Annotated in this window: 72 protein-coding genes and 1 pseudogene (2 of these 73 running past the window's edge); 13 read left to right on the top strand and 60 right to left on the bottom strand. The window is 66.9% G+C overall.

Annotated elements, in window-relative coordinates:
- From NYE40_RS08310 to NYE40_RS08295, 4 genes are all read right to left on the bottom strand, one after another.
- Positions 1-4,645, bottom strand: partial view of a leucine-rich repeat protein gene (locus NYE40_RS08310; RefSeq protein ID WP_339279773.1) — the 5' portion only. The gene continues 2,537 nt to the left of window position 1, outside the view; 4,645 of the gene's 7,182 nt are visible here — the first part of the coding sequence; its start codon is at positions 4,643-4,645; its stop codon lies off the left edge, out of view.
- Between the two features lie 218 nt (positions 4,646-4,863).
- Complete coding sequence (locus NYE40_RS08305; RefSeq protein WP_101808845.1) at positions 4,864-5,931, bottom strand: metalloregulator ArsR/SmtB family transcription factor; 1,068 nt, start codon at positions 5,929-5,931, stop codon at positions 4,864-4,866.
- Between the two features lie 354 nt (positions 5,932-6,285).
- A complete protein-coding gene (locus tag NYE40_RS08300; RefSeq protein ID WP_339279772.1) occupies positions 6,286-6,612 on the bottom strand; it encodes a hypothetical protein in 327 nt (108 codons plus the stop codon).
- A 58-nt stretch (positions 6,613-6,670) separates the two neighbouring features.
- Entirely contained in the window at positions 6,671-7,300 is a 630-nt protein-coding gene (locus NYE40_RS08295; protein ID WP_339279771.1) for a hypothetical protein, read from the bottom strand.
- 210 nt (positions 7,301-7,510) lie between these two features.
- Here NYE40_RS08295 and NYE40_RS08290 point away from each other — a divergent pair, with 210 nt between their 5' ends.
- Positions 7,511-7,645: a hypothetical protein gene (locus NYE40_RS08290; RefSeq protein ID WP_339279770.1), complete on the top strand. Its 135-nt coding sequence runs from the start codon at positions 7,511-7,513 to the stop codon at positions 7,643-7,645.
- A 105-nt stretch (positions 7,646-7,750) separates the two neighbouring features.
- On the opposite strand, the gene NYE40_RS08285 is transcribed toward NYE40_RS08290, so the two are convergent.
- On the bottom strand, positions 7,751-8,383 hold the full coding sequence (locus NYE40_RS08285) for an HAD family hydrolase (RefSeq protein WP_339279769.1): 633 nt from the start codon (positions 8,381-8,383) through the stop codon (positions 7,751-7,753).
- Positions 8,384-8,530: 147 nt separating this feature from the next.
- Between NYE40_RS08285 and NYE40_RS08280 the strand changes: the two genes are divergently transcribed.
- Positions 8,531-9,136 carry a DUF1349 domain-containing protein gene (locus NYE40_RS08280; protein WP_339279768.1) on the top strand — a complete coding sequence of 202 codons (606 nt, stop codon included), beginning with the start codon at positions 8,531-8,533 and terminating at the stop codon, positions 9,134-9,136.
- Between the two features lie 163 nt (positions 9,137-9,299).
- On the opposite strand, the gene NYE40_RS08275 is transcribed toward NYE40_RS08280, so the two are convergent.
- Positions 9,300-10,463: a glycosyltransferase family 4 protein gene (locus NYE40_RS08275; RefSeq protein WP_339279767.1), complete on the bottom strand. Its 1,164-nt coding sequence runs from the start codon at positions 10,461-10,463 to the stop codon at positions 9,300-9,302.
- A gap of 255 nt (positions 10,464-10,718) precedes the next feature.
- On the opposite strand from NYE40_RS08275, the gene NYE40_RS08270 reads away from it, so the two are divergent.
- A complete protein-coding gene (locus NYE40_RS08270) occupies positions 10,719-11,504 on the top strand; it encodes a tryptophan-rich sensory protein (protein WP_101808842.1) in 786 nt (261 codons plus the stop codon).
- Positions 11,505-11,657: 153 nt separating this feature from the next.
- Entirely contained in the window at positions 11,658-12,443 is a 786-nt protein-coding gene (asd, locus tag NYE40_RS08265) for an archaetidylserine decarboxylase (RefSeq protein WP_101808841.1), read from the top strand.
- A gap of 12 nt (positions 12,444-12,455) precedes the next feature.
- Here asd and NYE40_RS08260 read toward each other — a convergent pair whose 3' ends face one another.
- Positions 12,456-13,967, bottom strand: a complete 1,512-nt coding sequence (locus NYE40_RS08260) for a PLP-dependent aminotransferase family protein (RefSeq protein WP_339279766.1) — start codon at positions 13,965-13,967, stop codon at positions 12,456-12,458.
- Between the two features lie 135 nt (positions 13,968-14,102).
- On the opposite strand from NYE40_RS08260, the gene NYE40_RS08255 reads away from it, so the two are divergent.
- The gene (locus tag NYE40_RS08255) at positions 14,103-14,741 is read left to right on the top strand and encodes a pyridoxamine 5'-phosphate oxidase family protein (protein ID WP_339279765.1); all 639 of its coding nucleotides are present in this window, start codon (positions 14,103-14,105) and stop codon (positions 14,739-14,741) included.
- 211 nt (positions 14,742-14,952) lie between these two features.
- Here NYE40_RS08255 and NYE40_RS08250 read toward each other — a convergent pair whose 3' ends face one another.
- The 3 genes from NYE40_RS08250 to NYE40_RS08240 all read right to left on the bottom strand — a co-directional run bounded on the left by NYE40_RS08250 (position 14,953) and on the right by NYE40_RS08240 (position 28,910).
- Entirely contained in the window at positions 14,953-19,311 is a 4,359-nt protein-coding gene (locus tag NYE40_RS08250) for a bifunctional 2',3'-cyclic-nucleotide 2'-phosphodiesterase/3'-nucleotidase (RefSeq protein ID WP_339279764.1), read from the bottom strand.
- A gap of 293 nt (positions 19,312-19,604) precedes the next feature.
- Positions 19,605-28,043, bottom strand: a complete 8,439-nt coding sequence (locus NYE40_RS08245) for a glucoamylase family protein (protein WP_339279763.1) — start codon at positions 28,041-28,043, stop codon at positions 19,605-19,607.
- Between the two features lie 81 nt (positions 28,044-28,124).
- Positions 28,125-28,910: an AraC family transcriptional regulator gene (locus NYE40_RS08240; protein WP_028598142.1), complete on the bottom strand. Its 786-nt coding sequence runs from the start codon at positions 28,908-28,910 to the stop codon at positions 28,125-28,127.
- Between the two features lie 200 nt (positions 28,911-29,110).
- Here NYE40_RS08240 and NYE40_RS08235 point away from each other — a divergent pair, with 200 nt between their 5' ends.
- Positions 29,111-30,418: an aminotransferase class I/II-fold pyridoxal phosphate-dependent enzyme gene (locus NYE40_RS08235; RefSeq protein ID WP_028598143.1), complete on the top strand. Its 1,308-nt coding sequence runs from the start codon at positions 29,111-29,113 to the stop codon at positions 30,416-30,418.
- A 106-nt stretch (positions 30,419-30,524) separates the two neighbouring features.
- On the opposite strand, the gene NYE40_RS08230 is transcribed toward NYE40_RS08235, so the two are convergent.
- The 6 genes from NYE40_RS08230 to NYE40_RS08205 form a co-directional block, all read right to left on the bottom strand.
- Positions 30,525-31,784, bottom strand: coding sequence for an ABC transporter permease (locus tag NYE40_RS08230; protein ID WP_028598144.1), 1,260 nt, complete (start codon positions 31,782-31,784; stop codon positions 30,525-30,527).
- Positions 31,768-32,544, bottom strand: coding sequence for an ABC transporter ATP-binding protein (locus NYE40_RS08225; RefSeq protein ID WP_028598145.1), 777 nt, complete (start codon positions 32,542-32,544; stop codon positions 31,768-31,770). The genes NYE40_RS08230 and NYE40_RS08225 overlap by 17 nt, the downstream gene beginning before the upstream one ends.
- 20 nt (positions 32,545-32,564) lie before the next feature.
- Positions 32,565-34,175, bottom strand: coding sequence for a DEAD/DEAH box helicase (locus NYE40_RS08220; RefSeq protein WP_028598146.1), 1,611 nt, complete (start codon positions 34,173-34,175; stop codon positions 32,565-32,567).
- Positions 34,176-34,202: 27 nt separating this feature from the next.
- Positions 34,203-34,982, bottom strand: coding sequence for an SDR family oxidoreductase (locus NYE40_RS08215; RefSeq protein WP_028598147.1), 780 nt, complete (start codon positions 34,980-34,982; stop codon positions 34,203-34,205).
- 192 nt (positions 34,983-35,174) lie between these two features.
- Positions 35,175-35,636 carry a chemotaxis protein CheX gene (locus NYE40_RS08210; protein ID WP_028598148.1) on the bottom strand — a complete coding sequence of 154 codons (462 nt, stop codon included), beginning with the start codon at positions 35,634-35,636 and terminating at the stop codon, positions 35,175-35,177.
- A gap of 163 nt (positions 35,637-35,799) precedes the next feature.
- Entirely contained in the window at positions 35,800-36,801 is a 1,002-nt protein-coding gene (locus NYE40_RS08205) for an HRDC domain-containing protein (RefSeq protein ID WP_028598149.1), read from the bottom strand.
- A 272-nt stretch (positions 36,802-37,073) separates the two neighbouring features.
- On the opposite strand from NYE40_RS08205, the gene NYE40_RS08200 reads away from it, so the two are divergent.
- Together NYE40_RS08200 and NYE40_RS08195 are read left to right on the top strand one after the other, a co-directional pair.
- Complete coding sequence (locus tag NYE40_RS08200) at positions 37,074-37,370, top strand: DUF3055 domain-containing protein (protein WP_028598150.1); 297 nt, start codon at positions 37,074-37,076, stop codon at positions 37,368-37,370.
- 75 nt (positions 37,371-37,445) lie between these two features.
- Positions 37,446-37,781 (top strand): hypothetical protein, encoded by a 336-nt coding sequence (locus NYE40_RS08195; protein ID WP_052333077.1) that lies wholly within the window; start codon positions 37,446-37,448, stop codon positions 37,779-37,781.
- A gap of 181 nt (positions 37,782-37,962) precedes the next feature.
- Here NYE40_RS08195 and NYE40_RS08190 read toward each other — a convergent pair whose 3' ends face one another.
- The 16 genes from NYE40_RS08190 to NYE40_RS08115 all read right to left on the bottom strand — a co-directional run bounded on the left by NYE40_RS08190 (position 37,963) and on the right by NYE40_RS08115 (position 54,747).
- Positions 37,963-39,210: a DUF445 domain-containing protein gene (locus NYE40_RS08190; protein WP_028598151.1), complete on the bottom strand. Its 1,248-nt coding sequence runs from the start codon at positions 39,208-39,210 to the stop codon at positions 37,963-37,965.
- A gap of 190 nt (positions 39,211-39,400) precedes the next feature.
- Positions 39,401-42,826 carry a WIAG-tail domain gene (locus tag NYE40_RS08185; protein ID WP_028598152.1) on the bottom strand — a complete coding sequence of 1,142 codons (3,426 nt, stop codon included), beginning with the start codon at positions 42,824-42,826 and terminating at the stop codon, positions 39,401-39,403.
- 187 nt (positions 42,827-43,013) lie between these two features.
- Entirely contained in the window at positions 43,014-43,928 is a 915-nt protein-coding gene (hprK, locus tag NYE40_RS08180) for an HPr(Ser) kinase/phosphatase (protein ID WP_028598153.1), read from the bottom strand.
- 2 nt (positions 43,929-43,930) lie between these two features.
- On the bottom strand, positions 43,931-44,446 hold the full coding sequence (locus NYE40_RS08175) for a GNAT family N-acetyltransferase (RefSeq protein WP_084136888.1): 516 nt from the start codon (positions 44,444-44,446) through the stop codon (positions 43,931-43,933).
- 176 nt (positions 44,447-44,622) lie between these two features.
- Positions 44,623-45,120, bottom strand: a complete 498-nt coding sequence (locus tag NYE40_RS08170) for a hypothetical protein (protein ID WP_339279762.1) — start codon at positions 45,118-45,120, stop codon at positions 44,623-44,625.
- 46 nt (positions 45,121-45,166) lie between these two features.
- A complete protein-coding gene (locus NYE40_RS08165; RefSeq protein ID WP_084136890.1) occupies positions 45,167-46,096 on the bottom strand; it encodes a 5'-3' exonuclease H3TH domain-containing protein in 930 nt (309 codons plus the stop codon).
- A gap of 3 nt (positions 46,097-46,099) precedes the next feature.
- Positions 46,100-47,308, bottom strand: a complete 1,209-nt coding sequence (locus NYE40_RS08160) for an aminotransferase class I/II-fold pyridoxal phosphate-dependent enzyme (protein WP_028598157.1) — start codon at positions 47,306-47,308, stop codon at positions 46,100-46,102.
- Positions 47,301-47,675 carry an arsenate reductase family protein gene (locus NYE40_RS08155; RefSeq protein ID WP_028598158.1) on the bottom strand — a complete coding sequence of 125 codons (375 nt, stop codon included), beginning with the start codon at positions 47,673-47,675 and terminating at the stop codon, positions 47,301-47,303. The genes NYE40_RS08160 and NYE40_RS08155 overlap by 8 nt, the downstream gene beginning before the upstream one ends.
- Before the next feature lie 28 nt (positions 47,676-47,703).
- Positions 47,704-48,705 (bottom strand): RluA family pseudouridine synthase, encoded by a 1,002-nt coding sequence (locus tag NYE40_RS08150; protein WP_240478972.1) that lies wholly within the window; start codon positions 48,703-48,705, stop codon positions 47,704-47,706.
- Positions 48,692-49,264, bottom strand: a complete 573-nt coding sequence (locus NYE40_RS08145; RefSeq protein ID WP_028598160.1) for a cob(I)yrinic acid a,c-diamide adenosyltransferase — start codon at positions 49,262-49,264, stop codon at positions 48,692-48,694. Before NYE40_RS08145 ends, NYE40_RS08150 begins: the two co-directional genes overlap by 14 nt.
- A 1,753-nt stretch (positions 49,265-51,017) precedes the next feature.
- Positions 51,018-51,248, bottom strand: a complete 231-nt coding sequence (locus tag NYE40_RS08140; RefSeq protein WP_084137438.1) for an aspartyl-phosphate phosphatase Spo0E family protein — start codon at positions 51,246-51,248, stop codon at positions 51,018-51,020.
- A 151-nt stretch (positions 51,249-51,399) separates the two neighbouring features.
- On the bottom strand, positions 51,400-52,614 hold the full coding sequence (locus tag NYE40_RS08135; protein ID WP_028599882.1) for an aminotransferase class I/II-fold pyridoxal phosphate-dependent enzyme: 1,215 nt from the start codon (positions 52,612-52,614) through the stop codon (positions 51,400-51,402).
- A 15-nt stretch (positions 52,615-52,629) separates the two neighbouring features.
- The gene (locus NYE40_RS08130) at positions 52,630-53,121 is read right to left on the bottom strand and encodes an Lrp/AsnC family transcriptional regulator (RefSeq protein ID WP_028599883.1); all 492 of its coding nucleotides are present in this window, start codon (positions 53,119-53,121) and stop codon (positions 52,630-52,632) included.
- 204 nt (positions 53,122-53,325) lie between these two features.
- Positions 53,326-53,703 carry a spore coat protein gene (locus tag NYE40_RS08125; RefSeq protein WP_028599884.1) on the bottom strand — a complete coding sequence of 126 codons (378 nt, stop codon included), beginning with the start codon at positions 53,701-53,703 and terminating at the stop codon, positions 53,326-53,328.
- A 28-nt stretch (positions 53,704-53,731) separates the two neighbouring features.
- Complete coding sequence (locus NYE40_RS08120; RefSeq protein WP_028599885.1) at positions 53,732-53,956, bottom strand: hypothetical protein; 225 nt, start codon at positions 53,954-53,956, stop codon at positions 53,732-53,734.
- 101 nt (positions 53,957-54,057) lie between these two features.
- The gene (locus NYE40_RS08115; protein ID WP_028599886.1) at positions 54,058-54,747 is read right to left on the bottom strand and encodes a hypothetical protein; all 690 of its coding nucleotides are present in this window, start codon (positions 54,745-54,747) and stop codon (positions 54,058-54,060) included.
- Positions 54,748-54,970: 223 nt separating this feature from the next.
- Between NYE40_RS08115 and NYE40_RS08110 the strand changes: the two genes are divergently transcribed.
- On the top strand, positions 54,971-56,092 hold the full coding sequence (locus tag NYE40_RS08110; RefSeq protein WP_052333442.1) for a CotH kinase family protein: 1,122 nt from the start codon (positions 54,971-54,973) through the stop codon (positions 56,090-56,092).
- Here NYE40_RS08110 and NYE40_RS08105 read toward each other — a convergent pair.
- The 4 genes from NYE40_RS08105 to NYE40_RS08090 all read right to left on the bottom strand — a co-directional run bounded on the left by NYE40_RS08105 (position 56,042) and on the right by NYE40_RS08090 (position 60,977).
- Positions 56,042-57,319, bottom strand: coding sequence for an MFS transporter (locus NYE40_RS08105; protein WP_164820154.1), 1,278 nt, complete (start codon positions 57,317-57,319; stop codon positions 56,042-56,044). The two genes, NYE40_RS08110 and NYE40_RS08105, sit on opposite strands and share 51 nt — an antisense overlap.
- Before the next feature lie 132 nt (positions 57,320-57,451).
- Positions 57,452-58,042: a hypothetical protein gene (locus NYE40_RS08100; protein ID WP_052333444.1), complete on the bottom strand. Its 591-nt coding sequence runs from the start codon at positions 58,040-58,042 to the stop codon at positions 57,452-57,454.
- A 133-nt stretch (positions 58,043-58,175) separates the two neighbouring features.
- Positions 58,176-58,592, bottom strand: a complete 417-nt coding sequence (locus NYE40_RS08095) for a DUF350 domain-containing protein (protein ID WP_028599888.1) — start codon at positions 58,590-58,592, stop codon at positions 58,176-58,178.
- A 21-nt stretch (positions 58,593-58,613) separates the two neighbouring features.
- The gene (locus tag NYE40_RS08090) at positions 58,614-60,977 is read right to left on the bottom strand and encodes an endonuclease MutS2 (protein ID WP_028599889.1); all 2,364 of its coding nucleotides are present in this window, start codon (positions 60,975-60,977) and stop codon (positions 58,614-58,616) included.
- Positions 60,978-61,157: 180 nt separating this feature from the next.
- On the opposite strand from NYE40_RS08090, the gene NYE40_RS08085 reads away from it, so the two are divergent.
- Positions 61,158-61,514 (top strand): phage holin family protein, encoded by a 357-nt coding sequence (locus NYE40_RS08085; RefSeq protein ID WP_153783190.1) that lies wholly within the window; start codon positions 61,158-61,160, stop codon positions 61,512-61,514.
- A 164-nt stretch (positions 61,515-61,678) separates the two neighbouring features.
- Positions 61,679-62,074, top strand: coding sequence for a cytochrome C oxidase subunit II (locus tag NYE40_RS08080; protein ID WP_153783189.1), 396 nt, complete (start codon positions 61,679-61,681; stop codon positions 62,072-62,074).
- A 131-nt stretch (positions 62,075-62,205) separates the two neighbouring features.
- On the opposite strand, the gene NYE40_RS08075 is transcribed toward NYE40_RS08080, so the two are convergent.
- The 17 genes from NYE40_RS08075 to NYE40_RS07995 form a co-directional block, all read right to left on the bottom strand.
- Complete coding sequence (locus NYE40_RS08075; RefSeq protein WP_339279761.1) at positions 62,206-62,922, bottom strand: 4'-phosphopantetheinyl transferase superfamily protein; 717 nt, start codon at positions 62,920-62,922, stop codon at positions 62,206-62,208.
- On the bottom strand, positions 62,919-64,172 hold the full coding sequence (locus NYE40_RS08070; RefSeq protein ID WP_153783187.1) for an ACP S-malonyltransferase: 1,254 nt from the start codon (positions 64,170-64,172) through the stop codon (positions 62,919-62,921). Before NYE40_RS08070 ends, NYE40_RS08075 begins: the two co-directional genes overlap by 4 nt.
- Positions 64,169-64,990 carry an alpha/beta fold hydrolase gene (locus NYE40_RS08065; RefSeq protein WP_153783186.1) on the bottom strand — a complete coding sequence of 274 codons (822 nt, stop codon included), beginning with the start codon at positions 64,988-64,990 and terminating at the stop codon, positions 64,169-64,171. The genes NYE40_RS08070 and NYE40_RS08065 overlap by 4 nt, the downstream gene beginning before the upstream one ends.
- The gene (locus tag NYE40_RS08060; RefSeq protein WP_153783185.1) at positions 64,963-65,943 is read right to left on the bottom strand and encodes a hypothetical protein; all 981 of its coding nucleotides are present in this window, start codon (positions 65,941-65,943) and stop codon (positions 64,963-64,965) included. The genes NYE40_RS08065 and NYE40_RS08060 overlap by 28 nt, the downstream gene beginning before the upstream one ends.
- Positions 65,940-76,853: an amino acid adenylation domain-containing protein gene (locus NYE40_RS08055; RefSeq protein WP_339279760.1), complete on the bottom strand. Its 10,914-nt coding sequence runs from the start codon at positions 76,851-76,853 to the stop codon at positions 65,940-65,942. Before NYE40_RS08055 ends, NYE40_RS08060 begins: the two co-directional genes overlap by 4 nt.
- A gap of 58 nt (positions 76,854-76,911) precedes the next feature.
- Positions 76,912-77,700, bottom strand: a complete 789-nt coding sequence (locus NYE40_RS08050) for a CPBP family intramembrane glutamic endopeptidase (RefSeq protein ID WP_339279759.1) — start codon at positions 77,698-77,700, stop codon at positions 76,912-76,914.
- Positions 77,697-78,500 carry a type II CAAX endopeptidase family protein gene (locus tag NYE40_RS08045; protein ID WP_339279758.1) on the bottom strand — a complete coding sequence of 268 codons (804 nt, stop codon included), beginning with the start codon at positions 78,498-78,500 and terminating at the stop codon, positions 77,697-77,699. The genes NYE40_RS08050 and NYE40_RS08045 overlap by 4 nt, the downstream gene beginning before the upstream one ends.
- Positions 78,497-79,363 (bottom strand): CPBP family glutamic-type intramembrane protease, encoded by an 867-nt coding sequence (locus NYE40_RS08040; protein ID WP_339279757.1) that lies wholly within the window; start codon positions 79,361-79,363, stop codon positions 78,497-78,499. Before NYE40_RS08040 ends, NYE40_RS08045 begins: the two co-directional genes overlap by 4 nt.
- On the bottom strand, positions 79,360-91,923 hold the full coding sequence (locus NYE40_RS08035; protein ID WP_339279756.1) for an amino acid adenylation domain-containing protein: 12,564 nt from the start codon (positions 91,921-91,923) through the stop codon (positions 79,360-79,362). Before NYE40_RS08035 ends, NYE40_RS08040 begins: the two co-directional genes overlap by 4 nt.
- A 14-nt stretch (positions 91,924-91,937) precedes the next feature.
- The gene (gene panD, locus NYE40_RS08030; protein ID WP_028599895.1) at positions 91,938-92,321 is read right to left on the bottom strand and encodes an aspartate 1-decarboxylase; all 384 of its coding nucleotides are present in this window, start codon (positions 92,319-92,321) and stop codon (positions 91,938-91,940) included.
- Between the two features lie 478 nt (positions 92,322-92,799).
- On the bottom strand, positions 92,800-95,832 hold the full coding sequence (locus NYE40_RS08025) for a hypothetical protein (protein ID WP_339279755.1): 3,033 nt from the start codon (positions 95,830-95,832) through the stop codon (positions 92,800-92,802).
- Positions 95,833-96,032: 200 nt separating this feature from the next.
- Entirely contained in the window at positions 96,033-98,468 is a 2,436-nt protein-coding gene (gene pheT / locus NYE40_RS08020; RefSeq protein ID WP_339279754.1) for a phenylalanine--tRNA ligase subunit beta, read from the bottom strand.
- A gap of 22 nt (positions 98,469-98,490) precedes the next feature.
- A complete protein-coding gene (gene pheS / locus NYE40_RS08015; RefSeq protein WP_339279753.1) occupies positions 98,491-99,525 on the bottom strand; it encodes a phenylalanine--tRNA ligase subunit alpha in 1,035 nt (344 codons plus the stop codon).
- A gap of 531 nt (positions 99,526-100,056) precedes the next feature.
- Positions 100,057-100,806 carry a YcnI family protein gene (locus NYE40_RS08010; protein WP_339279752.1) on the bottom strand — a complete coding sequence of 250 codons (750 nt, stop codon included), beginning with the start codon at positions 100,804-100,806 and terminating at the stop codon, positions 100,057-100,059.
- Positions 100,807-100,991: 185 nt separating this feature from the next.
- Complete coding sequence (locus NYE40_RS08005) at positions 100,992-101,720, bottom strand: response regulator transcription factor (RefSeq protein ID WP_028599899.1); 729 nt, start codon at positions 101,718-101,720, stop codon at positions 100,992-100,994.
- 19 nt (positions 101,721-101,739) lie between these two features.
- Positions 101,740-102,606, bottom strand: a complete 867-nt coding sequence (locus NYE40_RS08000) for a histidine kinase (protein ID WP_339279751.1) — start codon at positions 102,604-102,606, stop codon at positions 101,740-101,742.
- Between the two features lie 63 nt (positions 102,607-102,669).
- On the bottom strand, positions 102,670-104,616 hold the full coding sequence (locus NYE40_RS07995; protein WP_339279750.1) for a copper resistance protein CopC: 1,947 nt from the start codon (positions 104,614-104,616) through the stop codon (positions 102,670-102,672).
- A gap of 912 nt (positions 104,617-105,528) precedes the next feature.
- Here NYE40_RS07995 and NYE40_RS07990 point away from each other — a divergent pair.
- Complete coding sequence (locus NYE40_RS07990; protein ID WP_153783173.1) at positions 105,529-105,696, top strand: hypothetical protein; 168 nt, start codon at positions 105,529-105,531, stop codon at positions 105,694-105,696.
- Positions 105,697-105,890: 194 nt separating this feature from the next.
- Here the strand turns inward: NYE40_RS07990 and NYE40_RS07985 are convergent, their stop codons facing one another.
- From NYE40_RS07985 to NYE40_RS07960, 6 genes and pseudogenes are all read right to left on the bottom strand, one after another.
- Positions 105,891-106,277 carry a gamma-glutamylcyclotransferase family protein gene (locus NYE40_RS07985; protein ID WP_028599902.1) on the bottom strand — a complete coding sequence of 129 codons (387 nt, stop codon included), beginning with the start codon at positions 106,275-106,277 and terminating at the stop codon, positions 105,891-105,893.
- A 470-nt stretch (positions 106,278-106,747) separates the two neighbouring features.
- Complete coding sequence (locus NYE40_RS07980; RefSeq protein ID WP_028599903.1) at positions 106,748-107,515, bottom strand: 5-oxoprolinase subunit PxpA; 768 nt, start codon at positions 107,513-107,515, stop codon at positions 106,748-106,750.
- Between the two features lie 21 nt (positions 107,516-107,536).
- Entirely contained in the window at positions 107,537-108,145 is a 609-nt protein-coding gene (locus NYE40_RS07975) for an MOSC domain-containing protein (protein ID WP_084137440.1), read from the bottom strand.
- Between the two features lie 29 nt (positions 108,146-108,174).
- Positions 108,175-108,453 carry a hypothetical protein gene (locus NYE40_RS07970; protein WP_339280036.1) on the bottom strand — a complete coding sequence of 93 codons (279 nt, stop codon included), beginning with the start codon at positions 108,451-108,453 and terminating at the stop codon, positions 108,175-108,177.
- A 103-nt stretch (positions 108,454-108,556) separates the two neighbouring features.
- Positions 108,557-109,156 (bottom strand): annotated as a pseudogene (locus tag NYE40_RS07965) (allophanate hydrolase subunit 2 family protein); the annotation flags it as partial.
- Positions 109,157-109,640: 484 nt separating this feature from the next.
- Positions 109,641-110,498, bottom strand: coding sequence for a helix-turn-helix transcriptional regulator (locus NYE40_RS07960; RefSeq protein ID WP_339279749.1), 858 nt, complete (start codon positions 110,496-110,498; stop codon positions 109,641-109,643).
- Between the two features lie 111 nt (positions 110,499-110,609).
- On the opposite strand from NYE40_RS07960, the gene NYE40_RS07955 reads away from it, so the two are divergent.
- Complete coding sequence (locus NYE40_RS07955) at positions 110,610-111,905, top strand: beta-ketoacyl-ACP synthase II (RefSeq protein ID WP_339279748.1); 1,296 nt, start codon at positions 110,610-110,612, stop codon at positions 111,903-111,905.
- Positions 111,906-112,102: 197 nt separating this feature from the next.
- Here the strand turns inward: NYE40_RS07955 and NYE40_RS07950 are convergent, their stop codons facing one another.
- Positions 112,103-115,343, bottom strand: partial view of an S-layer homology domain-containing protein gene (locus tag NYE40_RS07950; RefSeq protein ID WP_339279747.1) — the 3' portion only. 1,709 nt of this gene lie beyond the right edge of the window; the window shows 3,241 of its 4,950 coding nt (coding positions 1,710-4,950); the start codon falls outside the window, past its right edge; its stop codon occupies positions 112,103-112,105.

The raw sequence follows: 115,343 nt of genomic DNA, 5'->3' as shown, positions 1-115,343 counted from the left end.
AGTAATTGCTACGGCGTATTTGCCGTGCCACCGTTTTATTGGCGGCGATCACATTCGTCTTCGCGCCGATGAAGGCATCCCGGTCAATCCGCAAGGCGTTGGCTCCAACCAGAATCGATTGGGAGGTCAGTCCCCTGAAGGCTTTCTCCCCCATTACCTGCACGGAATCGGGAATGATGACATCCGCCAGTTTCGCATTGAGATCCGAATAAGCAAAAGCTTCAATTCGGGTAACCGTAGACGGAATGGTCACGGAGGTCAGCTTGGATAATTGGAAGGCGCTAGGTCCGATAGCTTCAAGCCCTTGCGGCAGCTCAATGCTCGTAATTCCGGAGCCGTAGAAAGCTGCCCTCGGAATTCGTTTCAAGTCGCCGGGCAACCGGATTTCGCTCAACTTGGACGTGTTGATAAAAACATTTTCTCCAATGCCCTTGACTCCGTCAGGCAGATGCACCTTGGTCACCGAAGTCATCCCAAGCGCGCTATAGCCGAGCTCCTGAAAACCAGGATTGAGGATGACTTCCTTCAGCTTCTGATTGCCGGCGAAGGCATAGCGGCCGATGAACTTGACATTCTTGGGAATGTTGATCTCCGCGTTGCCCAGCCAGGAGAAAGCCTCGTCATCGATTCGCTCTACGGAATCGGGAAGAATGACCTTGGTCAGCTTGAAGGCAGAGTTGAAGGCTTGTTCCCCGATGATCTTGACTCCGTCGGGAACGATGACACGTTCTACATTCGAGGCAAAGTAGAAAGCGCGGTATCCGATGGAGGTAAGGCTGTATTCCTCCCCGCCATGCTCGATGGCTTTCGGCAGGATGATTTCTCCCTTTTTGTCGGGATAACGAGCCACAAAGGATGTAGGGTCTACCGTCTGATCTGCGATCAGCTGCACCTCGTGATGGCCGGTTACCCGATAATCAAGGCCGTCAGCTCGAAACACTTCGTTCAGATTGGCGACAATCTGGGCATGATTGCCCGCTACGGACAAATTGCCGTGCTGGCTGTCGTTGATATAGTTGGGCGGGGTTAAATTTTCATCCGTCTCTGTCATTCCTGTCCCATCCGGCAGCTCGGTATCGACATACAGCTTTGTCGTCGCTTTGAGGCCAGTGCCGGTCATAGCGGTAACGACAGCGATCCCCTTCGACTTGGCGGCAAATGTTCCGTCCTGGCCGATCGTTCCGACTGCTTCGTCATCCACGGACCAGACGACCGGATTGTTGCTGAATTTATCTGGCTTTACCGTGGCGTGAAGCTTGACGGCGGCACCCGATTTCACGCTCTGCGCCGGGTCCATGACAATGGTTTGCGGACCGAATTCGACATAATCAATACTGTAATTGGAAGCATAATCGTACGTATAGATAGCGATTTTTCCAGGATTGTAGCCTTTGCCCTGCATGTATTCGGCTAGGTTGCTGATGTCCACCCTCACCGTGATGTCTGACCCGTCTTGCTCCGGAATGTAATTGTCGAGAGCGTAAATATGTCCCGAGGTGTCGGTGAACATGAGATACTTGATATTCTGATTATCGGCAACATTCAATTCCAGATAGGTCTTGCCGTTTTCGGCGTAGGTCGTCGCGCTTGTGATCGAGGGGGCCGTGTTGTCGATCGTGAAGGGAAGGACCAGCTTCTGGATCGTAGTACCGCCCGCTACCGTAGCCTTAATGGTGTAATTCAGCTTCGTATTTTCCGGAACCGGCTTGCCGTTTTTGTCTTTGCCATCCCAAGCGGTCTTGGGAGAGGTCGTCGTGAAGCTGCCGCCGTTGGCGTAAAAATAGGTTTTGCGGGCAGATCCATATTCTTCGTGCCAGTATTCGGTTTTCCCGTCCTCACTGGTTACGGAGAAGTTCATGTTCTCCGCATTTCGAAGCAGGCTGATCCGAGAGGATAATCGGCCGCCGTCGGCTAGAACCGTGGAGAAGGCCAGCTTGTCCGTAAACGTTTTGGGAGTAGCCGCCTGGTTCTCGCCCAGCAGCCGTCCTACCAGACCATAGATGTCTTGATTGATTAGAGCGGTGTAAGCAGGAGACATCGGCATTCCGGCATACGGGGGAAGGTCAAAGATCGCCGGCTGATCCCAGTCGCCGTAATAGCCAAGAAACGGCAACGAGAGGTTGATTCCCTGCTCTTCCTGGCTCTCTAGCTGGACGAAGCCTTCCACATAGATGCCATTTTTGAATTGCTGCTGAAGCTCTTGTTTGACAGTATCGGATAGCGCAAGCGTTAGGGATACGTCCTTCTTGCCATGCGGCGGAACGGTGACCGTCTGGTCGCCGCTGACGACGATCTCCTCGGTCCGAAGCGTTCTCGGAGCCGTATCGAGGTAGATGCCACTTTTCACCTTGCCGGTCAGCGCAGTTGAATATACGGCGTAGGTCACCGTACGATCCGACGTATTGTTCACCGTGAAATGAATCGAATAAATCCCGTTCTCGCTCTCGCCTACCTCTGCCTTGGGGCGCTCCCCGTCGACGGTTAGATAAGCGGGAGAATGGACTGCCTTGAAGACATTGACCAGTCCGGCACCTTGCTGTCGGACCGGATAATAGTCACCGGAAGCATTCTTGATCGGAGATGCCGTGCTCATCTCAAGGTTGGTGATCAGCTTCGCCTTTCCCTCGGAGCTGAGGTCGCTGAACTGCGGATTCTCGTTTAAATATTGGCGGATCAACGCCGATACGCCGGCCAGATGCGGCGTTGCCATGGACGTGCCGCTCATAAGCTGATATTTGTTGCCATTCATGCTGGAATAAATATTTCCTCCTGGAGCGGTGATCTCCGGTTTGATCTTCAGATCGGGAGACGGACCGATCGACGAGAAGGATGAGATTAATCCACCGCCTGGGTTCTCGATGATGGATTCATTGGCTTTGGAGAGGTATATCGTCATGGGATTTGCATTCGCCAGAACTTCCCCGGCGTTCTGCGCCACCCCGACAAGGGGGATGATATTGCTGTTCATTACAGCAGGAGTAACGATCGCTCCGGGTTCATTATTCACGACAATGACAGCAACGGCTCCGGCCGCTTTCGCGTTCACGGCCTTTTGCTCAAAGGTAAGCTCCTTGCCGCCACCCCGATTGATGACCACAGCTTTTCCCTTTACATCCACGCCCTGATAGTCTTCCATGGATCCAAATTTATCTAACACGACATAGTCCAGCTTCTTGTCGTTGAACGTATTCGTAATCGGGAGCTGAGCATTCGTATTGGCATTCACGACATCGGCATAGGGAATTTTCACGCCGCCGATGTAGGTTGCCGAGGTGACGCTCGCTTCGCCTTCAGTCCCGTATGTGGCGTCAGTTACGCCGACAACCATATATTTGGACGAGAACATGACGTTTTCCGAGCTTGCTACGGACAGAGCGGAACGGACTGTGGATGGACTGCCGACGATTGCGGTGTCCGGATTATCGGCCGTATTCAGATTGAGGCCGGTCGTGTTGGAGACCGAAGACGAGCTGTCATTGCCGGCAGCGATGTCCAAATTGATGCCGGCGGCGATGACACTGGAGTAAACATCGTCCATATCCTGATCGCCGGTCGAACGGAAGCCTGCCGCTGCGCCAAGGCTCATATTGATGGTGTCGGCTCCGAGGGCGATGGCGTCCTCAAGGCCTTCGAGGATGATGTCATCCGAGGTAGAGCCGTTCCCATCCGAGAATACCTTCATCATCATCAGCTGGGCATCTGGAGCGACTCCCTTGAAAGCCTTGCTGGGGTCAGTCTGGCTGGACGTATTGTTTCCGGCGATAATGCCGGCCACGTGAGTGCCGTGATCCATCCCGCCGCGAACATTCGTATCCTTGTTCGCATAGTCGAATGCGAATGGAACTTTGTCGCTGACATAGGTCTTGTTGCCGCCAATGTCAGCCAGCTTCGAGGCTTGCAGAACCTTGCCGCTGATGAGCTCGGCAATCTTGTCTCTCGAATACTTCAGCGACGAAGCATCGGGCATTGTTTTGAAGGCTTCATGCTCTGTGTCCAGCCCGCTGTCGAGAATAGCGACAACGGTGTTTTTTCCCGTATAGCCGGTGGAATGGACCAGATCAGCGCCGATCATGCCTGAACTGTAGGCATCCTGCAGGGACGGAGAGACGTAGGCCGTCGTGTCGGGCAGCGCATAAGTGGCCACCTCAAAAACGGACCTCACGCCTTCGATCCGCATCACGTTTTCAATTGACTTGCGAGGCAATTCAACGGAGAAGCCGTTCAGAGCGACTGTGTACTGGACAGAGTCGACGAACGAGGCGCCGGCGATTTTGCTGGCAATCGCGCTCTTCACTTTTTTCTGCTCGTTCGCCATCAAGTCCTTCTCTCGCTGCGCTGCATCGCTCTGGATGTATTGCGATGGCGACAGCTCTGTGCTTGACAGGGAGTACTGGTCGATCAGCGACTTCTGCTTCAGCTTGACAATAACTTTAACTTGCTCATTCGGGTCGAGCATTCCCTCTATCTTGGCTGCTTGCTCAGCCAAATGAGAAAGATCAAGATCGGGCTTGCTCAGTTCCGCTGTGAGGACAAGACTTTTGGAGTCAGATAATCTCACGTCGCTTGCATAAGTCAACGATTGAAAGGGAAGAAGCAGAAGAGCAAAAAAGGAAAACAATGATCTCTTCCATCTAGCGTTAGACATTGTGCCAGCACCTCCTATTTAGTTTAGGAAAGTATAGCATCGACCTCCCTATAGTTCAATATGTTTCTAATTTACCATTAGACGACGGTCTAACAAATGAGCATGAAAAGAAACATCCTGCGATGCTTCTAGTAGAATGTCGATATTCAAGGAGAGCAGGCGGATGAAAAAGATGTCGCGAAATGCGAACAGAGGAAACGCCCGGCGGAAATATAGCTTCAGAAGAATACTCGTCTCAGGGACTCGAGCAGGTTTTGGACGACTTCGTGGTTCACTTTGTAGTCGATCCGCGTTCCATCCTTATATACATTGACCAATCCTTCGTTGACCAGGTTGTTCATATGATGGGAGACCGTCGCCGGAGTAAGATTCAATAGAGAAGCGATATCCTTTCCGCACATCGGCCCCTTCTTCAGTTCGCGCAAGATGCCGATCCGGTTATTTTCCCCGATCGCCTTAAGTTGGCTGACGATCAATTTGTCATTGTTGCCGAACGTCTTGATCAGATCGCCTATCCTGTCATACAGGACCCCAATGAACACATAGATGCGGTTGGAGTACTCGTCATCGAATAGCTTGACGGCATTAAAACAAGTGACGGAAGGAATTCGAATCACTTCTTTGTCTTTCGTATCGCCAAGAATGCTGGAGACGAGTTGGTTGCAACTGTCCGAGTGGATGTCGATCCCGGAGTAACGACGGTAGAGCTCTTCATGATTCATGTACTCGCCTTCAACCCTGGCGATCAACTCAAGCAATTGATCCGTGATCTGCTTTGCATAATGGAGAAGGAGGATGCTTATCCAGCGTTTGTGATTGGAGGTCGGGAACCTGCGCAGGTACTCCACGATATCGTGGACGCTGTTGAGCGGCTTGAAGTTATCGAATTCGTCCGATATGACCTGCGAAATGACGAATTTGCGTTTTTCAAGTTCTACCTGGTCAAGCTGCTCTCCATCTGAAAATGGGTTGCCTGCTTGAGCAAAAAGATACAAATAGAAGGCAGGAGAGAAGTCAGCGGGCGACTCCACGTAAAAGAATTGATTGAAGTCCGACACGAATGAAGGAGCTTCGTAGTCGTTCAAAAACCCTTTTTTAGCCTTTTCGTAGGCTGAAGTTAGGCTTGTCGTCTCATCCTCGAAGCTGTCGATTGGGATATTATATTTCGTTGAAATCTCCTGCATGAGGATGGACGGGGAATTGCTGCTAAGATTAAGGTCCAGATAAAACTTCTCCAGCATGAAGATCGTATCGACATGAAGGCCTAATGAAAAAGTGGGATTCACCGTGCCAATTCTTCCTCTCCGATTAGGATTTTTATCGTTCTTCGCGATGCCATGCCTGTGGATCGCTTTGCTTGATTATTCATTGTAGGCCCGAGCAAACATTTTTTCAATAGATCGCTGAATGGCCAGAAGGTGTTCTTCCGGCCGGTCTTTTTTCCGATTCGGACGTCATGGTGTCGCGAGGCGCAAAAAAGCCGGCTCCCGGAAAGGAAGCGGCGAACGGACCCAGACCGTTATAAGCGTTGTGCGATTCGACCATTCTCCAAGTCGAAAAACTCCGACCAATCAGATTTCGCTTTACCTAATACCGAGCCGAATTCAATTTTTATCTTTCCATCCATAACCTTGACTTTTTCAATTCTTATTTTCATATCCTTCACCTGACGAAGTATTTTTGTGAAAGTAATTCTTCAGTTCTTCCCAAACCGATTTCGTCACGAAATAACTTTCAAGTGCAGCAAGAGTATCTCCCGTCAAAGGATGCTTGTAAGTAATCATCCTATAGGGATTATCCGTTGAATTTTTAATGAACCAATCCATATACTCCACCTTGTCACCAACCGCGAGCTCAATAGATTTAGTAGAATCAAAATTCCCATCTTGATCCAAAACAAATTTTGCAATAAATCCTTCAATAACATAAATCGTATCTCCAACTAAACTATCATGTGAGACACTCATTCAATTCACTCCGATATTAAAGATTATCATAAAAAAAATCTGTAGAAGCCTCAATAATTTAGTTCAATTTATTCGCTTTTCCATTCTTCACATCGACTTTAAACTTCACTTCAGGAAAAGGCGACAATGGTAGAGTTTTTAATATATATAGATTAGGGTCATCTGTAGGTTGTAACGTAGTAAAGAAATTCTCTTTTGAATTCATTATCAGCCCATTTACTCTCGGCAATTCCAGTTTGATCCGTTGTTCCTCATGACTATGCAAGCTTTTTAAACGCAGCCTGACCGAACTGTTTCTTTGAAATATATTTACCAATTCGACATCATACTCATATTGATTATCTGCTGTAATCTGCTTCGTATCCGCATTTATTTCATCCGTCAACCATCCGCTCGTATTCACATTTTCATAAAGTGGTTTACTTAAGAAAATCATAATAGCCATCATGCTTATAACTCCTAACATGCTGACAGGCGACTTGACTCCTCCATGCTTCAACATAAACAGTGATAGTATGATTAAAATAACTGAAGGAATACCGCATATAGCCAATATTACCGTAGTGACAAGATCGAGATTTCTTTGGAAGTTGGCCGTATTCCCCAAAACAAACCAAATGATCGCGCAGCTATTTATTGCAACGCTTATCCACCAAATGATATTGATCGTTGCAGTAATTTTTTTCATTCGCTACAGCCAGCCCCCATTTGTAGAAACTCGTCCTGAATTCCCCAAATTTAGTACATTCAATATCTTCTCCTTCTGCTGCCCAACACCTTCTAACAAAATCACCCTGGCTCGGTAAGGCTGCTTTCGTTCCTGCTGATCCATCAGATGCAGGCTTCGGAGGGCGTGCCGGAGGCGGATCGCGAAATCTCTCAGGATGACGCGGACCAGTTGATCGAATGCTTGCTGACGGCGATGAGCGGCTCGATAATCCGCCATGGAAGCGACGAGAAGAACATTCCGCTGATCAAGCCCGACCATCTGCTCCGCCTGGTGCCGACTCCGGAGCAAGTCTGTCCTCTCTGATGCCTTACAACCCGGTTGACGGCAATATAAAAGCCGCAAAAGACGGATGAACACGTCTCTTGCGGCTTTTTGCCCTTATCCGAGCAGCTCTTCTTGCTCGAGCCGCTATTTTTCCTCCAGCAGAGTCAGAATCTCTTGCGGCCGTTCCAGCCTGCGGAGATAATCGATCTCGCCGTGGTTCCGACATCCCCAAACGGCCAATCCAAAATCGACTCCAGCCCCCTGCGCGCATTCCAGATCGTACGACGTATCGCCGATGTAGATCGTTTCATTAGGTTCAGCGCCGGAACGCTCCAGCCACTTCAGGATCGGTTCGGGATGAGGCTTATGATGGACTGTATCATCGGCGCACACGACTAGAGACAAATATTCCATCATGCCGAACGGAACGAAGTCATGCTCCAGTTCCTGGCGCGTCTTGGACGTTACGATTCCTGTCGGTACTCCCTTTTCCTTGAGCAGCTTCAGCACGTCCATGATTCCCGGAAAAATCGAGATGGAATCAAAATGATCCTTCATGAAGACATTCCATCTTTCATTCACCCGATCCACGTCCTCGGGCGCGATGCCTAATTTCGGCAAAGCTCTCGCACCGGGAATTCCGAGGACAAAACGAATCTCGTCAAGGGAACGAGACCGGCCTTGAACCTCAAGAAGAGCCTGCTGAAGAGACTTCAGCACGGCATCCTCCGTATCGATCAGAGTACCGTCCACGTCAAATACAATCGCTCTAACCATTCCGATTCCCTCCCAAGCTCGCCTTCTTTTCCATGACGATTCCGTGATCAGAATTGTTTTCCTCCCGCCTTCCGAAATTATCCAAATTCCGGCCTCGTCCTAGATAAAAATTCCTGTTAATATAAATCCATACAAGGAGGGATTTCGTTGAATCAATCCGCTTTAGAGACGTTCAGCTGGATGAATGAAAGCCGCGTTCAATTCGATTCGGACCGGATCATCCTGCATGCGCCGGAAAAAACCGACTTCTTTTGTCCCCATGGCACGGAGTCCGAAGAAGGGACGCTGCCCGAGAGCCTTCTCAACGCGCCTTTCTACTACACCGAGGTTGCCGGTGATTTCGTCATGCGCGTCAAGGTGGAACATGACTTTACAAGTCAATACGACTCCGCCTCGATCATGGTCATGAAGGATCTGGACGTCTGGGCGAAGGCCTGCTTCGAGCTGACGGACTTCGGCACGCATGCCGTCGTCAGCGTCGTCACGAATTCGATATCGGACGATGCGAACGGCTGCGACATCGAGGGGAACTCCGTCTGGCTGCAGGTGGCCCGCACCGGCCCATCCTTCGCGTTTCATTATTCGCTCGACGGCATCCGCTTTTTCATGATGAGGTATTTCAGCCTGCCCGTGGAGGAGACCGTGAAGGTCGGCCTGCTGCCTCAGTGCCCGACCGGATCTGGCGGGGATCGGATTTATTCGGGTTTCTCCCTTGAAAAAAGAACGGTGAAGAACATCCGCGCCGGCAACTAACAGCCGCAGGCGCAAAGGCTTGGACGCCAAAGACCGCATCTCCGAATGAAGGAGATGCGGTCTTTTTTTGCCTTGCCGGCGGTATGCTGTAACGGTACAACCCGTTCTGCCCTGGTCCGCGGCTTCGCGTTCAGCCGTTGCGGCCGCCTCGCTCCCCGCTCGCTCAGGGCCGCTTCGCCGTTTCGGCCAGCACCTCCAGCCAGCGCCGGGCCGTCGCCTGCCAGGTGAAGCTCTGCTCCACCCGCGCCCGGCTCGCTCGGCCCATCCGCTCCCGCAGCTGGCCATCGCGCAGCAGCTCGAGCAGCCGGTCGCCCAGCTCCTGCTCGATCCGCGCCGGATCGGCGAGATACCCCGTCTCGCCGTCGACGACGATCTCGCGCATTCCGCCCGCGCGCGAGGCGACGACGGGGATGCCGCTGGCCATTGCCTCGACATTGACGAGGCCGAACGCCTCGCGCGCGCCGGAAGGCACGGCGGCCATATCCGCCGCCAGGAACCAGTCGGGCACCGCATCATGCGGCACGTACGGCACGAACTGCACATGCCCGCGCAGGCGGCGCCCGAGCCGCTGCAGCATGCGGCTGTAGCGAGTCGTCCGATGCGAGCCGTAGAACGGGCTGCCGACGACGACAAGCAGCACGCTCGGATGCTCGGCGATTAGGCGGGGCAGCACCCGCAGCAGGTGATGGACGCCTTTGAGCGGGATGACCCTTCCCATGAACAGCACGACGTCCCGCCCTTGCCAGCCCCGTGCCTGCCGCAGCCGCTCGCGCCGCGCCGCTCCCTCCGGCTCCCAGCGCGACAGGAAGCGCTCCGCATCGACGCCGATGTGCACGACGCGCACCTTGGCCGCCGCCTCCGGCACGCGGCGCACCACCTCGTCCCGCAGGAACTCGCTGTTGACGATGATGCGCTCCGCTCTGCGGAAGCTTGCGCGAAGCCGCTCCCGGGCTATCGCGTCCGCGCCGATGAACGAGGTCGAGTGCAGGTTCAGCCAGATCCGTGTCGCCGGATGCCGCCTGCCGAGCGTCAGCACGTAGCCCGGCCGGTTCTCCACCTCGATCAGATCCGGTCCGAGCCGGCGCGCCGAGGCGCTCACCGCCCGTACGTAAGCGCCCTTGTCCTGCGCCGGATAGCGGACGCAGCGGACGCCGCCGACCTGCCCGATGCGGGCCAGCCCTTTCGCGCTGCGGCCGTAGATGACCGGCTCGACGTCGGCCGCGAGCCACGGCACCATTTTCTCCACGACGCGCTCGACCGAGCTGCTGCCTGCCGAGGGGATCGGGAACGACCCCGGCGTCACGAACGCGACCTTCTGCTTCGACACGAACCTCTCTCCTTGCTCTATCTCCATTCGATAGATGTCAGCTAGATTAAGCTATTCGAGCGGACGCGGACGCGTGAGGGTCAAGCGTCATGGAGGGACAGCCGCCGCTGCGAGTCCTGCGCCGGGAGCAGCGCTAGCTCTAGCGCGACCGAGGTCCGACTGGGCTGGTTGATCCATGCCCTCTTCGGTGAATATATACCCGACAGTTAAAAAAAAACGATGCCGATGGAAGCATCGGCTACAAGGAGGATGTCCATGAACGCCATCTCTGCCCGCAGCGCCGCCACCCCCGTCTGGCTGCGCGCCGCCAACACGGCCGCCTACATCCTGATGATCGTCATGAACGCGCTGGCGACGCTGCTGCCGCTCGGCGGCAAGACGACCGGCGAGCTGTCGGACCAATATCCCGTGCTCATCACGCCTCCGGGCTATGTATTCTCGATCTGGAGCGTCATTTACGCGCTGCTCGCCGGCTTCATCTTGTACCAGTGGACGTCCGTCGGCGCCTCGCGCGAATCGGTGCGGCGCATCGGCCTGTGGTTCGTGCTGAACGGGCTGGCCAACTCCGCCTGGATCGTCGCCTGGCAATACGAGCAGCTCGGCCTCAGCGTCGTCATCATGCTGCTGCTGCTCGTCACGCTGATCGTCCTTTATCACCGCACGCAGCGGGCCGGCGGCCCGAAAGCTCCAGCCGGAGAGGCGCTGCTCGTGCAGCTGCCGTTCAGCCTCTATCTCGGCTGGATTTCGGTCGCAACGATCGTCAATGTGACCGTACTGCTGTACGACGCCGGATGGGATGGCTTCGGCCTCGGCGACACGGCCTGGCTGACGATCGGGATGCTCGTCGCCGCCATCGTCGGACTCGTCATCGGCTTCCTCTACCGCGATCCGTTCTTCGGGCTCGTCCAGGCCTGGGCGCTGAGCGGCATCGCGACCAAAAGCGAGCTTGCCTCCTCTTCGTCGACGCTCGCTTGGGCGCTCGCGGGCCTGCTCGTGCTGTCCTGCCTGTTCCAAGCCTGGAGAAGATGGGGCCGCGCCTAGAGGCTCGCGCGCCTTGCGCCCGACCTTGCCGAAGAGGCTCATTGATTCTTCTCTTCAATTATGGCAAACTAGTCGGGATGGCCTATGCGAGAGAGAGGAACGCCTTTCCTTGCTCCGCAGCAGACGGCCGCGAAAGGACGTGACTTCGGAGGCATGTGGACCTGGTTCTTCCGACATTTGACGGAGCTTGGCTCTCGCAAATGGCTCTCCCGCACGACGGGCAGGCTTGCCAAATCCCGAGCCAGCCGGGGCTTCATCCCCCGCTTTGCCCGCACTTACGGCATACGCGTCGAGGAAGCCGAGAAGGCTCTGCGCGACTATGCGACGCTGAACGAATTTTTCACCCGGCGCCTGAAGCCCGGCATGCGGACGATCGATCCGGCAGCCGACGCTGTCGCCAGTCCCGTCGACGCGCTCGTGACGGGGGCCGGTCCGATCGAGGACGGCACGATGCTCGGCATCAAGGGGCAGGACTATACGGTCGAGGAGCTGCTCGGCGGCTCCCCGCGCCTTGAAAACTACCGCGACGGCTACTACATCGTGCTTTATCTCAGCCCGACCGACTACCACCGGATCCATGTGCCGGTCGACGGCTCGATCATCGAGCGCGAGCATCTGCCGGGACGTGTCTATCCGGTCAACGAGTTCGGCCTCACGCGCATGAAGAGAGTGCTCAGCCGCAACGAACGCCTCGTCACGTATTTGACCCATGGCTCTCGGGAGCTCGCCATCGTCAAAGTCGGCGCGCTCAACGTCAGCAGCATCCGCTATGCGGAGCCTCAGCGCCCCAAAGCGGTCAAAGGAGACGAGCTCGCCTACTTCGAGTTCGGCTCCACCGTCGTCCTGCTGTTCCAGGACGACAGCTTCATCCCTCGCGAGGACCTGGCCGTCGGCCTCAAGGTCCGCATGGGCGAACGTCTCGGACAGCTGGCTCCTTGAACCGGCTGTTTTTTATTCCCGCTTTGCCGACCGCCACGCCTCCGCCAGCCGCTTCATGCCCTCCCCGATCTCCTCCTCCGTCAAATGGGCGAAGCCGAACAAAGCTCCCGGCTCGGGACGCTTCGTCTCGCCCGGCTGCGCAATCCAATACTTGCGGCCGTCGCTCCATCCGATCTTCCGCTCCTGCGCCAGCCGCAGCAGCCGCTCGTAGCGTTCCTCTCCCGCCGTCCACGCCGCGTACTGATGCAGTCCGGCATGAGCCGGCGACCAGCGGAACGGCTGCCCAGACAGCGACGCCAGCCCTGCGTGCAGCGCCGACAGCCTCCGCCGGTACTGCCTGCGGATGCGCCCCAGATGGCGGGCGTAGCGTCCTTCCTGAAGAAAGCGCGCCAGCGCGAGCTGCTCGAGCTGCCCGGACGAATACGGCTCGTAGAACGACTTGGCGCGGACGAGCCGCGACACGAGCCACGGGGGCGCGACCGCGTAGCCGATCCGCAGCCCGCTGTACATGATCCTGGAAAAGCTGCCGAGATAGACGACGCGCCCCTGGGCGTCCATCGCCTTGAGCGGCTCGCCCGGCCTGCCGGTGTAGCGGAACTCGCCGTCGTAGTCGTCCTCCAGCAGCAGCGCCCCTCTTCGCTCGGCCCAGGCCAGCAGCTCCGCTCGCCGCGAAGCGGGCAGCACCGCGCCGGTCGGGAACTGGCGGTTCGGCGTCACGGCGGCCAGCGACGCGTCCCAGTCATCCGGCACGATTCCGAGCTCGTCGACCTTTGCGCCCAGCACCTCCGCGCCGGCCGCGAGCGCCGCTTCCCGGATGCCGCCATAACCCGGATTCTCCATGACGAAGCGCTCTCCAGGACCGATCAGCGTCTGCAGTAGCAGCGCCAGCGCCTGCTTGGAGCCGCTCGTCACGACGATGCTCGCCGGATCCGCATGGATGCCCCGCTCACGCCTCAGCAGCGCCGCGATCGCCTCCCTCAGCTCCGGGCTGCCCGCCGGCGTCAGCTCACGGCCTCCATCCTCCAGCGGCCGCTCCAGCGACTGTCGGACCGCCGCATAGAGCGCCTGCTTCCATTCACCGGCTGGGAACAGCCGAAAGTCCGTCCGGCCCGACGCGAATCGCTGCGCGGCAGCCTCGAGGCTGTCGGCCGCATCGGGCAAAGCGGCCGGCGGCGAAGCCGCCTCGAGCCGCTTGAACCAATCGCTGCCGCTTGAGCGGGCCTGCGGCCCGATCGGCTCCTGCTCGCGCTCCTGGCCTTGCCGCAGGACGCCGGCCTCGTAGGCGGCATAGGTGCCGCTGCCTTGCTCGGCATCCACATAACCTTCCGCCCGCAGCATGTCGTACACCTGGCTGACCGTGCCGCGGGAGAGGCCGTACAGCTCCGCCATGCGGCGCGTGCTCGGCAGACGTTCGCCGCTGGCCGATCCTCCGTCCAGAATCTGCGCCTTCAGCGATTCATACAGAGCCTCGCGCTTGCTTCTTCCTTCTTCCCGCAGCCGCTCGTAGGCGAGCCTCGGTTCCATGCGCCTCATCCTTTCCGCGGCAAAGTGGTCTAATAAATTTACTATAAACCGGATCTTTTCCATTTGCCACTTTTCCCTTACCTTTAGCAGCAGAGGGCAGAGAAAATGCACGCTGCCGGGAGAGGAAGAGTCAAGATGAGAAGAAAAGAATTCGATCAAAGCCGCGACCAGGCGGAGCTGGAAGCCTTCTTGCAGGAGATGAGCTTCGGGTTCCTCGCGTCGGTCCGTCCCGACGGAACGCCAGGCATTACGCCGCTGAACTTTGTGTACCGGAACGGCTCGCTCTACTTCCACGGCAGCCGCGCCGGCGAAAAAATCAAGAGCCTGAAGGCAAACGAGCAGGTCTCCTTCTGCGTCGCCCGGGAATATGCGCTGATCCCGTCTTACTTCGAGGATCCGGAGCTCGCATGCCCGGCGACAGCCTACTTCAAGTCCGTCCTGCTGCGAGGCACGGCGTCGCTCGTCGAGAATCTGGAAGAGAAGGCGGATGCGCTGCAGGCGATGATGGCCAAGCTCCAGCCGGAAGGCGGGCATGAGCCGATCCGGGCGGACGACGCGCGCTATCGGGGCAATCTGAAGGGCGTGGCGGTCATCCGCTTGAATGTCGAGCACATCAGCGCCAAGTTCAAGTTCGGCCAGAACCTGACCGAGCCCAAGCGGGAAGCTGTAGCAGGCCAGCTCGAGCGGCGCGGCTGTCCGTTCGACCACGAGACGGCTGCGCTGATGCGGCGTTACGCGCCGGATGGAGACGGACAGCCGCAGCCAGCGGAGTAGCAGGCTCAGCTCGGAGAGCAGCAGGCTCAGCCCGCGGAGCAGCACGCTCGGCTCGGAGAGCGGCAGCAGCACGCCTCCGCCTCCGCTGCTTTTCCGGAATGCGGGCGAGTCGCGCTCCCTGGACTGGACCAGCTCGCCGGACAGCAGACAAAAAAAGCTCCGTCCCACCCGAAGGGGGACGGAGCTTTCTGTGTTGCGGAATGAAGCTCGATTAGGAGACTTGACCCAGCACGCGGTCGAGGATGACGGCCGCTTGAGCGCGGGTCGCCATGCCTTTCGGCGCGAAGGTTCCATCGCCCATGCCGTTCAGGATGCCGGATTTAACCAGCTGAGCGACAGCGTTCTGAGCGTAGGAGCCGATTTTCGCCTTGTCTTTGAATGCGGACAGAGCGTCCTTGTCGACCGGCTGCTCCTTGCCCGCATACTTGAGGGCATTGGCGACCATGATCGCCATCTCCTCGCGGGTAATGTCGCGGTTCGGCTCGAACTTGCCGTTGCCGCTGCCTTGAACGAGGCCGGCCTGGACGGCTGCGGCGATGTAGCTGCCGTACCATGCATCTGACTTGACGTCGTTGAAGGACGTCGAGGAGGAGGTCAGGTCAAGCTGCAGAGCGCGTGCGATCATCGCGATGAACTGAGCGCGCGTCACTTCTTCGGCTGGAGCGAACTTGCCGTCGCCCATGCCGTTGATGATGCCCAGAGCAGCCAGCTTCTGGATCGCAGCGACAGCCCAAGTGTACTTGGCGATATCGCCGAACTCAGGAGCCGCGCTAGGTGCAGGCGTAGCCGATGGTGCCGGCGTCGCGCTCGGAGCCGGCGTCACGCTTGGAGAAGCGGACGGGCTTGCCGTAGGCGTCGGCGTCGCGGACGGATTCCATGGCGTCGGCGTCGAAGTCGCTTCCTTCACGTTCGTGATGCGTCCTTCGATCTTGGCGGTGATTTGGCCGCCTTTGAATGTCTTCACGATATAGTTGTAGAACTCGTCCAGGTCGATTGGACCCGGTACAGACGATTTGGCTTCGGTCAGCACTTTGTAGTTGTCGCCGCCGGCAGCCATGAAGTTGTTGACGACAGCCGTATATTCCTTGCCGTCCTCGATCGGCGTGCCGTCCGTCAGAGTCAGGCTATCGACTCGCTCGGCGACAGGCTTGTACATCAGAGCCGTATACTTGAGGCCGGAAATCTGCAGCGTCTTCGTATTGGCGGAGCCGTCCTGGTTCGTACCCCATTGCTGCTCCAGCAGCTTCTTCACTTGAGCGCCCGTAAGCGTCAGCTTGACGAGCGTATTGCCGAATGGCTGGACTTTCGCCAGGTCGCCGAACTTCACGTCGCCTTTCGGCAGGTCGGCGCGGATGCCGCCCGGATTCATGAAGGCGAAGTCCGCTGCGCTCTTGCCGTCGCCGAAGTCGGCGTGGCGCATGGCGTCTGCGATCAGGTTGCCCAGCGGCGCTTCATTGTTGTACGCGTCCGTACGGACGATGGAGCCGTCCGTCGTGCCGACCGGCTTGGTCAGCTCCGGATGCAGATCCAGGTATTTATTGACGAGCGCGACCGTATCCGCATCCGGCGTCTTGCCGGCGTGGAACGTTGTCGAGACGACAGCGGATTTTTCTTTGACATCGCCCGTCTTGGCATCGATGACGAGCTTGATGTCTTCGTACGCCGTACCGTAGGAATAAGCTTGGACGATCAGCTTGCCGTTGACTTCCTGATTGGCGAGAGCATGGTCGTCGCCGGCGACGATGACGTCGATCGGGGAGTCGGCCGGCAGCGCCTTCGCCAGATCGACGGCTTCTCCGACCGTCACGGTCGCCTTTCCGTCCACAAAGGTCGTTTTGGCCGGATCATGCGCCAGCACGACGATCGTCTGTACGCCTTGGTCTTGCAGCGCTTTGGCATAGGCGTTGACCGCTTTTACTTCCTCGGATGCTTCCATGAAGCGCACGCCTTCCGTTCCGGACGGAGCGACCTTGTTCGGCGTGGACTTCGTAACGAGGCCGATGAAGCCGATCTTGACGCCGCCGACTTCTTTCACGACGTAAGGCTCGATAAGCGTCTTGCCCGTTTCCGTGACGATGACGTTGCCGTTGACGTAGTCGAAGTCGACGCCGCCATGCACGACATTTTTATTCTTCGGATCTTGGCCGCCATACAGCTGCGCCTTCAGAGCGTCGACGCCTTGGTCGAACTCATGGTTGCCCAGAGAGCCGATGTCGAATTGCATCATGTTCAGCCATTCCAGCGTCGGCTTGTCGCGCTCCAGCGACGATACTGGAGCCGATGCGCCGACGGAGTCGCCGTTATGGAACAGGATCGTCGGCTTGCCTTCCGCCGCGTATTTCGCGCGGGCTTCCTTGAGGTAGGTCGCCAGGATGGCGGCCGTGCCCGCAGGCTTGCTGCTGACCAGAGATTCGGTATCCAGCTGGCCGTGCAGGTCATTGATGCCGAGCAGGTGGACCTCCACGTCGGAAGTCGCCTGCACGAACGGCTTCTTCAGCTTCTCCAGCTTGAAGATGCCGAAGCCTTTGTCATTGTTCGTTTCCGTGTAGGTAATGCCCTGGCTCAGGGCAGTTGCCGCTTTAGGCGTCGAAGTGAACGTCACATTGACGTTGCCCTCGATCGGCTGCAGCGACCAGTTGCCGTCTGCCGTCGGATTGATCGTTCCTTTTTCGACGATATAGTCCATCAGCACCTGGCGGTTCTCGTCCTGGGAGTCGACGATCAGCTGAGCGCCTTTGACGCCAGGGAAGTTGCCGCCGCCGCTTGCGCGGTAATTGTTCGTGACGACGATGAAGTCCTGGTTCGGGTCAAGCGGCTGGCCGTTGTACGTCAGTTCAGTGACGCGGCTGGAGCCCGGGTTGAGCGGCTTGCCGTTCGGGTCGTACTTGGCCGGCTTGGTGACGTCGTACTTGTAGTTCACGCCGTCGATGACGTCGAAGTTGTACACGGCGAAGGCCGGGTTCAGCAGCGACTGGGCCGTCGTCTTGCGGGGGCTGATCGTGTTGAACGCGCCTGCGCTCATCTCCAGCCATTCCTTGACGACCGAGCCTTTGACCTTGATCGCCTTGAGCGTGTTGTCGTACAGATACAGGTCGCTCGCGCTGCGGATCGTCAGATCGCCGGCAGCGATGTCCGTATATTCATCCGGACCGTTGCGTCCCGCCTTGAACGGCGCGCCGACGCTCAGGATCGGCAGATCCTTGTAGACGGAGTCGTTCACGGTCAGGTAGTTCTGGACGTACCATTTTTGAGCGTCCGTCACGGCCTGGACCGTCGGATCGTCCTGCACCATCGCGAAGAAGCTGTTCATCGCGGCGCTTGTCGTGCCGAGCTTCGCGCCTGTGTAGGCGATGGTCGCGTTGTGGGCGGCCGCTGCGAGCTGTTGTACCTGAAGGTCAGGAGCAACAGTCGAGGAGTTCACCTTGTCGACCGTTTTGAAGATCGACTTCGTCGAGGTCTTGGAAGCCGCTTTGTCGACGACCCATTTGCCGCCGCTTTGCACGACTTTGAGGTCGATCAGGCCGATGTTGTTGCCGCCGTAGCCGGCTTGCACGGCCGGCGTGCCGTTGATATGGCCGTTGACGTTGTCAACCTTAACCGCAGCCGTGTTGAAAGGCTTGCTCGTGCTCGGATCCTTGAAGCTGGCGTCGAGCGCCGCTTCCGTCGCCGCCGGGAATACTTTATGGGAGTGAGAGAACGTGACGGCGTCGATGCCGGGAACTTTCGTCAGGGCATTGACCGCGTTCTCTTCGCCTGCGCCTTCCGGAGCTGTCGCGTCGAAGCCCGTATGCGCCAGGGCGATGACGACATCCGCGCCTGCCGCGCGTACGATCGGAGCGAATTTCGCCGCCGTCGTGCTGATGTCTTCCGTATAGACCTTGCCTTCGAGGTTGACCTTGTCCCACTCCATGATCTGCGGCGTGACGAGGCCGATCAGGCCGACCTTGATCGTCTGCTCATTGTTGTTGGAGTCTTTCACTTTCTTTTCCAGGATGACATAAGGCTCGAAGGCATTTTCATCGTTGGATTTGTCGTTGTCGCCGTCAACTTTGTAGATGTTGGCATTGACGTAAGGGAAGGCTGCGCCCGGGAGATTCTTGTAGACGCCTTCCGCTACCGTGCGGTCGAGGAAGTCGAGGCCGTAGTTAAACTCATGGTTGCCGAACGTAGCCGCATCGTACTTGAGATAGTTCATGACCGCCATCATCGGATGGATGGCCTGAGGATTCGTCTTCAAGTCCGAATGCTTGGCCATATAGGTGCCGAGCGGCGTGCCTTGGATCAAGTCTCCATTGTCCACGAGCAGCGTATTTCCATTGCGGTTCTCATTGATCAGCGTCGCGGCGCGGTCCAGGCCGACCGTGATCGAAGCGGCGTTTTTGAAATAATCCCAGCCGTAGACGTTCGTATGAATGTCCGTCGTGCTCAAGACGCGAAGATCGATCGTCGCGTCAGCAGCCGCCTCCGCCGTTCCCGTGAACAGCACGGCTCCGCCAAGAACCTGCGCGGACAGCACGGATGCCGCCAGCACGGAAGCGGTCGGTTTGTTCCATTTCGGCTTCCATCTCATAAAGTGATGAGTCCTCCCTTTTTGTTTCTTGCCTCGACATTATACCAACAGAGGAAAATCGAAAATCATAGAAATCATAAAATATTCGTTGAGGTTATGTAAAGAAAAATATCACTAGTCAAAGAAAAATGACGAATATGAATAAAAATCCATCCTTATACATCGCTTTTTTTGTATACCGAAAAGATCGTTTTCCTTTTCGCATGGCAATCGAAACGCGCCATATCAAGAAAAAACAACCCTGCAGCGCCTGAAGGCGTTGCAAGGTTGTTCATTCCCCCTTGAACCGATGTTCAATATTTATGCATCGAGTCGATGTCAGATTCCGTCACGCGACGCTCCAGCACCAGGGTGATGCGGTGATGGCCGCCATCATCCGGAAGCGGAATCCGCGCCTCCGCGGACGCTTCGGACGGCTGCCCGCCGTTCATGACGACGACCGCCTCCGAGGCGTTCAGGCGATGCGGATTGAGCACGCGGATGTCCAGCCGGGACGTTCCGATGCGGTAGCGGATCGCATAGGAAGGCCACTCCGCCGGAATGCGCGGACGCACGATCAGCTCGCGCCCCTCGCGGCTGAGCCCGAGAATCCACTCCAGCCCAGCCTGGTACATCCAGCCCGAAGCGCCGGTGTACCACGTCCAGCCCGCTTTGCCGCCGTAGGTGTCGGTCGTGTAGACGTCCGCCGCCATGACGTAAGGCTCGCCGCCGTAGCGGCGCACGTCGCCGGGAGACTTGGCGTGGCTGACCGGATTGAGCAGGCGGAACAGCTCCGCCGCCTTGCCGCCCTCGCCGAGCGCGCTCCACGCGACGATGCTCCAGATGACGCCGTGCGTATACTGGGCGCCGTTCTCGCGCAGTCCCGGTGGATAGCCTTGGATATATCCGGGCGTCGGCTCGGTCTTGTCGAACGCCGGCGTCAGCAGCCGCGCCAGCATGAGGCCGCGGTCGACGAGCTCCCGGTCGAACGATCCCATCGCCTTGCGCGCCCGCTCCGGAGGCGCGCCTCCGGAGATGACGGACCAGGACTGGGCGATGGCGTCGATCCTGCATTCCCGCGCTTCGTTCGTGCCGATCCAGACGCCTTCGTCGGTGCAGGCGCGGCGGTACCATTCCCCGTCCCACGCATGCTCGTTGATCGCCGCCATGATCCGCTCGCGCTCCTTGCGGTAATGGGCCGCGCGGACCTCGTCGCCCATCCGCAGGCAGACCGGAGCGAACTTTTCCAGCACGACGCACAGGAACCATCCGAGCCACACACTCTCGCCCCTGCCCTCGTCGCCGATCGAGTTCATGCCGTCGTTCCAGTCGCCGATGCCCATCAGCGGAATGCCGTGGCGGCCGGCGGTCAGCCCCTTCTCGATCGCGCGCACGCAGTGCTCGTAAAGCGTGCCCTCCTCGCCGGAAAGCACGGTCGCCTCGTAGCGCTCATGCTCCTCCTCGGAGAGCGGCTCGCTCGTCAGATAAGGGGCTCGTTCCCCGAAGACGTCCCAGTCGTCGGTGAAAACGGCGTAGCGCGCCGACGCGTACGGCAGCCAGAGCAGATCGTCGGTGTACTTGGTGCGGATGCCCTTGTGCGTCTCCTCATGCCACCAGTGCTGCACGTCCCCCTCCAGGTACTGATGCGAGGCGTTGAGCAGCAGCTGCCGGCGCGTCAGGTCGGGCCGCGCATGGAGCAGCGAGAGCGAGTCCTGCAGCTGGTCGCGGAAGCCGTACGCGCCGCCCGCCTGGAAAAAGGCGGTGCGGGCCCAGACGCGGCAGCTCAGCGCCTGGTACAGCAGCCAGCCGTTCAGCAGCAAGTCCATCTCCTTGTCCGGCGTCTCCACCTCGATGCCGCCGAGCAGCTCCCGCCAGTGCGCCTCCGAGGCGGGCAGCACGGCCTCGCAGGCTTCGGGCGATGCATATTTGCGAGCGAGGCCGAGCGCCTCTTCCCGCGTTCCGCCCGCGCCGAGCACGACGTACATCCGCCGTTCCTCGCCCGGAGCGAGCACAAGCTCCCTCCGCACGACGCCGCAGCTGTCCGCCGCCGCTCCCGCGCGCCCGCCGAGGGCGGCCCGGCCCATTCCCGCCGGACAATACGGCCCGTGCCCGCGGCCGATGAATTCCCTGCGGTCATCCGTATAGTCCGCCGGCATGCCGCCATCCCCCGCGCCGTCCGCCGTCACCAGCAGGAACGCCTCGGCATCGCGGAACGTCTCCTGGTAAGCGTTGCGGGCCAGCAGCGCCTCCGCCTCCGCGTCCCACTCCGTGGCGATCGCCTGGACGCCGCCCGTGCTGACGCCGAGCACCCAGGCGCAATAGGCGGTCGCCGACAGCCGGCGCGGCCGGCCGGAGTCGTTGCGCAGCCGCAGCTCGGTCACTTTGACCGGATCCTGCGGATGCACGGCGACGCTCGCCTCCTGCGTCAGCCCTTCCATGCGGGTCAGCAGCCGCGTGAACCCGCGTCCATGCTCGATGCGGAACTCGCGCGCCTCGCCCGGAGCAGGAGACGCGGTCCAGAACTTGCCGCTCTCCTCGTCGCGGACGTAGATCAGCTCGCCGGCCGGATCGACGACAGGGTCGTTGGACCACGGACTGAGCTTGAACTCGCGGCTGTTGCTGAACCAGCTGTAGCCCGTGCCCCGCTCCGTGACGAGCGTGCCGAAGCGCGGATTCGCGATGACGTTGCTCCAAGGCACCGGCAGCGGCTGGCCCGGCTGCAGCCGGATGACGTAGTTCCCCCCGTCCGGGCGGAATCCGCCCCAGCCGTTGAAGAACAGCAGCTCCTCCTCCGGCTCGAGCGGCAGCGCCGAGATGCCCGTCCGCTTGCGCGTCTCCAGCGCGGCTTCGTCCCAGTCGACTAGCTGCAGCGCGAACGAGTCCGGCGGCAAGCCGACGACGTCACGCTCCGATTCGGGAATGCGTTCTCGTTCTATTCCTTCCATTAAAAGGTCGCGATTCGAATAACTATTTCGATCCGCTTCCGGAAGAACGACCCGCAGCTGCGCGCCGAGGCTCGGTCCGTCCGCCCGCAGCGTGACGCGCGCCGCCGTCTCCAGCAGCCGCGCCTGCTCCTCCGTCAGCCTCGACGAGGCGATCGGGTACAAGCCTCCTCCGACCGCATACGGCGGATAGGACACCGCCGATTGGACCGCCAGCAGCAAGGCGTCCTGCAGCGCCTGCTGGTAGCCCTCGCCGCTTTCGTTCAGCAGCACGAGGTCGAACGCGAGGCCGAGCCGGCGCAGGTAGCCGTGGCCGTTCACCAGCCTCGTCGCGAACGGCATGTCCGCGGCGTCCTCGATGCGCAGCAGCACGATCGGCAAATCGCCGGACAGGCCGAGCGGCCACAGTCCCGGCTGACCGAGGCGGTTGCGGCGGATCGCTTCGGCGCGCTCCTTGGCTTGCGGCGGAGCGTACAGGACCCGTCCGGCCAGCATCTGCATCGCCGCAGCCTCGGCCTCGTCCAGCCGATGCTGCCGCAGCGCGATGGCGCTAAGCGTCCAAGCGAGCTCGAACGCGGCTTCCCGCTTGCCGGGCGCGAGCAGCTCGCGCACGAGCTGCAGCGCTTCGCCGCGCGAGGCGGCCAGGCCGCTCACCGCGGTCAGCACCGTCCGCGCGCCAGGCTCGAGACGCAGCTTGCGGCGCATGACGAACGCTGGATCGAGCACCGCTCCGGTCGAGCCTTCGAGCTTCTCGTCCGCGCAGCGCGGAGCGGCAAGCGAGTGGCCGCGGCCGATGAACTTCGCGCGGTCCGTCTCGTATTCCGCCGGTCCGACCGCTTCGGGTCCGGCATGAAGCATGTGCACCGCCCACAGCGGCTTCTCCTCCTGCGAGCGCGGCCTCCGCCAGGCGAGCAGCGCGCCGCTCGCCTCGTCCCGGGACGTCTGCACGAACAGCTTGCTGAACGCCGGATGCGCATCGTCGACGGAGGGCGGCGCAAGCGCGAGCTCCACATAAGTGGTCACCTCGAGAAGACGCGTTTCGCGGCTTTCATTCTCCAGCGTCAGCGTCCGGATCTCCGCCGCATGCTCCGGCGCGACGACGATCGCCATCTCGCAGCTGACGCCGCCCTCGCTGCGCCGGAACTCGGCGCGGTCAAGCCGGAAGCGCGCGCTCGCGCCGCTGCCCTCGCTGCCGACGGGATAAAAGCTGGGCGACCAGAACAGCCCCCCGCTCAGATCGCGGATGTAGACGGCCGGCCCGTACGCCGGCACCACCGCGTCCTCCCGCCAGCGCGTGAAGGACAGGCCCTCGCTGCGCAGCTGGCCCGTGCCGTCGGCCGTCACGAAGGACGTGAACGTGCCGTTGGACAGCACGCAGGCTTCCGGCACCGCGGTCACCGGATGCTCGAACATGCGCGTGCCTCGGCCGTCCTCGGCCGGAGCCGTGCGGGACGCGCCCGAGCGCAGCGCCTGCGGAGCGATGACCGTCGCCCGGTCCGGCAGCCGCTCCTGCAGCAGCAGCTCCGCCGCCTGGACGCGCGGATCGGCATGGAAGCGGTCGACCATCGAGACGTCGAGCAGCAGATTGCCGAGCGTCATCAGGCTCATGCCCTGATGATGCGCCATGAAGCTTTTTACGACTCGATGGCCGGTCCCGTCCGGCAGCCGCGACGGCTGCAGGTCGACGGCCTCGTAAAAGCCGTATTTGCCCCTCGCGCCCATCCGCTCGAAGCGCTCCAGGTTGTCCATGCCCTCGGCCGGGTCCCATGGCAGCGCCATGACTGCCGCATACGGGGCGAGCACGAGCTCCTTGTCCAGCCCGCGCTGGAAGCCGAGGCCCGGCACGCCGAACGCGCGGTACTGATAGTTCATGTCGTAGTCGAATCCGTAGTAGCCCGATTCGGAAATGCCGTACGGCACGTCCTTCGACCGGGCATAGTCCTTTTGCCGCTGGACGACGGCCCGGTACGTGCTGTCCCAGAGGGAGCCGCGATACGTGCGCATGAGCAGCGCCGGCATCAGGTACTCGAACATCGTGCCCGACCAGCTGAGCAGCGCCGGCCGCCGGCCGATCACCGTCAGCGAGCGGCCGAGGCGGAACCAATGCGACGCGGGCAGCTGGCCTTGCGCGATCGCGAGGAAGCTCGCCTGCCGCGCTTCCGAGGCGAGCAGGTCGTACAGGATGTCGTCTCGCCGATCCTGATCGGCATGGTAGCCGAGCGCGAGCAGCTGCGCCTCGCTGTTGTAGAGCGGCCGGAAGTCCGTCTCGCGCGCGTAGGCGTCGAGCCGCATCGCCAGTCGGGCCGCTTCGTCCGTCCAGGGACCGCTCTCGCGGGCGGCGTATTCCTCCACGCCGGCCTTGGCCGCGATCAGATAGGCGACGAGGTTGCCGGAGTCGACCGTGGACACGTACCGCGGATGGAGAGGCTGCAGCGTCGTCGTATCGTACCAGTTGAACAGATGCCCGTGCCATCGCTCCATCCGCTCGAGCGTATCCATCGTGCGGCTCATCCGCTCGATCATCTCGGAGCTGGCGATGAAGCCGAAGTCGCGCGCCGTCACCGTGCAGGCGAGCATGAGCCCGATGTTCGTCGGCGACGTGCGATGCGCGACCCCGCGGTCAGGCTCGAGCTGCACGTTGTCCGGCGGCAGCCAATGATCCTGTTCGCCGGCGAAGTCGGCATAATAGCTCCAGATCGAGGCGGCGAGCGCGCGCAGCTCCTGCCGCTCCTCCGCTTGCAGGCGCGGCTCCGAAACGGACGGACGGCCGTTCAGCCACGTAGCGGCAAGCGGCGCGGCCAGCCAGGCGACAGCCAGGATCGCGCTCAGCGCGAGCAGGCCGGACGGCGCTCCGGATAGCCATGCCGCGGCAGGCACGAGCAGCGCCAGCGCCGTGCCGGAAGCACGGAACGCCAGCAGCCGGCGGTCGGACGCGCGCTCGATGTCGGCGGCGCTTTTCCACTCGAGCAGCCTCCGGCGGCTGATGCCGGTCCGATACAGCGTGCGCGCGATCGCATCGGCCATGAGCGCCGTCTGATACGGCAGCAGGATCAGCAGCAGCAGCGACTGCAGCAGCGAGGCGCCGAGCCGGCCCGGATGGCGCAGCACGTACGCCGGCGCGGCGAGCGCCTGCAGCAACGGCAGCAGCGCCGTCAGCAGGGCGGCCGCCAGCAGCGCGGCGCGGGAGCCCGCCGGCAGCAAAGGCGCGAGCAGCGCGATCATATACAGGGCCGGCGGCATGAGGCTGCGGCGCAGGTTGTCGACGATCTGCCAGCGCGTGATCGGCCCGAGATCGACCGGCCGCGGCGTGCCCGCGCAGTCGCGCACCTGGCGCTTCAGCCAGCAGAGCAGCTGCCAGTCGCCGCGCACCCAGCGGTGCAGGCGCAGCTGCCACGCGCGCAGGCTCGCCGGATGGCTGTCTACGAGCTCGATGTCGGACAGCAGCCCGCCCCGCAGGAAGCCCCCTTCGAGCAGATCGTGGCTGAGCACCGTATTGTCGGGGATGCGCTCGCTCAGCAGGCGGCGGAACAGTCCGGCATGGAAGATGCCTTTGCCCGTGAAGATGCCTTCGCCGACGCCGTCCTGATACGGATCCGACACCGCGAAGGCGTACGGGTCGATGCCCGGCGTGCCGGCCCAGAGCGCGGCGAGGCGCGAGGACGAGGCGCTGTCGCTGCTGATCGCGATTCGCGGCTGCAGCACCGCATAGCCTTCCTTGACGCGGGTGCCGGCCGCGTTCAGGCGCGGCGCGTTGTACGGCAGATGCATCGTGCCGACCATGCGCTGGGCGCTGCCGAACGGCAGCTGCGTGTCCGCGTCGAGCGTGATGACGTAAGCGATGCGGGCGTAGACGGAGGCGTCGGATTCGCGATGCGTGAATGTCGTGCCTTCGTCTCCGGCGAGCAGCCGGGCGAGCTCGACGACTTTGCCGCGCTTGCGCTCCCACCCCATCCAGACGCCCTCCGCCTCGTTCCAGACGCGCCGCCGCTGCAGCAGGTGGAACGTCGTGCCGTCCTCGCCGTACTTGCGGTTCAGCCGGCGGATCTCCCCGGCAGCGAGCTCGACCAGCTCGGCGTCGCCGCTCGCATGCTCCTTCGGCGCATCGGCGAAGTCGCCGAGCAGCGCGAAGTGGAAGCGGCCGTCGCGATTGGCGAGATAATGGAGCTCCAGCCTGCGGGCGAGCTGGCGCACTTCCTCCTCCGTCGACCAAATGACCGGAATGACGATCAGCGTGGAAGCGTCCTCCGCTACCCCGTCCGCATAATCGTAGCGCAGCAGCGGACGCGTCGGCATCGTCCGGCCGATCGCGCCGTGCAGCAGCGCGACCGCCCATTCCGAGGCCGGCAGCAGGAGCAGCAGCGCCGCCCCCAGCCACATCCATGCCGTCCATGCCTGGACGGATGCCCCGCGGACGAGCAGCAGCAGCGCCGCGGCGCAGAGGGCGAACGAGCCGGCCAGCAGCGTCAAATAGACCGCGCTGCGGCGGCGCAGCAGGCCCGTCTCCGGCAAACGCCGTGAGCGGACGGAGCTGCAGATCTCGACGCGCAGCCGATGCCGGCCCTCGGGCTCGAGCAAGTAGTAGGCCGCGTACGCCGCGCGCGGCGGCAATCCTGCCGCCGGATCGTCTTGCGGAGCAAGCGCTGCGGTCGCGGCGATAGGCCGTCCTGCAGCGGACGACTCTCGCGCCGCCGCATCCGCCAAGAAGCTCTCGCCGGTCGCCTTCGCCGCATCGGCGTCGCGGCCGCCCGTCCGTCCGCGCGCCTGCTGCGCCGGCACAGCCTCCGGCAGCGGGCCGGCCGCTGCCGCCAGCGCCTCGGCCGCCAGCCGCACGGCATGCTCGGCGACGAGCTTCTCCGGCAGGCCGAGCCGCGCCGCCAGGCGCGACGCCGCGCCGCGCAGCGTCGCGCGGCTCTCGGCGTCGAGGCGCGGATACATGCCGCTCGCTTCGCCGCGCAGCACGCGCTCGGTCACGCTCAGCTCCTCGAGCAGCCGCTCCCAAGGCGTTCGCTCGGCAGCCCGCAGGCTGCCGATGAGACGGCCCGCCTGCATCTGATAGGATGCCTGCAGGCGCGTCTCGTAAGCGTTCAGCCGGGCGAGGCTCTCGCTGCCGTTGTCGAGCCGCAGCAGCAGCCAACGCCGCACCTCCTCGGAGTCATCCGCCCACTCCCGCAGTCGGGCGACGAGATGAGCGACGACCGCTCCCGAAAGCGCAATGTCGCGTCCGGCGCGGTCGAGCGCCTCGGTCAGGCTCAGCGCGTCCGGACGGCCCTTGGCGGAGATGGCGGCGCGCAGGATGCGCTCGGACGCCATGCAGGCGTCATGCCTCTGCCCGACCTCGCGGAATACTTCCGAGAGGCGGCGGAACAGGCAGCAGCGCAGCGCCAGGGGCAGCGCCCACGTCTCGGCGAGCGACAGCACGGATACTTCCTGGTAGGCATCGAGATAAGTCCGGAAGGTCGCGGAATCGTACTGGCCCGAGACGGCGTCCAGATAACCGTCGCAGACCGCCTCGGCGCGCGTATGGCCCGAGCGCCGGATCCAGGGCAGCCGGCTCAATCCGCCCTGCCGCAGCTCCTGCTCGGCATGATAGCCTTGCTCCTGGATGAATTCGGCATGGTCCAGCAGCCATTCCGCGGCAGGCTGGACGCAGCCGTCCTCGCCGCTCTGGCGGAGCCGGTCCGCGAAGCCGGTCATCGAGGCCAGCTGCCGGCCGAGCGCTTTGCGCTGGCGGACGGGCGAGCGCCCCCTCGCCGTATCGTGGGTCAAGGCAAGCTCCCGGGCCGCCTTGATGATCAAATCCATAGTCGTCATGATTCCCCCTGGGTAGCCTGAAGTGTACTTCAACTAAATATTCCCAAGGGGGGACGATTTTATAAAAAAAAGATCCGGCGGCTACCGGATCTCGGACGGACTTTTGCCCGTGTACTGCTTGAATTGGCGGCTGAAAAAAAAGATGTCGCGGTAGCCGAGCGCGTCGGCCACCTCGGTCACGTTCATGCCGCCGTGCATGAGCAGATGCTGCGCCCGCTCGATGCGGGTGCGGATCATGTACGTCTGGACGGGGATCCCGATGATCTCCTTGAACTTGATGCTGAAATACCTCGGCGAAAGGCCCGCGCGGCCCGCCAGATCCTCGACGCGATGGGAGATGCCGGGATTTTGACGGATGTAGTTGGCGATCTCCTGGATCGCCTCCGTCAGCTGGTTGCTCGCCTTGCGCTCCACCGGAGCCTGGCGGTCGTCCCGCAGCAGATGGATCATCAGCTGCTTGAGGAGGAGCCTCGCCTCCTCCTCGGCGGCGAACAGCTGGACGAGGAACAGGCGCACGTAGCGCGAGAGGAGGTATTCGAATTCCACCGTATCTTCGAGGACGCGGTGACGGGCGGGCACCTCGCCGGGGTCGCCCTCGACATCGAAGTGGATGTAGGTCAGGACGAGCGGCTTTTGCGGGTTGTGGACCGCGCTCGTATAGTCGCCGGGGCGGAACAGGAAGCAGCTGCCGGCCTCGAGCGGATAAGGCTCGTTGTTCAGCAGCAGCTCTCCTTCCCCGCTCCAGACATAGAACAGGTCGTAGTTTGCCATCGGCTTGTCCCGGCGGGGCCATTTCCAATTCGGCTCGCAGACGATCTTGGCGAAGGATGGAAGCAGGACGAACGATGAGGGCGGTACGTGCAGCATGTAGACCTCCCCGGTTTCACGGTACGTTTTTCGTCATCATACCTTACTGGAGCGACCTCCGGCAAGAAGCAGAAAGAATGCTTTTTGTCCCTCCCCGGCAAGGTCATAAAATGGTATAATGACACCCGAACGCCAATGCCTGCCGGGACTGCGCCGACGCGGCCCGGACACATCGACCCTGGAAGGACGGAAGAGGAATCATGAATCCACTTGCCCAGCAGTTGAACGCCGCGCTGGAAAAAGGCAACGCCCATGTGTACGCCATGCTGTCCGGACTTGGACGGCAGCTGTATTTCCCGAAGGAGGGCATCCTGAGCCAGTCCGCCGAGGCCAAGACCAAGGCCCGGAAGTTCAACGCCACGATCGGCATCGCCACGGAGAACGGCGTCCCGATGCATCTGAAGCTGATTCAAGACACGCTGTCCGCCTATGATCCGAAGGATCTTTACGAATACGCTCCGCCTGCGGGCAAGCCCGAGCTGCGCTCCGCCTGGCGCGAGAAGATGATCGTGGAGAATCCCTCGCTCCAGGGCCGCTCGTTCGGCAGCCCGATCGCGACGAACGCGCTGACGCACGGCCTGAGCATCGTCGCGGACCTGTTCGCGGACGCCGGCGACGCCGTCGTCATCCCGGACAAGAACTGGGAGAACTACGAGCTGACCTTCGGCGTGCGCCGCGGCGCCGAGATCGTCGAATATCCGCTGTACGCCGCGGACGGCCGCTTCAACGCCGACGGCCTGCGCGAAGCGCTGCTCGCCCGGCGGGACAAGGGCAAGGCGATCGTCATCCTCAACTTCCCGAACAATCCGACCGGCTACACGCCGGACCGCGACGAGTGCGAAGCGATCGTGGCGGCGCTTCTGGCCGCGGCGGAAGCCGGCATCCGCATCGTCGCCGTCACCGACGACGCCTACTTCGGGCTCTTCTTCGAAGAATCCGTGCACGAGTCGCTGTTCGGCCGCCTGGCGGGGCTCCATGAGCGCATCCTGCCGGTCAAGATCGACGGCGCGACCAAGGAAGAGTACGTCTGGGGCTTCCGCGTCGGCTTCATCACGTACGCCTCCGACTCCGCCGACGTGCTGGCCGCCCTGGAGCAAAAGACGCTCGGCATCATCCGCTCCACCATCTCCAGCGGGCCGCATCCGTCGCAGACGTTCATCCTGCATGCGCTGCGGCATCCCGACTTCGAAGCCCAGAAGGCCGAGAAGTACGCCATCATGAAAAGCCGCGCGAGCCGCGTCAAGCAGCTGCTCGACAGCGGCCGCTACGACGGCGCGTGGAGCTACTATCCGTTCAACTCGGGGTACTTCATGTGCCTGCGGCTCGAGGACGTCAGCGCCGAAGCGGTGCGCCAGCGCCTGCTGAACGCCTACGAGATCGGCACGATCGCGCTCGGCGATACGGATCTGCGCGTCGCGTTCTCCTGCACTGAAGAAGCGAACCTGGAGGATCTGTTCGACGCGATCCATCAGGCTGTCCAGGACATCCGTCAAGGCATCACGACCTGATCGGAGCCGGGCGGCGTCGGCCTCGATGCGACGCCGCTCGAGCGAGCAGGCAGGCAAGGCAAAAAAAGGCTGTCCCCGAGTCGCTCGGGAACAGCCTTTTTTTCGTTCAATCCTCCTCGTCCTCGCGCTGCTGCCGCTTGAGCAGCCGCCGGGGACGAAGCAGCACGTACACGGCTGCCAGCAAGGCCGCGGCGGCCGGCGCGGCAACGAGGCCGGCCGCGAGCAGCGGCACGCCGGCGGCCAGCCAGAGCAGCGCCGCCACGACCGTCAGCGCGCCGCGGTCGACTGCCGCCGCCGAGCGCAGCCGGCCGCTCTCCGGCAGCGGATACACATGCCGCCAGACGACATGGCGATGCCACCCTGTCAGCGCCGCCGACTGCAAGCCTGCGATCAGCAGGAACAGCAGCGCGCAAGCCGCGGCCGCCCAGCCGTCCAGCCAGCCGCTTTCGCCGAGCCAATAGCAGCAAAGCATGCCGAGCAGCGTCATCCGCAGCAGCATGCCGCCCAGCTCGGTGCGGGCGATGCTCAGGCTGTACAGGTAGGTGTAGGTGCTGCGCTTGCGCAGCGGGACCCTGGACGCGATCCACGACAGCCACGGACGCGAGCGCACGCTCGGCTGCAGCGACGGCACCTCGGTGAACCAGCCGAAAAAGCGGATATAGCGGCTCTCCGTCCGCCGCTCCTCCTCGATCAGCCGCTCCCACGGCAGCGCGATCCGCTTCGGCAAGCGCGAAGCGGCCCACCACAGCAGCGCCGCCGGCGCGGATACGAACGCCGCCGTCAATGCGTGCTCCTCCAGCCAGACGTAGAGCAGCCAGACGGTGATCGCCAGCCGCAGCAGCTTGAGCGCAGTCCGGCTCGCGCTCCAGGCGATCTGCCGCTCTCGCCAGGCGGCCGCCGCCGCCAGCGCCTTGAGCGCCAGCACTGCCGCCAGCGCCGGCAGCAGCTCCGGCGTCCAATTCGTCAGCTCGTCTGCCGGCACACGGGCGCGGATCGGCCAATAAAGGAGCAGGACGGCGGCAGCGAGCACGAGTCCGCCGGGCAGCGTATGCAGCCAGGAGCGCCTCAAATAGCCTTTCATCGCTGCCTCGCGAGGCAGGAGAAAAACGACATCGGCCGGCTGCAGCCAAGTGCGCATCGGATTCCAGTACAGCGCCGGCGTCAGCAGCAGCGTGCCGAGCGCGGCGGCGGGGAAATCCGCGGGAATGCGCTCAAGCAGGCCGGCATAGGAAGCCGAGCCGACGATAATCAGCGCGAACAGCGCCAGCGGCAAGCCGCTGCGGGCCATGTCGCCGAGATACGGCAGGCAGTCCTTGTAAAACGCCAGCGCCCGCCGGCGCCATTCGCGGTCAAGCCCCGCGTCCATCGGCGTCACTCTCCTCCACGACGCGGTAGAAGATCTCTTCAAGGGTATCTCCTTCCGCCCCTCGCGACATCCGCACCTCGTCCATCGTGCCCATCTCCCGGATGCGGCCTCCATGCAGCAGCATGAAGCGGTCGCAGTACGTCTCTACCGTCGACAGGATATGCGTGCTCATGAGGATCGCGGCGCCTTTGGCGCGCTCCTCCGTCAGACGGTCGAGCAGCGAGCGGATGCCGAGCGGATCCAGGCCGAGGAACGGCTCGTCGATGATGTACAGTGCCGGCTGGGCCAGCAGCGCGTTCATGAGCATCACCTTCTGCTTCATGCCCTTGGACAGATGGGCCGCGCGCGCTCCGCGCTTCGGCCCCATGCGGAACTCCTCCAGCAGCCGGTCGCGCCGCTCGGCGTACCGCTTCTCGTCGAGGCCGTACGCCATCGCGGTCAGCCGCAGATGCTCCTCCACGGTCAGCTCCTCGAACAGCACCGGCGCCTCCGGCACATAGGCGTAGGAGCCGCGGTAGCGCTCCGGATCCGCCTCCAGCGTCGTCCCGCCGATCTTGACTTCTCCGCGATGCGGGGCCATCAGGCCGAGCAGATGCTTGACCGTCGTGCTCTTGCCCGCGCCGTTCAGTCCGATCAGGCCCATCATCTCCCCTGCGCGGACCGTAAAGTCCAGCTCATGCAGCACCGGACGGCGCGGGCTGTAGCCGCCGGTCAGCCCTTTCACCTGGAGCACCTCCGCCCCAGCCTGGAACTCGCTCATCGAGCGCCGCCTCCCTTTTTTCAGCTCTTCGGCGCTTCGTCTTGTCCGCGCTTGGCTTTCAGCCATTTCGGAGCGCCTTTGTTCTTGTCCGCCTTCGCGGTCCGAGCCTTGGACTTCGCCGGCTTGGAGGCGCTGGCCGCTTTGGCCGCGCCGGCCGGCTTGGCGGGCAAGGTCGGCTTGACGAAGCTGGACGGCTGCACCTTGCTAGCCGGCTTGGCGAAGCTGGATGGCGGGACGGCGCGGGACAGCCTGGCAGCTCCGTCCCCCGCCGGCCGAGCCGCGCCGGCCGCCGGGCCGCGCCCCGCATCTTGCCGGGCAGGCGCGGCAGGCGGCGTCTCGGCGGCCTTCCTCGCCGGAGCCGCTTTCCGCGTGTCCGTCTCGCTGGCGCCGCCGGCAACCGATGCGCCGGCACGGCGCTCCGGCGCCGCTGCCGACGCCGAGCCGGCGCCTTTGGCGCGCGCAGGCGCCCCGCCGCTCCGGCTGCGCGGAACTTCGTGCGGGTCCCACAGCTTGCCTTTGTACAGCGTCTTTTCCTGAAGCTTGATGCCCAGCTTGCGCTCGTACTTCTCGATCAGGTACGTCTCGTTCGGCGCGGCCAGCGTCAGCACGACGCCCTCGCGGCCCATCCGGCCCGTGCGGCCCGAGCGATGCACGTACTGGTCGGCGTCCGCAGGCGGCTCCAGATTGACGACGAGCGGGAGGCCGGGGATATCGAGGCCGCGCGCGGCGACATCGGTAGCGAGCAGCAGCTTCGTCCGGCCCTCGCGGAAGCGGGCGAGCGTAGCGGCGCGCTTCTGCTTGTCGGCATCGCCGTAGATCGATTCCACGTCGAAGCCCTCGAACGCCAGCTTGGCCTCATAGTTCGCGATCAGATCGGTATTGTTGATGAACACCAGCGCGGACTCCGGCTCCAGCAGCCGCAGCAGGCGGCGAGCGGTATCGGTCTTGTCGCGCCAGTCGCAGACGACATAATAGTGGGAGATCGTCTCCGACACGCGCTGCTCCGGCTCGATGTCGATGCGCAGCGGCTCCTTCATCCACCGCTTCTCCAGCGTCTTCATGACGTCGGGATGCGTCGCGCTGAAGAAGGACAGCTGACGGCTTTTCGGCGTCGCCCACAGGATCGTCTCCACCTCGCCCGTCGAGCCGAGCGCGAACACCTGGTCCGCCTCGTCGACGACGACCATGGACGCCTGCGTCAGCTTGAGCTTTTTCCCCTTGACCAGCTCGTTGATGCGGCCCGGCGTGCCGACGACCAGCTGCGGATTCAGCTTCAGCTTCTCGAGCTGACGCTTCACCGCCGCCCCGCCGATCAGCTGCTGGGTGCGGATGCCGAGCGGCTCGCCGTACTCCTGGGCGACGCGCACGATCTGCATCGCCAGCTCCTGCGTCGGCGACAGGATGATCGCCTGGATCGCCTTGCTGCTCGCGTCGATGCGCTGCAGCAGCGGGAGCAGGTACGCGAGCGTCTTGCCGGTGCCCGTCTGCGAGCCTGCCGACAGGTCCTTGCCCGCGAGCAGCGGCGGGATCGCCTGCTGCTGGATCGGGGTCGGCTCCCCGATCCCGTTTGCTTCAAACCGTTCGAAAGCCGCCTCGGACAGGCCGAGGCGACTCCAGCTTTCATAGGTCATTTCGTTCGTACTCCTTCAGGTAGGACGCTATTTTTTGTTCAGCATCGGTCCGGCGATGCGGCTTGCGATTCCCGGGAACAGCTGGTACAGGCGGGTGCCTGCGGCAAGCAGCCACGGCAGGTCCAGCTCGTCGCGCGGACGCTCGACCAGGCCCGCGATGCGGCGGGCGACCCGGTCCGGCTTCATCATGATCCAGCCGATGTTGCGCACATAGGCGCCATCCGGATCCGCCTGCTCGAAAAACGGCGTGTCGATCGGCCCCGGATTGACCGCCGACACGGCGATGCCGCTGCCCGCCAGCTCCTGGCGCAGCGCGTTCGTCAGGCCAAGCACGGCATGCTTGCTGGCGGAATAGCCGCTCGACTTGGCCGTAGCCAGCTTGCCGGCGATCGAGGCGACATTGATCACATGTCCGGAGCCTTGCGCCTTCATCGCGGGCAGCGCAGCCTGCGTGCAGCGCACGATGCCCATATAGTTTGTCTCCATCATGGACCGGAATTCCTCGAGCGGCGTCTCGTCGAACCGCTTGAACAAGCCGAAGCCGGCATTGTTGATCAGCACGTCGATCCGTCCGAACTCCGCGAGCACGGACCGGAACGTCTCCTCGACCGAACGGTCGTCCGTCACGTCGAGCACGCGCGTCGCGCAGCGCCCTCCGGCGGCGGCGGCCGCTTGCCGCAGCCGCTCCTCGTTGCGGCCGCAGAGCACCGGCATCGCTCCCGCGCGGACCAGGTGGCCCGCCGTCAGCGCTCCGATGCCGCTGGACGCTCCGGTCAGCACGACAATCTTGTTTTTTCCCATGGTCATCACCTGCCCCAAGTGTACTGCATCCGCGGACAGTTGGCAAAAGACCGCTCGCGCCGGACGAACCGGAAACGGCCGTCCTCCGGCGGCGAGGCGAGCCTCGTTCCGAGAAAGCTCGGACGGTCAGGAGCGATCCGCCTCTCCTTTAGGCATCCATCCATGAAAAAAAGCTCCCCGGGGGGAGCTTTTGCAGCGCTAGGACGCCAGCAGCACTTGAATGTCCATCTGTCCGATGCCGTCCAGGAAGACGGGCACGGTCAGCGCCTTGCGCGACTCCAGCAGCTGGAGCTGGGAGCCCTGGAGCAGCGCGGGCGGCGTGATGTCGACATGCACGCCCTGGCTGGACAGCTTCGTGCTCGCGTTGCCGCTGATCATGTTGCTGAGCTCGGAAATCGCGCTCCTGCCCATGTCGTCAAGCGACGAGATCTGGAATCCGCCCATCATCGCAGACACGATCTTGAGCGCGGACACCTCGCTCATGCCGAAGACGATATCTCCGCTCACCTGGCCGAACAGCTGAATCTGAATCCAAATGAAATCCGATTGACCTCGCAGCTCCTTGAGACCGACCGGCCCCGTCTGCGGCTTGATCTGGACGACCTGCTCCAACACCATGACCGCAGATTCCAGGAAAGGATTGATAAATTCAGCTTTCATCCGCGTCGATACGCCCCTTATCCGTCAAGTATCTTCTGCTTGAGTATATAGGAGCCATTATACTAAAGATCCTAGGACAAGTATACCAATTCTTGCATATCCGCGACTATTGTCCTATGTTGTCAACCCTATGGAAGGTCTCATTTTGAATATGCCTTCCAGGTCATCCGACGCTCCGCCCGGCCGCATTCTCGCGCTTGCAGCGCATCCGGACGAGCCGCAGCCGATCGTAGACGAGCTCAATCTTCATGCCGGGCGCCGGCTCGGCTCCGTATACCTTATGCAGGATCGGCTTGAGGTACTTGTCCCCCTCCTGCGCAAGCGCCTGCCGGATGCGCGCCAGCTCCTCCGACGGCACTCCCTCAAGCTCGCGCGCGATGAGCGGCTCGAGGTCGTAGCCCTCCTGGTCGAGCTGCTCGAGGCGCTCCATCAGCTCCCGCCGGGGCAAGCCCGTGTCGGCCTGCAGCTCCTCGAGCGACTTGTCCGCGCGGATGCCCTCGAGAATCAGCCGGCTCGACTGCTGGCGATCGAGGCGGCTTTTGTATTTGTGCTCCTTTTGCTTGTACAGCCACTGCACGTACGCCTTGGAATCGAGCGCCTCCTCGACCCAGTCGAGCGGAAACGGACGCGGCTGCGCCGCCTTCTCCGTCAAAGCCAGCACCTCGGCGGAGTACGAGGCGCCCTTGCCCGGCCCCCAGCCGGGAATCGCCGCCAGCTCCTCCTCGGTCCGCGGCACGAATGCCGCGATCATGAGCAGCGTCCGGTTCGTCGCCACGAGATACGCCGACTTGCGGTCGGATGTCGCCCGCAGCCGCCGCCAGTCCCGCAGCTCCTCGTACAGCGCGGCGTCGGCATGGAGCTCGCCGTAGCATTGCAGGAGGCTGACCGTGCCGCCCCGCGCCGACGGACGCTCGTCGAGCATGCCGTCCACGAGCGGCGAGAAGCCCTCGCCCATGCGCACCGCCACGCCGTGGCGGAACGCGTTCATCATTTCTTCCCAGCTGGCGCCCTCGTACCAGAGATCGGTCGTCTCCGAGCTGCCGTGCCGGCTGCCGTTCCAGATGACCGACCACGTTCCTTGCTGCTCGCAGATGGTCAGCTGCGCCGTGTCCAGCCTTCCATCTCCAAGCGGTTTTTCGAATGAGTTCAAAAATACGATCTGCATGATGGCTCGCACCTCCGTAGAATAGGCCGATAAGGGCTGGAGAACGCAAAAAAAGCACCTCTCCCGCTCGCGTCTGCAAGCAAGAGAGGTGCTTCCTCCCGGTCAATCCTTATCTGGTAAATCCATCCTATCATAGCGGGGCCGGATTCGGCAATCGCTTTTTCCGCCGGTCCGGCGAGGCCGGGCGGCCCCTTCCCGTGCTATACTAGCTCCATCAGCGCCGGACGCCGCTCTTCGGGCGGCTCTGCCGGGCGCAAGGGGAGGAACGCATCATGCAGCTCAAAGACTACGATTTCATGTCGGACTCCACAGAGGAGACGTCGACTCGCTTCATTACGCTGATCACGCCTGGACTCAAGCGGTTCGACCTGGCCATCCTGACGACCAACCGCTTTTACGGCAAAAAGCTCGTCACCGATCTGCAAGGGGGCCGCACCGCCATCATCGGCCAGGACGACCTGGAGGAGGAAGGCTATCTCGAGCATGTGTTCAAGCTCACCGAGGAGGAGGCGTCCGAGCTCGGCGCGTTTCTGTCGCTCGTCGTAGGCGAAGTGAATTTTACCGACTGAGCGGGAAAAGCTACTACGGCACCCATCCGGGCACAGGCTTTTCAAGCCTGTGCCACCTAAGGAGGCAGCCGCAGCATGCCAGACCAGCCCGAGGACGGACGGTTCGTCGGCCGTCCCGACACCGACGCGGCGACGGAGGAATCCCGCCGCGAGAAATACACGGATCTATCGACCGTGGAGTCCAGCCGCAACGATCTGACCTTCGAGGAATTCCCCGAGGGCCCCTACGGCGCGTCGCTTCATCCGGAAGCTCCGGTCAAGGAGAGCGAATGGCGGCCGGAGCAGCGCCAGCCCAATCGCTTCGGCTACGAGAACCGCCGCCTTCATGGCGAGCAGGAGCGCGATTATCCCGGCGACGACCGCAGCGGGGCCGGCAACGGATCCGTGCCGGACGGCACGCAGCAGGCTTGAAGCGATCTGCGGGACATAGGCCCGCACAGGCGGACGTGCGTCTCGCGGATCGACAGCAGCGACGATGCCTTTCGGCCGCCGCAGCGCAAAAAAGGACTGTTCCTTGCAGGAAGGCTTTTTAGCCGGCCCGCGGGGACAGTCCTTTTTTGGGGGATGAAAATATCTTCGCGCCGCCCGGAGGTCAGATCCAGCCGATCATCGTCAGCACGAGGCCGATCAGGAAGCCGCATACCGCGCCGTTGACGCGGATCCACTGCAGGTCGCTGCCCACCTTGGACTCCAGCATGTCGACAAGCTGCTTGTCGTCGAGCTTGTTGAGGTTGTCGCGGACGAGCAGGCCGATGCGGTAATGGTTGCTTTCGATCGCCTGCACGAGCAAGCTCGACAGCCGGTCCTCCCAGCCGCGCACGAGCTCCGGCTCGGCCGCCAGCCGGTCGCGGACCGCCTTCATCGCCGCCAGCACGAAGCGGCCGCCTTTGCGCTTGTCCTGCTCCAGCACGTCCAGCAGCTTGCGGCGCAGCTCCTCCGCCTTGGCGGAAACGAATTCGGCAGCCTCGGCCGACTCCAGCTTCAGCGCGGCCCATTCCTTGGCTTTGCCCAGGCTCTCGCCGTCCTCGGCCAGGCCGACCAGCCGCGAGCGCAGCTCCAGCAGCAGCGCATCGCGCTGGCGGCTGCCCGGCGTCGTCAGATCCTTCACTCCGGACAGCAGCATATGCTGGAGCATCGCGCCCATCTTGTCCTCGTTCATGAAGCCGGCGAAAGCCTGCACGGCGAAGCCCATGAAGCCGCCGACCTGCAGCTCCTGCAGCTTGGCCTGAGCAAGCTCGCCGAGCATCTTGCCGGTGGACGGCTTGGAGATCCAGTCGATCGCCTGATCCAGCGCGTAGTCCAGCGCCTTCTCGTCCCATCCCTCGCGGATGACCGCGCTTGCAGCCCGCTCCGCCAGCGGCTGCAGCTCGATCCCTCTTGCATAGCCCGCCGCACCCTGCAGCAGCGAGGCGGCGAGCTTCTCCGCAGGCAGCCTCTCGACGACGCCTTGGAGAGCGGTCAGCACGGCCTCGCGGTTGTGCCGCTTCGCGAGCATGCGTACGGCATACCGGCCGGCGCTCTGGATCAGGTTCAGGTTGCGCAGCCGGGCGCTGATGCTCTCCTTGTTGAGCAGCTCGTTCTCGAGCGAGGAGACGAGCGCGTTGATGAGCTTCGGCTTGTTTTTGAGCAGCAGGTTCGTATGGGGTATTTTCAGCCCCAGCGGATGGCGGAACAGCGCCGATACCGCGAACCAGTCGGCGATGCCGCCGACAAGGCCGGCCTCGAAGCCGCCCTGCAGCAGCTCCACCGCGCGTCCGCCGCCGTCCGCCAGCGCGGTCGTGACCGCGAATCCCGCCGCCATGACGCCCAGCGAGGCGGTTGCCGCATATCTCGTTTTCATGATGATCCCCCGATTCGGCATTAAGCTACTTTATTGATTATAACCAAGTTGCGGGCATAGCGAAAATAGCGCGTCCGGAAATCGGCTGCCGAAAAAACGCAAACGCGGGAAAAGGCGCTTCGCCTCTCCCCGCGTTTGCGTCTGGCAAGCGCTCCGAACCGGAGCGCATCCACAGCCTTCCTTCTCGTCCTCAGTCGGCCGCGATCCAGTCGACCGAGCCGCTCGGAGGCGGTCCGAACCGGGTGCGGACGACGGCGAGAATCGCGCAGTCCGCTTCTTTTCGGCGGATGACGACCGAGCAGGACGGATGGTCGCAGCTGACGGCGAGCGAGTAGGCCGCCTCGCCGAAGCTTCGGTCGAAGGCGATGCGCAGCTCGACCTCCGCGTCCGTCTCGCCAAAGGCGAAGGGGACGATTCCATGCGCAGTCTGCCGGCAAGCGGCCAGCCTCGCTTGCGCGTCGGCAAGAGTAGCGGCCGCATCCTGGACATCCGCCTGCAGCTTTTGGCAAAGGGCCTCGGTCCGGGCCAGCGCGTCCTCCATCGTCTGGCAGCGGGCTTTCCACGTTTCCAGCTCATGCGCGAGCTCCTGCCTTCCGGCTTCCGCCAGCTGGCGGAAATGCTCCAGCACGTCTTCGTTCAGGCTGGAGAGCGCAATCGATCCCGACTGCAGATGACGGCTGCCGACCGCGCCTTCCGCCAGCTGCTCCGAGCCGACGGCTCCGAGCTCCAGCCGGCTCCGGTCTACCGCGCCTTCCGCCAGCCGGCTTCGATCCACAGCCCCTTCGGCCAAATGCTCCGTGCCGACGGCGCACGCTTCCAGCTGCTCCGAGCCTACTGCTCCGGCCGCCAATCGGCTTCGGTCCACCGCTCCCGATGCCAGCTGCTCCGTACCGACGCTGCCCGGTTCCAGCTGATCGGCTCCTACCGCTCCGGCCGCCAATCGGCTTCGGTCCACAGCGCCTTCCGCCAGCTGCTCCCGTCCGACGCTGCCTGCCTCCAACTGCTCCGAACCTATCGCTCCAACCGCCAGTCGGCTTCGGTCCACCGATCCTTCCGCCAGCTGCTCCGTACCGACGCATCCCGGCTCTAGCTGCTCCGAGCCTACTGCTCCGGCCGCCAATCGGCTTCGGTCCACAGCACCTTCCGCCAGCTGCTCCCGTCCGACGCTGCCTGCCTCCAGCTGCTCCGAGCCTATCGCTCCAACCGCCAGTCGGCTTCGGTCCACAGCGCCTTCCGCCAGCTGCACCGTTCCAACGGCGCCTCGCTCCAGCTGCTCCGTCCCAACGGCGCCTTGCTGCAGCTGCAGCCGTCCGACCGAGTCCGGCGCCAGCTTGGAGGCGGCGACGCTCTGGTCCGCCAGCTTGTCGCCCGTCACGGCCCCGGCCACGAGCTTATCCGTGGATACCGACTCCGGAGACAGCTTCAGCGAGCTGACCATATAGTCCGCCAGATGCCGGGCGGTCACCGAGCGCTCCGCCAGCACCCTGCCGTCGACCGCTCCATCCGCAAGCTGAGGGCTTGCGACCGAGCGCTCCGCCAGCGCCTGCAGCTCGACCGAGCCTGGAGCCAGATGGCGGGCCTCGACCGCATCATCGGCCAGGCGGGAGGCGTCGATCGCTTTTTCCGCGACATGATGAAGGCAGACGGCTTGAGGCGCCAGGTGGCTGCGGCCTACCGATCCTGGAGCGAGCTGGACCGGACCGACGCTGCCGTCCGCCAGATGACGGCGCTCTACCGCTTCCTCGCCCAGCTCGCCGGGGCCGACCGCCTCGGCCGCGAGCTTGCTGCGCGACACCGCGCTGTCGGCCAGCGCATCCTCCCCGACCGAGCCGTCTGCGTAGTGGCTTTCCCGCACCGCTCCGGCTTGCAGGGCGGAAGCGCCGACGCTGCGGTCTCGAAGATGCTCCTGCCGGATGCTCCCGGCCTGCAGCTGATTGGCTCCCACAGCCCCCTCGCCCAGATGGAACTGCCGGATGGAGGCGGCGCCGATCTTGGAGCCGTCCACGCTGCCCGGCGCCAGATGGCGGGCTTGCACCGCTTCGACGCCAAGCTTGGAGGCGGAGATGCTGCCGTCGGCCAGCTTGGCGGGAGTGACGGCATGATCCGACAGATGCATGGTCGTCACCGAGTCAGGCCGCAGCTTATCCGAGCTCACGCTGCCGTCCGCCAAATGCCGGTTGCCAAGCGCGCTGTCCGCCAGATGGCGGCTCTCCACGCTGCCGGGAGCGAGCTGGCCGCCTCCGACCGAGTTCAGCTGCAAGGCGTCCAGACCGACGCTTCCCGGCGCGAGATGGCGGGCTTGCACCGCTTCGGCGCCTAGCTTGGAGGCCGCGATGCTGCCGTCCGCCAGCTTGGCGGAGGTGACGGCATGATCCGCCAGCTGCACGGTCGTCACCGCGTCAGGCCGCAGCTTCTCCGAGCTTACGCTGTCATCCGCCAGCTGGCGGTTGCCGACCGTGCCGTCCGCCAGATGGCGGCTCTCCACGCTGCCGGCGGCCAGCTGGCCGCTCCCGACCGATTCCGGCTGCAGGACATCCGGACCGACGCTGCCCGGCGCCAGCTCGCGGCTGCCGACCGCATGCTCCGCCAGCTGCTGCGACCCGACCGAGCCGTCCGCCAAATGGCGGGCCTCGACGATTCCCTCCTGCAGCTGGCCGGAGCCGACCGAGCCGTCTGCCAGATGGCGGGCCTCGACGGCGCCGCCGCCGAGCTTGGCTGCCGTCACGGAGCCGTCTCGCAGCTTGGAGGCGGTCACGGCCTGCTCCGCCAGCTTGGCGTTGTCGACGCTGCCGGCCGCGAGCGCTTGCGAGCCGACCGATTCCGAGCCGTACAGTCGGCTCGTCAGGCTTCCATCCGCCAGCGTGTCGGACGAAATCGCACCCGGACGCAGATGCCTTCCTTCGATCGCGCCGTCCTCAAGCAGCGAGCCGGGCAGGCTCCGGGCCGCCAGCTTCTCCGGCGTGACGCTGCCGTCCTGAAGCTTCGACGTCGAGACTGCCCCGTCGCGGAGCTTGCCGCCGCTCACGGAGCCGTCGGCCAGATGCTCCTCCAGCACCGCTCCGTTCGCGAGCTTGCCCGATCCGACCGAGCCGTCCCGCAGCTTGATCCCGCTCACCGATCCGTCCGCGAGCGACCTTTCCGTCACCGCCTCATCGGCCAGCTTTTCAGCAGATACGCTTCCCGGCGCGAGCTTCGTTTCCGATACGGAGCCCTCCGCCAGGTCGGATCCGTATACCGAAGGCGCCGCACTCGGTCCGCGCCTTTCCTCCAGCAGCCGCTGCAGCCGCTCCTCTGCGCTTGCTTCGGGCTGCGCGACGGGCTCCGCATGCGCGGCCGCCCGAGTCGTCTGCGTACCTGCCTCCGATTGAGCTTTCACCGAATCGACAGCAGCCCGGTCCTCCGCCGCTACTGACGTTAACGTCGCCTCCGACTCCACCACCGCTTCTGCCTCGGCCGCCGCCGCAGGCATCTCCGGGGCTGCGACTGCACTCACCTGCAGCTTCTCCGGAACGGGTTCCATTTCATCGATCCAGCTGATTTCCGAAAATGTCGAATCCTCCACCTGCAGCACCTTGCGGCGCAGCTTCGGCTGCTTGCCCTTCCGGTTGTTTGCCATCGCTCTCTCCCTTGGTCCCGACATCGTCCGTTACTCACGATATGCGGGCATGCGGCCGTTCTGACCCATTTCGGGACAGCCCGCTCGACAAAAAAAAGCCCGTCCGGACGCCGTTCGGCGTGCAGGACAGGCGTGCAGGACAGGCTTAATGAAAAGGGGAAAGCGAAGGATGGACGAAGGAAGAGCGCTATCCTTCCTGCAGCCGGCTCATGAACTCCTCGACCGCGCTGTAGCCTTGCTGCTGCAAGTACCAGTTGTTGGCGGCGGCCTCGACGAGGCTCGCCACGTCCCGGCCCGGCTGCAGCTGGATCTGGATATGAGGGATGCGCACGCCCATGTAGTCGGTGTACCGCTCCTCGACCTCCAGCTCGTTGTTGAGCTCGTTGTCGCGCCACTTGGTCAGCTCGATGTCGAGCGCGATGCGCGTCTCCTCCTGGAACGCCTTGCGGCCGTACAGCCGCACGACGTTGATGAGGCCGATGCTGCGCAGCGCCAGGAACTCCTTGGTCTTGCCGTTATGCGTCCCCAGCAGCGTGCGCGGGCTCAGCTTCTTGAGCACGATCACGTCGTCGGCGACGAGCCGATGCCCGCGGCGGATGAGCGAATGCGCCGTCTCGCTCTTGCCTGCACCGGACGAGCCGCGCAGCAGGATGCCGATGCCGGACACGTTGACGCATACTCCGTGGATCGCGATCCGCTCTGCCAGCTCCTTGACGAGGAAGGCATCCATCACGGCGATGAATTCCGTCGTCGGCAGCGGCGTGCGCAGCAGCGGAATGCCCTCCTCCTCGCAGTAGCGCATCAAGTACTTGAGCCCGTCCTCCTGCTGGCCCGACGTGACGATGAAGCAGGGCGGATGGTACTTGACGATATTGCCGATGTGGAGGTTGCGCTCCAGCTCGGTCAGCTTGTGCAGGTAGGTGATCTCCTTGATGCCGAGCACCTGCACCCTTTCCATCGGAAAATAATCGAAATAACCGACGAACTCAAGTCCCGGACGATGGCCGCCGGGCTTGGTCACCTGACGATCGAGCCGCTCCTCGGCCGCCAGCACCTCGAGCTTGAAATGCTCGGCCAGCGCGCGGACCGTCACCGCTCCCATGCTCATGTCCCGTCCTCCTTTGCGGCAGCCCCGTCCCGTCCGGCGGGCGGATCGAGGGGCTGCTTGCCGATGATGCGTTCATATACGGCGAATTGCCGTTCTTCCTCGTAGCCCTCGGATTCGTACAGGCTGCGCGCCGCCGCGTTGCCATGGGCGGTCGACAGCTGGATGTACGCCGCGCCGGTTTCCATGCCTAGCCGCTCGGCCTCCCGCAGCAGCCTGCGGGCGACGCCTCGGCCTCTCCAGTCCGGATCGACGAACAGATCGTTGAGGATCCAAGCCCGCTTCAGCGAGATCGAGGAGAAGACCGGATAAAGCTGCATGAAGCCGACTGCGGCGCCGTCGGCCAGAGCGGCGAACACAGCCGACTCGCCGCGCCGGAGCCGGTCGTCGAGAAAGGCTTCGGCAAGCGCGAGCTCCGTCTCCTGATCGGGATGGCCGTAAAACACCCGGTACCGGTGGAACAAAGGCGCAAGCTCCTTCGCCTGACCGGCGCCCGCCCTCGTGATTTCGATCATGGATGATCCCTCCTGCCGTTTTCCCCACTGTACTTCAAGCTCCCTTGGAAGCTCCATGGACAATCCGGCGAAAAGGATGGACGGCGGCGCGGCCATTTACTCTAGGCCCCTGCTCGATCCGCAGCCTGAACGCGGACAGACGTCCGCCATGCCGCGGACGCCTCTGGCCGGCAAGCTCAGCCCTCGGGGCGGAAGCCTTCCTCGCGCAGGTACTCCTCCGCCTCGTCGAACGACTCGAACGCCATCTCCAGGTTGAGGCCGGCGTACAGATACCACAGGTCGTCCTCGCTGCGCAGCTCGAGCGCGTTGCCGTCGCCGTCGAGCCAACGGCTCTTGGCCATCCGGCGGCGGCGCGCCGCGCGGCTCTGCCCCGGCTCGGCCGCCGGTCCGGACGGCGGGCGGGAAAGCGAGGCGATCGAGGCCGCCGTCAGCCGCCGCAGCTCGTCTTCGTCCAGGTCGCGGATGCTGACGTAGCCCTTCTCATCCGTTTCGTACCCGTCCAGCAGCGCCGCATAAACATATCCTCCGCCATTGGGATGCAGCCGGAAGACGACGTTTTTCTTCTCATGCAGGCTGCCCTCGAACTGGAAGTTGACGCGTCCCATCGACACGTCGCTGCGCGTCAGCTCGGGAAAGATCTTGAACAGCTCTAGCTTTTCTTCAAACGATAACATAGGATCCTCCGTATCGGTCGCGTCGCCGCGTTAGTGGCTGGCCGGGTCAGCCGATCAGGCTCATCAGGCTGCGGAACTCGAGCTCCTCGAACTTGCGCTCGACCGCGTGGCGGTCGACCGCCCAGCAGCATTCGTGCATCGCCAGCAGCACCGGCGCCTCGCAGTGAATCGTCGCCAAGCGGCGGGACAGATGCAGCATGTCGAGATCGGCCTCGATCTTGGTCCGCACCGACGCCGACAGCGAGCCGAGATTGGCCAGGATGCCGTCGATCGAGCCGTGCTCCTGCACGAGCTTCAGCGCCGTCTTCTCGCCGATGCCCTTGACGCCGGGATAGTTGTCGCTCGCGTCGCCCATCAGCCCCTTGACGTCGATGATTTGCGGCGGCGTCAGTCCGCGCTCCTCCATGAGGCTTTCCGGCGTGTACACCATGTAGTTGCCGTGGCCCTTCTTCATGATGATGACGGAAACACGCTCGTCGACGAGCTGCAGCAGGTCATGGTCGCCGGTCAGCACGAGCACCTCGTGCTCCCGGCCATGCAGCCGCGCCAGCGTGCCGATGCAGTCGTCCGCCTCGTAGCCCGGCGCGCCGATGTTCGGCACGCCGAAGCTCGCGACGACCTCCTTGACGAGGTCGAACTGCGGGATCAGGTCGTCCGGCGCGTCCGGACGGTTCGCCTTGTACAGGGTGAACTCCTGCGTGCGGAACGTGCTGCTCCCGAGATCCCAGCAGACGGCCACATGCGTCGGCTCGAAGCGCCGCACCGCGTCCATGAAGTAGCGGACGAAGCCGTGCACCGCGTTCACTGGCAGCCCGAAGCTCGTGCGCCGCACGCTGCCGCCGTAAGCGGTCGCGAAGTAGGCGCGGAACAGGATCGCCATCCCGTCCACAAGCAGCAGCCGCGAGCGCTCCGGCAGCTCCGCCTCTCCCGCCGCCTCCGGCCGCGGCTTGTCCTCGTTCCATGTAAACAGATCCATCTCTCAGCCTCCCTCTTGCAAATAGTCCGGCAGCCAGCGCGCGATGCGCGCCGCCGCCTCGATCAGCCGCGCCTCGTCCTCGACGAGCGCGATCCGCACATAGCCCTCGCCTTCGCCGCCGAACGCGTCGCCCGGCACGACGGCGACGCCCGTCTCGGCGAGCAGCCGCTCGGCGAAGCGGCGGCTGCTCGTCCGCGCGCCATCGGCCGGCTGCGGCACGGCCGCCCACAGGAACATCGTCGCCTCCGGCGGCTCGACCGGCCAGCCCGCCTCGCCGAGCGCGCGCACGAGCGCGTCCCGGCGGCTTTCATAGATATGGCGGAAGCCGGAGTAGCCCGGCTCCATCGCTTCGTCCAGCGCCTCCGCGGCCGCCCGCTGCACGGCGCCGAACACGCCGTAGTCGATGTTCGCCTTCAGGCGGCGCAGCGCTCCGACCGCTTCCCGGCTGCCCGCGAGGAAGCCGAGCCGGCAGCCGGCCATGTGGAAGCTTTTGGACATGGAGTGGAACTCGACCGCCACGTCGAGCGCGCCGGGCACCGACAGCACGCTGATCGGCCGGTAGCCGCCGTAGCCCATTTCCGAATAGGCCAGATCATGCACGAGCACGACGCCGTGGCGGCGGCACTTGGCGACGAGCGCCTCCAGCAGCTCGCGGCTCGACGCCGCGCCGATCGGGTTGCCGGGCAGTCCGAGCAGGACGAAGCGCGCCCGCTCCCACGCCTCGTCCGGCACGAGGTCCGGATCGGGCAGGAAGCCGTTGCCCGCCTTCAGCGGCAGCAGGATCGGCTCCGCGCCGGCCAGCGCCAGCGAGGCCGCATAGACCGGATACCCCGGATCGGGCACGATCGCGGCGTCGCCCGGCTCGCACAGCGCCAGCGCCAGATGCGCGAGGCCGTCCTGCGAGCCCATGAGCGCAAGCAGCTCCTCGTCCGGATCGAGCTCGACGCCGAACCGATGCCGCATCCACTCAGCCGCCTTGCGGCGGAAAAGCTCGCTCCCATGCGAGGACGGATAGCGGTAGGAGGCCGGATCGAGCGCCGCCTCGCTCAGCGCCCGCATGACCCGCTCGCTTGGAGGAAGGTCCGGGCTGCCGATGCTCAGGTCGATGACGTCGATTCCGGACGCCTCCGCGCGGCTGCGCCACGAAGCGACCTCCGCGAACACGGAGGAGCCGAGGCGGCCGAGCTTGGCCGCTCCGACCGGCTTACTCATGATGCCAGACCGCCTTGTAGTCGTCCGGCTTGTAGCCGACGGTGGCGCGGCTGCCGTCCGTGACGATCGGCCGCTTGAGCAGCATGCCGTTCGAGGCGAGCAGCTCCAGCTGCTCGCGCTCGCTCATGCCGGCCAGCTTGTCCTTCAGGCCGAGCTCCTTGTACACCTCGCCGGAGGTGTTGAAAAACTTCTTCAGCGGCAGGCCGCTGCGCTTCACCAGCTCGGCGAGCTCGTCCGCCGTCGGCGGCTGCTCGCGGATCGGCAACCGCTCGAGCTCCCGGCCCGCCTGCTCCAGATCCTTGACCGCCAGCCGGCAGGTGCCGCATTTGCTGTATTCATAGATGGTCAATTTCTTCTTGTCGCCCATAAGTTCGATTCACGCCTTTCGTCGTTCGTCAGCCCGTCAAGTCGGCAGCAAGCAGCTCCCGCTCCAGCGCTTGCAGCTCCGGCGGGAGCGGAGCCTCGAAGCCCATCTCCCGCCCCGTCATCGGATGCACGAAGCTCAGCTCCGCCGCATGCAGCGCCTGCCTGCCGGCCGCCTCCTCCCAGGAGCCGTCTCCGCCGCCGTCCGCGGCCGGTCCGTACATCCGGTCGCCGATCAGCGGGCAGCCGATCCAGCCCAGATGGACGCGAATCTGGTGGGTGCGGCCGGTTTCCAGCCTCAGCCGCAGCTTGCAGGCCCGTCCACCGCCATAGGTCCGCTCCGTCTCGTAACGCGTCGCCGAGGCATAGCCCGCCGGCGTGACGATGCGATAATGCGGCGCGGCCGGATCGCGGTCGATCGGCGCGTCGATCCGGCCGAGCGCGATCGCCGGGCTTCCGTACGCGTAAGCGACATAGCCCTTGCGGATGCGGCCGTCGCCATGCTGCTCGGACAGCTGCTGGTGCACATACGGATTTTTGGCGATCAGCACGAGTCCGGACGTATCCTCGTCGAGCCGATGCACCGGTCGGAAGCGCACGTTCTCTCCGCGCTGCTGCCAGTGATGGACGGCCGCGTTGGCGAGCGTGCCCGTATAATGCCCGTGCGTCGGATGCACGACCATGCCGGCCGGCTTGGAGGCGAGCAGCAGCCAGTCGTCCTCGTAGACGATCTCCAGCGGCAGCGGCTGAGCCAGGATGTCCTCGGAGCGCTCCTGCTCCATGCGGATCTCGCAGACGTCGCCGGCCGCGACAGGATCGCCGGAGTAGGCCCGCGCGCCGTTGATCATGAGCCCTTTTTCCGTCAGCTTGAGGCGGGAGAGCAGCTTGCGCGAGACGCCGAGGCGGCGCTCCAGCAGCTTGGACAGGCGCCAGCCATGCTCGGCCTCGCCGGCGACGACGGCGATCGGCTCGTAATAGCCGTGCGGGGGGACAGACCCCTGCACGTAGCGCGGATCGGTCCTAGCGGTCGCCACGAAACACGTCCGCTCCCCGCGCATATTCCGCATCCGGCTGTCCGGCGCGGAAGTTGGCCGCTCTCGCAGCCGCGAAATAGTAGTCCGAGAGGCGGTTCAAGTAAGCTTGCACCGGCGGATGGACCGCCCTCTCCCCGGCCAGCGTCACGACTCGCCGCTCCGCCCTCCGGCAGACGGTGCGGCATACATGCAGCGCCGCCGCGAGCGGCGTTCCGCCCGGCAGGACGAAGCGCCGCAGCGGCGGGCACTCGCCGTCCAGCTCGTCGATCCACCGCTCCAGCCGCGTGGCCATCTCCTCGTTCGTCTTGAGCTGCTCCGGCCGCGGAGCGGCATAGCTCAGATCGGAGCCGCAGTCGAACAGCTCGTGCTGGATCTCCTCCAGCATGTCCGCCAGCCGCCGCATGGCGGGCTCGGCGAGCGCCGCCGCGCGGGCGGCTCCCGTGAAGGCGTTCAATTCGTCGATCGTTCCGTACGCCTCCACCTGGGCGTCGTCCTTGCCGACGCGGCCGCCGATCAGCGACGTCGATCCGTCGTCGCCGGTTCTCGTATACAGCTTCATCCGATCGTCCCTTTCTTCTCTTGTCGATAGGCACCATTATACCATACCGCAGCCTTCCGCCGATTCCCCTCCTCCTACCGCCGCATCAAAAAAACGGGACCGGATTGCCCGGCATGGAACGGCAATGGCTTTGGACCGAACCGCTTCGCGTGACGGTGAGGCCCAGGCCCAGGACCGCACCGCTTCGCGTGACGGGGACTCGTTCCGATCTCCCTGGAGCCCAGATTCCTTCGATTCCATTCCCCAGCAGGGGTGGAATCCGGCCTCCAAGGGAACCGCTGCCGCTTCTCCACGAGCTCCCCGCCCCGCTTCGCTTCGGGTCCCTGCATGATGCGCCGCTTCGCTGGCAGCTCAGCCAAGCCGTCGCTTCGCGGTCAGGTAACGTATCCAAGGAGAGTTGCAGGCCAGGGACGACACAGCCTGTTCGATTTGAAATGAAGTGTGACCACATCCCACACGCCAATGGCAACGAGACGAATTTACGCTCCCAAGGGCGTGGACTCATGCATGCTCGCTGCTTGGCCGCGCAACCGATCTCGTTCCACCTTACCCACGCCAGAGTTGCTCGGTTTTTCCGCGTAACTCCTCTTGTTCCACCGTACTCGTACCAGAGTTACTCGGTTTTTCCGCGTAGCTCCTCTCGCTCCACCGTCTACATGCCAGAGTTACTCGGTTTTTCCGCGCAACTCCTCTCGTTCCACCGTCTACATGCCAGAGTTACTCGGTTTTTCCGCGTAACTCCCCTCGTTCCACCGTACCCATGCCAGAGTTGCTCGGTTTTTCCGCGTAACTCCTCTTGTTCCACCGTCCACATGTCAGAGTTGCTCGGTTTTTCCGCGTAACTCCTCTTGTTCCACCTTACCCGTACCAGAGTTACTCGGTTTTTCCGCGTAACTCCCCTCTTTCCACCGTACCCATGCCAGAGCTGCTCGGTTTTTCCGCGTAACTCCCCTCTTTCCACCGTACCCATGCCAGAGTTGCTCGGTTTTTCCGCGTAACTCCCCTCGTTTCGCTGCCCCCACTTCAGAGTTACTCGGTTTTTCCGCGTAACTCCTCCTGCATGTCCTTCAAGTAACCTTCAACTCGATTTTTTCGACTTATGCCTTCACCCTGCAGCCTTGTCCAAGTGGCGGTACCAGCTAGCCAGCTAGCTGGAGTAGTCCCTTCGCTGTGTTGGCCTGCTATCCTGCTTGCTGGATCAGCCTGCTTGCTCGCTCCCTGCGTACGGTCGAGATGGATCGAACCGTACTCAGCACTGTCGTCTCCCAGGTATGCGGGAGACGGCCTCCTCCCCCCAAAAAAGGGGGAGGAGGAGAGCGGCGACAAGGCAAAGCGGAGCGAGACGATGCCTTTCGGAGAAGCGGCAGCGGTCCTCTTGGAAGACGGATGGCCTCCGCCTAAGAGGTCAAAAAATCAGGGCATCCGGCTTCCAGTGGAATCGGAGAAAGGCTCGGCTCGCGCAGCGGGCTTCTTGTCCATTGGACTTGCCGGCTCCCGCCGAGAAAGGCTCGGCTCGCGCAGCGGGCTTCTTGTCCATTGGACTTCCCGGCTCCTGCCGTGAAAGGCTCGGCTCGCGCAGCGGGCTTCTTGTCCATTGGACTTCCCGGCTCCCGCCGCGCAGCGGGCTTCTTGCCCCACTGATCCGGCTCGTTCCGGAGAAGAAAAGCATTGAAAAAAGCTTCCGGCCCGTTTCCGCCCGAAGGGGCGGGAAAACGGTCCGAAAGCCTTGTGCGCGCATCTGCCCGGATCGAGCTCAGCTCGGCCGGCAATGCAGGAACTCATTGATCTTGACGTCGAGCTTCTGGCTGATCGCGAGAAGATGCTCCGACTGGAAGCCGATCCCTTGCTCGTAGGTCTGCTCCATCTCGCGGCGCAACGCATCGATCTCGTCCGCAAGATCTCGCATCGTAGGGGTCCAGCTGCCGGGCGGCAATGGCTTCAGGCGTGCCTGGGACCATGCTCCGGTATCCGTTCCTGTCGTCATCCGGCATCCCTCCCGTTAAAACTCGGCTGCAGCCGCGTTCCAAACTTGCTCTTGCAGGAAATAACTATCAAATAATGGCAATCTAGTCAGCTTATTATAGCAAAGCTTGCCGTTATTGCCTACAAGAAAAGACGATTCACCATGAATAACGTTATGTTTTCAAGGTTTGAACGAACGCGCCAATGCGTTCGATCGCCTCCGTCAGCTGGGCGACGCTCGTCGCGTACGAGCAGCGCAGATGTCCCTCGCCGCCGAGGCCGAACACGTTGCCCGGCACGGCGGCGACGCCATGCTCCTGCACGAGCCGCTCGGCGAATGCCTCGGATGTGAGCCCGGTCGAGGCGATCGACGGGAACGCGTAGAACGCGCCTTGCGGCTCATGGCAGTCGAGGCCGATCTCGCGCAGCCCGCTGACGACGAGCCGGCGGCGCTGGTTGTACGACTCCATCATGCGGAGCATCTCGTCCATGCCGTTCGTCAGCGCCTCGTACGCCGCTACCTGCGCCATGTTGGAGGCGCACATGACCGTATACTGATGGATCTTGAGCATCGCGCCGATCAGCTCGTGATGGCCGCAGGCGTAGCCGATGCGCCAGCCGGTCATGGCGAACGCCTTGGAGAAGCCGCTGACGAGGATCGTCCGATCCTTCATGCCCGGCATCGAGGCGAAGCTCACATGGCGGCTGCCGTACGTCAGCTCGGCGTAGATCTCGTCGGAGATGACGATCAGGTCGCGCTCCTCCACCAGCTTGGCGATCGGCAGCCAGTCCTCGTAGGTCATGATGCCGCCGGTCGGATTGCTCGGATAGCTGAGCACGAGCACCTTGGAGCGCGGCGTGAGCGCGGCGCGCAGCGACTCGGCCTTGAGCTTGAAGGCGTCGCGGGCGAACGTCTCGATGCCGACGGAGACGCCGCCGGAGAGCGCCGTGATCGGCGAATACGAGATGTAGCTCGGCTCCGGGATCAGGATCTCGTCTCCGGGGCTGATGAGCGCGCGCAGCGCCAGGTCGATCGCCTCGCTGCCGCCGACCGTCACGAGAATCTCGCGGCCCGGGTCGTAGTCGAGGCCGAAGCCGTCGCTCAAATACTGTCCGATCGCGCCGCGCAGCTCCGGCGTGCCGGCGTTGGACGTGTACTGCGTCTTGCCCGCCTCGAGCGCCGCCACGCAAGCGTCGCGCACATGCCAGGGCGTGACGAAGTCGGGCTCGCCGACGCCGAGCGTGATGACATCCTTGCGGCTGCTCGCCAGATCGAAGAAGCGGCGGATGCCGGAAGGCTTGATCGCTCTCGCCTGCGGCGAGAGGTAGTCCGCCATGCTGCGGACGGCCGTGCGTTCGGGGCTAACGGATTCCTTGGATACGCTCATCTCGGACCACCCTCGTCACGGCGTGACCAGCAGCCGCTGATCGCCTTCGTTTTCTTCGAAAATGATGCCGTCCTGCTTGTATTTCTTGAGGATGAAAAACGTCTTGGTCGACAGCACCGAGTCGATCGTCGACAGCTTGCTCGAGACGAACGAGGCGACGTCGTTGAGCGTCCGGCCCTCGACCTCGACGAGCAGGTCGTAGGCGCCCGACATCAGGTACACCGTCTTGACCTCCGGGTACAGGTAGATGCGCTCGGCGATGCCCTCGAAGCCGCGTCCGCGCTCCGGCGTGATCTGCACTTCGATCAGGGCGGTCACTTTCTGGTCGTCCACTTTGCTCCAGTTGATGACGGGCGCGTATTTGACGATGACGTGCTCCTGTTCCATCTCCGCGATCGCCTGCTCCACCTCGTTCAGCGGTTGTCCAAGCATCGTCGCGATCAGCTGCGGGCTCCTGCGAGCGTCTTCCTTGAGCAGCTCGAGCACCTTGAGTTTCCTATCATCCATCGTCGTTTTTAACTCCCTTCCTGAAGCGGTATGATGAACATTTTACAACGTGAACAAGTCGTTTGGAAAGGAAAAAGGGAATCGTCCCCCTCTTTCCGCAAAAAGCGCCGGCGGCATCGATCCAGTATTTTCCAGAAAGCTCCGCAGGGCCGGCAAAGCAAAAAAGGCCGGATAGAGGCATCCGGCCTTTTTCGCGTTGCTCGATCAGCTGTAGGCAGGAGCGCCCTGCTGCTGGGCCTGCTGCATGAACGGAGCGGCCTGGCCGGCCATCCGCTGCTGGATGAACTGCTGCGTCTGCTGCTGCGTCTGCTGGTACGTCTGCAGCTGCTTCTGGATGTCCTGGCGCAGCGCCGGCGAGGACGTGTCGTACATGTTCGCCGCCTGCATCGCGTTGTACAGCTCGCCCTGCATCTGCAGGGTGCTGTTCGTCAGGTCGGTGAACAGCTTGCGGATTTCCGGACAGGTCGACTCCGTGGCGGCTGTCGCGTATTCGCGGACGACGCGCTTCAGGTCGGCGAGCACCGTGTACGCCCAGTCGGCGTCGGGCAGCTTCGGCTGCTGCATCTGGTTCTGCTGGTTCATCGTCAAGACCTCCCTGGTGAGATTCGGCTCAGTTCGTCTGCGGACTCGTCGGCGCCAGCTGCTGATGCTGCTGGAGCGTGCTCAGCAGCATCGCGTAGTTTTGCTGATGCGCGGACGCCATGCCGCTCAGCACCTGGCTGACGCCCGGCACGCTGATGCTCGTCGCGGCGCAGGCGCATTGCTTGGCGAGCAGGTCTTCATTGGACATGGAATCGGCGATGTATTCCATTTCCTTTCCGGTAATCGGCTGCATCGGATACCTCCATCGGTGAACAGGATGAGTTGCCCTGCCATAGAATGCCCTCCGCCGCGCGAGTTATGTATGCGGAGCGGGCTGCAAGCCCCTCCGCGCCCTTACAGGAACACGGCCCGCAGCGCCGAGACCGGCAGCAGCAGCCTGCCTCCGTCCGCTTCCGTGACCGGAACGAAGCCGTCCCGGACCGGGCCGAGCACGCCCGCCACATCCGGCAGGAAGCCCCGGCAGAGCACCGTCATCTCGCCCTCCAGCCGCTCCAGCTGCTGCTCGAAATGACGGGAGAGGCCGAGCGAGAGCGGGCGGATCGGAAACTGCTCCGGCTCCAGCCGGTACGGGGCCAGCCCCGCCGGATACGGCGAGAGCGCCTGCACATGCTGCAGCGGCAGCAGCACCGCCCCGTGCAGCGGCGTGCAGAACAGCGCGAAATCGTTCATCACGCCGGCGAGATAGCCGTGCAGCGCCTGCCGGGCGGACAGCCTCACCTCGGCGAACGTCCCCTTCGCCTCCAGCAGCATCGCCCGATAGCCCGTCGGCAGCGCCTCCGCTCCGTCCCCGTCGTCGTCCGGCTTCCCTCCGTCCGCCTGCGCCGACGGAACCGCGCCGCTCGCCCGGCTGCCTCCGGCCGGAACGGCCGGCTCCGCCGCAAACGCTCCCTTGAACCCCTTCACTTGATGCAGGGGGATGTAGATCCGCCTGCCGCGCAGCGGGTCGTCCGCGACAAGCAGATCCCTGCGCCTCGCCCGCACGAGCGCTTCGATCGCGCCATCCTCCAGCTGCACCGTCGTCAACCCGTTCCCTTCCAGCTCGATCCCCTCCCGCAGCGGGGCGTTGCCTCTGCCTTCGCCGCCGCCTTCCGCTCTGCTCTATCCTATGCGGCCTGTCTGCCACCCGCATGGGGACTCGCCGGGCTGTCCCGCCCGAAAGCCGCCCCGAACCAACCCGGCCGGATCGGAATACGGTATCCCATGGGCAAGAGCGGAGACGGAGCGGACAAAAAGGAGGCGGTGCGCGATGAGAGCCGGATTGGCGGTCCGATCCATTCGGATCAGCGCCCAGGCGCAAGCGGATCTCGCCAGCGACGTATGGAGCCGGAAGCATGTGCCGGTCCAGCTGACCACGGGCGGGAGGACGGACGGCGCCAGGCTTCGCTATCGGGGAGGGCATACGAGAGAGTATCCGAAGAAATCGTACGAGATTCGCCTCGACAGCGGGCTGGTGCTGCACTGGAACGCGGAAGCGGACGATCCGTCGATGATCCGCAACGCCCTCTCGTTCCGCTTCATGGAAGGCATCGGCGTGCCGGCGCCGCGCACCCGCCATGTATGGCTGGACGTGAACGGCGAATGCCGCGGCCTGTATCTGGAGATCGAGGCGGTCAATTCCCGCTTCTTCGCGCTCCGCGGCATCCCTTACCGGTCGCTTCTGTACGCCGCCAACGACTCCGCGAACTTCGAGCGCTCGCTCTCCGAGAGCGGACGCCGCAAGCGCGACCTGGCGGAGGGCTACGAATTCATCGAGGGCGACGGCGAGACGCTGCCCCGCCTCTGCTCCTTCATCCGCGGCATCCACCGGCTGAAAAACGCCAAGCTGCGGGAGCTGCTGGAGGAGCGCCTCGACGTGCCCGCTTATTTCCGCTGGCTGTCCGGCGCGGTGCTGACCGGAAACTTCGACGGCTTCGAGCAGAACTACGCGTTGTACGAGGAAGCGACCCGGCAGCAGTACGGCATCCTGCCCTGGGATTACGAGGGCACCTGGGGACGGAACTGCTACGGCAAGCTATGCCCCGCCGGCATGGTGCGGGTGCAGGGCTACAACGGGCTGACGCGCCGGCTGCTGCAGTTCGACGAGTGGAAGCGGGCGTACGCCGAAGGGCTCGAACGCATCCTTGAGGAAGACTTCACCGAGGAGCGGATCGGACGTCTCGTGGAGGAGCTGCACGGCGGCATCGCCGCGGCCGTCCGGCATGATGCCAGCCGCGCCGCCAATCGCGGGCTGTTCGGCGGAGAGCCCGAGGTCATCCTCCAGTACGTCCGGCAGCGCCGAGCGAGCGCGGCGAAGGAGCTTCGGCGCTGGACGCGCGGTTCATCCGCGCCTGCGGGCATGCCCGTCCGGATCCGCGGCACGGACGGCTGAGTCCTCCGGACGGAGCCGGTCGCGGATGAAGGCCCAGCCGGCGATCGGGGCGGCTCCGAGCGCCAGCAGCAGCCAGGCGAACGCCGGCGAGTCCGGGGCCGAGCGGCCGGCGATGTAGATGAAGGCCAGCACGCCGACGAGCCGGCCTGCGGTCAGCGCAAGCTCGCGCAGCACGGTCAGCTCGACGCGGCTGGCCGCCGCTTCCTCGCTGCGGCCCATCAGATCGAACACCGACGAGGTGATCGGGATGAGATAAAGCGGCGAGAACAGCGCCGTGCCGATGCCGACAAGCAGCAGGCTCGAGTAAGTCATGCCGCCGAGCAGAGGCAGCAGCACCGCGGCGAGCGCCAGCGTGCCGACGAGCATCCCCGCGCGGCGGCGCTCCGGTCCGAGCTTGCGGCCGCAAAGCCAAAAGGCGGCCATGCCGACAAGCGAGGTGACGAGATAATAAGTGCCGACCTTCTGCTCCGCTCCCGTCGAGGCGTAGATGGCGAGTCCAAGCACGAACAGGAATACGCCGTCGCGCAGCCCCTGCAGCACGATCGCCGGCGCGAAGCGCCGCCAAGGACTCGCCCGCTGACGCAGCTCGGCGGCCGGAAAGCTCCAGCGGTAGCGACCTTGCGGAGGCCGCTTCCGGATTTTGGCGCTGAGCAGGGCAGCCGCGCCGAACAGCGCGAGCGACACGCTGAAGATGACCGTGTAGCCCTTGTTGCCGCCGCTGCCTGCGATGACGAGTCCCGACAGGAACGGCGCCGCCATGCCGACCGCGGAGCCGAGCAGGCCCGCCATGCCGTTGTAGGCGTCGCGATTGTCCTTTTCCGTAATCTCGAAATAAAGCACGTTGTAGGCGAGCCAGTAGAAGCCTCCCGCCGTCCCGTTCAGCAGGCCGAGCGGAGCGGCCCAGGCCGCCGCTTTGCCGCCGAGCAGCAGCACGGCCATGTAGAAGCCGCCGGAGAGGGCGATTCCCGTGCGCAGGGAAGCGACGAGGCCCTTGCGCTTCACCCACGAGCCGGCCAGATAGACGCAGAGCCCGCCGGCGGCGTATTGGAGCAGCGAGAACCAGCCGACGAGCGCGTAGGATTGGTTGGCCTTGAACAGATAGACGGGCACGAAAACGCCGGACAGCGCGTTTGCGCCGTTGTACAGGGTCAGCACGGCGAGCAGCAGCAGCGGCTGGCCGTGCAGCGCTCCCTCGCGCGAGGGACGGAGCGCGCTTTCGCTTTTCACGGACATCACCTCCATGCGGAAATGGTTCCCTGCCGCGGAGGAGATGATTCGCAAGCGGCCGTCACGTCGGCCTGCTGGCGCCGAACGCAAACAGCCCTCCGCAAGACGGAGAGCTGTTCGCGTATCGCCGGATCAATCTTCCTGGTCGAGCCTTTCCGCCAGGAACGTCCGCGAGCCGAGGTCCAGCTTCGTGGATACCTCATGGCAATTCGGACAGACATACAGCTGCAGCCGGATCGAATCCGGGAGCAGCGGCTTTTTGAGCGAAGGCGGCTCGACCGGCGAGAACGAGCCCGCTCCGAGCGTGTTCGTGCCCGCATGCAGCATATACTCGCGGCAGGACGGGCATTCCGGCATCTCCTCCTGATCGTCGAGGATGCGCTGCACCTTTTCGTCGGCGCGCAGCCACGACTGCGGACGTCCCGCTCCGGCCCAGCCGGTATCGTCGCCCGCCTCCCAGTCGGCCTCCTCGTCCAAGCCTTCGACGCTGCGCGAGGCCGCTCCGGCCGTCCTAGCGGCAGCGCCGGCATGGCCGGCCGCCAAGCCGGCGCCCTCGTCCTCCTCTTCCGCCTGCGCCCCGCCTACGCTGAGCGTCCGGTACCCGCCCAGCTCATTGCTGCAATGCGGGCAGACTTCCTCGGGACCGATCTCCTCGTCCCAAACCAATTCGGAGTCGCACCACGGACAGATGTCCGCCGCGCCCTCCTGCTGCTGATGCTCCATCGCTGCAGCTCCTTTCCCAATCCTGCTGTCCGAACCCGATCATACCAGATATAAAATGCCGAGCACAAAGAACAGGACGGCCAGCACGGCCAAAGTGCCCCAAAGGTACTTCATGTCTACCTCCCCCAAGCCGTCAGATCGTCGCTCCGATGACATACGAGATCGACACCGAGATGATCAGCGCGATCAGGCCGACCGCGCGGTTGTCGCGCTGAATCTCGTCGTCGATGCGGAAAACGGGCGTCATGAACTCGAACAGGAAGTAAGCGAGCAGCAGCACGACGAAGCCGAACGCCCCCCAGATCAAGCTCCCGTAGATGGAATCGCCCGCATCGGCCGAGAACCGAAAAATGTTGCAGATGCCGAAAATCTTGCCGCCGGTAGCCATCGCCACCGCCACGTTGCCCTTGCGGATCTCGTCCCAGCACTTGTACTTGGCGACCCATTCGAACAAGGTCAGGAACAAGATGAGCGCCATGATCGTCACGGCGACATAAATCAGGGAAGAGGCATAGGCATTGCCCAACAGCCCGTCGATGATTCCGCTCACGCCAATCCCTTCCTCTCGGAATTACTTGAGCTCCGCGACCGTGACGCCCGCTCCCCCCTCGCCGTAGTTGCCAAGCCGATAGCTCTTCACATGGGAGTGGCGGCGGAGGAAATCCTGGATGCCGGCGCGCAGCACGCCGGTCCCCTTGCCGTGGATGATGTACACTTGCCCCATGCCGGCCAGGAAGGATTCGTCCAGGAAACGGTCCACCTCGATGATCGATTCGTCCAGGTTCGAGCCGCGAAGATCCAATTCCATCTTTACGTTGTCGTCGCGCGTGCGTTTCAACGTGGATGAAGCCGCTTTGGGAGCGGCCTTCGGCGCCGGCGCCGGCTTCAGCAGCTCGAGGTCGGCCAGCTTGACCTTCATCTTGAGGATGCCGAGCTGCACGGTCGCCTCCGAGCCGGACAGCTCGACGACGTGGCCGCGCTGGCCGAGGCTGTGCACCTTGACCTCGTCGCCGGGCTCGATCGCCCGCTCGGCCGCCGCCGGCCGCGCGCCCTGGCGTCCTTTGACCAGCTGCGGCGAAGCCTCCTCCAGCCGCTTGCGCGCCTCGGTCAGCTTATGGTCCTTGACCGCCGCGCCTTCCTCGCGCTGCAGCTGCCTCAGCTCCTGGATGATCTCGTCGGCCTCGCGGCGGGCTTTTTGCACCGCCTGCCGCGCTTCTTCCTGAGCCTTGGCGAGCAGCCGCTCGCGCTGCTCCTCGAAGCGGCGCAGCTCCTCCTCGTACAGGCTGCGCTCCTCCTCCAGCTCGCGGCGCAGCTGCTCGGCGCTGTCCCGCTCCTGCTCCGCGCGTTGGCGGTCGCGCTCGAGCGACTCGATCATGTTCTCGACGCGCAGGTCCTCCTCGCTGACTTCGCCGCGCGCCTGCTGGATGATCGCCTTGCTCAGTCCGAGCCGCTCGGCGATCGCGAACGCGTTGCTTCGTCCCGGCACGCCGACGAGCAGCCGGTACGTCGGACTGAGCGTCGCCACGTCGAACTCCATGCTGGCGTTGATCAGCCCGGGACGGTTGTAGGCATAGGCCTTGAGCTCGCTGTAGTGGGTCGTCGCCAGCAGCCGGCAGCCCGTGCGATGGATATGGTCGAGGATCGCGATCGCCAGCGCCGAGCCCTCCGCCGGATCGGTGCCCGCGCCGAGCTCGTCGAGCAGCACGAGGCTGCTCGGCGTCATGTCGCGCAGGATGCGGATGATGTTGGTCATATGGCTGGAGAACGTGCTGAGGCTCTGCTCGATGCTCTGCTCGTCGCCGATGTCCGCATAGATCGCGTCGAACACGCACAGCTCCGTGCCGTCGTCGGCGGGCACGAACAGGCCGGACATCGCCATCAGGCTGAGCAGGCCGACCGTCTTGAGCGCGACCGTCTTGCCGCCGGTGTTCGGGCCGGTGACGATGATGCCGCTATGCGACGAGCCGAGCTCGAGATGCAGCGGCACGGCCTTGGTCCGGTCGAGCAGCGGGTGGAAGCCGCGCTTCAGCACGATCCGGCCCTCGTCGTTCATGAGCGGCAGCTCGGCCTTCATCGCATGCGCGAGCTGCGCCTTGGCGAAGGCGAAATCGAGCTGGGCGAGGCCGTCATGGTTGATCGCCAGATCCTCGGCCGCCTCGGCCGCCAGCGCCGTCAGCTTCTGGAGGATGCGCTCGATCTCGCGCGCCTCGGCCGCCTTGACCTCGCGCAGCTTGTTGTTGAGCGCCACGACCGCCTCCGGCTCGATGAACAGCGTCGCCCCGGAATTCGACTGGTCGTGCACGATGCCGCCGAAATGGCTGCGGTACTCCTGCTTGACCGGGATGACGTACCGGTCGCCGCGCAGCGTGACGAGCGTATCCTGGAGCATCTTCTGCACGGACGAGGAGCGGAGCATCTGCTCCAGCTTCTCCCGCACGCGGCCTTCGCCTTGACGCAGCTCGCGGCGGATGCGGCCCAGCTCCACGCTGGCGCCGTCGAGCACCTCCGCGCTCTCGTCGATGCAGGCCAGAATCTCGTCCTCCAGCTCGCGCCGAGGATACATGCCCTCCGCCAGCAGCGCCAGCAGCGGCATCGGATGCTCTTCATGCAGGTGCAGCACATGGCTGCGCACCCGCCGCGCTCCGCGCGCCGTCAGCGCGACCTCGAGCAGCTCGCCGGGGCTCAGCGTGCCGCCGATCGCAGCCCGCTTCAGATGGGCGCGGATGTCCGCCACGCCGCGGAAGGGCGGATTCCCTTTGAGCCGGTAGGCGTTCGCCGCCTCGGCCGTCGCCTGCAGCGAGCGGACGACGTCCTCGAGCGCGGACGAAGGGGCGAGCTCCTCGGCCATCCGCAGGCCCATCGGAGTCGCTGTATGTTGAATCAATTGATGAATGATCTTGGAATATTCAAGCGTGCTTAAAATTTTGCTGTCCACGAACGGTCCACAGCTCCTCTCTAGGGCCATTATAACGGATGGGCACGGCAGGCGCACGGGTCGAGAACTCTTCCTACATGAAATGGCCCGATTCCGGCCATGCTAATGCCGTGCACCCGGCGAAACCGACGGCCTCGCGCCGCGCGGAAGACGGGAACAACTCGATTGGAGGGAACTTGCATGAACTTTCTCGGACATGTCGTCCGCTTCATCGTATCGGCGATCGTGCTGATGCTCGTCGGCTTCATCGTGCCCCAGTTCACGGTCGGCGGCTTCTGGAGCGCGCTGATGCTGGCGCTCGTCATCGCGCTGCTCGGCTGGGTGGTCGAAGGCATCTTCGGCAAGCGGGTGAGCCCGTTCGGCCGCGGCATCGTCGGCTTCGTCGCCAGCGTGATCGTCCTCTACATCGCCCAGTTCATCGTCGGCGGAGTCGCCGTCACCTGGCTCGGCGCCATTCTCGCCGCGCTCGTCATCGGGATCATCGACCTCTTCATCCCGACTCCGTTCGATGCGGCCAAGCGCAAGGAACAGCACTGAGACCGGCGCCGTCAAGCTTCCCTTCGAAGCCTGGCGGCTTACATAGATTGTCATCATTTGTTCAACCCTTCCGCCGCCCGCCTCATTCCGATCGCAGCCGGGATTGGGTATGATAGGGACAGCATGTCCGACCGGCTTCGCCCCCATTTGAAAGGAGACTGACTATGAACCGTTCCTTTTTCCGCCGCCTTCCGCTGATCGCCGCCGCAGCCGGCTTCCTGCTGATCTCCGCCGCATGCGGCAGCAGCTCCGCTCCGGCCTCGAACGGGCCTTCCGCAGCCGTCGAGACGACGGCCGAGCCGACGCAGGATCTCGTCATCAAAGCGACCAACTACAAGTTCGACCAAGAGAGCTACACGATCAAGAAAGGAGAGCCGCTGCGCATCAAGCTGGAAAGCGACGGCATCCACGGCATCCGCGTCGCCAACACCTCGGTCAAGATGAACGCCGGCGACGAGAAGGTGTATTCCTTCAGCGAGGCGGGCGAGTATCAGATCGAGTGCAGCATTCCTTGCGGTCCCGGCCATGAGAAGATGATCTCGGTGCTGAAGGTCGTCTAGCCGAGCCCGAAACGAGCAAGGCCGTCCCCCGCCGCGCGCAAGCGGCGGGGGACGGCCTTTTTGTCGAGCTCGGTCGCGGAGACGGCCGATTCGGCCGGGACAGCCGGACCGGCGTCGCCGCCCGGAGCGGGTCAGCGCCTCGGCGCAGCGCGCTCGAGCAGCTGCTCGAACGTCCAGAATTCCGGACTCGACGGCAGGCTGCCGTCGATGGCGCAGCCGGCGAGGCGCATGTCCTCCGCCAGCGGATAGAGCCGCAGGCGGCAGTCCCCGTCCGGCGGAGCGAGAGCCGCTCCGCCTCCCTCCAGCGGCTGCACCGCGAACGAATGCAGCGGCAGCGACAGCCCCATTCCTTTCGCCTTCACATAGCTTTCCTTGAGCGTCCACAGCTCGTAAAATGCCGCCAGCCGCTCCGGCTCGGGCAGGCGACGCCACCACCGGGCCTCGGCCGGATGCAGGCAGTCGACCGGGAACAGGGGCTGCAGCGGCTTGATCTCCTCGACGTCGACCCCGACCTCTCCTCCGCCGAGCAGCACCGCGACCCAGCGGCCGGCATGCGACACATTGAACCGCAGTCCGCCGCCGTCCGAGCGGCCATCCGCCCAGCAGGGCTTGCCGAATCGGTTCTCCGCCAGCCGCAGCTCGGCGCCGGGCCTGCCGGTCCGCCGCGACAGCGCGGCCCGCAGCAGCGCTTCGCCGGCCAGCGAGCGCAGCGCGTCCTCCCGCCGCCGATAGCGCGAGCAGCGCTCCCGCCGCTCCGGCGACACGGCCGCCTCCAGCCGCTCGCAGGCGAGGCTGCCGGGGCTGTCCGGCAGGCGCAGCACGAGCAGCTCCGCCCGCACGCCCTTCATCGCGCCTCGGCCTCGACCGGCCGGCGGCCATGCGCGGCGGCGAGCCGGGACAGCCGCTCCCGCCGCTCGGCCTCGGGCAGCCCTTTGCCCGCGAGCAGGCGGCCGAGCAGACTTTCGGCCTGCTCCAGCCGGGCTGCGTCGACAGGCGCGGACGGCTCCGCCTCGGCCGCCTGCAGCAGCTGCTCCAGCTCGCGGTACGGAGCCTCCACCTCCCGCCGGTAGACGAGCAAGTCGTCCTCCTCGCTGCGCGTGCCGACGGCGACGGCGAGGCAGCCTTCGAGATAGGAGAGGCAGCGGCCGCGCCGCAGCGTCTCCTCCAGCTCTCCAAGCGCCGCCTCCTCGTCCATCGCCAGCACGCGGATGCCGGAGCCTGCGGCGAGCCGCTGCAGCACGGCGCCCGGTCCGGCCTCGACCGCCGCTCGAGCTCCGAGCTCCGCCAGCTTCGCCATGACCGCCGTCCAACGCACCGGAGCGGTCAGCTGGCGCTGCAGCAGCTCCGCCAGCGCGGCCGCCGAGCCGGGCATGCGCCGGCCCGTGACGCCGGAGAGCACGGGCAGCAGCGGCGAGCCGAGCCGAGCCGCGCTCAGCTCCTCGCCGAACGCCGCGGCGGCCGAAGCCATGAGCGGGCTGTGGAACGCGCCTCCGACGGCGAGACGGACCGTGCTGCCTCCCGCCTCGCGGACGAGGCGCGCCGCCTCCTCCAGCGCCGGGAAATGGCCGGACAGCACCGTCTGCGCGGCAGCGTTGTAGTTCGCCGGGACGACGACGCCGAACCGTCCGTCCGCCGCGATCTCGCGGCAGATCGCCTCGGCCCGCTCCGGCGCGATGCCGAGCGCGGCGGCCATGCCGCCCGGCTGCCGCCGCGCCGCCTCGGCCATGAGCCGGCCGCGCGCCTGCACGAGCCGGGCCGCGTCGCCGAGCGGCAGCGCGCCGGCGCAAGCCAAGGCGCTGAACTCGCCGAGGCTGTGCCCCGCCAGCCAGCCAGGCGGCGGCCCGCCGAGGCTGCCGCGGTAGACGCGGTACATCGCGACCGATACGGCGAGGATCGCCGGCTGCGCGATCTCGGTGCGCGTCAGCTCCTCCATCGAGCCGTCCCGCAGCAGGCGGGCGAGGTCGGCTCCGATCGCGTCGCCGGCCTCCTCGACGGCCGCGCGGGCTTCGGCATGCCGCTCCAGCAGCGCCCGTCCCATGCCGGGACGCTGGGAGCCCTGGCCGGGAAACAGCAGCGCAGGCGCCGGTCTTTTTCTCATCGCGAATTCCTCCCTTCCCCTATGCCCCCAAGGCCGAGCCTGCCTCCGCCCGCGCCGGATGCCAGCGGCGCGAGCGCGGCTCCTCCCCTCTCCGGTGCGAGCCCGAGGATGTCCGCGATCCGCCGCAGCAGCTCGGGATGGCGCTCCTGCGCGTAGAAATGTCCGCCCTCGAACAGCTCCAGTCGGCAAGGAGCGGCGAACCAGCGCTGCCACTCGACCCAAGACCCCGACAGCGTCCCGTCCGCGCGGCCGCCCATCACGACGCCCGGCGTCTCCAGCAGCGGCGCGTCCTGATGGCGGTACGTCTCCACGAGCCGAAAATCCGCGCGCAGCACGGGCAGGAACAGCCGCAGCAGCTCCGGCTGCTCGAACAGCTCGTCCGGGCAGCCGCCGAGACGGCGGATCCGCTCGATGAACTGTTCTTCGGGCAAGCCGTGAATCGGCGCTTCCCGGCGCTCCACCTGCGGAGCGTCCTTGGCCGACAGAAACGCCGCCTCAGGCTGCGGCCCGCCCGCGCGCTGCAGCAGCACGGCCAGCTCATAGGCGATCAGCGCGCCCATGCTGTGGCCGAACAGCGCGAAGCGGCCCTCCTCCCGCCGCTCCAGCACCTCGCCGAGCAGATCCTCCGCCGCCTCGCGGATGCCGAGATAAAACGGCTCGCCGAGCCGGACTCCCCGTCCGGCCAGCTCCAGCGGCGCCAGCTCCAGTCCCGGCGGAGCGCCGGCCGCCCAGCGCCGGTACAGCTGAGCCGAGCCGCCGGCATGCGGCAGGCAGAACAGCCGCAGCGGCCTCATGCCTCGGCCGCGAGCCGGCTCCACAGCTCGCGCTCCCGCGCCAGCAGGCGCTCGGCCAGCTCGGCGTCGCGCTCGCGCCGGAAGCTGCCGTCGGCGAAGCGCTGCTTGAGCGCCGCCCAGCCCTCGCGGATGCGGCCGAGCTGCTCGTCCAGCTCATCCAGCAGCTCGTCCTCCAGCAGCTTTTTCAGGCGCAGCCGCTCGAGCAGTCCCGCGTTCGCCTCCTGGCGGTTGACGATGATGTTGATGCCGACGAGGCCGTACGTCAGCTGCTGCTCCCGCTTCTCCCCCGGCGCCTCGTCGACCCGCCACATGCCGTCCATGCCGAAGGCCTCCAGCTCCTGCGACAGCCGGTCTGCGTGCGCCGCGACCTCCTCCAGCCTCAGCTCGAACGGGACGATGTCCGGCTGCAGCTCATAGACGTAGCAGGCCGGGCCGGCATAGCCCGGATCGAGCTTGTATTCCGACTGCGCGAACGCCTCCCGCACCCGCTCCTCCGGCACCTCATGCTCCCCGTAGCCCGCCAGCGTGTCGTCGATGACGTAAAAGACGCCCTTCTCCTCGTCGAAGCCGTTGAACAGCGAGTAATGGTACCAATGGAACTTCTGCCACGCCATGCTGTCCGGCAGCCAGCCGAACAGATCGACGTTCAGGCTCAGATTGCGCCCGCTCCGCAGCACGTCGCGGATCTCGTCCAGCATGCGGCTCTCGTCGCGGAAATGCATCGGCACGATCCGGCGGATGACGCCGGTCAGCGGAAACTTCTCCCACTCCGTGTCGCTCAAATAATAGAGCGAGTCGATCGTCGGATAGCGGAACTCGCGGTCGGTCGCCGCCTCCCAGCGGAAATAGCGGTACAGATTGAGATACGCCGCATCGCGGTAGCTCGGATGGACCGACTGCGCGATGCTGAACGCCTGGTTCAGCATGCAGTTCATCCAGAAGTCGCCGAAAGGCTTGCGCTCCAGCGTCAGCTTCATCCCCATGCCTCCTCCGTCTCGACTTCGAAATCTTCGATGGCGCGCGCGCCATCGGCATCCGCGCACAGCTGGCGCAAGATCTCCTCGTAATGCCGGGCCAGCCGCTCGATCGTGTCCGGCTCGAACAGGTCGGCCGCATATTCGAACGTGACCGACAGCTCGCCGTCTCTCGCCGCCGCCTCGAGCGTCAGATCGAACTTGCTGACTCCCGGATCGAACGGCAGCGGCTCCAGCGCGAGTCCGCCGGCGCGGAACTCCGGATGCTCCATGTTCTGCAGGATGAACATCGTATCGAACAGCGGGTTGCGGCCGGCCTCCGCCTGCAGCCCCAGCCGCTCGACGAGCCGCTCGAACGGATAGTCCTGACGGTCGAGCGCGTCGACGAGATCGCGCTGCACGCCGCGCATGTAGTCGCCGCTCGCCAGCTCGCCCGCCGGCCGCAGCCGCAGCGCGACCGTGTTGACGAACATGCCGATCAGCGGCTCGACGTCGGGATGGCCGCGCCCGGCGACCGGCGTGCCGACGACGATGTCCTCTTCCCCGGCGTACTTCGCCAGCAGGATGCCGTAGGCGCCGAGCAGCACGGCGAACAGCGTCGCCCCTCGCGCCGCCGCCAGCCGCTCGGCGGCCGCCGTCAGCTCCCGGCCGAGGCGCCGCTCAAGCGTCGCCCCGCGGAAGCTCGGCGCGGCCGGACGCGGCCGGTCGAGCGGCAGCTCGAGCGCCGGCGGCAGCTCCTCGTAGAGGGCAAGCCAGTACGCCTCCTTTTCGCGCATCGCTTCCGACTCGAGCCGCTCCAGCTGCCAGACGGCGAAGTCGCGGCAGCCGATCGGCGGCTCCGGCAGCTCCTCGCCGGCATAGAGGGCGCCAAGCTCGCGAACGAGCAGCGACGTCGATACGCCGTCGGTCGCGATATGATGCAGGTCGAGCAGCAGCAGATGGCGCTCCGGACCGAGCTGCAGCAGCGCGGCTCGCGCCGGCGGCTCGCGATCGAGCGAGAACGGGCGGATGAACGCCTTCATCAGCCTCTGCACCGGCACCCCGCCGCCGGACGCCAGCTCCTCCGCCGCGAGCCTGCCGAGCTCGGGAGCCTGCTCGAGCGCGAAGCCCGACGGCGGATGGATCTTCTGCCGGAACTCGCCGTCCTCGTAATGGAACGTCGTGCGCAGGCTCTCCTGACGCCGGGCCAGCTCCCCGAACGCCCGCTCGAGCCGCTCCGCGTCCAGAGCGCCGCGGATGTCGACCGCGAACGGCACATGGTACATCGCCGCCTCGCCGGCCATCCACTGCATCAGGTACAAGCGGCGCTGCGCGGGGGACATCGGATATCCCTCCTCGCGCTCCGGCTGGCGCGGGATCGGCTCGAACGCCGCGGCGGACATTCCGATCCGCTCCGCCATCGCGCTCAGCGTGGAATGCTGGAACAGCTCCCGCAGCGGGACGTCGGCCCCGAACTCGCGGGCGATGCGGCTCGCCAGCGTCGCCGCTTTGAGCGAGTGGCCGCCAAGCTCGAAAAATCCGTCCCGGCGGCCGATGCGCTCCTGGCCGAGCACGTCCCGCCACAGCCCGGCCAGCCGCCGCTCCAGCTCTCCCGCCGGCGGCTCGAACGCCGCCGCGCCGCGCGCCTGCGGCTTCGGCAGCGACTTGCGGTCGATCTTGCCGGTCGGCGTCAGCGGAATCCGCTCCAGCAGCATGAGATACGCGGGAATCATGTAGCCCGGCAGCCGCGCCGCCAAATACGTCCTCGTCCGCTCGTCCGCGCCGTCCTCCAGGCCGGGCTCCGCCACCGCATACAGGCACAGCGCCTGCTCTCCGTCCTCCTCGTCGACGGCCGTCACGACCGCCTCGCGGATGCCGGGAGCCTCCTGCGCCAGCCGCTCCACCTCGCCGAGCTCGACCCGATGGCCGCGGATCTTCACCTGATGGTCGCGGCGGCCGGCGTAGACGAACTGGCCGCTCGCGAGCCGCCGCCCGAGGTCGCCGGTCCGGTACAGGCGCTCGCCCGGCCGATAGGGATGCTCGGCAAATGCGCCCTCGCTCCACTCCGGATGGCCGAGATAGCCGCGCCCGACGCCTTCGCCGCCGATGCAGATCTCGCCGATGACGCCCGTCGGCGCGAGCTTGAGCTTGGCGCTGAGCACGACCATGTGGGCGCCTTCGATCGGCGTTCCGATCGTAATCGCCTCGTCCGCGGCCAGCTCCGTCACCTCCTGCACGGACGTCCATACCGTCGTCTCGGTCGGCCCGTACAGGTTGAAGATGCGCGCGTCCGTCGCCGCCTTGACCCGCTGCAGCAGCGACGGCGCGAGCGGCTCGGCTCCGATCAGCAGCACGGACAGCCGCCGGAACGCGGCGGTCGCGCCTTGCTGCGCCGCCCACCACTTGAAGCGGCTCGGCGTCAGCTGCAGCACGTCGACCTCATGCCTTTCGACGAGCCGGCTCAGCGATTCGGCGTCGCCGCGCTCCTCCTCCCGGGCGAGCGCGACGCGCATGCCGAGCGTCAGCGGCAGCAGCGTCTCCACGAGGAAAATATCGAACGACACGGCGGCCATCGCCAGCACGCCCTGCCCGGCGGCGAACGGGAGCCGCGCGGCGAACTGCCGCAGGAAGCTCGCCAGTCCGCGATGCTCGATCATCGCGCCCTTCGGACGGCCGGTCGAGCCGGACGTGTACAGCACATAGGCGAGATGCTCCGGCCGGCTGACCGGCTCCGGATCGCTCGCCGGCAGAAGCGCGGACGCCTCCTCCAGCTCCTCGAGCCGCCATTCCTCGGCGGCGCCGGCCGCGCGGCCGGCATAGGCGGCTTCGACGAGCGCCGGCGCCGCTCCGGCGTCCTCCAGCATCCAGCGGATCCGCTCCTCCGGATACGACGGATCGACCGCGAGGAACGCGCCTCCCGCCTTGAGCACGGCGAGCAGCGCCGCGAGCAGCCGCGGCGAGCGCGACGCCATGACGACGACGAGCCTTTCCGGCCCGACGCCCTTCTCCCTCAGCGCATGGGCGAGCCGGTTCGCCCGCGCGTTCAGCTCCGCGTACGTCCACGTCTCCTCCCCGGCGTGCACGGCGGGAGCGTCCGGCCGCAGCCGGACCTGCTCCTCGAACTGCCGCATCATGCTGCACCAGCCGCTTTCCGTCCCGGCGCGCTCCGGTTCTGCCGCGCCCTCTATCTTGTTCATCGTCGCCTCTCCCTTCCGTTGACGGACCTCGCCGAGCAGCTCGCACCGCTCCTCGCCGTCGATCAAGCCCAGCTCCTCCAGCGGCCGCGAAGCCGCGCCGGGCCGGAGCCATTCCTTCCACAGCTGCGCATAATGCCGGGCGATCCATGACGCGGTCGCGTCCGCGAACAGCTCCGTATCATATTCCAGCTGAAAATGCAGCCGCCCGTCCCGCTCCGCCGCCTCCAGCAGCAGATCGGACTTGGCCGTGCCGGCATCGAGCGGCAGCGTCTCGGCGGTCAGCCCGCCTCCCTCCAGAGCCGGCAGCTCCATGTTCTGCAGCGCGAACATGCAGTCGAACAGCGGCTGCCGTCCGACCGCCGGCTGCGCTCCGAGCGCTTCGAGCAGCTCCTCGAACGGACGCTCCTGATGCTCCAGCGCCTCCAGCGCGTCCTGCTGCAGCGACTGCAGGAACTCGCCGAGCGGACGCTCGGCGGCCGGATAGCCGCGCAGGACGAGCGTATGGACGAACAGGCCGACGAGCCCGTCGGCGTCCGGATGCGAGCGGCCGGCCGCCGGCGACCCGACGCGAACCTCGGCCGCTCCGCCGTAGACGGCGAGCAGCCTCATATAGGCGCCGAGCAGCGCGGTGTAGAGCGTCACGCCCTCGCCGCGCGCGAAGCCGGCGATCGCGGCGCTCGTCGCCTCGTCGAAGGCGAACTCCAGCCGCCTTCCCCGTCCGGAGCGCGCAGCCGGACGCGGACGGTCGAGCGGCAGCTCGAGCGGCGGCAGCTCGCCCGCGAGCCGCTCCAGCCAGCGCCCGGGCGGCGGCTCCGCCAGCCTCCGCTCCTGCCACAGCGCATAGTCCCGGTAGCGGATCGGCAGCGGCGGCAGCTCCCGGCCGTCGTACAGCGCGAGCAGCTCCCGCAGGACGATGGGCATGGACAGCCCGTCCGTCACGAGATGGTGGAAATCCAGCAGCAGCACATGGCGGTCGGCATCGCCCTCCAGCAGCCGCGCCCGCAGCAGCGGAGGAGCATCGAGCCGGAACGGACGGAGCAGCTCCGCCATCCGCCGGCGGACCGCTTGCGCGGCAGCCGCCCCTTGCGGACCGGAGCGCAGCCCCCGCCTCTCCTCCTCGTCGAGACGGCCGAGCTCCAGCCTGAACTCCGCCTCCGGCCGGATGATCTGCCGGAACTCCTCCCGCTCGTGGACGAACGCCGTGCGCAGCGTCTCGTGACGGGCGATCAGGCCGTGGAACGCGCCTTCCAGCCGCGCCGCGTCCAGCGGACCGCGGATGAGCAGCGCGAGCGGCACATGGTAGGCGGCGCTGCCGCCGCCGAGCCACTCCAGCACATAGTGCCGCCGCTGCGTCCGCGACATCGGATAATAGGGACGCTCCTCCGCGCGCGGAATCGAATGGGCCGATCCGAGCGCCCGCTCCCCGGCGCGGCCGGCCTCCGCCGCCATGCCCCGCTCCGTGCCGGCGCCCGGCAGGCTCGCGGCCTGCGGCTCGATGCCCCAGGTCGCGGCGCTGCCTCCGCTTGCCGCCGTCTCCAGCCATGCCGCCATGCCCGCGACGGTCGGATGCTCGAATACTGCCCGCAGCGGCATTTCCGTTCCGAACGACTGGCGGATGCGGCCGGCCAGCGCGGCTGCCTTGAGCGAATGGCCGCCGAGCTCGAAAAAGCCGTCCGTGCGGCCGACCCGCTCGACTCCGAGCGTCTCCCGCCAAAGCGCGGCGATCCGCCGCTCGGTCTCGGTCGACGGAGCGCCGCTCGCGTCCGGCACGCCGCCGTGCGCCTGCGAGAGCGGCTCCGGGAGCGCCTGGCGGTCGACCTTGCCGCTGCGCGTCAGCGGGATGCGCGGCAGCTCGATCAGGAAGGAGGGCAGCATCGCCTCCGGCAGCAGCCGCTTCAGCTCGTCGCGCAGCCCGCTCGTCCCGCCCTCGCGGGAGAGCACGACATAAGCGCAGAGCTGCTTGTCTCCGTCCGGTAGGACGCGGGCGTCGACGACCGCCTCGCGCACGCCGTCCAGCTGCAGCAGCCTCGCCTCGATCTCGGCCGGCTCGATCCGCACCCCGCGGATCTTGAGCTGCCGGTCGATGCGGCCGGCGTACATCGCCTGGCCGTCTGGAAGCCAGCGCGCCAGGTCGCCGGTCCGGTACAGCAGCCGGTCAGGCCGGCGCGGGTCGGGCACGAAGCGCTCGGCGGTCAGCTCCGGCCGGCCGAGGTAGCCGAGCGCCAGATGGCTGCCGGCGATGCACAGCTCGCCGAGCGCGCCCGGCGGCACCGGCGCGTTTCCGTAGCCGAGCAGCATGATGTCGGTCTCGTGCATCGGGCCGCCGATCGGCACGATCGCCTCCGGCGGGCCGCCGGGACGGAACACATGGGCGGTCGCGCAGACGGCCGCCTCGGTCGGCCCGTAGCCGTTGACGATCGCCATGCCCGGACGCAGCGCCGCGAAGCGCTCCAGCACGCCGCTTCGGATCGGCTCGACGCCGACGAGCAGCCGGGATAGCGCCAGCTCCGCCCCGGCTGCGGCGAGCCGCTCCAGCTCGCCGGCAACGTCGCCGAGCAGCGTCGGAGGCAGATAGGCGAACGTGACGCCCTCCTCGGCGATGACCCGGGCCATGCGCGGCGGATCGAGCAGCCGGTCGTCCGGATAGAGCACGATCGCCGCCCCCGCATGCAGCGGCAGGAACAGCTCGCAGACGCTGACGTCGAAGCCGAGGCTCGTCAGGCTGAGGCAGCGGTCGTCCGGACCGACGCCGCCGAGCAGCCGGCTCATCGAGGCGGCGAAGGCGTGGAACGCCCGATGCGGGACGACGACGCCCTTCGGCCGCCCGGTCGAGCCGGATGTGTAGATGACATACATCGGGTCCTCCGGCGAGAGCAGGCCGCCGTCCGCAGAGGCTTGCGGCAAGTGTTGCGGCAAGGCTTGCGGCAAGGCTTGCGGTAAGGCTTGCGGTAAGGCTTGCGGTAAGGCTTGCGGCAAAGCCTGCGGACTCGCCGATGCGGACGGGGAGAAGCGGTCCGCCGCCGGGGCTGGGCCTGCCTGATCCGCCCGGCTGCCGACGCCGCCGGCGCTCCAGCTGCTGGCTGCGCTCCTGCCGCTGGCTGCGCTCCTGCCGGCTGCGCCCGTCCCGCTGGCTGCGCTCCAGGCGCTGCCTGCATCTGCTTCCAGCAGCGCTGCGGACAGCCTCAGCTCCCTGGCTCCGGCAAGCGCCGCGCGCGCCGGCGCCTCCTCCGGCAGGTCCGTCAGCACGAGGCAGGCGCCGCTGTCCTGGAGCATGGAGGCGATCCGCTCCGGCGGCGCGGCGGGATCGAGCGGCAGGTAGGCGGCGCCGGCTTTGAGCGCGCCGACCATCGCCGCGACCATGGCAGGCGAGCGCTCGGCGAGCACGGCGACGATCGAGCCGCGTTCCGCTCCCTCGCGCCGCAGCAGCTCAGCCACCTGCTCCGCCTGCTCGTTCAGCTCGCGATACGTGAGCGCGCCATCCTTGCCGATGACGGCAACGCCGTCGGGCCGCTCCGCCGCCCAAGCCTCGACCAGCCGCTCGGCTCTTACGGGCGGCAGCCCGAGCTCCGGCCCCCGGCCGAAGCGCTCCAGCTGCTCCCGCTCCGCGGCGGACAGCATGTCAGCCTCGCCGAGCGTCCGCTCCGGATCGGCGAGGAAGGCGCCGAGCAGGCGGACATAACGGTCGAGCAGCGTGCGCGCGGTCTGCTCGCGGAACAGCGAGACCGCGTATTCGACGACGAGCCGCAGCCCGTCCGGCCGCTCGACCGCCTGGACCATCAGGTCGTACTTGGCCGTGCCATGCTCGTAGCGTCGATGAGTATAGGAAAGTCCCTTTTCGCCGCGATCCGGGATGCGCAGGTTCTGCATGATGAACATCGTGTCGAACAGCGGGCTGCGGCTCGGATCGCGGCGCCCGTCCATGCGGACCAGCTCCTCGAACGGCACGTCGCCGTGCGCGAACGCCTCGAGCACCGTCTCCCGCACTTCGGCGAGGAACGCCGCGAACGTCTTGGCGGCAGCCGGCTTCGCCCGCAGCGGCAGCGTGCCGACGAACATGCCGGCCAGCCGCTCCAGCTGCGGCGACGGCCGGCCAGCGGCGGGCGTGCCGACGACGATATCCTCGGCGCCCGCATGCTTGGCCAGCAGCGCCTGATAGGCGGCCAGCAGGACGACGAACGGCGTGCAGCCGCTCGCCGCCGCGAACCGCTTGACCGCCGCCGCCAGGCCGGGCTCGAGGTCGAGCTCGAACGTCGCCCCTTTGCCGTCCTTGATCGGCGGTCGGGGAAAATCGGCGGGCAGCTCCAGCAGCGGCCAGTCGTCCGCGATCCGCTCCCGCCAGTACCGGCGCTGCCCCTCCAGCCGCTCCGAGCCGAGGGTCCGCTGCTGCCAATCGGCATAATCGCGATAGCGCAGCGGCAGCGGCGGCAGCATGCCCCCGCCGTACAGCGTCAGCAGCTCCTCGAGCAGAATGCCCGCCGACATGCCGTCGGAGGCGATATGATGCAGGTCGAGGAACAGCAGCGGCGAATTCGAGCCGGTCGCGACGAGCGCCGCCCGCAGCAGCGGGACCTGCGAGAGCCGGAACGGCTGCGACAGCGCGCGGAGCGTCTCGTCCAGCCTTTCCGGCTCCGCCTCCAGCCGGCCGAGCCGAAACGGCGCGTCCGCATGGACGAACTGGCGGAGCTCGCCGTCGACGATCGCGAACGAGGAGCGCAGCGGCTCATGCCTGCGGATCAAGGCGCGGATCGCCTCCTCGAGCCGGTCCGCGTCGACCTCGCCGGACAGCTGGAGCAGCTCCGGCAGGTTGTAGCTGCGGTCCTCCGGCTGCGCCTGCTGCTGCAGGTACATCTGGCGCTGCGACGAGGACACCGCGTAATGCGGCTGCTCGGCGACGAGCGGAATCGGCGCCGCGGCGCCTTCCGCAGCGCCGGCCTCCAACTGCGGCAAAGGTTCGGCCGGCAGCGGGAAGCCCGGAAGCGGCGCTTCGCCCCCTGGCGGCGATCCGAGCGTCTGCGACGGATCGGACGACGCCGACGATGGCCTCTGCGGCGATCCGGCCGTCTGCGATGGATCGGACGACGCCGACGATGGCCTCTGCGGCGATCCGGCAGCCTGCGGCGGCTCTTGCCGCGAAGAACCGTCCGGCTCCGCGCTCGCCGGCGCTTCCAGCGCCGCCGCGGCCAGGCCGCCGCTGCCGGCTTCCCGCCGCGCCGCGCGGACCGCGTCCAGCCTCGCTTGCAGCATCGCCGCGAAGTCGCCGAGCACCGGCTGCCCCAGCAGCTCGTGCACGGCCACCTCGATCCCGAGACGCTTCGACAGCCGTCCGACCGTGCGCAGCGCGAGAATCGAGTCGCCTCCGAGCTCATAGTAGCTGGAGCGCACGCTCAGCTCCCCATAGCCGAGCGCCTCGCCCCAGGCGTCGGCAGCCGCCTGCAGCGCCTCCAGGCGAGAGCTGCCTGCGCCGCCGGCCTCCGCTTCTCCGGCAGCCTCGGCATCCGTCAGCCGGACCGCAGCGGCGGTTTGTTCCGTCATCTCCCTCCTCTCCATTTTTCTCTCATCCTGTCTCTCATCCTGTCTCTCATTCCGTCTCTCATTCCGGCTCTCCTCCGAGCGGGCTCTCGGCGCAGGCTGCAGCCAGCAGCGGCGCAGCTCCAGCGGCGGACTCGGCAGCGGAGCCCGCCGCAGCGAGCCCGGCGGATGCAGGCGCGCCCAGCGCGGCATCCCCCCTTCGGCGTAATGCCGCGCGAGCCCGGCCCCCTCCTCGGCGTCAGCGGAGCCGGATAAGCGCCGCTCCGCTGACGCCGCAGCTGCCTCGCCTCCGCTCCAAAGCGGCGGCGGTCCGGACGAGCTCGAATCCAAGCTGCGTCCGGCTGGAGGCAGCGCGCCGCAAAACACGGCCGTACCGGCTGCCAGCCTCGGCGAGCGCAGCCGAAGCGCCTGGCCGTCGGCTTCCCAGCGGGCTTCGTCATTCGCGCCGAGCCGCGCGCCGCTTCCGTCAGCGCGCTCGGCTGCTTGCTCCGCAGCTTGCTCGACAGCGCGCTCGGCCTCATTCCCCGCGTCGCCCTCGACGCCTGCCGCCGCGCCGTCCAGCCCCGCGGCCAGCGCTTCCGCCAAGGCGAGCGCGAGCTGCTCCGCAGAGGCGCAGGCGATCGCCAGCCGATAGCGCTCATGGCTGCGGCCAAGCGCCGCCGTGCCGCAGATCGCATCCAGCCCGGCCGCCTGAGCGTCGTACGTCGCCAGCCAGGCGAGCATCCGCTCCGCATAGCCGGATAGCCCGGCGGCGGAGCGAGCAGAGAGGACGAGCAGGCCGGGCCTGCCGTCTCCCTCCGCAAACCGGACGGGCGCAGGCTCAGGGGCTTCCTCCAGCACGACATGCGCGTTCGTGCCGCTCATGCCGAAGGCGCTGACGCCCATGCGGCGCGGACCGCCGCGGCGCGGCCACGGCGCCGGCTCGGCATTGACGTACAGCGGCGAGCCGATGAAGCCGATGCTGCGGTTCGGACGGCGGAAATGCGCGTTCGGCGGCAGCTCGCCCCGCTTCATCGCCAGCAGCCCGCGCAGCAGGCCGGCGATGCCGGCCGCATGGTCGAGATGGCCGAGCTGGCTTTTGACGGAGGCGACCGCGCAAAACTGCCGCCTGTCGGTATAGCGCCGGAACGCCCTCGTCAAGCCTTCGATCTCGATCGGATCGCCGAGCGAGGTGCCGGTGCCGTGCGCTTCGACATAGGCGATCGACTCGGGATCGACCGCGGCGTCTTCCCAGGCGCGGACGACGACATCCTCCTGGGCGAGCGCGTTCGGAGCGGTGATGCCCGCGGAGCTGCCGTCCTGGCCGACCGCGCTGCCTTTGATGACGCCGTGGATGAAGTCGCCGTCGCGCAGCGCCCCGGAGAGCGGCTTGAGCAGCAGGGCGACGACGCCGTCGCCCATGCCGGTGCCGTCCGCCTCGTCGTCGAACGGACGCGCCCGTCCGTCCGAGGCTTCCATGCCGAGCCTCACGCCGCTGTCGAGCGGAAGCAGATTGATCTTGACGCTGCCTGCGACCGCCGCGTCGCAGTCGCCGGAGCGGATCGCCTGGCAGGCGAGATGCACGGCGACGAGCGACGAGGAGCAGGCGGTGTCCACCTGCAGCGCGGGCCCGTGCAGGTCGAGCAGGTACGCTACCCGCCCGGCGATCATCGAGCTGAGGTTGCCGGGCGCCGAGGAGCCGAGCTCCTCCGGACAGAGCGCCTCGATCATGCGCTTGTAGTCATGCTGGGCATCGGCATTGTAGCCGACATAAACGCCCGTCCGCGAGCCGCCGAGCGCGCTCCCTCCATAGCCGGCCTGCTCGATCGCCTGCCGCGCCGCCATCAGGAACAGCCGCTGGTTCGGATTCATCAGCGACGCTTCCTTCGGCGACAGGCGGAACAGCTCCGGATCGAACGAGGAGATGTCGTCGAGGAACGCGCCTTCGAAAAACTCCGCCTCCAACGGGTCCAGGCCGAGCCCCCGCAAATAAGGCTCCAGCTCCAGCCGGCGCGTCTCCGGCAGCGGACCGATGCGGTCGTCGGCCGCGCCGAGCAGCCGCGCCAGCTCCTCCGGCTCGCTCGCCGCGCCGATCCGCGCCGCGAAGCCGATGATCGCGATCTCGTGGCCGGCGGCCGCCTCCGCCGCGGACACGAGGCCGGCAGCCGGCCCCATGCCTGCGGCAGGAGCCGGAACGGCAGCGCCGCCGAGCTTGCTTAGGTCAAACATCGTATGGCCCCCTTTTTCCAGGCAGTTGACAACGAAGACGATGAACCGCGCCTCGGCATCAGCCGCGCGCCTCAAGCCGCGGAGCCGCCGCACGGCGGCCGCCTCCGAGCGTCAGCGCCAGATGCAGCGCCAGCGCCGCCGCGCTGCCCGCCGCGAGGATCAGCAGCAGGCTGGCCGGAGCGCCGCGCAGCAGGAGCGCCGCGGCATAAACGGAGGCGGTGCTGAGCAGATGCGCGCCGAGCGAGATCCAGAGCGAGCCGCCCGCCGCGCGCAGCAGGCCGTAGACGAGCGCGCCGAGCGCCGCGAACAGGCCGGTCTGGACATTCAGGAACACCGCGCCGAACAGCAGCGCCTGCAGCGCGACGGAGGCGGCAAGGCCGAAGCTGCGGCGGAACGCCCGCAGCAGCAGGCCGCGGAACAGCAGCTCCTCCAGCAAGGAGCCGAGCAGCAGGCTGCCGAGCAGGAAGACGAGCGGACTGCCGCCGGCTACGAAGCCGGCCAGTCCGGCGATCGCCGGCAGCTCCTCGCGGACGAGCGGCAGGCCGGTGAACGAGGCGATGAACAGCCCGAGCCAGACGCCCGACAGAGCCGGGGCCGCCCATCCGCGCGGGGGCCGGCCGAGGCCGAGCTCCGCCGCCCCGACGCGCTGCAGCCGCAGCAGCAGCGCATAGGCAAGCAGCACGGGCGGATTGACGAGCAGCAGCAGGCCGTTCGGATTGGCGGCGAGCCACTCGCGCAGGGCGGGCGGCGAGCCGCTGCCGTACAGATAGCTGCTGGCGAGCGTCAGGATGGCGGCGTACAGGCCGACATAGAGCAGCGCCTCGGCGAACGCGCGCAGCGTTCTCATGCGCTCGCCGTCCTTCCGGCCGGCGCCTTTTCCGCCGGCCGCCTTTTGAACAGGAGCAGCACGCCCGCGGCGATCATCGCCAGCGAAGCGGCCATGATGACGGAGAGCGCCGCTGCGCCGCCGAGATTCGGCGCGTAATGCCAAAGCGCGTACTGCAGCCCCTGGCAGGCGATCTGCGCGGCGATCGGGGCCCAGATCGAGTCGAGCCGGACGTAGAGCAGGCCGAACAGCACCGCTCCGAGAAAGCCGTAGAGCGACAGCGGCACGTCGCCGAGGAAAAACAGCGCGCCGTACAGCGCCCCCTGGAGCGCGATCGCCGCCCACACCGGCATGAGCCGGCGGAAGCTGTTCAGCAGCAGCCCGCGGAACAGCGTTTCCTTATACACGTTGCCGAGCAGCAGGAATCCGAGAAAGACGTACCAGTCGGCGCGGTTGATGTAGTCGAACAGCGTCTGGAACTGGTAGTCCGACGAGCGGATGAGCGGCAGCTGCGAAAACGCGGCCGTGAACAGCCCGGCGCCGAGGCCGATCCAGACGCAGATCAGCACGGACGTAGGCTCGATCCGCCGGAAGCGGGCCTCGCGGAACAGATTCTGGCGGAACAGCAGCCAGATCGCGCCGATCATGAGCGGCAGGCCGACGATGTCGTTGAGCAGGATCGTGACGAGCGTATTTTTCTGGAACCAGGCCGTATCCCGGTACACATAGTCGAAGAACAGCGTCGTAACCGTGAAGAACCAGGCGAAATAGATGCCGATGATGACGACGGGACGCAGCAGGCCGTCTTTCCATTTGTTCATCCTTGGACCGTCCTTTCCCTCAAATTCGCGCGCTCGCCGGCGGCGTCCGCCAGCCGCTGCCGCGAGGCGTAGCGGAGCCGCAGCCATCCGGCGGCGGCGAGCATCAGCAGCAGGCTGCCCGCCGCGACCGACGCCGCGCCGGCCCCGCCCAGCGAGCCGACCGCCTCGTAGACGCCGGCCGGCTTGGCCGCGAAGATCAGGCTCATCGCCGTGATCTGCACGAGGATCGGCGCCCACAGCGAGTTCAGCGAGATACGCAGGTAGCCGTACAGCAGCCCCGAGCCGAAGCCGATGACCGAGAGCGCCGGGCTCGGCTGGAAATAGGCGTATGCGAGCGCCTGCAGCAGCAGCGCCGCCGCGGCCGGCATCATGCCTCGCAGCTCCCGCAGGATGAGCCCGCGGAACAGCAGCTCCTCGTAAGCCGGAGCGACAAGTCCCGCTCCGAGGATGGCGAGCAGCAGATGATCGCCGCGCAGCAGGTCGTCCACGAGCGCCGGAATCGACGGATAGGCTTCCGCGACGGCGGGAATCTCGATCAGGCCGATGCTGAACAGGCAGCCGAGCACGCCGATGAGCGCGCAGCCGAGCGCGGCTCCAGCCGGCAGGCGGCGCAGTCCAGCCGCTTCGGCCAGCGAGGGCGACCCGCCGCGCGTCAGGCGGCGGACGCCTGCGAAGGCAAGCGCGTAGACAAGCGTGATCGACGCGAACAGCGTCGCCATGAACAAGGCCGGATTGCGGCCGAGCAGCTCGACGAACGGAGCGGTCCAGTCGATCCGGTACAGATGGTTCAGCCCGTACAGCAGGGCGTAGAACACGCCGAGATAAAACGCGATGCGGGCGATCGCGAAGGCGATCTTTTTCATGAGGAGATAATCCCCTTTCCTTGGTCTTGCTTGTCCGGCCGGCTCGCGGCGGCTTCCCGGTACAGAGCCGCCGCGCCGCGCAGCAGCTCGGCATAGCCGGAGGCCCAGCCTCGGACGAGCTCGGCCGGGAACTGCCGGGCGGCGTAGGTCCAGGAGCAGCGGAGCGGCAAGCCCGGCTCGCCGGCCCAGACGCTCAGCTGATGATCGAAGCGGTCGAGCAGCTCGCCTGCCGGCGGCAGCGGCGTCTCCGGCGATTCGAGCCGGAACAGCGGAGCGGCGCTCCAGCGGCCGGCGGACGGGCGGACGCGGCGGATGCGCTCCGCGGGGATGCCGACGCCGGAGGCCAGCGCCGCTTCGGCCGCGTCCAGCAGCTGCTCCATGCTTGCCAGCTCCCGAAAATCGGCGTTCCATACCGTGATCCGCCCCTGGCCGACCGTAGCGGCGATTCCGATGCGCTCGGCGCCAGCCGTCCGGCTCCAGTGGAGCAGGTACAGCCCGAGCAGCGCGCTTTCGAGCCGCGCGCCGCGCGCCTGCGCCATGGCGGCCAGAGCGGCGGCGGCGGCAGGCTCCAGCTCGATGTCGAGCCGGCCCTCCCTCGGCCCCGAGCGGACCGTCTGCGGCGGCTCGCCGGGAAGCGCCACGACCGGCCCTTCGAGGACGGCATCGTCCCCGGACCTGCTGTCGATGCGCGCGGCCAGCTTGCGGACCGTCGGGTAGCTGAACAGATCGGCGACCTGCAGCGCGCCGGGATAGCGCTCCTCCAGCCGCTGATGCAGCCGCAGCAGCAGCAGCGAGTCGCCGCCGGCTTCGAAGAAGCTGCGCCGGACGTCCGGCTCGCCGCCGCCGAGCAGCTCGCCCCACAGCGCCGACACCGTCCGTTCCGTCTCCGTCCCGGGCCGCTCGCGGGCTTCGCCGGCCGCAGCGGCCGGCTGCGGCTCCGGCAGCGCCCGCCGGTCGGTCTTGCCGCTCGGCGAGAGCGGCATGCGCTCCAGCCGGACGAACGCGGCCGGAATCATATAGTCGGGCAGCTCGCGGGCAAGCGCTTCGCGCAGCTCCCGCTCGGGCAGGATCGCTGCGGCCGTGTAGTAGGCGCACAGATAATCGGCCCCTTCGTCTCCGGCGCGGCGGCGCAGCAGCACGGCGGCCTCGCCGATGCGGGGATCGCGCTGCAGCGCGGCCTCGATCTCGCCGCATTCGATCCGGTAGCCGCGCAGCTTGACCTGATGGTCGAGCCGGCCCAAGTATTCGAGCTGCCCGTCCGGCAGCCAGCGGGCCAGATCGCCGGTGCGGTACAGACGACCGCCGCCGCGGAACGGGTTCGGCACGAACTTCTCGCGCGTCAGCTCGTCCCGTCCGAGATAGCCCCTGGCGAGGCCGATGCCGGCGATGCACAGCTCGCCCGGCACGCCGGGCGGCTGCATCCGCAGCCCCGGGCTCGCGACGTACAGCGCGGTCCGGTCGATCGGCCGACCGATCGGCACGCCGCCGCCGCGCAAGCCTTCGCGGCTGCAGTTGTAGAAGGCGACGTCGACGGTCGCCTCCGTCGGGCCGTACAGATTGACCAGCTCCGCCCCGCAGGCGCTGCGGATGCGGGCCTCGAACCGCTCGGCGAGGCTCGCGCCCAGCGCCTCGCCGCTCGCGAAGACGGTGCGCAGCGTCGCCAGCGAGCCGGCTCGCGCCGCCTGCCGCGCCGCCGCATCCTCCAGAAACAGATGCAGCATCGACGGCACGAAGTGCATCGTCGTCACTCCCGCCTCGGCGACCGCGCGCGCGATCGCAGACGGGTCCTTCTCGCCGCCCGGCTCCAGCAGATGCGCCGACGCTCCGGCGAAGCTCCACCACATCAGCTCCCAGACGGAGACGTCGAAGGTGACGGGCGTCTTTTGCAGGATGACGTCCTGCGGCGCCAGCGGATAGGCCCGCTGCATCCAGCGCAGCCGGTTCAGCACGGAGCGGTGCTCGACCATGACGCCCTTCGGCCGTCCGGTCGAGCCGGAGGTGTAGAGCACATAGGCCAGGCTGCCTCCGCCGTGGCCGGCCGGCGGCGGCGCCGGATCGTCGTGGCGGCCGACCGCCTCCGCGACGTCGAGGCGCGTCGCCGCCGCCCCTTCCGGCAGCCGGACGTCCCCGGCCGTCAGCACGAGCGGCGCGCCGGAGTCCGCGAGCATGTAGGCGATGCGCTCCGCCGGCAGCGACGGCGACAGCGGCACATAGGCGGCTCCCGCCTTGAGGATGCCGTAGATCGCGACGATCAGCTCCGGGCGGCGCTCCATGCAGACGGCGACGAGCGCCTCCGCTGCGACGCCGCGGGCCAGCAGCTCGCGGGCGAGCCGGTTCGACGCCTCGTCGAGCTGGCGGTAGGTGAGCGATCCGTGCGCGCTGCTCACGGCGAGCGCCTCCGGCGTCAGCCGCGCCTGCCGGCGCAGCACGCCGTCCAGCGTAGCCGGTCCCGCCGCTGCGGCGAAGCCGGGCTCCGCCGGACCGATCGCGATCGCATCCGCCGGTTGGAAGCGCCGCTCCTGCGCGCGCTCCTCCGCCGCCGTCAGAAGCGGCAGCTCGGCGAGCGGCCGGCCGGCATCGGCGCAGGCCGCCTCGAGCAAGGCCACGTACCAGCCGGCCATGCGGCTGGCGTCCTCCTCCGTCAGCAGCGCCGACGCGTACTCGACCGTCAGCTCCACGCCTGCCTCGCGCTCCGCGAGCTCGAAGGTGAGGTCGAGCTTGGCGGCGTCCTGCCGCAGCCGGAACGGCTCGAGCCGCAGCCCGCCGGCCTCGCGGACCGGAGGCTCCATGTTCTGCCAGACGAACATCGTATCGAACACCGGGTTGCGGCTCGGATCGCGGCCGGCGCCGAGCGAGGCGGCCAACAGCTCGAACGGCAGCTGCCCGTGGTCCATCGCCTCGACGCTGGCGCGCCCCGCCGCCGCGACGAGCTCGCGGAAGCTCGACGCTCCCGCGGCGGGCAGACGCAGCGGCAGCGTCTGCACGAACATGCCGACGACCGGCTGCAGATCGGGGTGGAAGCGCCCGCCTGCCGGCGTGCCGACGATCAGGTCCTCCTCCCCGGTCATCCGATAAAGCAGCGCGGCATAAGCGGCCAGCAGCACCTGATACGGCGTCGCCTCCAGCTGCTCCGCGAGCCGCAGCGCCGAGCGGCGGACCGGCTCCGGCAGCATCCGGGCGACGCGGCCGCCGCGCCCGTCCGGACGATCCGGACGCGGACCCGCCAGCGGCAGGTCGAGCGCCGGCAGCGGGCCGGCGAGCTTGCTTTTCCAGTAGCGCTGCTGCCGCTCCCGCTCCGGCGTCTCCAGCCAGCTCCGCTGCCAGACGGCGGCGTCGACGAGCCGCAGCGCCAGCGGCTCCGGCTCCCTGCCGTCATAAAACGCCGCGAAGTCCCGCGCCAGCGCGTTCAGGCTGAGGCCGTCGGAGACGATGTGATGCATGTCGAGCAGCAGCGCCCCTCCGCGCTCGTCCCGCAGCAGGCCGGCGCGCAGCAGCGGCGCCTGCGTCAGGTCGAACGGCCGCACGAAGCCGGCCGACGCTTCCTCCAGCGTCCCGGCAAGCCGCTCTGCCGTCAGGACGACATCGCGCTCGACAATCTGGACCGGATGGCCGTCGCTCCAGCCGAAGCGGGTGCGCAGCGCCTCGTGGCGCTCGACCAGCCGGCGCAGCGCTCGCTGCAGCCGCTCTTCATCGAGCTCTCCCTCCAGCCTGAGGCCGAGCGGCAGGTTGTAGGCGATCCCGTCCGGATCGAGCCGATGCAGGATGAACAGCCGGTTCTGGGCCGGCGTCAGCGGATAATGCCCGCGCTCTCCCGCCGACGGAAGAGGCGGCGATCCGGATGCTTCGGCCCGGCCGACCCGCAGCGCCATCTCCTCCAGCACGGGAGCCTCGAACACATCCCGCAAGGAGAACCGGACGCCGAACGTCCGCTCGATCGCTCCGGCCAGCTGCGCCGCGCGCAGCGAGTGGCCGCCGGCGCGGAAGAAATGCGTCTCCGCCGTCAAATCCCGGACGCCGAGCAGCTCCGTCCACAGCTCCGCCAGCCTCCGCTCGGCCTCGCCGGCCGGCGGCCTGCCCGTCGGCGCTCCCCCGCTCCAGTCCGGCGCCGGCAGCCGCTTGCGGTCGGTCTTGCCGCTCGGCGTCAGCGGAAACGACTCCAGCGCCACGAACCGCGCCGGCAGCATGTAATCGGGCAGCCGCCTGGCAAGCCGCTGCGGCAGCGTCCTCGCGGCCAGCTCGGCGCGCTCAGGCTCCGTCAGCCCGCAGGCGACGTACAGGCATAGCTGCGGCTCGCCGAGCGGATCGTCCGCGAGCATCGCCACGGCGTCCAGGACGCCGGGAACGTCCATCGCGGCCTGCTCGATCTCGCCGCATTCGATCCGCTGGCCGCGCAGCTTGACCTGATGGTCGAAGCGGCCTCGGTATTCCAGCGATCCGTCCGCCAGCCAGCGCGCCTCGTCGCCCGTGCGGTAGACGCGCGTGCCGTCCGCCAGCGCGGCGAACTTCTCCGCCGTCAGCTCGGGCCGGTTCAAATAGCCGCGGGCAAGTCCGGCTCCGGCGATGCACAGCTCTCCCGGCGCGCCCGGCGGCAGCGGCTGCAGCCGCTCGTCCAGCACATGCAGGACGATGTTGTCGATCGGGCGGCCGATCGGCAGCGGTCCGCCGCCGTACTCGGCGCAGTCGTAATGGCTGACGTCGACGGCCGCCTCCGTCGGGCCGTACAGATTGACGAGCCTCGGCAGCGGGCTGCCCGCAGGCCGCAGCTGCGCGAGCTGGGCGGCGTGGGCCGGCTTCAGCGCCTCGCCGCTTGCGAAGACGAGCCGCAGGCCGGCCAGCGGCCGGCTGCCGCCGCAGGCCGCCGCATACGGAAGGAACGTCCCCAGCATCGACGGCACGAAGTGCATCGTCGTAATGCCCTGCTCGCGGATCGCCCGCAGCAGGAGCGAGGGATCCTTTTCGCCGCCAGGCTCCAGCAGATGGACCGACGCCCCCGCGAGGCTCCACCAGAACAGCTCCCACACCGATACGTCGAAGGTGGCTGGCGTCTTGTGCAGGATGACGTCGTCCTCCGTCAGCGGATAGGCGCGCTGCATCCAGCTCAGCCGGTTGACGATCGCCCGGTGCTCGATCAGCACGCCCTTGGGGCGGCCGGTCGAGCCGGACGTGTAGATGACGTAGGCGAGCGATTCGGGCGACGCCTCGGCCGCAGCGTCGAGCTCCGGCAGGAGCTCGCCCGGCGCGGACGCCTCCGCGGTCAGCGCCTCCGCGACGAGCGTCTCCAGCTCCAGCCGCAGCCGCCTCGGCTCCGCGTCCGCCAGCTCCATGCAGGCGCCTCGCGAGGCGAGCAGCAGCCCGCAGCCGCTGTCGTCCGCGATGTCGCGCAGCCGCTCCGGCGGCTGGTCCGGGTCGATCGGCAAGTAGGCGGCCCCGGCCTTCAGCACGGCGAGCAGGCCGGCCATCATCGCCAGCGAGCGGCGCGCCGCAACGGCCACGATCGCGTCCCGGCCGGCGCCGGCAGCCCGCAGGCGGACGGCGATGCGGGAGGAGACGCGGTCGAGCTCGCGGTACGTCCAGAAGCCTTCGGCGGAGCGGACCGCGGGACGGTCCGGGCTTCTCCGCGCCTGCTCGGCGAACAGGCCGTGCAGCGTGCTTCGATCCGGGTACGCGGCCGTCGTCGCGTTCCACTGTTCCAGCAGCCGCGCTTCCGAGCCGGTCAGCCGCATGAGGACGCCGAGCTCGGCATGCGGCTCGCGGACCGCCCGCCGCAGCAGCTCGATCCACGTCTCGGCCAGGCGCCGGACCGTCTGCGGCTGAAGCAGCGCCGCCGCGTACTCCAGCTCGCCGCGCAGCCCGTGCGGACCGTCGCCGTACAGGTCGAGCTTGAGATCGAGCTTGGCCGTGCCGGCGCCGCCCCAGCGCACCGGCTCCAGCGCGCAGCGGCTGCCGCGGACCGCCAGCTCGCCGCCGAACTGGCTGTGCAGGACGAGCATCGTGTCGAAAAGCGGATTGCGGGCCGGATCGAACGGGCCGCCCGCGAGCTCGAGCAGCCGCTCCGGCGGCAGCTCCTGATGCTCGATCGCGGACAGCAGCCGCTCCTGGACGTCCCGGGCCGCCCGCTCCAGCGGCAGCCCGCGCGGCAGCGCGACCCGGATCGGCAGGAACGAGTTGAACATGCCGATCATCGAGCCGGTGTCGGGATGGGAGCGGCCGGCGCCGAGCGCGCCGATCATCAGCTCCTCCGCCCCGGTCCAGCGGGCGAGCAGCGCGCCGTACAGCGTGAACAGCAGGCTGTTCAGCGTCACGCCGCAGCGCGCCGCGAGCGCTTCGAGGCCGTCCGTCAGCCCCTCGGGAAAATCGAACGCCAGCAGCCCGCCCTCGAAGGAGCGGCTCGCCCCGCGCGGCCGGTCGAGCGGCAGCTCCGGCTGCGGCAACGGAGCCGCGAGCTGCTCGCGCCACCAGGCGGCGCTCGCTTCGGAGCGCGCGGAGCTGCCGGCGTCCGGCAAGTCGCCGCTCGCCTCGAAGCGCGCGGAGCCGCCGGCGTCCGGCGAGTCGACGCTCGCTTCAGAGCGTGCGAAGCCGGCGTCCGGCAAGTCGACGCTCGCCTCGGAGCGCGCGGAGCCGCCGGCGTCCGGCGAGTCGACGCTCGCTTCAGAGCGTGCGAAGCCGGCGTCCAACCAGGCGGCGTAGTCCTTGAATTGGACCGCCGGCGCGGGCTCGGGCAGGCCGCCCTCCAGGAGGCGGACGAGCTCCTCCAGCAGCAGGCCGACGGACACGCCGTCCACCGCGAGATGATGCAGGTTCAGCAGCAGGAAGCTTTCGCCCTGACCGCCTTCGGCATAACAGGCCGCAAGCGGCGGCGCGGCGTCCAGCGGCAGCGGACGGAGAAATGACTTCATCGCCTCCGGCAGAGCTTCCTCTCCGGCGATCCGCATGCGCTCCAGCCGGACCTCCGCCTGCGCCAGCACGAACGCGCGCGGCTCGCCGCCGGCATCCCGCACCTCGGTGCGCAGCGGCTCATGACGGTCGACGAGCGCCTGCAGCGCGGCGAGCACCGCTTCGGGGCCGGGCGATCCGACGAGCCGAAGCGCCAGCGGCACATGGTAGGCGAGACCGATGCCGCCCTGCCGCTCCAGCAGCGCGAGCCGCGCTTGGGCGGGATGGAGCGGGTAGCTCTCCGCCGGCGCCGCCGGAAGCAGCGGCTCCCTGCCGGAGCGCTCCGCTTTGTCGAGCCAGGCGGCCTGCTCGCGGATCGTTGGGCGGGAGAATACTTCCCGCACCGGCATCCGGACGCCGAGCCGGCGATGGATCAAGCCGGTCAGCGCGGCTGCAGTGAGCGAGTGCCCTCCGAGCTCGAAGAAGGAATCCAATACGCCGACATCGGCCCGGCCCAGCGCCTCCCGCCACAGCTCCGCAAGCTCGCGCTCGCTCGCCGTCGCCGGCCGCTCGCGCTCGGCGCCCGCCGAGCCTGCCGCATCGCCCGGCTGCGGCAGCGGCAGCGCCTTGCGGTCGACCTTGCCGGTCGGACCGAGCGGCAGGCGATCCAGACGGACGAGATGGGTCGGCATCATGAACGGTGGCAGCCCCTCCGCCATCCAGCGGCGCAGCGATGCCGCGTCGAAGCGATCCGGCGCGGCGACGACATAGGCGCACAGCTCCGCCCGGGGAGGCTCGCCGACGAGGCCGACATAAGCTTCCTCCGCCTGTCCGCTTGCCAGCAGCCTCGCCTCGATCTCGCCGAGCTCGATGCGGAAGCCGCGCAGCTTGACCTGTTGGTCGAGCCGGTCGAGGAACTCGAGGCTGCCGTCCCGGAGCCGCCGCACGAGGTCGCCGGTCCGGTACATGCGCTCGCCGGCGCGGAAAGGATGCGGCATGAACCGCGCCTCCGTCTCGCGCGGCAGTCCGACATAACCGGCCGCTACGCCGCCGCCTGCCACATGCAGCTCGCCGGGAACGAGATCGGGCGCGAGCCGTCCGCAAGCGTCGAGCACGAGCGCCTCCGTGCCGTCGACCGGCCAGCCGATCGGCAGCGAGGCCGCTCCCGGCGCCGGCGGCCGGACCGGCCAGGCGGTGGCGAACACGGTCGTCTCCGTCGGCCCGTACACATGCAGCAGCGAATCCGGGCCGAGCGCGGCAAGCGCTTTGAGCGCATGGGAGACGGAAGCCCGCTCGCCTCCGAACAACAGCTTGCGCAGCCGCGGCAGCCCGTCCAGGCCGTAGGCCGCCAGCGTGTTGAACAGCGCCGTCGTGGCGAACAGCACCGTCACGCCTTCTTCCCGCAGCCGCCGGACGAGCGTCGGAGCGTCCATCGCCTCGTCGCTGCCTGCAAGCACGAGCCTCGCCCCGTTCGTCAGCGCCCCATAGATGTCGAACGTCGAGCCGTCGAACGCATAGCTCGACAGCTGCAGCAGCACGTCGTCCGGACCGATCTCCACATAGCCCGGCCGATCGACGACGCGCGCGACGTTGCGATGGGTCGTCCGAATTCCTTTCGGCCTGCCGGTCGAGCCGGAGGTGTAGAGGATGTAGGCCAGATCGTCGGGCGAAACGAAGCTCTCCGCGCGCTCCGCGGCTTCCCCGGCCGGGCCGGCGGAAGCCGTGCGCGGCAGCGGCGAGTCGGGCGAAGAGCTGGACGGACAGCGCCCGGCCAACGTCTCGGCCTCGATCAGCCGCACCGGACGTCCGCAGGCGGCGATCGCCTGCCGGCACAGCGGGAGCGCGGCTTCGTCGGCCAGCAGGATGTCGGCCTCGGCGTCGGCCAGCATGAATGCCGCGCGCTCCGCCGGATAGCCCGGATCGATCGGCACGTACGCGCCTCCGATCCGCAGGCTGGCGAGCAGCGCCGCCAGCTGCTGCGGCGAGCGGCCCATCGCGATCGCGATGCGGGAGCCGCGGCCGAGGCCGAGCGCGGAGAGAGCCGCCGCGACGCGTCCGGAAGCTTCCCACAGCCGGCCGTACGTCCAGCTGCCGCCTGCGAACGAGACGGCGATGCGCTCCGGCGACGCCAGCGCGTGCCGGCCGATCCGCTCCTGCAGCGGGACGGCGTCTCTTTCCGGCCAGCGGCTGAGGCCGCGCAGCAGCAGCAGCGCGCGCTCCTCCTCGTCCATCAAAGGGAGAGAAGCGGCGGGGCGCAGCGGATCGAGCGCCGCCTCGCGGGCCAGCTGCGCGTAATGGCGGAGCAGCTGCCGGGCCGTCTCGCCGTCGAACAAGTCCTCCGCATATTCCAGCCGGATCGACAGCCCTTCCGGACCGAGCCCGCATTCCCAGAACAGATCGAACTTGCAGGAGCCGGTCTCGATCAACGCAGGCCGCAGCGCCAGCTCCTCCGTGCGGAACTCCGGCAGCTCCACGTTCTGGAGCGTGAACGCCGTATCGAACAGCGCCGCGCGGCCCGGCTCGCGAGCCGCTCCGACGGCCTCGACGATCGCCTCGTAGCCGATCGCTCCGTGCTCGATCGCTTCGGCAGCCGCTCCACCGGCCGTCCGCACCCAGTCCAGCACGCTGCCCTCCCTGCTGCCGGTCAGCCGCAGCGGCAGCAGCGTCGCCAGCAGGCCGACGGTGCCGACCGTCTCGCGGCGGGTGCGGCGGGCGTACGCCGTGCCGACGACGGCGTCGTCTTCGCCCGCGTACCGCTCGAGCAGCACGCCGTAGACGGCGAGCAGCGCGCCGTACAGCGTCGTCCCGGCGCGGCGCGCGAGCCGGCCGAGGCCGTCCGTAAGCTCCGGACCGAGCGCGAGCCGCTCCGACCGTCCGCGGAAGGTCGGCCGTGCCGGGCGGAGCCGATCCGCCGGAAAAGCGGCGGCGGGCACGCCGGACGAGAACCGGTCCCGCCAGTAGCGCCGTGACCGCTCGGCAGCCGCGCCGCCCTCCTCCTCGCGCTCCCGCTCGGCGATGTCGCCGATGCCCGGAGCCGGCTCCGGCAGCGGCCGGCCATCGTACAGGGCGGCCAGCTCCTGCATGAGCACGCCCATCGAGCTGCCGTCCGTCACGAGATGATGCAGGTCGAGCAGCAGGCGGCGGAGCCCCTCCGGCAGGAGCAGCAGCTCCAGCCGCAGCAGCGGCGCCCGCTCCAGCTCCATCGGCCGGGGAAAGGCCCGCGCCCGCTCGGCCGCGGCCGCCTCGGCCTCCTGCGGCGCGAGCCCCGTCAGGTCGACGGTCGCAAGCGGCAGCTCCGCGCGGTCCGCGATCTCGGCGACGAGGACGCCGTCCTCCGCGACGCGGAACGAGGTGCGCAGCGCGTCATGACGGGCGAGCAGCTCCTGCCAGGCGCGCCGCAGCCGGTCCGCGTCGAGCGGACCGTCGACAGCGATCTCGTACGGCAGCTGATAGCTGAGCGAGCCCGGGTACAGCTGCTCGTGCACATGCAGCCGCCGCTGCGCAGGCGTCGCGGGATAGCCGGCGCGCATCCGCCTCCGGATCGGCTCGGCCGGCGGTTCGATCCGCGCCCCCTCCGCCTTGCGTTCCTCGATAAAGGCCGCCAGCGAGCGAGCCGTATCGTGCCGGAGCAGCTCCGTCAGCGGCAGCGGCGTCTCCAGCTCCTCCTGAATGCGGGCCGCCGCAAGGGCGGCGCGCAGCGAATTGCCTCCATGCTCGAGAAAGGAATCGTCCCGGCTGAGCCGCTCCGTGCCGAGCAGCTCCCGCCAGATCGCGAGCAGCCGGCGCTCTGTCGCCGTCTCCTCCTGCGGCAGGCTTGGCGGCTGCTTGCCCGTCGCCCCGCGCGGCTCGCCAGCGCCGGCGCCTCTCGCCGGAGCGGGCCGCTCCTCTTCCGCGGCCGTCTCCGCTGACGCGGACGGCGGCGCCCCCTTCGCAGGGGACGCATCCGCCGCTGCGAGGGACGCATCCGCCGCTGCGGAAGACGCATCCGCCGCTGCGGAGGACATATCCGCCGCCGCAGCCGCAAGCGCTGCCGCCTCCGCCGCCTCCAGCGCGGCGAGCGCCTCGTCGAAGCGGCCGGCGAGCAGCTCGTCCGCCAGCTCGAAGCGCTTGATTTTGCCCGAGGTCGTCTTGGGGATGCGCTTGACCGGAATGACGGGGCCGGCTTCAAGTCCGGCCCGGCGGCTCAGCAGGACGCGCACGCTGCGGCGGATGTCCAGAAACGACTCCGGCTTGCCGCGATGCTGCACGAATACCGCCGCGGCCTCGGAGCCGGATGCCGGGTCGGCGACGGCGCAGACCGCCGCCTTGCCCGCTGCGCATGCCGGCAGCTCGGCCAGCAGCTCCTCCAGATCATGCGGATAATAGTTCTGGCCGTTGACGAGCAGGATGTCCTTCACCCGTCCGGTCAGATAGAGCCGCCCTCCGTGGAAGAAGCCGATGTCGCCGGTGTTCAGCCAGCCGTCCCGGATCAGCGCCTCGTTGACGTCCGGACGGTTGTAGTAGCCTCCCGTCACGTTGAGGCCGCGGATGCAGACGAGGCCGGCCTCGTCCTCGCCAAGCCTGCGGCCCAGCTCGTCGAACAGCGCGGCCTCGCAGCCGGCGACGGACGAGCCGAGCTCCACGAGCTCCATCGCCTGCGGATCGCCGGCCGCCGCGAAAGGCACCGGCTCTCCGGGACGCAGCCGTCCGCGCCGGACATGGACCGTGCGCAGCCGCTCGTCCGGGTCGGGGAAGGTGACCGCCAGGCACGCCTCGGCGAGGCCGTAGACGGGAAAGAGAGCTTGCGGCCGCAGCCCGTAAGGCGCGAGCCGCTCCAGGAACGAGCGGCAGGCGTCCGCCGAGATCGGCTCGGCACCGTTGAACAGCAGCCGCACGGCGGACAGATTCCAGCCCTCCGCCTGCTCCGGCTTGAAATGCTGGAGCAGATGAAGGAGGCCGAAGTTCGGCGAGGCGAGGCAGGTGATCCGCTCGCGGGAAGCGAGCTCCAGCCAGCTCATCGGCCGCAGCACGAACTGCGACGTCGGCATCAGCCACTGGGTCATGCCGGCCAGCAGCGGCGACAGATGGAAGCCGATGAGGCCCATGTCATGCGTCAGAGGGAGCCAGCTGAGCGAGGAATCTTCCGGCCCGGAACGGGCTCCGTCGACGATGCCCCGCATGTTGGCGAGCAGGTTGGCGTGCGTCAGCACGACTCCTTTCGGATCGCCTGTCGATCCCGAGGTGAATTGGATGAACGCGGGCTCGTCCGGATCGGCTCGATGCGGCTGAGTCGTCCCGCCGTCCGCCGCCGGCTCCAGCTCCGCGATCCGGATCACGTCCGCGCCGCCCGCCGCCTCGGCGAGATCGGCATCGGCGAGCACGAGCGGAGCGGGCAGCTGGGCGAGCACGGCCGCCAGCTTGCGGCGCTGCTCGTCCGTCCGCGCCGCCGCGAGCGGCACCGGCACGGCGCCTCCGAGCAGGCTGGCCCAGAACAGCTCCAGGAAGCTTTCGTTGCTTTCGGTCTGAAGCACGACATGCCGGCCGGGCCGCAGCCCGCGTCGGCGAAGGGAGCCGAGACAGCCGAGCGCGCGGCGCTCCAGCTCGGCATAGAGGAGGAAGCGTTCGCCGGACGGCTCGGCGAAGACGATGCCGGATGCATCGCGCCTTCTCGCGGCGAGCAGCCCGGTCAGCGTGAGGAAGGAGTCCATGATGTCGTCCTCCGCTAGATCGTCGTGGAATGGAGCTCGCGGTAGGAGGCGGACGCGATCCGATTGTCCGCGTCGAGGACGATGACCTTGGGGACGTAGCCGCGGGCTTCCTCCTCGGCCATCATCGCGTAGGACATGATGATGACGAGGTCGCCGGGCTGCGCGTGCCGAGCGGCGGCGCCGTTCAGGCAGATGACGCCGGAGCCCCTCGGGCCGGGGATGACGTAGGTTTCGAGGCGGGCGCCGTTGTTGATGTTGACGACCTGCACCTTTTCGTTTTCCCAGATGTCGGTCGCATCGAGCAGGTCCTGGTCGATCGTGATGCTGCCGACATAGTGGAGGTTCGCCTCGGTGACGGCGGCGCGGTGGATTTTGGATTTGTGGATTTCTCTGAACATAAGGACACTCTCCTCTTGGGAATGGTAGCGATCGGTTCGGGAGTTCGGACGCAGCGCGGTCGGAGGCCGCAGGAGCGAGGGCACCGCCTTTCGTCAAGAGTGGATGGAAGCTCGCCGGCGAAACGGCTCGAAGGAAGTCGTGATGGGGGGAATGAGCGGAGATGCGTCGCGCGCCGCGGGGACGCGCTGCAGGAGAAAAGGACCGGCATGCCGCAAGGCACGGGAACAAGCGAGGCAAGGCTGCCCGCCGCCTTGGTCCAATCTCCTGATTCTCCTCTTTGTCAAAGAGCTAAAATTGTCTATTTCACCTAAATACTAGAGGATATAGGGAAGCGGCGACAGGGAGAAAAGTGCTTGGGCACCGGGGGACTTTTCTATTCCAACTGCGCCTGTGGGAAATGAAAAAGCCTTGCGGGATGCCGTTTCCGGCCCGCAAGGCTCCTCTTTTGACCGCTCGAGACGGACGCGCTTCAAGGCGTCAGCTCTGCTCGATCAGCTCGATCCATTCGTTATATTCCGTCTGCAGCTTGGAATATTCCGTACGCAGCAGCTCGAATTCCGTGCGCAGCTTGTCGTAGGCCGTCGTCAGCCGCTCGTTGTCGCGCTGCAGCTCGCCGAGATCCTGGCGGCTGTCCGTGCGCTCCTCCTCCAGCTGACGCATCGCATCCTCCAGACGCTCGACCGCGCTGCCGGAGACGGCGGCCTCCCGATGCGCGAGCTCCAGCTGTCGCCGCAGCTCCTCCTCGGCCTCGGCGCGGTCCGCCTCCAGCCGGGACTGCTGCTCGAGCCGCTCCTGCTGCTCGGCGACGAGACGGCTCAGGCGCTCGCGCTCGGCGGCCGCCTCGTCCAGCTGCCGCTGCCAGTCCCGCTCGGACTGCTCGCGCAGCGCCTCGGCCTGGCCTGTCATCTCGGACAGGCGGCGCTCCAGCGCTTCCCGGGCAGCCTCGGCTGCGGCCAGCCGCTCCCGCAGGGCGGCCTCGGCCTCGTCGCGGGAAGCGACCGCTTCCTGCAGGCGGCTCGCCGTCTCGCGCAGCCGGTCATCCAGCTCCGCCGTCCGCTGCCGGGACAGCTCCAGCTCCTCCTGCGTCGAGCGCAGCAGCCGCTGGGATTCTCCGAGCAGCCGGCCGCGGGCCTCCTCCTGCTCCATGACGAGCATCAGATGCTCCTCGGCATCCGCGATCCGCTTGGACCAGTCGTCGCGAGCCTCAGCCAGCTCGCGACGGGCGGCGTCGCGCTCCTGCTCCAGGCCGGACCGCTCCCGGGCCCACTGCTCGCCTTGCCCGGCGAGACGGCTCTGCGCCTCCTCCGCCCGGCCGGCCTCGCCGGCCGCTCGCTCCTCCAGCTCGCGCAGACGCTCCGCGCCGCCGACGCGCTCGGCCTCGGCTGCAGCGCGAAGCCGCTCCAGCTCCTGCGCATGGGCGGCAGCGAGCCGCTCGCGCTCCTGCGCATGGGCGGCGGCGAGCCGCTCGCGCTCCTCCTGCGCGGCAAGCTGCGCGAGCTTCAGCTCCTCGCCCGCCTCGCGGCGCAGCCGCTCCGCCTCCTCGGCGGCGGACGCCTGCAGCGCCTCCGCGCGCCGCTCGGCCGCGCGCACCTGCTCGGCCGCCTCGGCCTGCGCCTGCTCGCGCGCATGGCCGATCTCGCCGGCCGCCCGCTCCAGCGCCTCGCGGAGCTCGCTCGCGGCCGCCTCGCGCTCGGCGGCGGACGCCGCGCGCAGCCGCTCCAGCTCCGCCTCCAGCGCGGCGGCGCGGCCGGCCTGCGCCTCCAGCTCGCGGCGCGACGCCTCGAGCTGCTCCTCGGCAAGGCCGAGCCGCTCGCGCGCTTCGGCCTCGCCGCGCTCCAGCGCCTCGGCCCGCTCTCCGGCCTCGGCGAACAGCCGCTCCGCCTCCTCGCGTCCGGTCCGCTCGGCGGCAAGCTTCAGCTCAAGCCGGCTGCCGCGCTCGCGCTCGGCCTGCAGCTGCTGCCGCTCGGCCTCCAGCTCCTGCTGGCGCTCCTGCAATTGCTGCCGCTCGGCCTCCAGCGCCTGCTGCTGCTCCTGGCGCAGCTCCTGCAGCACTTGCAGCTGCTCCTGCTGCAGCTCTTGCAGCTGCCGCTGCTGCTCCTGGCGCTGCTGCTGCAGCCGCTGCTCCAGCGCGGCGAGCTGCTGGCGAGCCTCCTCCAGCGCGGAAGCGCTCTCCGTCAGCTGCGACTGGAGCTCAGCCTCCGTCGCCTGCGCCAGCTCCAGCGCTTCGGCGAGCTGAAGCTCCTGCTCCGCGCGCAGCCGCTCCAGCTCGCCGCGATGCTCGGCCTCGCGGCCGGCAAGCGCGCCCTCGAGCTCCGCCCGCTGCTGCAGGCGAAGCTCGGCGAGGCTGCGCTCGCCCTGCTGCCGCGCCGCGAGCAGCTGCTCCTCCAGCTCGCCGACGCGCAGCAGATGACGAGCCTCGAGCGTCTCGAGCTCCGCCCGCTTCGATTCCAGCAGCGCCGCGCGTTCCTGCTCGCGCTCCCGGCACTCGGCCTCGTACAGCTGCTCCAGCTCCGCCCGCTCGCGCTCGCGCGCCTCGGCCTCGCCGGCATGCAGCGCCTGAAGCTCATGGATGCGCTCCAGCAAGCGCTCCTCCAGCTCCGCGAGCTGGACGGCGAACGCTTCCTCGCGCGCGGCCAGCTCGGCCGCATGCGCCGCCGCGAGCTCCGCCCGCTCGCGCTCGAAGACGCCGGCCGCCTCGGCGCGCTCCTCCTCGAGCCGGCGCTCCAGCTCCGCGCGGCTCTCCTCCAGCTGCACCGCCAGCCGGCGCCGCTCCGTCTCGAGCTGCTCGCGGGCGGCGGCCTTTTCCGCCTCATGACGCCGCTCCGCCTCCGCCATCGCCTCGGCAAGCCGCGACTCGCGCTCGTTCGCCTCCGCCTCGTAGAGCCGTTCCCACTCCTGCCGCTCCGCTTCAAGCATCTGCGCGGCCTCGGCGCGCTCCGCCTCATGCCGGCGCTCCAGCTCCTCGGCGCGGACGCGGTTCTCCTCGATCAGGCGCTCTCTTTCCTCCCGCCAGCGCCGCTCGAGCTCGGCCGCCGTCTCGGCGCTTTGGCGCTCCAGCCGCTGCGCCTCCTCCTTGACGGCCTCCTGCACGGCGGCCAGCCGCTCCTCGGCCTCGGCGCGCAGCGCGGCTTCCGCCGCCTCGCGCTCGCCGAGCAGCCGCTCCAGCTCCTCCGCCGCCCGCCGCTCGGACCGCGCGAGCTCCTCGCGCGCCTGCTCCGTCGCGGCCTGCGCCTTGTCCAGCTCGCCCATGAGCGTCTTGCGGATGCTCTGCTCCTCCTTGAGCAGCTCGCTGTCCTGCCGCAAGCGGAATACGTCCTCCGCCATATGCACGGCCGCAAGCACCGCCAGCCTCGGCATGTCCAGCCGCGGGTAGCCCTTGGCCAGCTTGTGCATGTTCTCGTCGACGACCTGCGCGACCCGGCGGATATAATCCGAGCTGCTATGACCCGTCAACCGGTATTGATGTCCGTATATATCGACCGTTACTCTCAAGCGATCGGCTTCCTTCAAGGCGGTATCCTCCCGTTGCTCGTTGAGCTGCTCTCCTGCTGCCCGTCTATTTCGATCGCCCGTCTCAGGGCGTCAAGATCCATGTGGATAAGAACGATCCAGAGGGCCTTCCGGCTTCGCCGCGCCCCTCCAGACAAGGAAAAGCCGCATCGGCAGCTCCCTCGCGGGATTACTTCGATGCGGCTTCCTGCGTTTCCTGCCTATTTCCTTAATTCCGCGGAGAAAGATTGCTCCAGCGCGGCGACCGCCGCGGCATGCGCCGCCGCGACCTCCTCGTCGGTCAGCGTGCGCTCCGCATGGCGGTACACGAGCGCCAGCGCGACGCTCTTGCGGCCGGCGCCAAGCTTCTCTCCGGTGTAGACGTCGAACACCCGCACCGACTCCAGCAGCTCGCCGGCCGCCTCGCGGACGGCGGCGGCCAGCGCGGCCGCCGGCACCGTCTCGTCGACCGTCACCGCGATGTCGCGGTCGGCCGCCGGATAGCGCGGCAGCGTGCGGTAGACGATCGAGCGGTCGGCCGCATCGTACAGCGCGCCCAGCTCCAGCTCGGCGACGAAGACGTCGTCAAGGCCGAGCTCCAGCTGCAGCTCCGGATGAAGCTGGCCGACGTAGCCGATCGTCTCCGCTCCGCGCTCGCCGTCCAGCTTGACGGCGGCCGTGCGGCCCGGATGCAGGCCGGACGGAGCGGCGGCCTCGTAGGAGACCGATCCGCTCAGGCCGAGCGCGGCGAAGATCGTCTCCAGCACGCCTTTAGCATCGTAGAAGTCGGCCTTCTCCGCCTTGCGGTTCCACGCGGCGGAGCGGCTCGCTCCGGTCAGCAGCAGCGCGAAGCGATGCTTCTCCTGCGGCAGACGCGTCAGCGTCTCCTCGTCGGTGTGGAACACCGTGCCGATCTCGAACAGCGCGAGATCGTGGTTTTTGCGATTGCGGTTGTACGCCGCCGTCTCCAGCAGCTGCGGCAGCAGCGACGTGCGCAGCACGCTGCGCTCCTCGCTCATCGGCATCGCCAGGCGGATCGGCTTCGCGTCCTGAGCGAGGTCCGGGAACAGCCCCGCCCGCTCCGGCGCCGTGAACGAGTAGCTGATGACCTCGTGCAGGCCGGCGTCCGACAAGCGGCGGCGCAGCTCGCGGCGCACCGCCTGCGGCGCGGTCAGCGAGCCCGGCGTCGTCTCGCCGACGATCGGCGTCGCCTTGATGTTGTCGTAGCCGTACAGGCGGGCGATCTCCTCGATCAGGTCGACGTCGCGGGAGATGTCCCCGCGGCGCGTCGGCACCTGCACGGTGATCGACCCGTCGCCGACCTCGGAGTCGAAGCCGAGGCGGCCGAAGATCGCCTGCGCCTCCAGCTTGGAGATGTCCGCGCCCAGATAGCCGGAGATCCGCTCCAGCGACACCTCGATGACGGCCGGCTCGTACGTGCGCGCCACGTCCTCGGCGATGCCGTCGGTGACGAGGCCGCTGCCGAGCTTCGCGATCAGCGAAGCCGCGCGGTCGAGCGCCGGGATGACGCGCGCCGGATCGACTTCCTTCTCGAAGCGCAGGCTCGCCTCCGAGCGCAGGCCGAGCTGGCGGGACGTGCGCCGCACGACGGAGCCGTCGAACTTGGCGGATTCGAGGATGACGTTCGTCGTATCGCCGTCCACCTCGGAGTTCGCGCCGCCCATGACGCCGGCAAGGCCGATCGCCTTCTCGCCGTCGGCGATGACGAGCATATGCGGCTGCAGCTTGCGCAGCTGGCCGTCCAGCGTCTCCAGCTCCTCGCCTTCGCGGGCGAAGCGCACGACGATGCTGCCGCCGGCGACGCGGTCCGCGTCGAACGCATGGAGCGGCTGGCCGTATTCCAGCATGACGTAGTTCGTCACGTCGACGATGTTGTTGATCGGCCGGATGCCGGCCGCCATCAGCCGGTTCTGCAGCCAGAGCGGCGACGGCGCGACCTGCACGCCGCGGATGTAGCGGGCGCTGTAGTGCGCGCACGCCTCGCGGGCGTCGATGCGCACGGACAGGCGGTCCGCCGTCTTGTCCGCCGCGCCGAACACGGCGCTCTCCGGCAGCTTGACCGGACGGCCCGTGAGCGCGCCGATCTCGTAGGCGACGCCGAGGTAGCTGAGCGCGTCCGAGCGGTTCGGCGTCAGATCGAGCTCCAGCACATGGGCGCCGAGGTCGAGCACGTCGACGATCGGCCGGCCGAGCTCCAGCTTCGGCAGGACGAGGATGCCCTCCTGCAGCTCCTTCGGCAGCAGCTTGTCGTTCAGCCCGAGCTCGCGCGCGGAGCAGATCATGCCCTGCGACTCGACGCCGCGCAGCTTGGCGCGCTTGATCGCGAGGCCGCCCGGCAGCTTCGCGCCGACGGTCGCGACCGGCACATGCTGGCCGGCGTCCACGTTGGCCGCGCCGCAGACGATCTGCAGGTCCTCGCCGGCGCCGACGTCGACCTTGCAGACGTTCAGCTTGTCGGCGTCGGGATGCTTCGTCTTTTCCTTGACGTAGCCGACGACAACGCCGCTTACGCCTTTATCCATCGCCTCGACGGCGTCGATCTCGATGCCGCCGGACGTCATCTTCTCCGCGATCTCCTGCGGCGTCAGCCCTTCGAGGCTGATGTAGTCCGCCAGCCAGTTCGTCGATATTTTCATGGCGCTAGTCCCCTCTCTTTCCTTACATCCGCTCGAACTGGCTCAGGAAGCGCAGGTCGCCCGCGTAGAAATGGCGGATGTCGTCGATGCCGTATTTGAGCAGCGCGATCCGCTCGATGCCCATGCCGAAGGCGAAGCCGGTCACTTCCTCCGGATCGTAGCCGCCGGCCTCGAGCACCTTGGGATGCACCATGCCGCAGCCGAGAATCTCGAGCCAGCCGGTCTGCTTGCACATCCGGCAGCCGCTGCCGCCGCACTGCGAGCAGGTGACGTCGACCTCGGCGCTCGGCTCGGTGAACGGGAAGAAGCTCGGGCGCAGGCGGATGCGCGCCTGCTTGCCGAACATCTCCTGCACGAACTGCAGCAGCGTGCCCTTCAGGTCGCTCATGCGGATGCCTTTGCCGACGACGAGCCCCTCGACCTGGTTGAACTGGAACGAGTGCGTCGCGTCGTCGTCGTCGCGGCGGTACACCTTGCCGGGGCAGATGACCTTGAGCGGCGACTTGCCGTTCATCGCCTTCATCGCGCGGATCTGTACGGGCGACGTCTGCGTGCGCATGAGGATCTCGTCGGTGATGTAGAACGAGTCCTGCATGTCGCGGGCCGGGTGGTCCTTGGGCAGGTTGAGCGCCTCGAAGTTGTAGTAGTCGGTCTCGACCTCGGGACCTTCGGCGATCGTGTAGCCGAGGCCGATGAAGATGTCCTCGATCTCCTGCGCGACCTTGTTCAGCGGATGGACCGCTCCGGTCGGCAGCGCGCTGCCGGGCAGCGTCACGTCGATCGTCTCCGAGCGCAGCCGCAGCTCGGTCTCGGCGCGCCGGTAAGCCGCCGCCTTTTCCTCGATGACGGCCTCGATCGCCCCGCGCACGCGGTTGGCGACCTCGCCGACGGCCGGACGCTCCTCGGCGCTCAGCGCGCCCATGCCGCGCAGAATTTCGGTGAGCGCGCCTTTTTTGCCCAAATACTTGATGCGAAGCTCGCCGAGCTCCTGCGGTCCGGCGACTCCTTGCAGCTCCTGCAGCGCTTCCGCCTGCAAAGCCTCCAAACGTTCCTTCATCGCTAACGCCTCCTTCGGACTTGGCTCCGGCTGCCGCCGCAAGCCGCTGTGAAAAAACAAAAAGGCCCTTTCTCCGCTAGGGACGAAAGGACCGTGGTACCACCCTGATTCCAGCCGCTGGGCGGGGCATCTCCTGGAGGCGGAAAACCCGCCGGAAAAGCCGCTCGTCCCTAGCGCGGATGCGCCGGGCTGCTTGAAGGCCGGATAACGGACGGCTGCCCGCGAGCCCCTACAGGCGTCCTCGCGGACGCGTTCAAGGCTCGAGCTCCGGAGTGAATTCGGCCGGCTGGCTGCCGGGGACCGCTCTCAATCGGCGGCGGTCCCTCCCTGTCGGGCCAGGCATGGCGTACTGGTCTCCATCGATGCTGGTGGATATCTTGGCTCATTATATCCAGAGCGAATGGAAAATGCAACTGAAGGGGCTCCGTCCGCCCGGCATCGGCAGCCGGCGGCTGCAGCGCGGCAGCCGCCGCTTCAGGTCCGGCGGACGATTCGGCAGGCAAGGCCGCACGGCCGGGCCCGGCCGCCTGCTCAGCCCTTCGAGCCGCCGCGGCGCGTGAACGCCGCGATGACGGCGACGACGCCGAGCGCCAGCGCGATGATCGAGAGGATCAGCGGCAGGCTGTCTTTCTCGGCAGCCGGCGCAAGCGGCTGATCGACAGCCGGAGCGTCGCTGGCAGCCGGAGCGGCGGACGCCTCCGGAGCAGCCGATGCGGCTGGAGCCGAGCTCGGAGCCGGGCTCGCTTCGGCCGCGCCGTGGCCATGGCCGTCGCTCTCGGCCTCGCCGGCGCCTACGGCCGTGACCGGACCCGGATAGTCGGCGTCCGGCGCGCCGATCCACTCGACGACGCTGCTGTCGCTGTACGTCTGGTAAGCCTTCCACTTGAGCTCGGTCGCGTCCGCCTCTACCTTGCCCGACAGCTTGAACTCGGTAAAGTTCTCGACGGCCAGTCCCTGGCCTTCTTCCGCCGTCCAGGTGATGCGTTCGATCTTGCCGTCGGCCGAGCGCTCGAGCTCGGTCTTCCAGCCGGGCTGCGGCTGCGTGCGGGTGATGTTCACGCCCTCCGGTACGCGCACGGCGACCGCGGTCGTCAGCACGTCCTTCTTCTCGCTCGGCACCCGCACCGTGAACACCTCATACGAGTTCTGAGCGACCTCCTTGGGCCATACCGTCACATGGGCGCTCGCCATGCCGGCCATCAGGAACAGCGACAGCGCGGCGAGCAGAGCCGCGACGCTCCCTTTGCTGCGGGACAGCGCGCTTTTGCGGCGTTGATTCATGTCTTGTTTCCTCCTGTCGGACTGTTGTGCTGGTCCGTGATTTTCTTTTACAAGTATAGGATCGCCGCAGGCAATGGACATGACCCGAAAGGGCTATGATCTTGACAAAAATGAGGACGACGGCCGATCCGCCATCCGCTCGGGAAGGTGGGACCGGCCGCCGTGCGGACCGCCCTCTCGCCGACTCAGCCTCCGCCTGCGCCGCGGTCCATGAGCCCGTTCTCGTAGGCGTAGCGCGCGAGCTGGACCCGGTTGTCGAGATGCAGCTTCTGCAGGATGTTCTTGAGATGGTTCTTGACCGTATTCTCCGAAATGCCGAGCGCAGCCGCCGCCTCGCGATTGGAGTCGCCGCGCGCGACTCGCTCGAGGATCTCCTTCTCGCGCTCGGTGAGCGGAGACAGCGTCGACGCCGCCGTCCGCGGAGCGGAAGGGATCGCCGTCCGCGGGTCCGCGGACGCGGAGGCCCGCCCTCCCGGCAGGAATTCCTGCAGGATGCGCGTCGCCAGCTCCCGGCTCATCGGCGCCTGGTCGAGCGAGACGGCCCGCAAGTAATCGAGCCAGGCGGACGGGGACAGGTTTTTGAGCAGATAGCCCTGGGCTCCCCGCTTGATCGCCTCGAACAGGTCGGCGATATCGTCGGACACCGTCACCATGACGATCTTGACGGACGGCAGCGACGCCTTGATGCGGGACGTCGCCTCCAGCCCTCCGACGCCCGGCATGCGGATGTCCATCAGGATGAGGTCCGGCTGCAGCTCTTCGGCGCGCGCGACCGCCTCCTCGCCTCCCGACGCCTCTCCGGCGATCTCGAAGAAAGGGTCCTCCGAGACGATCATCCTCATTCCTTCGCGCCCATGCGGATGGTCGTCGACCAGCAGCACCCGCACCGGGTCGTTCCGTTCGGCAGCATTCATCGTCTTTCCTCCTCGATGTTCATGGCTTCAACTTGGCGTCAGACGGCTGGCGCATGATTTCGACGGACGTGCCTGTCTCCAGGTCGGAGCGGGGGCTCTGGAACCGGAAGCTCCAGCCCGCGCCTTCCGCGCGGTCGCGCATCATGCGCACGCCGTAATGGCCCTTGGCCGATTCGGCTCCCGGCGAAGCGCCGAGCCCGTCGTCGGCGACGACGCAGCGAAAGCCGTCCGCTCCGACCTGCCGGCAGGCGACGCTCACGAGCGAGGCGGAGGCATGCTTGCGCACGTTCATGAGCGCCTCGCGCACGATCGCGAGCAGCTCGACCTTTTCGCGGCTCGTCAGCAGCAGGTCGGGCAGCTGCCAGTCGATCTCCGTGCTCGTCCCCGACTCCTCCAGCTCGGCCGCGGCATCCTGCAGCGGCTGCAGCCACGGCATGCCGCTCTCCGCCGCCGTATCCGCCGAGCGCAGGCTGGCGATCGCCTCCCGCACGTCCTCGTACACATGGCGCACCGTGCCGCGGATCTGCTCGCTCGCCTGCTTGACCTCCTCGGGCGACTCCGCCCGGTCGAGCCGATCGAGCTTGACCGACAGCAGGAACAGCGACTGCGAGATGCCGTCGTGCAGCTCGCGGGCCATCTGATCCCTTTCCTGGACGGCCGCCTTCACCGCCTGCTCGCGCCGCAGCTGCTCCTGCACGTTCTCAAGCATGGCGAACAGCTTGGAGAGCAGCGTCACCGTGACGAGAAAAACGAGGATCGGACTGATGACGTTGCCCGTGTCCATCGACACGTACGGCAGCAGGAACGTATGGCGGGCATATTCCCATGCCGCCGTCAGGACGGTCGGCGTCCAGAGGATGAGCCTTTTGATCGTGCTTGCTTTCATCTCGTCCGTCTCCCCCTCCTCGGCCGGCCTGCCGGCTCCTCTCGCAGCTCCTGTCGCCGCTCGTCAGTAATTGCGGAAGCTCAAGCGTTCGACCCGCTCGTCGTCGTTCGGGTCCATGACGCGGACCTCGGCCGTCCAGCGGCCCGCGAACGGAAGATACGTGCCCTTGGCCCGGTAGGCCGTCTTGGTGTAGCCTTCGAACGTGCTGATCTCGTCGTCCTTGAACGGCTCCAGCGGAATCTCGATCGCGCCGAGCTCCGGCTTGTCTTCGGACATGAGGCGCAGCTGGACCGACTTCGGATCGCCCAGGCTCTTGTGCATCCAGATGCGGACCGTGAACTCGTTGTCTCCCGGCACGTTCGGCGCGATCCGGATCGACGTATGCATCTCGCTGCCCATCTTGTGCCAGCCGACCGGCTCGTTGGCCGGAAGCGGGCTGATGTAGGTGAAGATGCCGACGATGACGAGAATGAGCGCCATCAGCGCGCCGTCGGCCTTGAGCAGCGCGCCGCCCGGGAAGCCAGACCGCTTCATGCGGACGCGGATCAGGAAGCCGGCTCCCGCCACGAGCACGACCAGCCCGGTCTTGACAAGCAGCAGGATGCCCCAAGGCGTCAGCAGCAAATACTCGGGCTTGGTCATGTACAGGAGCGTCAAGCCGATGCCCGTCAGCGTCAGCGCCACGATGCTGATCCAGGCCATGCGCGAGAAGCTGGCGGCGAAGCGTCCGGCTTCCTTGCGCTCCGCCTGCCAGAGGACGAACAGCAGCATGAGGCCGCCCGCCCACAGCGCCGCGAAGGCGAGATGGACGTAATCGAGCGAGAGCGCCGCCCAGCGCGGCGCGGCAGCGGCCGCATGGCCGCTCCACGCCTCCGTCGCGAGCAGCGGCAGCGCCCAGACGAAGCGCAGCGCGCTTCGGCCCGCCGGCAGCGCGAGGCCGGCAAAGGCGAGCAGCAGCAGCGCCAGATAGCTCTGTCCGACGGCCGTAGCCGTGAACAGCCGGCTCCATTCGGACGCCGGCTGGCCGATCATGAGCTGCTGCGTCTCGACGAAGACGTAGAGCAGCGCGGCGAGCACGAGCGCCTGCTGCGGCAGCCGCTCGAGCCGTCCGCGCAGCGGCTCGGGGATGCGGGACCAGCCTTGCCGGTACAGCAGCGGCCAGAGCGCCGCTCCGGCGGCCAGCATGAGCGCCGCGTAGTACAGGAAGCGCACGGCGTACAGGATCAGGCTGGCCGTCGTCAGCCCGCCTTCTTCGTGGCCGGCGTGGCCGAGCTGGGCATGGACGTCGAACGTCGAGGCGTCCCGCGCGGCGGGCGGGTCTCCGACGACGAAGACGTAGGAGCCGCCGACCGGATGGCCGTCCTCGGAAATGATGCGGTAGCTGACCGTATAGACGCCCTCGCCCAGCTTGGGCAGCGGCAAGGTCAGCGTCAGCCCGTCCTCGCTGAGCTTCGCCCGCTCGGCGGTGACGGGGTCGGAGCTGCCGTCCAGCACCTCGAGCGCGCCGACCGCGCCTTCGATGCGCTCGTTGAACACGAGCCGCACCTCGGCGGGCGCGGCTTCGAGCCGCGAGCCCGCTGCCGGGCTCGCTTCGAGCAGCGACGCGTGCGCCGCCGCCTGCTGCGGCGCGCCGAGCAGCAGCGCGAGCAGCGTCAGCACGCCGAGCAGCGCGGCGTTGAGGCGCCGCAGCGTCAGGCGCGCGGCGCGCGGGGAGGCGCCGGGCCGCCGGTGCGATGCTGGCCGCGGCCGCTTGGCGGCGGCTGCGGCGCGGTGGCCAGGCGCCAGTAGGCGCGGAGCCGAGGCGCGGTGGCCGGCCGCCAGGGGGCGCAGAGCCGAGGCGCGGTGGCCGGGCGCCGGGGGGCGCGGCGCCGAGGCGCGAGGCCGATGGAGCGCCTCTGGCCGAGGCCGCTTTGCGGCGAGCTCGGTCTCGTGCGAGGTTTGAGACTGCTTCCGCGCCGTTGCCGCTCGTATGGCGTCCGGTGGGAATTCGTTGCGTGAGTTGGCGTTCATGCGCTCGGGGGCACTTCCTTTCGTTCCTTCCTCTCGCCCTCTAGTTTACTTGATGGGCTCCATCTCGACCAATCCGGTTTGTGAACATTTGGGGAAGGCCCGGCAATTCCGGGCGTTCTGCCATCCTCGCACCCGAGTTACTCGGTTTTTCCGCGCAACTCCCTCCGTTTCTCCTCCTGCACGCCCGAGTTACTCGGTTTTTCCGCGCAACTCCCTCCGTGTCTTCCCCTGCACGCCCGAGTTACTCGGTTTTTCCGCGCAACTCCCTCCGTGTCTTCCCCTGCACGCCCGAGTTACTCGGTTTTTCCGCGCAACTCCCTCCGTTTCTCCTCCTGCATGCTCGAGTTACTCGGTTTTTCCGCGCAACTCCCTACGCTTCGCCTTCTGCATGCCCGAGTTACTCGGTCTTTCCGCGCAACTCCCTCCGTTTCTCCTCCTGCACGCCCGAGTTACTCGGTTTTTCCGCGTAATTGCCTACGAACGCGCACCTCAAAGCCCTGCAACCCGAGTTTTTCGAGTTACAGGCTCGGATACGCTCTGCCCTGGTGACTGCAACCCGATTTTTTCGGGTTACAGGCTCGGATACACTCTGCCAGACGGCTGCAACCCGATTTTTTCGGGTTACAGCCTCGGATGCGCTCTGCCTGGCGCCTGCAACCCGATTTTTTCGGGTTAGAGGCTCGGATGCACTCTGCCCAGGAGCTGCAGCCCGACTTTTTCCGGTTACGGTCTCGGATGCGCGCCGCCGGGCAGCTGCAATCCGAGTTTTTCGAGCGATCCCGTGACGGACGATCGAGCGATGAGCGTCGATGTGATGGAGCGGACGCCTCTCAAAAGCGCCGCCCCCCTCTCCCTTTATCTGGATAAAGATGCTGTGGAGAGCGAACGCTATCCGCAAGGAGGTGAACGCAGATGAGCAAGTCCCAGCCCTTCGAGCCGTACCGATACGCCGAGCTTCCCCTCGTGGCAGTGGAAAGGATCCGGGAGCTGGAGCAATCGCTGTCGGACGGAGAAGGCCGCCCGGTGACGCTGATCGCTTTCGAACCCGAGCCGGAGAGCCAGGCTCCGAACGCCCGATAACCAAGCTAGAATGCAGTATTCCGATAGTTGGGAAAACCAAAAACCAAACCGCCTCGTCACCAGCGGTTTGGTTTCTATCCTTATTCATAGCCGTCAGCCGCTCAAGCTCCGCTTTTGTCTCAGGGTGTACGATGCTGGTGGTGGAGCCAAGCCCGCTTCCATCTCAACTCGAGGCTGCAAACGAGACTGCAACGTTACGGCCACACTCCGTTGTGCAAATCGGCGCAGCCGCGGTCGTCGGGCCAGACATAGACCCAGCCCTGACGGGCCGGATCGTCGAGATCCCGCGTCCAGATCCGCTCGTAGTCATTCGCCTCTTCCGGGCCGAAAAATTCCTCCAGCCGATCGCAGGCGGCCAAGCCGTCGCGCTCCAGCAGCAGCCACCAGCCCCGAACGGCCCGGTTCAAAGCGGAAAGCTCGCGGACAAGCGCGGGATAATGGCCGTCCGCCGCGTCGACGAGGCGCCCCCGCACCCGTCCCGGCCGCTGCGCAAGGACGAACGGAGCGACGACGCCGAAGTTGCTGCGTCCGGGCTGTAGCGTACCGTAGACAAACATCCAGATGCCAGAGGATGGGGACATCAACGAATGTGCTTGATCAGCCTGAGGCAGCGGAGCGGATGGAGCGGATGGGCCGCGAGCGGCTTGCGGATCGTTGCTCACAGGGCATGCGGGGCGATGTGCCTTCGAGCCGCCGGCCTCGGGGCATGCCCCGAGAGTGGCTTCCGAGCCGCCGGCCTCGGAGCAAGCGTCGAGAGGTGCTTTCGAGCCGCTGACCTCGGAGCATGTGCCGAGAGTGGCTTCCAAGCCGCTGGCCTCAGGGCATGCGTTGAAAAGGGCTTTCAAGCCGCCGGCTTCGGAGCATGCGCCGAGAGGTGCTTCCGAGCCGCTCGCCTCGGAGCATGCACCAAGAGGAGGTTCCAAGCCGCCGGCCTCGGAGCATGCGCCAAGAGGAGCTTCCGAGCCGCCGGCTTCGGGGCTTGCTCCGAGAAGGGCTTTCGAGCCCCTGGCCTCGGAGCTGGAGCGGCTGCGGCGAGCCTCCAGCACGCCGCTCATGGCTGCCAAGGCGCGCGCACGGCGACGCCGGCCGCCTCCAGGCCGGCGCGGATAAGCGCGGCCAGCTCGGCCGCGCCCGGTCCGTCGCCGTGCAGGCACAGCGTCCGAGCCGCCACCGGCGCGAAGCCTCCGCCCAAGGCGGGCGCCTCGCCGCGCAGCGCGATCGTCAGCGCCTGCTCCAGCGCTTGGGACGGCTCGCCGTGCACGGCGCCGGGCCGGTCCCTGCCGGCGAGCGAGCCGTCCGGCAAGTAGGCGCGGTCGGCGAAGCCTTCCGCCGCGAACGGCAGTCCGGCCGAGACGGCCGCGCGCTCCAGCAGTCCGCCGGGAGGGCCGAACAGCGCCAGCCCGCCCAGCTCGGCGGCAGCCCGGGCGACCGCATCCGCATGGGCCTGGCTGGCTCCGCAGCGATGATACATCGCGCCATGCGGCTTGATGTGGCGCAGCTCGCCGCCGGCGGCGCGCACGAACGCCTGCAGCGCGCCCGTCTGATAAAGGACGGCCTCGTACACCTCCTCGGCGTCCAGCGCCATCGCGCGGCGGCCGAAGCCTTGCCGGTCCGGGTAGCCCGGATGGGCGCCGACCGCCACGCCGGCTAGCAGGCAGCGCTCGACCGACGTCCGCATCGTGCGGGCGTCGCCGGCATGCCAGCCGCAGGCGATGCTGGCGCTCGTGATGGAGCCGAGCAGCGCGGCGTCATCTCCGAAGGCGTAGCTTCCATACCCTTCGCCGAAATCGGCGTTCAGGTCGATCGTCGGCTTTTGCATGCGGGATGGCCTCCTTTTCCCCTACATCGGGGGGATGATGCGGATCTCGTCGCCGAACGCGATGCGGCCGGGACGCTCCACCGAGCAGACGATGCCGCGCCGGCCGCGCGCGGCCTTCACGAACGCCTGCGGCAGCCGCTCCTTGGGAGCGACATGCCGCTCGACCTCCTTGCCGGCGTCGGTGCAGGGATGGTTCTCGCCTTCGCAGACGAGCCCGGCGCCGCTTGGGAAAAGCAGCCGCGAGCCTGCGGGCAGCTGCGTCAGCCCGGGATAGCCGGAGAGCAGCAGGTTGCCGCCGATCCACTCGGGATCGAGCGCCTCGATGCCCATCCGCTCCCGCGTCTCCTCCAGCTCCTCGCGCGAGAGGATGCTGATCTGCCGACGGTTGAGGATCTCGGTGCCGCGAGGATACATCGGCTGGCGGCTGTCCGCGCGGGACGTCACGCCGAAGTGGCGGTCGCCGCGGATTCCGCCGAACTCCAGCTCTGCCTCCGCAAGCTCGCGGGAGACGAAGCTGCCCGGCGCATCGGCCGTATACAGGCCGGCCACGAAGGCCGGCGACCCTTTCCTCTTGCCGGACTTGGCGCTGCTCGCAGCCTGCGGGTCGACGCCCGGCTGATCGTTGGTCATGTCGCTTTCCTCCTGTTCAAATGAAAAAATCAGCTGTCAGCGGCCGGCGCGCGGCGCTGCTCCTGCAAGAAGCGTTCGGTCCGAAGGCGCAGCGCGGCTTCGAGCCGGTCGAGCTCCCGCTGCTGCCGCAGCAGGAGGCGCTGCGCCTCCTCCAGCTCCACGCGGAGGAAGCGCGTCCCGTCGCCGGGCCGCAGCTGGCCGAGCCGCGGCAGGTCGGCGGCGATGACATGCAGGATGACGGGATAACCGCCCGTCGTCTGGCAGCCTGCCGCCAGCGCGACGGGATGGCCGCCGGGCGGGAGCTGCACCGCGCCCGGCAGCACGCCGTGCGAGCGCAGCTCCGCCCATCCGCTCGAGCTCGATCGGATGGGCGTCCGGGATGAGCCGGACGCCCATCCGATCGCTGGCGGGAGAGGCGGCGAGCCGCTCCCGCCACAGCCGCTCCCGGGCAGCCTGCGTCAGCTGCCCGTAAGCGGCTCCCGGCACCGCGCGCAGCACGGCGGTGCCGGAGCCGTCGGCTCCGCCGCGCGCCACGAGGCGCGGCGCGAGCCACGGCGCGGCGGCGGGCAGCCTCCCGCCGCCGCCGGCCTGGGCGGCGCGCTGCGCGAGCGCCGCCAGCAGCGCCGCGCCGCGCGCCGAAGGCTCGCCGCGGCGGAGCGCCTCGCCGGCGGCAAGCCGGCGGCCGATGCCGGCGCGTTCATCGCCGCCGGCCGCGCCACAGGCCGCCGCCCCCGGCGCGGCGAGGCCGCCTGCGGCGGCCAAGTAGGCGCGGCAGCCGGAGCGCGCCGCGCCGAGCGAAAGCGTGCCGCCCGCCGGCAGCCAGACGGCTCGGCCCGCAGGCACCGGCACGCCGTCCAAGTCGGCCGGCATGTCGGCGCCGCAAATCGCCGCGAGCACGCCGTCCGGCGCGTCGACGCGCATGCGGACGCCGCCGAGCGCCAGCTCCAGCGCCGGCGCGCCGCGCGAATTGCCGCACAGCAGATTGGCTGTCTGCAGCGAGACCGCATCCATCGCGCCGCCGGCCGGCATGCCCTGGGCTCGCAGGCCGGGACGGCCCAGATGCTGCAGCTCGGCGCCGAAGCCGGGGCGGATGATCGTGAACGCCGCTTCCTTCGTCCTCATCCTCATCCCTTCCTTTCCGCGCTCATGACCTTCATTGTAGCTCATGCCGGCTCCAGCTTGCCATCCCGCGCCTCGACCTCATCGACTGGCCCCGCGACCAGCTGCTTGGCCGGCAGCCCGTTCCGCTGAAGCGCTTCGGCTGGCCTGTCCGCATGAAGCCACGACAGACTTCCATTCCCTCCGCTCGCGGCTCCGCCTGCCGCTCAGCCGCCCCGCTCCTCGTCCATCAGCCGCCTCATCTTCTGCCCAGCCGCCCGCTCCTCGTCCATCAGCCGCCTCATCTTCCGCTCAGCCGCCCTGCTCCTCGTCCATCAGTCGCCTCATCTTCCGCTCAGCCGCCCGCTCCTCGTCCATCAGCCGCCTCATCTTCCGCTCAGCCGCCCCGCTCCTCGTCCATCAGCCGTCTCATCTTGCGCTCCGTCGCCGTGCCTTGAGCGGGCGTGTAGATGCTGACGCGCAGATCCGGCTGTCCCTGGGCCTGCAGGCTCGTCAGCTGGAACTGCATCTTGCCCGCGCGGGCGTGGCGGAACTCCAGGATCACCTCCGGCGCGGCGCTGACGCGGCTCTCCTCCCAGAGCGGGGCGAAGCGGGCGTCGCGCCGCTCCATCGCCTCGATGAAGCGGGAATACCAGTCGTCGTCGGCATACCGGCCGTAGTAATAGCGGAACAGCGCCAGATAGCCCCGTACGAACTGCTCCCAGTTGACGGCGAGCCGCTGCAGCTCCGGCCGGGTGAACAGCAGCGTGATCATGTTGCGCTCCTCCGTGGGCACCGAACCGAAGTCGAGAAAAACGCGGGCCGCCGCCTCGTTCCAGCCGGCGATCCGGCAGCGGCGATCCGAGACGATCGCGGGACAGCCGGCCAGCTCGTCCAAAATCCGCCCCAGCGGAACGGGCAGCGCCGCCGGCTCGTCGGACGCGCTCCTCTCCGGCTCGCCGCCCTCTGCGGCGTCGCCCGCCAGCGCGGCCATGTACCGCTTTTCGTCCGCATTCAGCCGCAGCGCCTTCGCCACCGCGTCGAGCACCGAGGACGAGACGCGGATGTCCCGTCCTTGCTCCAGCCAGGTGTACCAGGTCGGGCTCACACCGGCCAGCTGCGCGACCTCCTCCCTCCGCAGCCCCGGCGTCCGCCGCCTCCCCCCTGCGGGAAAGCCGTGCTCCTCCGGCAGCAGCGCCATCCGGCGCGAGCGCAGAAATTCCGATAGAGCCTTCAGCCTCTCCTGTCGGTTCATGCCCTTCCTCCTCGATCCCATTACTTCTTATCCTAGTATAAACAACAACTTGTACCAGCATAAGAGCTGTGCGAAACTGCGCTTATCCGCAAGTTGCAAAGGAGATGGAGCATGATGGAGCTTTACACGAACGCCGCCCCGTCCAGCAAGGAGCATCGCGTCGTCATTACCGGCATGGGAGCCGTCAGTCCGTTCGGCGCCGGCGCCGAGACGTTATGGACCGCCCAGGCGGAAGGCCGCTCGGGCATCCGCCGCCTGCAAGAAGGCGGATGGCCGGAGGAGTGGCTGGAGCAGGCCGACGAGCGGGCGATTGCCGGCCTCGTGCCCGATTGGGACGGAGAAGCCCGGTTCGGCCGCAAAGAAGCCCGCAAGATGGACCGCTTCGTGCAGTTCGCGCTCGCGGCGGCCGAGGAAGCGCTCGGCCAGGCCGGACTCGGCGAGGGCCGGCTCGTGCCGGATCGGACGGCCGTTTATGTCGGCTCCGGCATCGGCGGGCTCGGCACGCTCATGGAGCAGGCGCGCGTGCTGGGCGCCCGCGGCCATAGCCGCGTCAGCCCGACGCTCGTGCCGATGATGATCGCCAACATGGCCGCCGCGGAAATCAGCATCCGCTACGGCCTGACCGGGCCGACGCTCTCGCCGGTGACCGCCTGCTCGATCGGCAACACGGCGATCGGGGAAGCGATGCGCCTGCTGCGCGCCGGCATCGCCGATGTCGCCGTCGCCGGCGGATCCGAAGCCGCCGTCGTCCCGATCGCCCTCGCCGGCTTCGGCAACGCGACCGCGCTCGCTTCGTCGGGCGGCGATCCGGCGGCGGCCAGCCGTCCTTTCAGCCGCAGCCGCTCCGGCTTCGTCATGGCCGAGGGCGCCGGCATCGTCGTGCTCGAGACGCTCGCCCACGCGCTTGCGCGCGGCGCCGAGCCGCTGGCCGAGGTGCTCGGCTACGGCGCGACCTCCGACGCGTACCACCGGGTCGCGACCGAGCCGACCGGCCGCGGCGCGGCGGCCGCCATGCGGCTGGCGCTCGCCGACGCCGGCCTGGAGGCCGAGCGCGTGGACCTCGTCTGCGCCCATGCGACCGGCACGCCGGCCGGCGACCTGTCGGAGAGCCGGGCGATCCGCAGCGCGCTCGGCGAGCGAGGCGGGAGCGTGCCGGTATTCGCCGGCAAGTCGATGACCGGCCATATGCTCGGCGCATCAGGCGGCGCGCAGGCGATCACGCTCGTCCGCATGCTGCGCGAGGGACTGATCGCGCCGACGCTCAACCAGGAGGAGCCCGACCCGGACTGCGCCTTGACCGTCCCGGCCGCCCCGCGGCGCGAGAGGCTGGCGGTCGGGCTGTCCAACTCGTTCGGCTTCGGCGGGCATAACGCCGTCATCGCGCTCGGCCGCTTTGAAGAAGGCTGAAGGAGGCTGCTAAGCGGCGGAAGCCGCTCATGCCGACGACAGTCATCCGCTGCTCGCTTTCCGTTGCCGCCTTCCCGCGGCCATCGGCCGCCGCCACGGGACGCCATCGCCGAGCGGCATGAAAAAAAGCGGCGCCGGGCGCCTCTCGGGCCCGATGCCGCTTTCTGAAGCGGGGCTGAATGAGCCTCGCTTTTTCGTTATTCCATATGGTCCTCGATCGCCTTCAGCAGGCGCTCCGATCCGTCCTCGACCCGCTCCGATTCATGAGAGAGCGAAGCCTCCATGACAGCTCCGTAAGCCCAGTTGCCCTGCGGCATGTCCGGGAACAGCGGCTGCACGCCGGCAAGCGGACCGCGCCGCAGCATGCCGTTGATGAGAGCGACCGCCTCGTCGCGCCGGATCGGCTGGTTCGGACGGAAGCTTCCGTCCGGGTAGCCGTTCAAATACTTGCCGACGCGCAGCGCCTCGATCTCCTTTTCGGCCCAGTGGCCGGCCGTGTCGAGGAAGCGGCTGCCTGCAGGCTCTCCCGGCTCGAGGCCGAGGAAGCGCGACAGGACGACGACGAGCTCCGCGCGGGTCACAGGCGCGTCCGGCCGGAAGCGGCCGTCCGTTCCTCCCTTGAAGTAGCCTTTGGCGGCAGACTCGCGGATGTAGCCTTCCGCCCAGTGGCCGCTGCGGATGTCGCGGAAGGAGCCCGCCTTCGCATCATCGGCCGGACCGTCGGACAAGCGCGCCGTGACAGCGGCGACCTCCGCCCGCGTCAGCGTCTGTCCGGGCTTGAACTCCCCGTCCGGATAGCCGCGGATGTAGCGCGAATGGAACAGCGGCTCGAAGCGGTCCGAGTACAGCTTGAATTTGGCGACCGACTTCGCGGACGCATCTCCCGAGAAGAAGGCCGCGGTGATGTCGGCGTCCTTTTCCTTCGCATCCAGGCGCGGCCAGCGCACGGTCAGCTGCAGCTGGCCCGTCTGTCCGGCTGCGAGATCCTTGACGCTCCAGACCGCCTTCGCGCCCTCGATGGCCGCGCCGTCGGCGCGGACGAAGCTTGCGCCGTCAGGCAGGACGACCTCGACGGTTCCGCTTGCCATGCGGTCGGAACCGCTGTTTTTGTAGGTGACCGTCAGCAGCGACTCGCTCTCCTCGCGCACGACCATCTGCTCCGAGGCGATCTCCACCGCCAGTCCGGTCCGTGCCGGAGGCTGCGGAGCCGGCGCAGACAGCGGGCGCAGCTGAAGGTCATGCTTGACGATGTCCCATTCGACCGATATGACCGGACTGCGGTACGTCTCGTAGCCGGCCTTGGAGACGACGAGATAATAGTCCGTCTCCGGGTAGACCATGTACGCGTAGAACCCGTTCTTGTCGGTCATCTGCAACGGACTGGCGTTGTCGTTCGGCTCGAAGCCGACCAGCGCGGGCAGGACGACGCCCGACCCGGCAGCCTTGCCAGCGGCCTTGTTGCGGCCGGTGTCGGCGTAATGCAGCATGACCGTCGCGCCTTCGATGACGGCTCCGGTCGAGGCGTCGCTTACCGTTCCGTACGGATCGACCAGCTGCGTGAGCAGGTTGAGCTCTCCGTCCGCTTTGACATGAGCCTGGCCTACGCTCAGCACCGCCTGCACGCCGGGCTCGAACTCATACCGGATCTCGAAGGCGTACGAGCCGACCGGCAGGCCCTCTGTCGAGAAGACGCCCTGGGCGCTCAGCGGATGAGCCTTCGGCGCCCCGCTGCCGTCCGTGACGTATTTTCCTTGGCTGTCCTTGAAATAAACGCTGGAACGGCCGGCCGTCTCCGCATCCAGCTTCGCCGTGCCGCCGTCCGGCTGCTTGAGCAGAACGATGCCGCTGACCGTCTTTTCGGATTCGAAGGATTGCTCCCCCGTTCCGTCGGCATGGCCGACAACGGCTTTTTGCGTATAGGTGACCGGAGTCGGCACGCCGCCGATCTCGATGAGCTGCGTAACCGCCAGCTCGTAGACCGCGTCTCCCTTAGGCACCGCCAGCGAATAGCGTCCACGCTCGTCCGTCGTCGTCGAGGCTTCAAAATCGACGCCAGGCTCGATGACGCCGTCGCCGTTCAGATCCAGCGCCGCCCGGACGATCGCTCCTGCGACCGGCGCATTGGAGCTGCCGGAGGTAAGGACGCCTTGAATGCGGGCAGGCAGGAACGTCAGCTCGATCCCTTTTTCTCCGGCCAACCCTCGTACGAGATCCAGCACCTTGGCCGTAACCGGGATCCGCTGCTCCGCCGTGCCGCTCATCGCCGCCGAACGATAGACGACGCTGGCCTTGCCGTCCGCTCCGGTCACGGCAGTCACGCCGTCCGGGAACGAACCGGCTCCGGCCGCGAACGAGACGGATACGCCGCTCACCGGACCGCCACTCTCGTCCGTCACGGCTGCAGTCAGCACGGAAGTCGAGCTACCGTCGCCGACGATCCGGTCGGGATCCGCGGTCAAGGCGATGCGGGTCGTCAGCACGGTGATCCAGTTGTCCGATCGGCGCGAGGCTTCTTCGTTTGAGATCAGCTGTCCAAGCGGACCGTAAGCGGTGAATGCCGCCTCATGCTCGCCTGCCGCGGCTTGCGGCAGCAGGAAGCCCTCCTTCTCCCACCGCTTGACCCCTTCCGCCTGGCTCGTCGACGGATTGATCCAGACCAGCTCGGTTTCCGCTCCTGCGAGCGATGCCGTTACTTTTTCCGCAGCCAGCGACGATACCGCGGACAGCCGGACCGGGTAGCCCGGCAGCGCCGTCATGCGGCTCGGATCGCCTTGCGGCTTGTCTCCCGCCCAGCCGTCGAGCGCCTTGTGGATGATGATCGTCGCCGTCGCAGGCTCGCTGACCTGTCCGCTCTCATCCACCGCGACGTAACGGAAGCTGTCCGTGCCGCCGACGAAGCTTTTGTCCGGCGTGTAGATCCAGCCGCCCCGGTCCGAATCCACGTCCGGAACGAGCGTTCCGCGGGAAGGGCCAGAATCCGGAACAAGCCGGTAGACGAGGCCGGTCACCGTCTCCTGGTCGGTCCCGGACGGAATCAGGCGGAGCTCCTGGACCCCTTCATTGGCCAAGGCGAAAATCCATTCCGCCCTTGGAATGCCGTCGTAGGCGATCCGCAGCAGCGAAGGCTGCTCCGCCAGCTGCTTGCCGTCGAACGGACGCCACGGGATGTCGACCGCCGCGCCGTTGGCGAGGCCTGGCGCCGGCACGAAGCGAAGCGATTCCAGCGCCAGCGCGGGCACCAGCGTGCGCCGGCCGGGCTCGGCGTATACGGTTTCCGTCGTGGACGGGTCCGTATAGCTGAGCGTGCCTTTCGCCGCGAAGCCGGCAGGCAGGTCGAACGCGGCGCTATGGAAGGCGTCGCCGTCCTCGTCGCCGTACAGCGCCGCGAAGCTGCTCCCTCCGCCCGGAGCCGCGAAGCCGATCGGCGCTCCCATCGGC

The sequence above is a fragment of the Paenibacillus sp. FSL W8-1187 genome (assembly GCF_037965485.1).
Lineage (GTDB): Bacteria > Bacillota > Bacilli > Paenibacillales > Paenibacillaceae > Paenibacillus_O > Paenibacillus_O pasadenensis.
The sequence above is the reverse complement of the archived record's forward strand: the minus strand, read 5'-3'. Positions and strand labels throughout refer to the sequence as shown.

Excerpts from the sequence above, each read along its gene's own strand:
- NYE40_RS08300 (WP_339279772.1), bottom strand. The coding sequence starts at position 6,612 with ATGAGTGTCTCACATGATAGTTTAGTTGGAGATACGATTTATGTTATT.
- NYE40_RS08295 (WP_339279771.1), bottom strand. The coding sequence starts at position 7,300 with ATGAAAAAAATTACTGCAACGATCAATATCATTTGGTGGATAAGCGTT.
- NYE40_RS08285 (WP_339279769.1), bottom strand. The coding sequence starts at position 8,383 with ATGGTTAGAGCGATTGTATTTGACGTGGACGGTACTCTGATCGATACG.
- NYE40_RS08270 (WP_101808842.1), top strand. The coding sequence starts at position 10,719 with ATGAACGCCATCTCTGCCCGCAGCGCCGCCACCCCCGTCTGGCTGCGC.
- asd (WP_101808841.1), top strand. The coding sequence starts at position 11,658 with ATGTGGACCTGGTTCTTCCGACATTTGACGGAGCTTGGCTCTCGCAAA.
- NYE40_RS08260 (WP_339279766.1), bottom strand. The coding sequence starts at position 13,967 with ATGGAACCGAGGCTCGCCTACGAGCGGCTGCGGGAAGAAGGAAGAAGC.
- NYE40_RS08255 (WP_339279765.1), top strand. The coding sequence starts at position 14,103 with ATGAGAAGAAAAGAATTCGATCAAAGCCGCGACCAGGCGGAGCTGGAA.
- NYE40_RS08250 (WP_339279764.1), bottom strand. The coding sequence starts at position 19,311 with ATGAGATGGAAGCCGAAATGGAACAAACCGACCGCTTCCGTGCTGGCG.
- NYE40_RS08245 (WP_339279763.1), bottom strand. The coding sequence starts at position 28,043 with ATGACGACTATGGATTTGATCATCAAGGCGGCCCGGGAGCTTGCCTTG.
- NYE40_RS08240 (WP_028598142.1), bottom strand. The coding sequence starts at position 28,910 with ATGCTGCACGTACCGCCCTCATCGTTCGTCCTGCTTCCATCCTTCGCC.
- NYE40_RS08235 (WP_028598143.1), top strand. The coding sequence starts at position 29,111 with ATGAATCCACTTGCCCAGCAGTTGAACGCCGCGCTGGAAAAAGGCAAC.
- NYE40_RS08230 (WP_028598144.1), bottom strand. The coding sequence starts at position 31,784 with ATGGACGCGGGGCTTGACCGCGAATGGCGCCGGCGGGCGCTGGCGTTT.
- NYE40_RS08225 (WP_028598145.1), bottom strand. The coding sequence starts at position 32,544 with ATGAGCGAGTTCCAGGCTGGGGCGGAGGTGCTCCAGGTGAAAGGGCTG.
- NYE40_RS08220 (WP_028598146.1), bottom strand. The coding sequence starts at position 34,175 with ATGACCTATGAAAGCTGGAGTCGCCTCGGCCTGTCCGAGGCGGCTTTC.
- NYE40_RS08215 (WP_028598147.1), bottom strand. The coding sequence starts at position 34,982 with ATGACCATGGGAAAAAACAAGATTGTCGTGCTGACCGGAGCGTCCAGC.
- NYE40_RS08210 (WP_028598148.1), bottom strand. The coding sequence starts at position 35,636 with ATGAAAGCTGAATTTATCAATCCTTTCCTGGAATCTGCGGTCATGGTG.
- NYE40_RS08205 (WP_028598149.1), bottom strand. The coding sequence starts at position 36,801 with ATGCAGATCGTATTTTTGAACTCATTCGAAAAACCGCTTGGAGATGGA.
- NYE40_RS08200 (WP_028598150.1), top strand. The coding sequence starts at position 37,074 with ATGCAGCTCAAAGACTACGATTTCATGTCGGACTCCACAGAGGAGACG.
- NYE40_RS08195 (WP_052333077.1), top strand. The coding sequence starts at position 37,446 with ATGCCAGACCAGCCCGAGGACGGACGGTTCGTCGGCCGTCCCGACACC.
- NYE40_RS08190 (WP_028598151.1), bottom strand. The coding sequence starts at position 39,210 with ATGAAAACGAGATATGCGGCAACCGCCTCGCTGGGCGTCATGGCGGCG.
- NYE40_RS08185 (WP_028598152.1), bottom strand. The coding sequence starts at position 42,826 with ATGGCAAACAACCGGAAGGGCAAGCAGCCGAAGCTGCGCCGCAAGGTG.
- hprK (WP_028598153.1), bottom strand. The coding sequence starts at position 43,928 with ATGGGAGCGGTGACGGTCCGCGCGCTGGCCGAGCATTTCAAGCTCGAG.
- NYE40_RS08175 (WP_084136888.1), bottom strand. The coding sequence starts at position 44,446 with ATGATCGAAATCACGAGGGCGGGCGCCGGTCAGGCGAAGGAGCTTGCG.
- NYE40_RS08170 (WP_339279762.1), bottom strand. The coding sequence starts at position 45,120 with ATGTTATCGTTTGAAGAAAAGCTAGAGCTGTTCAAGATCTTTCCCGAG.
- NYE40_RS08165 (WP_084136890.1), bottom strand. The coding sequence starts at position 46,096 with ATGGATCTGTTTACATGGAACGAGGACAAGCCGCGGCCGGAGGCGGCG.
- NYE40_RS08160 (WP_028598157.1), bottom strand. The coding sequence starts at position 47,308 with ATGAGTAAGCCGGTCGGAGCGGCCAAGCTCGGCCGCCTCGGCTCCTCC.
- NYE40_RS08155 (WP_028598158.1), bottom strand. The coding sequence starts at position 47,675 with ATGGGCGACAAGAAGAAATTGACCATCTATGAATACAGCAAATGCGGC.
- NYE40_RS08145 (WP_028598160.1), bottom strand. The coding sequence starts at position 49,264 with ATGAAGCTGTATACGAGAACCGGCGACGACGGATCGACGTCGCTGATC.
- NYE40_RS08140 (WP_084137438.1), bottom strand. The coding sequence starts at position 51,248 with ATGACGACAGGAACGGATACCGGAGCATGGTCCCAGGCACGCCTGAAG.
- NYE40_RS08135 (WP_028599882.1), bottom strand. The coding sequence starts at position 52,614 with ATGAGCGTATCCAAGGAATCCGTTAGCCCCGAACGCACGGCCGTCCGC.
- NYE40_RS08130 (WP_028599883.1), bottom strand. The coding sequence starts at position 53,121 with ATGGATGATAGGAAACTCAAGGTGCTCGAGCTGCTCAAGGAAGACGCT.
- NYE40_RS08125 (WP_028599884.1), bottom strand. The coding sequence starts at position 53,703 with ATGAACCAGCAGAACCAGATGCAGCAGCCGAAGCTGCCCGACGCCGAC.
- NYE40_RS08120 (WP_028599885.1), bottom strand. The coding sequence starts at position 53,956 with ATGCAGCCGATTACCGGAAAGGAAATGGAATACATCGCCGATTCCATG.
- NYE40_RS08110 (WP_052333442.1), top strand. The coding sequence starts at position 54,971 with ATGAGAGCCGGATTGGCGGTCCGATCCATTCGGATCAGCGCCCAGGCG.
- NYE40_RS08100 (WP_052333444.1), bottom strand. The coding sequence starts at position 58,042 with ATGGAGCATCAGCAGCAGGAGGGCGCGGCGGACATCTGTCCGTGGTGC.
- NYE40_RS08085 (WP_153783190.1), top strand. The coding sequence starts at position 61,158 with ATGAACTTTCTCGGACATGTCGTCCGCTTCATCGTATCGGCGATCGTG.
- NYE40_RS08080 (WP_153783189.1), top strand. The coding sequence starts at position 61,679 with ATGAACCGTTCCTTTTTCCGCCGCCTTCCGCTGATCGCCGCCGCAGCC.
- NYE40_RS08075 (WP_339279761.1), bottom strand. The coding sequence starts at position 62,922 with ATGAAGGGCGTGCGGGCGGAGCTGCTCGTGCTGCGCCTGCCGGACAGC.
- NYE40_RS08070 (WP_153783187.1), bottom strand. The coding sequence starts at position 64,172 with ATGAGAAAAAGACCGGCGCCTGCGCTGCTGTTTCCCGGCCAGGGCTCC.
- NYE40_RS08060 (WP_153783185.1), bottom strand. The coding sequence starts at position 65,943 with ATGAAGCTGACGCTGGAGCGCAAGCCTTTCGGCGACTTCTGGATGAAC.
- NYE40_RS08055 (WP_339279760.1), bottom strand. The coding sequence starts at position 76,853 with ATGTTTGACCTAAGCAAGCTCGGCGGCGCTGCCGTTCCGGCTCCTGCC.
- NYE40_RS08050 (WP_339279759.1), bottom strand. The coding sequence starts at position 77,700 with ATGAGAACGCTGCGCGCGTTCGCCGAGGCGCTGCTCTATGTCGGCCTG.
- NYE40_RS08045 (WP_339279758.1), bottom strand. The coding sequence starts at position 78,500 with ATGAACAAATGGAAAGACGGCCTGCTGCGTCCCGTCGTCATCATCGGC.
- NYE40_RS08040 (WP_339279757.1), bottom strand. The coding sequence starts at position 79,363 with ATGAAAAAGATCGCCTTCGCGATCGCCCGCATCGCGTTTTATCTCGGC.
- NYE40_RS08035 (WP_339279756.1), bottom strand. The coding sequence starts at position 91,923 with ATGGACTCCTTCCTCACGCTGACCGGGCTGCTCGCCGCGAGAAGGCGC.
- panD (WP_028599895.1), bottom strand. The coding sequence starts at position 92,321 with ATGTTCAGAGAAATCCACAAATCCAAAATCCACCGCGCCGCCGTCACC.
- pheT (WP_339279754.1), bottom strand. The coding sequence starts at position 98,468 with ATGAAAATATCGACGAACTGGCTGGCGGACTACATCAGCCTCGAAGGG.
- pheS (WP_339279753.1), bottom strand. The coding sequence starts at position 99,525 with ATGAAGGAACGTTTGGAGGCTTTGCAGGCGGAAGCGCTGCAGGAGCTG.
- NYE40_RS08010 (WP_339279752.1), bottom strand. The coding sequence starts at position 100,806 with ATGAATCAACGCCGCAAAAGCGCGCTGTCCCGCAGCAAAGGGAGCGTC.
- NYE40_RS08005 (WP_028599899.1), bottom strand. The coding sequence starts at position 101,720 with ATGAATGCTGCCGAACGGAACGACCCGGTGCGGGTGCTGCTGGTCGAC.
- NYE40_RS08000 (WP_339279751.1), bottom strand. The coding sequence starts at position 102,606 with ATGAAAGCAAGCACGATCAAAAGGCTCATCCTCTGGACGCCGACCGTC.
- NYE40_RS07995 (WP_339279750.1), bottom strand. The coding sequence starts at position 104,616 with ATGAACGCCAACTCACGCAACGAATTCCCACCGGACGCCATACGAGCG.
- NYE40_RS07990 (WP_153783173.1), top strand. The coding sequence starts at position 105,529 with ATGAGCAAGTCCCAGCCCTTCGAGCCGTACCGATACGCCGAGCTTCCC.
- NYE40_RS07985 (WP_028599902.1), bottom strand. The coding sequence starts at position 106,277 with ATGTCCCCATCCTCTGGCATCTGGATGTTTGTCTACGGTACGCTACAG.
- NYE40_RS07980 (WP_028599903.1), bottom strand. The coding sequence starts at position 107,515 with ATGCAAAAGCCGACGATCGACCTGAACGCCGATTTCGGCGAAGGGTAT.
- NYE40_RS07975 (WP_084137440.1), bottom strand. The coding sequence starts at position 108,145 with ATGACCAACGATCAGCCGGGCGTCGACCCGCAGGCTGCGAGCAGCGCC.
- NYE40_RS07960 (WP_339279749.1), bottom strand. The coding sequence starts at position 110,498 with ATGAACCGACAGGAGAGGCTGAAGGCTCTATCGGAATTTCTGCGCTCG.
- NYE40_RS07955 (WP_339279748.1), top strand. The coding sequence starts at position 110,610 with ATGATGGAGCTTTACACGAACGCCGCCCCGTCCAGCAAGGAGCATCGC.